Raw genomic sequence first — 115343 nt, forward strand, 5'->3', positions numbered from 1 at the left:
AATCTCAACCTGTTGGCATTGCTCACTACCGTAATTGACGACATCGCCATCGCTGCGCCTGCAACTACTGGGCTTAGCAAAAATCCGAAAAACGGATAGAGCACACCGGCCGCGATAGGAATACCAAGCGAGTTGTAGATGAAGGCTCCAAAGAGGTTTTGCTTCATGTTTCTCACGGTTGCTTGGGACAGCTCTATCGCGTTACTGACAGATAAGGGCGACGAGTTGAGGAGTGTCATTTGCGCACTTTCAATCGCGACATCACTGCCACTGCCCATTGCGATACCTATATCAGCTTGAGCAAGCGCTGGCGCATCGTTAATGCCATCTCCAACCATAGCCACACTCTTATATTGTTGTTGAAGCTGAACAATATGCTGAGCTTTCTGCTCTGGTAACACTTCCGAGATAACCTCATCGATACCTACGCTTTTGCCAATCGCTTGAGCAACAGAATCGTTGTCGCCAGTGAGTAGCACGGTGTGAATTCCGGCGGATTTTAGTTGAGCAATGGCTTGTTTGCTATCTATTTTTAATGCGTCTGAAATGCCTAAGATGCCTTCCAGTTTTTGGTCGATGACTACGAAGATGGGTGTCCATGCTTGTGTACGACAAAGCTCGATAAAGTCTGTGCCAATTTCAGTCTCAATTCCGAGTTGGGAGAGGTACTTAAGTGAGCCGACTTGAACGTTTTTGCCGTTAATTATTGCTTGTACGCCAAGGCCTCGTTGATTTTCGAACTCGCTATGAGGTAGTGCTGAAACTTGTAAGCTCTCTGCATATTGGCAAACGGCTTTAGCTAATGGGTGTTCTGACCCTACCTCTACCGAATAGGCGTAAGCCAGAAGTTCTTGCTCTGGTAAATCGCCATAAAAGGCTTGCTGAACGGTTGGCTTGCCTTGGGTTAAGGTGCCCGTTTTATCAAACACGACAGCATCGATTTTGCTTGCAGATTGCAACACATCGGCATCTTTGATCAGAACGCCAAACTCAGCCGCTTTACCTACGCCAACAGTAATCGAAAGCGGTGTGGCTAGGCCCAAGGCACATGGACAAGCGATGATCAGCACGGTAGTCGATACTACGAGCATATAACTGGCGCTAGGTTGTGGGCCAACAAAAAACCAAACTAGGGCGGCAATAGCTGCGATAGCGACCACAACCGGAACGAAAATAGCTGAGATGGAGTCTGCAAGCTTAGCAATCGCAGGCTTGCTGCTTTGTGCTTGGCGAACCATCTGAATGATTCGAGCCAACATGGTGCTTGAGCCAATCCCAGTTGCTTCAATGATTAAGCTGCCATCACCATTAATGGTTCCTGCTGAAACACCATCATTAATCGATTTAACGTTGGGAAGCGGTTCGCCAGTCAGCATCGATTCATCGATATAAGATTCACCTGATATCACGACACCATCAACCGGCACTTTCTCTCCCGGCTTCACTCGAACTTGCATGCCGACTTGAATAGCTTCTACAGCGATGGTTTGCTCTTGGCCATCGACGATAACCACCGCTTTTTGAGGCTGTAAGTTTATCAGCGCCTGTAAAGACTTAGTGGTGCGTGCTTTGGCTTTGGCTTCAATGTAGTGACCCAAAGAAATAAGGCCAACAATCATTGCACTCGCTTCAAAATAGACATGACGAGAGGCTTCAGGAAACCACGAAGGAATAAGCACAACCAACATTGAGTAGAACCATGCTGCGCCTGTACCCAAAGCAACTAACGTATCCATGGTCGCACGCTTGTGCATCAGTGATTGCCAAGCATTCGTGAAGAAGCTGCGTCCTGAAGTCGCAAGCAGTATCAAACAAATGACACCAACTAAGCCCCAAGCCAGTTGATCGTTAAATGTAGCAATGGTCATGCTGCCACCGAACAAACCCCACGCCATCAGCGGAGCGCCGATAATCAGTGCGCTTACTGAGTTTCTAAGGAAGGCTTGTTGGGTACGAAGTTGCTGTTCTTGTTGTTTTTGCTGTTGAGTCGCCGCATCGTCGACAAACTCGGCGCCATAACCCGCGGCTTTCACCGATTCTATTAGAGCGTTTTCAATGATGTCTCTTGTTTGAGAGGTGAAAACCAAGGCTGTCTGCTCAGCGAGATTGATCTGTGCTTGGTCGACGAATTCATTCTTTTTCAACGCTTTTTCTACTGAAGAAACACAACTCGCACACGTCATCCCTTCAAGCACAAGGTGATAGGTATATTGACTGGCAACGGGCTTAGTTTGTGCCGTTTCTGTAGACGCTGGTTTTTTATCTTCTTCTGAATTTGAACTCTGTGAGAGCTCATTGGATTTAGAGTAGGGAGCCGCGTGATAACCCACGCTTTCGATCAACTCAATAAGCTCGGGTTCTGAAAGCAGAGTAACCAAGGACAATTCATGTTTGCTGACTTCTAGGTCTGAGATTTGCTCGGTTTGTTCAAGTGCTTGAGTCAGCTTGCTCACACACTTACCACAGCTGAGCCCTGATAACGAGAGGTGCAGCTTGTTACCCATAGAATAGCCAAGCGTTGCCAGCTTCTCGTTGAGTTGAGCGTAATTCGATGGAGTCGAAATATCGATGTACGTCGGCGATATGTCAGTGATCGTCGTATTCTCTAGAACATCAAAAAGTGCCCGAACTTTCTTCGCACACCCCATGCAATTAAGGCCGTTAAGCGCAGTTGTGTAATGGTTCATACCGATACTCCAATTCTCATCTACGTCTAACATAAACCTTCCCGTAAGGGTAAGGTCAAACATAAATTCAAGAATTTGATCTCAGTAGTGTGTTAGCTGGTGGGTTCAATTTTTGAATGGGAGGGGGAATAAAGGATCCGCGGCTATAATCTACTGGTTAGAGCTCTAGATTCGCTGCTTTGAAGGCGGAATTCGGCTTTCTATAATCGCTTTCGTACAACAACAGCACATTAATCATTCACTACTGATTGTAGATTTAAGCGGTGGTGATAAAATAGCGCCCAAAATTTAGTGATATTTGTCTATTACAAGCTTTGTAACGACGAGCACTAAAAGAATCACCTACATAATCAAGGTATTTAAATGACGGTTAAAACTCGTTTTGCTCCTAGCCCAACTGGCTATCTTCACGTTGGTGGTGCACGTACTGCACTTTACTCTTGGCTATTCGCTAAAAACCAAGGCGGTGAATTCGTTCTACGTATCGAAGACACGGACCTTGAGCGTAACTCTCAAGAAGCGGTTGATGCAATTCTAGAAGGCATGCAATGGATGGGTATGGAATGGGATGAAGGTCCTTACTACCAATCTAAGCGTTTTGACCGTTACAACGAAATGGTTGATAAGCTACTTGCTGAAGACAAAGCATTCAAATGCTACGCGTCTAAAGAGCTACTTGACGAAATTCGTGCAGAGCAAGAAGAAAACAAAGAGATGGCTCGCTACGATGCTAACCACCCTAAAATTGTTGCGGCTAACGAAGCAGCAAAAGAAGGTGATGCGTGCGTTATCCGTTTCCGTAACCCTAAAGAAGGCAGCGTAGTCTTTGATGATCAAATCCGTGGTCGCATTGAAATCGCTAACAGCCAACTTGATGACCTAATCATTCGTCGTACAGACGGCGCACCAACTTACAACTTCGTAGTGGTAGTGGATGACTGGGATATGGGTATTACACACGTTGTTCGTGGTGAAGACCACATCAACAACACACCTCGTCAAATCAACATCTACGAAGCACTAGGCGCGCCAGTTCCGACTTTCGCTCACTGTGCAATGATTCTTGGTGATGACGGTGCGAAACTTTCTAAGCGTCACGGTGCTGTTTCTGTAATGCAATACCGCGATGAAGGTTACCTACCAAACGCACTAAACAACTACCTAGTTCGTTTAGGCTGGTCTCACGGTGACCAAGAGATCTTCTCTCAAGAAGAGATGATTGAGTTCTTTAGCCTTAAAGCAATCAGCAAGTCTGCTTCTGCATTCAACACTGACAAGCTACTTTGGTTGAACAACCACTACATCAAAACTTCTGAGCCTGAGTACGTGGCAAAATACCTGCAATGGCACCTAGACGCACAGAAGATCGATACAACAAACGGCCCTGCAATCACTGAAGTGATCAAGCTAGTTGGCGAGCGTTGTAACACGCTTATCGAACTTGCTGAGCAGTCTCGTTACTTCTACGAAGATTTCTCTGAGTTTGAAGCTGGCGCAGCTAAGAAGCACCTACGTGGTGTTGCTAAAGGCCCACTAGAGCTTGCTCTTGCTAAGGTTGAAGCGCTTGAAGAATTCACAACAGCAAACATCAAAGACGGTGTGATTGCAGCAGTATGTGAAGAACTAGAGATCGGCATGGGTAAAATCGGCATGCCACTTCGCGTAGCAGTAACAGGTGGCGGCCAGTCTCCTTCTGTTGATGCTGTGATGGAGCTTGTTGGTAAAGAGCGCGTAATCGCTCGCATCAAGATGGCTCTTGAGTTCATCGCTGAGCGTGAAGCTAACGCTTAATTGAGCGATTGCTAGAATCAAAAAAGGGTCAGTAACTTGGTTACTGACCCTTTTTATTTGTCTCGAGTTTTACTCTCTGAATAACTTCGTTAAAACTTGTCGTCGGCAATCATTTGAGTCGCTTGCGCGGGTGTTTTCTTATCAAACAAGATATCCATCATCGCTTTGATGCGCTCCATATCGTCACCAAACTTAGAAAAGTTGCCGCTATTCGGCGCCTTAAACTCTACGTTACCAACGCGCTGTTGATCTTGATAAGCGGAGATCTTTGCGTCTGCCACAAAGGTTCTCAAATCCCAGCTCCAACGAGATACGTAATCTAGCGTGACTTCTTCAGGCTTGTGTTCAGAGCCGTCAGCGACAACCTTACATTTAACTTGATTGTTCAAACACCAATCGAGCATCGAATCAAGAAACACAGTGCGCGTCTTGGTGTCTTCTACGATAGTGATGTTTTTAATATTGTTTGCTTCTGGCAGTGCATTCCCTGAATACTTAGGAGCACTACAACCTGCGAGTAAAACGACAACAGCGGCAACTAACCAGTTTTTCATTATCTATCCTAGATTTTTTTGAAGATGATTGAGGTGTTAATCCCACCAAAAGCAAAGTTATTGCTCATTAGGTATTCAACATCCAATTCGCGACCTGAGCCTGTGATGTAATCGAGCTTGCCGCACTGTTCATCGACATTCTCAAGGTTTAGGGTTGGGCTGAACCAACCGCTGTGCATCATCTCTATGCTTAACCAAGCTTCAATCGCACCACACGCGCCAAGCGTATGTCCAAAGTAGCTTTTCAATGAACTGATTGGCACTTCACCAAAGATATTCGCAGTCGCGTTACTCTCTGCAATATCGCCTTTTTCTGTCGCAGTACCGTGTGCAGAAACATAGCCAATCTTCTCGGCTGGAAGCTGTGCGTCTCTCAGCGCTTTCTCCATACAAACTTGCATGGTTTCCATCTGAGGTTGGGTCACATGAGCCGCATCGCAGTTGCTGGCAAAGCCAATGATTTCAGCGTAGATCTTTGCACCGCGAGCAACAGCATGTTCATACTCTTCAAGAACAAGCGTACCGGCGCCTTCACCGATAACCAAGCCATCACGCTCGCTGTCGTATGGGCTAGGGGATTTCTTGGGTGTGTCGTTTTTTAAACTGGTAGCAAAAAGGGTATCGAAAACGGCAGACTCAGTTGGGCATAACTCTTCACCACCCCCGGCAACCATCACGGTTTGGTAGCCGTGCTTGATCGCTTCATAGGCGTAACCAATGGCTTGGCTTCCTGAAGTACACGCACTGCTGGTGGGAATAACACGACCGCGTAGCCCAAAGAACAATCCTACGTTTACCGCAGCTGTGTGTGGCATCATTTGCACGTAAGTAGTTGCTGTGATCGCTCGTGTCGATTTCTCGTTAAGCATTACGCCGAACGCACCAACCGCGTCAGTACTGCCTGTTGAAGATCCGTAAGCGATACCGGTTTCACCATTGGTTAAAATATCGTGGCCAATCAGTCCTGCTTGTTCTAGTGCATTTTCAGTAGCAACGGTGGCCAGGCGAGATACACGGCCCATGCCGCGTACTTGTTTACGCTTGTAGTGTTTAGGCAGTTGGAAATCATCAATAGGTGCAGCAAGCTTAGTGTTGAGGCCATCATATTGCTCAAAGCTTGGCATATATTGGGTCGCATTTTCACAAGCCTTTAGCTTTGGCTCTATCTGTTGCCAGTCGTTACCAAAGGCTGTAACACCTGACATGCCAGTTACAACAACACGGCGGGTCATACTAAGCCTCCATTTACTGAAATCACTTGGCGAGTGACGTAGCCTGCAATATCAGACATTAGGTAACTCACGAGACCTGCAACTTCTTCAGGTTCGCCCATGCGGCGCAGTGGTACTTGAGGAAGTGCATGATCTTTCACGTGCTCGTCAACCATGCCGGTATCGATTAAGCCAGGAGCCACGCAGTTTACGGTGATCTTGCGTTTCGCGAGTTCTAAAGCCAGAGACTTAGTTGCACCAATCACGCCGGCTTTTGCCGCTGCATAGTTAGTTTGACCGCGGTTGCCCATGATGCCCGATACCGACGCTAGAGTGACGATACGGCCACCTTTACGCTTTTGAACCATAGGCATCACACACGGGTGAAGTACGTTGTAGAAGCTGTCTAGGTTGGTGTGTATCACGCCATCCCACTCTTCTTCTGTCATTGCAGGGAATGCAGTGTCACGAGTAATGCCCGCGTTGTTCACTACGCCATAGTAAGCGCCATGTTCGGCAATATCGGATTCTAGCTTCTCACGACATTCACTGCGGTTGCTGATATCAAATCGGATAAGACGACCTTTGCTACCTAATTCTGTGATCGACTTTAGCGTCTCTTCAGCACCTTGCTTGTCACCCATGTAATGAACGGCGATTTCAAACCCGTCTTTCGCAAGTTGAACAGCGATCGCTTTACCAATGCCTTTGCTGGCACCAGTGACTAAAACCTGACGGCTCATGATGGGCTCCTAGTTTTCATTTCTTGTAATTTTTGTTCTGTTGGTACGTAGACATTGAGTTGGCATTGAGCCACTAACTCACCTTGGTCTTCGACTCTAGCGGTAAACACGGCCATACCACTGTCTTCCATCAGTTGCTCGGCGTAGACATCAAAGGTTTGACCTTGAGTAAATTCATCACACAGTGACTTGTAGCGACGAGAACCGAGTAGGAAACCTATAGGGGGAATGGTGCCGTTTTTCAGTGAATGGTATCCAGACCAAGCAGCAACGGACTGTGCCATAAACTCGATACCAACATAAGCTGGAACAGTTTTTGATTCGGCATTAAAGAACAGATTATGGGGGCCAATATCCACTTGGCAGTGGATCGACAACGCCTCTACGCTGATCGCACGATCGATTAGTATCATTGGATCATCGTGTGGGAGAAGTTGGTCTACAGAAGGGATATCAGTCATTTACTACACCAAAAATCAGGCTAATATTGTTGCCACCAAACGCAAACGAGTTGCTTAAGATGTTCTTTACTTTAAGTTTCTGGGTACAGTTTACCAAATCAATCTCAATATCTTCAGCTTTATCCTGACATTTTTGTAAGGGAAGCGGTAAGTCATATTTCAAAATATGCCATGCAATTGCAGCCTCAATCGCACTTGCGGCTCCAAGAGTATGCCCGGTAAGAGGCTTGGTTGAGCTAACGGGAACCTTGTTTGCAAAAATACGATGGATGGCTTTGCTTTCCATTGAGTCATTAAGTGGTGTTGCTGTGCCATGCGCATTGATGTAACCGATGTCTTTTGCTTGTAAATGTGCAGAATCTAATGCTTTTCGCATTGCTTGTTCGGCGCCGTTTCCTTCTGGATGGGGCGCTGAAATATGGTGTGCGTCAGAGCTGTCACCACAACCCAATAAGGCAATGTTTGGTGTGTCTTTTCCTGCATTTACACCGGTTGGCTTTGTCTTACTGAGCAACATGAATGCCGCTGCTTCGCCGATGTTAATACCATCTCGGGTTGCACTAAATGGCTTACAATGTGTCGTTGAAAGAGCTTCCAGTCCATGAAAACCATTGAGTGTCAGTTTACATAAGGTATCTACGCCACCGACTAATACAGCATCAGCCATGCCTGAATCTAGTACACGTTGTGCCGTGAGAAATACACGACCACTGGACGAGCAAGCTGTTGAGATCGCGTAGCTTGGCCCGGTTAATGAGCAGTATTGGCTAATGAACTCGGAAGTATCCCCTAGCTCTTGTTTCGAATAGTGATAATGTTCGGGAAAAGAGCCTTGGTCGAGTTTGTGCTTAAACGCGGCCTCACCGTCAGAGATCCCCGAAGTGCTGGTGCCGATAACCACAGCAATTCTATCTGCGCCAAACTGAGATTTTGCTTGCTCGATAGAATCTTCAATTTGATTAAGAGCTGACAGCGCCAGTTGATTGTTACGAGTGGCATATTGCGCAAGTGCTGAAGGAATCGGTGGTAGTTCACCCGCGATCTGACCAACGACCGTATGTTTACCATCGTTCAGCATATCGTTTACTTCAACCATATTTGATTCCCACTCATCTTTCAGACAGCTATGAATATCGGCAATCTCTGAGCCTAGCGCTGAGTGGAAACCACAGTCTTGGATGTAAATAGGCATAGTGTTCAACTCTCACTTGGGTTGTCGACAATCGTTGAGTTCAACGTTTGTATGGTGATGGTGTAGCCTTGGATTAGATGCTTGAAAACAATCTCTCCCGATGTCTTTGGTTCGCCGGCTTTTGCTTGGTATTCAATCTGAATGATGGCTTGTTGGTTGTCGTCAAACACGGTTCTCGTTTTGTCGGTATCGACTAGGTGCCAACCTATGCTTTTTAAGGGTTGAGCCCATGCTTCTGCCGGCCATAAGGTCAACATTAGATTGAATAACACCTGTTCCGGTTGTGGCAATGTGGCACCAAGGCCAGATAGAACTTGCGTGTCGATCACTTGGTTCTGGTATTGCAGCGATAGAATACGCGTACCCCAAGAGGAGAAACCGGCCAAAACCACTTTATCCGGTGTGACTTCGACTTGCACAGGAAGTTGCTGTGTATCATCTTCCCACGTAGCACTGATGAGCTGGCTGGCCGTGAGGGAGTATCCAAGTTCAGCTGGCAGTGGCAGCGCTAGCTCGGTGTCATTGTTGATAGACACACTTGCGCCAGTCGGTTGTTGAGAAACCATCGAGCAAGCAGTGAGTAGAATACCTGCTAGTGTGGCGAAGGTTATCTTTATTGCTTTGATCATCTAAAAGCCTCTCGAGAGGTTGGTCGCTCTACGCTTCTACTACTGTTGATAGCGAGCGGAGAAAGTAGCCACGCGACAAAGATCCCTGTCAGAACAGTCACTCCGAAGCTATGAATAGCATGAGTCTGGCTCAAAGATAATAAACCAAATGAGAGCAGCGTCGTTAGACCTGATAGAGTGATTGCCAACAAGGTGCACAGAGACTTTTTCTGCTCAGCAAAGAACAGGGTATAGTCAATACCAATCCCTAAAATGAGAATCAAGCCCAGTAGATTAAACAGGTTTAACGTTGAACCTAAAATACCAGTGACCGCTAACCCTGCGATTCCAGCGATCAATGATGGCAACAGCATTAGTAGGCTCTGCTTCACACCGTAACGCCAACCTAGCACCATACCGATAGCAGCCAATGCTACCAATAATAGCTCTGTGATTTTGACTCTGTATTCTGCAAAGAGAGCGGATATTTCATCGGCTTTATTGAGGTATTTGACCCCTTGTTGCTGAACAAAACTTGAATCCAGCCATTGAGAGAACAGCTCTGAATTGGTGACGTCTTTGATCAAAATGACCGATGCTGCTTGTCCGGCGATCGGTTTTAACCAAAGTGGTCGAACAGGTTCTGACACCGGTGACTCCAAAAATCCAGCTACCGTGATTGGTTCGAATTTTGGTAGTTCTGGAAAAGTAGACCAACCTAAAGTGCTTTGTAATATTTGGCTTTGTTGACTGTAGAGTTGCTCAACTAACTGATAGTTAAACTGTTGTTCTTGTGTGCTTAACAACTGTTGATTGATGCTGCGATACCCAGAGATACCTTGGCTATCGACTAGAGAATCTAAGCTTTTGGTGATTTCTGCCAGTTTTTTGAGTAACTTTTGGTCGCTTTTGGCTGTCACCAAAAGCATATTTTGACCACTGCCCAATCCAGAGATTTCAGTAATGGCTTGTTCTTGTTGTTTGAGTTGTTCTGGCATCGCTTGTAGTTGGCGAATATCGTCGTCGTAACGAATTTGACTGAGTGATATCAGGCTCAAGACCGTTACTATTAACGGTAAGCCAATTCTAAACTTTTGGTTGCTCCAGAGACTTAACCAAGCATGCCAAAGCTTCGATAAAGGAAGCGGGCGCTCTTGACTTGGTTTTGCCGCTAAAACGGGATACCAACACACCACACTGGCGTAAGCTGCGATCAGTCCAATCGAAGAAAACAGAGCAAGTTGCTGTAAGCCAGGGAAAGGTGCGACCAACAGACCTAGATAGCCAATCAAGCTGGTGATAAGACCCAAGGTGATCGCAACGAGAATATGTTTTAAGCCCTTGTCACTTTGCCACTTATTGCCTGCTGCTAAGCGGTCAGTGAGGTAGTGAAAGGAGTAGTCGATAGACACGCCAATCAAGCTGGCACCGAACACCAAACTAAACAGATGAACCTTGCCGAAGATAGCGACGGTACTTGCCAGCGCAACCAATAATCCAGTACTGATTGAGAGCAAAGATAAGGCGAGTGGTAAGGCACTACGAAACGTCAGCCACACTAATAAAATAACACCTGCCAATGAGCCTAAACCAATGGTACTGATTTCTGATTTTGCACTTTCGGTACCGTAATTAGCGTAGAACACCACGCCGGTATGCTGGACTTTGACATCAAATTGCTTTTCAATCTCGCGCTCAATTGAATTAAGATCCGGAAGTTGCTCTTGAATCGCCAAGCTATAAGGTGAACCCGCCAGAGTAGCCGTGACCAAAATATGAGTTTGTTCATTAGACTCGGCTGTGAGGTATCCCTCTTTCAATACAAAGTTACTTGATTGAACGCCAACGGCACTGATGTAGTCGCGAAATAACAAAAATGGGTCGAGAGTGAGCTCTGCGGCAGTGACACCTGAGAAGGGATTGTACAGAGACTGAATCACATATTGAGCTCGCGAGTCAGGTGAGTGTGTCAGCGTCTCTTTTTGTTGTTGAGTCAGAAGTTGAGCTCGGTGACGAAAATAGAAATCGCTCCATTGGCTTTGGGTGGTGGCGTTGATTTTGCCTTGAACTTGCTTAAACAGAGTTGGCTTACTTGAAAAGGCTCTTTGGTTGAGATCTTTTTCAAAAGCGTCAGTCGCAATCATGGCTCGTTCGATATTGGGAGCGCTGATGATGAACACCACTTGCTCGCTCATCGAGCTAGATATTTGCTGAAAGGCTTGCTCTACCATTGGGTCTTGCTGGTTTTCTGGTAGTAACTTTAGAATGTTGCTTTCAATAGGTACCGACGAAGAAAAAGCGAATTGTTTGATCAACAATCCGCTAAATAGCATTACGACAACAAGCCAAACAAGGGCAAGACTAGAGTTGGAATTGTTGCGCTTCAACATCTGATAATACTTCCGGTAGATGGCTTAACTGATTAAATTCGATCACAGTGCTGTCTCCACGAATCTCTTTCAGTTCAATGCGTTCAATATCACTTTGCCCCTGCAGTGTGATGGCTTCAAACACCGCGTTCATTGGCGCACTTTTAGGCTTAAGAGTCAGTATCCATGACTTATTTTCTGTATTGTCATCTGAACTTGTTGCAGTTGCAGGCGCAAAATCGAGTGCGAACTGTTCCTGAAGTTTTTGCGTGTCCCCATGGAACACCGATAGGAAAATATGGCTGAAATAAAACGCCATTGGGTTTTCTTTATCGGTGATGATTTTAGCAGGCTGATCGGCAAACCTTTGACTTAGTTTGTTATCGGTCAACACTAAATTCACAGGGAAGGGGGTCGCTTGTGTCCAAAGCAAACCGTTCGACTTGTCTAACAGGAATGTACCTTGTGACGTCAAAGGCTGGGCGAACATTTCCATGTTGCGTGTTTGAGTGAACTCACCACGCACTATGTTGTTCGCGCTTAATACGGTTTGCAGGTCTGAAATAGAGCCAACCATAACTGTACTTTCATTAGCAATAGCAAAGCTACTCGCCATCATTGAAGCAAGCCCTAGTAGTGCGATGCTGATTTGCTTACGCCCGCGCTTAAACAGATTCATGGTTCACCTGCTGTGGGTTAGTAGATAGATGTTCAGCTGATAAAGGTAAGCTACCGAACTGATGCCAGTGCTCGACTTTATCGGTAAACACTTTCGGTGAAGCGAAGCACATCTCTTGTTCTTCAATGGTCACTGCAACCTGCATGGTGTGGGCGCGTGTCATGCGAGCGCTTGTGTTGGCATCATGAATCTCGTAATCAACGCGCAAGCGGTTTTCCCATTCGGTCAATTTAGCCGTTACCTTAATCTGATGATTAAAGGGTATTGCCTTGATGTATTTCACGCGCGTATCGATGATTGGCCACATGTAGCCAGAATCCTTCATCTCATGATAGTTGTACTCAATCTTATCCATCATTATGCGTCTTACTTCTTCAAAAAATCGGAAGTAATTGCCGTGATAGATCACACCCATCGGATCGGCATCTTGGAATGAGGTAATCAGAGTCACCTCAGATTGTAATGGATGAAGGATTTCAGACATAAATCGCTCTCAACAATATTGCGTAAAGGGTTGGCTACTTTATGAAGTTAACCACTTTATGAGGTTAACTACTCTATGAGTAAAGTGACCAATGCTGACTTTGAATACGAGAAATAAAGTGGCGTAGATCGCCTTCAAGCGGACGATCCTCGACAATAAACTCAAACTCTTTCAGTACTTCGTCGCGAATGTGCTTGAGGTTCTCACTCATGTGATGCTCATCAAGCTCATTGTGGCGTTTACGAAGCTCAAGCGCTTGTGTACCCGCCAGAATAGATGCTGCCGCAACTTGTTCAGTCAGTTCAAGAACGCGTAAGCAGTCACGAGCCGCAATGGTGCCCATGCTGACTTTGTCTTGGTTGTGGCACTCGGTTGAACGAGAGAACACGCTTGCTGGCATGGTGTGTTTCAATGCTTCTGCTGTCCAAGCTGAAACGCCAATCTGTACCGCTTTGAAACCGTGGTTGATTGGTTTACGTTCGCCTTCAGCACCCGTTAGGTTAAATGGTAAGCCGTTGTTGAACTTGTAATCCATCAACTGCGCCATTTGGCGATCAAGTAGGTCTGCAAGGTTGGCTACCGCTGTTTTTAGTGTATCCATTGCCATTGCGATATGGCCACCGTAGAAGTGTCCACCGTGCAGTACGCGCTCATTGTCGCCATCGATAATTGGGTTATCGTTAGCGCTGTTTAGTTCGTTCTCAATCATTTGGCGTAGCCAAGGCAGAGAGTCTTGAACCACACCGATAACGTGCGGTGCACAACGCAGTGAGTAACGATCTTGTAAGCGATCACTGTTACGTGGCGGGCGATCTGCTTGTAAGTCATCACGTAGCCATGCAGCAACTTGCTGTTGACCCGGATGAGGCTTCACTGCAAACAGCGCTTCATCGAAATGGAAATCGTTGCCTTGCATACCTACAGACACCATAGCTGTGATCTTAGTCGACAGCTGAGCTAGATATTCTGCACGTTTGTAAGCGATACAAGCCAGAGCCGTCATTACTGACGTGCCATTCATCAATGCTAAGCCTTCTTTTGGCTTAAGCTTGATAGGGTTAATTCCTAGCTCTTTGTAGACGTCACTAGTAGGGCGAACTTCGCCTTTGTAGATAACATCGCGCTCACCAATCAGTGCTGCCGCCAGATAAGACAGCGGCGTTAAATCGCCACTGGCACCAACCGAGCCTTCTTGAGGAATACGTGGTGAGATGTCTTGGTTGATCAGAGTAACGATCTGGTTGAGCAAATCGTGAGTCACACCAGATACGCCTTGTGACAATGAACACAGGCGCGTTGCTAATACTGCACGAGATTGTTCGTGAGACAGTATTTCGCCTAAACCACAGCCGTGAAAGCGCGTTAGATGCAGTGGTAATTCATCAACAAGGTTTGGCGGAATCGCAACGGTACATGAGTCACCGTAGCCCGTTGTCACACCATAGATCACGCCTTCTTCTTTCAATAGGCGTTCTAAAAAAGCGACACCACGGTCGATTTTTGATGTGAATGCTTCACTTGAGTTCATCGAGGCTTTTGCGCCTTGTGAGATAGCGACAACATCCTCAATCGTGAGGCGTTCGGCACCAAAGGTGATGCTATTTGGATTCTTTTTCGTCATGGTGCTTGCTCAATGTCCAAAAATTAAAAAAGTTGTACCACTGAAGCGGTGCTTTCAGTGTGTAGTGCTCAAGTCGATTTGCGTATTTTTGCACGACTTGCTGTAAAGATTGTTCGCGAGTCTTTCTTGGTAGTTCTATCTTGTCGCTAAAATGCTCGAAATAGACATTAAAATGCGGCTTAGATTGTGAGTCGTCACGTAGCCCAAATAATAGGAATACTGGCGCTTTGAGAACCGAGGCTAACATAAATGGACCTTGAGGGAAGGGTGCTTCCTTACCTAAGAACTCAGCCCATACGGAACGGCTCTCTTTGCTGGTGGAGGTTCTATCGCCAACAATCACAATCCACTCGCCTTGCTCCAACTTCTGTTGCAACAAGATAGCAGTATCAGGCCCCATTGAAGTTACTTGAATCAGGTTTAAATCAGACTGCGGGTTGACCGCTTTCATCACTGAATTAAAACGTTCAGCGTGCTCTGTGAACACCAGCGCATTGATTTTGATGTTCGAGTGTCTGCGACCTAAAGCGCGGCATAATTCTATATTGCCAAGGTGAGATCCTAGAATCAGCACACCTTGTTGGTTTTCCACCATGCTTTCAAATTGGTCTTGGCCATGAATCGTCAAGTTATCTACCGAGAAATCGCCTTTCCATGCCGCCAGCTTGTCTAGCATGGTATGGCCAAACGAGAGCAGGTGGTTATAGCTGGTTAGCTCAGCGGGTAACTCTATGTTCTGTTGTTCAGCGTATGCCTTAAGCTGAAATAGGTACTGTTCAGATGCGTTTCGCGCGCGCTTACCCGTTAGATGGTAGTAACGCATCACACCACGCAAAATAAGATTAAATACGCCTCGGCCTAACAAGGTATAAACAGCCAATAACAGTTTGATGCCCAGCACAGTGCCGCGTTCTTGAGTGCGAGACCAATGGGGTTGTTCTGACTCGTTCTTGTTAGATTCAGCCAAGGAATCTTGGTTTTGCCCACTTTTAGCAGAATCGGATTTGAAATGGCGAGCAATCAATTTTGGTGCTCTCGGCAGCATGCCAAAGAACAGTCTCGTGTGCATCCAGCTGATTTTTACGTTATCCCACAGCGCATCGAAATGAGATATGCCGTTTTCTGGGTATATAACGCGTGTTTCAACGAAATCAATATCGCAGCCTTCCCAATATAGGCGAACCAGAATCTCGATATCGAAGTCCATTCGAGACCCAACATCGTATTTATTCAATACGGTTTGCGTCTTATCGATTGGATACGCTCTGAAGCCACACATGCTGTCTTTAATCGACAGAGACAGTGTTTCTATCCATACCCAAATATGTGTCGCGTAGCGCCCGTAGAGCCTAGCTTTAGGAACACTGTCGTCATAGACAGGCTGGCCTGATATCAGACGTTGTGGCTTAGCTTGTGAGGCCTCAACTAATGCTGGCAAGGCTTCAAGGTCGTGTTGCCCGTCAGCATCAATTTGAATGGCATGACTAAAGCCGAGCTCTTGTGCTCGCTTGATGCCAGCCTTTACTGCGCCGCCTTTGCCTTGGTTCTGTTCAAGTGTCACCAAGGTTACGTTTGAGTTCTCTGCAAGGGGAGCCAGAAACTGTTTTGTGGTGAGTTCACTTCCATCGTCGACGATGATGATCGGCAACTCAAAGTGATGGAGTGACGACACCACAGCAGGCATGGTTGCGCCGTGGTTAAAGCACGGGATTAGGAAGCAAGCTTTGTAGTTGCTTTCTTTTAGAGTTTGTTGAGAAACAGCCTCGATGGGAGCGCTATTCACTTTTCTCTCCCAGCTTCATTTTGCCTGAAGAGTGAGTCTGTTCGCCGTTGTTTGAGGTGTAACTAAAGCTCAGTTTGTCTTTGTCAGCGTCCCACTTGAGTGACAACTGAATGGTAGAGTCAGGCAGGATCGGCTCTTGGAATTTGATGACTTCCATGCCTTTAAAGTAACCAGGGACATTCAGTTCTTGAACTGCATAGTGAAGTGCCCAATCAATCTGTGTAACGCCAGGAAGAATAAGAAAGCTCTTGAAGTGCCCCTTAAAATCGGTGATGTCTCCAGTAATATGGAGTGTCAGGGTCGATTCTTTCTCTACAGTGTCAACAGCAATGACGTTTGGTTTTCTCTTATCCATAGCGCGTGCTTAGAATCCTTGGGCTGAAAATGGGTGTTCTGACAAAAATATAAAAAGATGATCTCAGTGTAAAATACGATCAGCGGTTTCTATGATTTTACTAGCTGTTCGATGTGAGACGTTAATCGCTTACCTTGGCTGTTGAGTGGAATCTCATCAACAATGCGATATTTTCTTGGGATGGCGATTGGCTCTAACCATTTTCTGAGTTCTGAACGCAGCATCAACCAGAATTTACCTTTACTCATGGTGGCGAGTTTCGCTTGGCCTTCATCTGATAATACCAAAACCGACGCCAAGATTAAGCGTTCCGGTTCTTCAAATGGAATGACGACACATTCGCTTATCCAAGGAAGTTGCTCAAGTCGCTTTTCGACTTCAACCAATGATACTCGTTTTTCTTCTATCTTGATCACTCGGTCGGTTCGGCCTTTCAATATGAATTGATTCTTCGAGACCATTTCGCACTCGTCGGCGGTTTGATACCAGTTGTTTTTATCGATATATGGCGACAATAACTTAATGCAATTCTCACTGTTGAGACTAGCCTCAATACAATCAAAAAGCTGCCAAGGTGTTTGAGCGTTCTCTTGTTGGCGAAAGGCGATACCGCCAGTCTCTGTGCTGCCAAATACCTCGATAGGTAAATGTCCTAGTAAATCTCGTGACTGGTGAGCCGACTCGGTAGGCAATGGTCCACCCGAAGAGAAGATTCCTGCAAGTTGTACCTTGTTGGTCTCATGCTTTAAGCGTTTGAGTAGAGCAGGGCTGCTGATCAGCACACAATTTTGATTTGCGTGAGACAATATCTGTTCTGGGTACTCGAGGTTGTTTCGAGCAAATGGAACACCAGAGCAGAGTGGCCATAAGATTCTAAACAGTAAACCATAGATATGTTGATGAGAAACGGTGCTTTGGATTCGGTTTCCCTTGAGTAACTCGCCCCAGTTTTTGTGTAACTGAGCGGTTTCAATATCTAGGTGTTCTAACGTTTTATCTATCGCTTTTGGCGTGCCACTTGAACCTGAAGTAAACAGAGTTAATGGGGCTGTTGCCAAATCAATGGTCGTAAGATCATCGGTTAGAGGCTTTTGTACTTTGGTGCTTGAGTCTAATAAGGTTTGGATATTGCGAATGTCACTCACCTCAACTTCGCCAATCGAGTCATCAACTAGCAGGCAATCAAACTGCTCACTTAACTCAGCAAGTGCACAAGGTTGATAGTTCCCCGGTAAGATGATGTGTTTGTGACTGACTGCGCACGCTAAAAAGGCCACCGAAAATAGGTAGCTGTCTTGGGTACAAATCGCGACTCGTTGAAAAGGGGATGAAGATAAAAGGTGTACGAGTCGAGATAAGTCGTCGTTAAAGGTTTGCCACGTAATCTCGCTATTGTCGTCAAAGCAGACAATAGATTTAGGGGCTCTGTTCTGGCTGAGAAGTTCAGACAACGAGGTGTAAGATACGGTTTGGGTCATAACAATTTAACTCTGACGAATGCGCTGTCTTACTACCCACTCTCCTGCAAAGAGTAACCCAGCAAACAGATAGCTAAGTAAGCCATTGTATAGGGTCCATACTTCAAGAGGTTGGAAGCAGGTGTAAAGGGCGATAGAGCCATTGATAACAAAGAACAAGCACCAAACCTTGGTGACTTTTCGCGTGTAATCAACGCCACTTTGCGGAAGTTCAGGCTCTTGAAGGCGAGCAAGGCGCTCGATAATCGTTTGTGGTTGCCATAGGCTTGAAGCGAATACAGCCAACATACAAACATTAACGATAACGGGATAATAGGTTAACCACCCATGCTGCTTGAAGGTTAATCCTAGTGCCAGCAGAACAATTCCGGCACTACCACTGATCCAAGCTAAGTGTTTTAGCTCTTTGATTTTAGCCTGACCGCCAGTGAAAATGCGGACAGCAAAGATAGCGGCTAAGACGATACCAACGGTTTGTAGGCCAAACTTGTTGAGTCCAAAGTAAACCGCTATTGGATAAGTGAAAAGTATGATTGCCGACAGTAAAGTCAGCAGAGGACGCATTATGCGTCCTTCAATAGTTCAACCACAGACTCCACAACGTCATTAACGGTGCGTACTGCTTTGAACTCTTCAGGCTTGATCTTCTTACCTGTTACGTTCTGTAGGTGAACGACCAAATCAACCGCATCAATGCTGTCTAGGTCTAGATCAAGATAGAGATGAGCTTCCGGCGTGATATCTTCAGCGTCAAGCTCGAACAGCTCGATAAGCGCATCTTTAACCTGGTTGTATACTTCTTGTTGGTTAGCTTGTGTCATAAAGATCTGTCTAGTTGTTCGTTTGAGATGAGATGTAGTTCGCTAGGTTTTCAACCGATGCAAAATGCTGGCGAGTGTTTGAGTCGTCGGCATCGATAACAATGTTGTACTTTTTCTTGATAGCAAGACCAAGCTCTAGCGCATCGATAGAATCTAACCCAAGTCCATCACCAAATAGTGGAGCTTCCGTTTCAATCTCATCGATGCTCATATCTTCAAGGTTCAATGCGTCGATGATCAGTTGTTTCAGTTCGTTGTGTAATGTTTCCACTTTGGCCTACTTAATGCTTTATCTAAATGCTGCTTTAAGGGGGCGATTCTACATTATGCGAGATATTTTCGAAATGCTGATATCGCCTGCTGTTATATTGAGGAGCTAAATGTTTTCTTCGGAAGGGAAAATAGTGTGTGCAAGATGATGATTAAGGCGTCTTGCTGCCGAAGTTAAATTATTCGAATTCTCAATAAAGGGTGCGACTTCTATTTTACCTTTCACCGCGACATGAAAAAAGGGTTTCGTAGCAGGAACTTGATACCATTTTTTTTCTTTCGTTAAGAATGTCGGAGAAACCGTAATGTGAATCACGCGTAAATCAGTTTGTGTTCGAGTTGCTATTTGCGCTGCACCACGTTGTAAGGATGGTTCAATTCCGGGCGTTGTGCGAGTTCCTTCGGGAAAAACAAGCAGAACGTTTCCACGAGAAAAACGTTCGTCACAACGCTCTAAAAGATCGTCAGGTGCTTGGTTAGGAATATAACCCGCTGCTTTGACGATCCTCTTCATAAATGGGTTTTCCCAAATGGCTGCTTTAACGAGACAATCACATTGTGGAAGTTGAGAGGCAATTAGTACATAGTCAATCAAGCTTGGGTGATTGGCGACGATGATGCAGTTGCGATCTTCACGCAGTAGTTCGGCACCATCAATTCGATAATCAATCGCACCAGTGAACTTCATGATCTGGCAGAACGCATTGAATGAGAAGCGAATCAGTCGTTGAGCCCTAAGCTCTCTTTGAATGGTGTTTGATGTGGTGAGCGCGATCGACGGCAAGATCAAGAAGCTGAGAACTAAGCCTCCTAAACCGAAGATGGTAAAGCAGAGGCCTGTCGCGAATACTCGCCAATATTGGTCAACCTTGCTCATTTATATTGCTCCGGCTTTTGCGTTATTTACCCAAGTCCAATCTTGGCGTTTGCCTGCTACTGTCCAGCTCGGTGAGTTCTGAAGGATGTTCTGCAGTGTTTGCAGGCCTTGAGGCAATTCAGCTAATGAGCTTTCGTTAGTTGTGGCTCTTGATAACGATACAGCTCTTGATACCGAGTAGTCATTACCAGTGGTGAGCACTAAACCCAGAGCATAATCTGCATAGTGCTGAGTTTCGTATTCTTGGTAGAGCTCAGGCAGAGGTTGGTCGAAATCGATAACTAAAACACGATGCGATGGGTATTGGTGCAGGTAAAGATAAGCTTCAATCAGTGCGTTATGGAAAGTATCTTGTCCTGCGGCGATTGAGGTCAATGGAATCGGTGCTTTTGCGGCAATGGTGGTTAGCCCGGCTGCGGTATTGTGTACCGACTGTGAGAACGCCATTGGTGAGGCATCGTCGCCTTCCAATATCGACTGAATCAAGGTTGCGGTTCGGTGTAATTCACCGTGTCGGCTGGCAAAAACCAGATAATCAATCGAGGTGTCTTTTAATAGCGTTAATGCGGTTTGGACGGCAAGCTTACTTTGCAGGCTCATTCGGCGGCGCATCATAGGAGGGATCGCTTTGAATTCAGTTGAGCCATCTTGTGGCCAATCTAAATGATTGCTCCACGCTTGCCATTCGGCATCGGAATTGAGACCGGCAGAATTTGCAGACCATTTCTCAATATTAAACGACATTAATTGGGACTGATTTGACATAGAGTATTGATTTGCTTTGGGTCTAACTAAATACTATGCGTGCTTATAAATAAACACAGATAAGGAATTTAAATGAAATTACTAAAAATAGCCGTTTCAATATTATTCATATTCGTTCTTGCAGGGTGTGGACGTGTCCAACCTGTAATGAATGTTGAGGATACTCCAGTTGCACTTAATCTTCAAAGTAAACAGGTGAAATCAGCTATTTATGAGTCGGCTGAGAATCGAGGCTGGTTGGTTTCAGAAATAAAGCCTGGCTTGATACGTGCGGAGCTGTATGTTCGTTCACACCATGCTGTGGTTGAAATTCCTTATAGTGATAAGTTTTACTCTATTCTTTACGTTGAATCAGAGAATTTGAAGTATGACGATGGTGAAATACACCGTAATTACAACCGCTGGGTTAATAACTTAAACGTTGATATTAAACGTAAGCTTGCACAAATGGCTGCAGAGTAACCCTCTATTATTTTAAAGTTAGGTTTTTCGTGTCGGAATATAAATTAGATCCATTCAATGCATTAGAAGCAAAAACAGAAGCTCAAAAATTGTCTTTCGCTCCTATTGTTTTTCATACTGCTCGTACACTTCGTGATTTAGGTATTTTAAAAACCTTAGATGACGCGGGTAGTGATGGTTTACCAGCAGAGACGCTTTCTGAATTAACCGGAGTATCCGAGTACGGCGTGAAAGTTCTGCTCGATATGGCGTTGAGTGCTCATATTGTGACTTGGGAAAAGCCTAACTACAAAATGGCTAACCTTGGCTTCTACCTTCTGCACGATGGCATGACGAACGCAAACATGGATTTCACAGCTGATGTTTGTTACGCCGCGATGATGCATTTAACGGAAGCGATTGAAGAAGGTACACCTGCGGGCTTGAAAGAGCTGGGTGACTGGGAAACTATTTACCAAGGTTTGTCTCAATTGCCAGAAAAAGCAAAAGAGAGCTGGTTCAAGTTTGATCACTTCTATTCCGATCGTTCGTTCCCTGTTTTGCTTGAGAAAGTCTTCAACAAGAAACCTAAATCGCTGGTGGATATTGGCGGTAACACGGGTAAATGGGCAATGCAGTGCTGCAATCACGATGCAGACGTTGAAGTCACGATTGTCGATCTTCCGCAGCAGCTAGAAATGGCAATGGCAAACGCTAAGCAACATGGTCATCAAGATAGAGTGACGCCATTCCCAGCCAACATGCTCGACAAACAACAAGCGTTGCCGACGGGTGCGGATGTGTGGTGGATGAGCCAGTTCCTTGATTGCTTCTCGCCAATGGAAATTCTGAGCATATTAAAGCGTGTTCGCTCTCATATGTTAGAAGACGCGACTGTCTATATCCTTGAACTGTTTTGGGATGCACAGAAATACGATGCGGCTTCTTATAGCTTAAACGCGACTTCTCTTTACTTCACTTGCTTGGCCAACGGTAACAGCCGTTTTTATCGCAGTGAAGATTTCCTAGAGATTGTTGAAGAAGCTGGCTTTGAAGTGGTGACCCGTACCGACGATATCGGTCTTGGTCATACGCTTCTTGAATTGAAAGCTGGCGCGCAATAAAAAATAACAAACATGGCTTAAATTAATGAAAAAACTGTCAACTCAAGTGGTGATCATCGGAGCTGGGCCATCAGGGTCTATTGCCGCGTCTTTGCTTCATAAAAAAGGCATCGATGTTCGAGTGATTGAAAAGAGCCTTTTCCCGCGCTTTTCTATTGGCGAAAGCCTATTACCTGCTTGTATGGAAGTGATTGAACAAGCTGGGATGAGCGAAGCGGTGGCTGACGCTAATTTCCAATTTAAAGATGGTGCTGCTTTTCGTAAAAATGGTGTGTACACCGCGTTTAATTTTGAAGATAAGTTTTCTGCTGGGCCGGGAACCACGTTTCAGGTTCAACGAGGCACCTTTGATAAGGTTTTGGCGGATACGGCTGAGGCGCAAGGTGTTGCCATTGATTATCAACATGAGTTGATGGGCATTAACTTCACTGAAAACAATACCATTTTAGACGTACAAGTTATTGATGGAGAACGCTATCAACTAGAGGCTCAATACGTGCTGGATGGAAGTGGCTTTGGTCGTGTGCTACCTAAGATGCTTGATTTGGAAGAGCCATCATCGCTTCCTCCACGCAAAGCTATTTTCACGCACATTAACGATCATATTGCAGAGGCGGGTACCGACCTTGAATATGACCGCAACAAAATCCTGATCTCGGTTCACCCAACCAACCCTGATGTTTGGTATTGGTTGATCCCATTTAGTAATGGAGTTTCTTCGTTTGGTGTAGTAGGGGAGCCTAAGTTCTTTGAATCATACCCAGACGATAAGATTGCCGCGATTAAGCAATTGACAATGGAAGAGCCGGGTTTGGCTGAGATACTGGCAAACGCTGAGTACCCAAACCCTGCGGGTGAAATCGGGGGTTATTCAGCTAACGTGAAGCATCTTGCGACAGACAAATACGCATTGCTTGGTAATGCAGGTGAATTCCTTGACCCTGTGTTCTCATCCGGCGTGACGATTGCGATGAAGTCGGCTCAATTTGCGGTTGAGTGCGTGGAAAAGCAGCTCAACGGTGAGAAGGTTGATTGGGATCGTGATTATGCCGATCCATTGATGGTTGGCGTAAACACGTTTAGAACTTATGTTGAAGGATGGTACTCAGGTACTTTGCAGGATGTAATTTTCTATCAAGATCCCAACCCGAAGATTAAGCAGATGGTGTGCTCAATTTTGGCTGGCTACGCATGGGATCAAACCAATCCTTATGTGAAAGAGTCAAAGCGTCGATTGACGACACTGGCAGAGATCTGCCGAAGTTAGGTGGTCGATTTAGGGTGTAGCAACACACTAAAGCACCGTAATGACATAGCCTATAAATCAAAACAGCCGCAATGCGACTGTTTTTGTATCTGGTAAATATGGGAAGCTGATTCTCAGCTAACTCGCTCTACTGAGGTTGATACTATTTTAGGTCGATGCTGTTCAGTCGCCCCATAAAGATAAGCAGCTCAATCACATCTTTGTGAGCTTCAAGCAGTGCTCGTTTGGTTTGGCTATAAGCGGCAAGTCGGCCGTGCTTTCTGATGGAGCACACCTTAGTTTTGTATTTGTAGTCGCCGTTTTCTGAGAATACACGCCACTTAGCGATGTAGCATTCGTCGCGGTGTTCAGGATCACTCTGAGTTGGATTTGGCTTGAATACAATTTTAGGTTCTAGACTATGAGGCAGGCGCGTCATCAGGTAGGGCTCTTTGAGGACTTTGGGCCAGAACTTACCCCAAAGTTGTCTGCCTAACTCATCTCTTAACTTAATGGTTTTCTTCAGTGCTTTGTCTTCACCCATACGAACAAAGCCGACAGACCTATGTAGTACAGTGTCTTCGGGTGTATGAATGTGGATCTTAAAAGCGGTTTTACCTTTCGAGATAAAGCGGTAACCGGTAGCACCAATTAGATTATTCTGGCTCATAGTTTGCTAAATGATGATTATGTTATTAATAAGGTTACGACAAATACGTTAAAACCGAAACTAATCATCATGAAAAAAATAAAGCCTTAACAAAAGTGCTAAGGCTTTATTAGAAACTCTGAGACGAGAGTGTCGCTAACTACATGATTTTCTGCATCACATCACCAATTTGAATGCTTCCTGCAAGGCTTGGTTGATCAATCGTCAGTTCCGCTTCGTTTTCATAAACGCGAGAAACCGTTAGGGTAATGTCGCTTTGAGAAACCTTATTTCGTGGCAAGCCGCGTTGGTCGATAAACGAACCTGTGTGCCACAGCTGCAGCTTGTCACCATGTTGAACACCATGCATTCGGCCCAAATCAATGGTCACAGTATTGCCGTAGACCGCAGCAACCTCTGGAAGGGTGATCTTACATGATACTTCTGATTCCAAGTCCAACATGATATTACGGCTGACGCGAAGCATCATGCTGCCGTAAGTGGATGCCCAGAAGCGCGCGCTGCGTGTATCGACTTCACTGGTCTTGGCAAATGGCCATTTTGCTACTTCACGGTAGCTACGATTGTAAACTTGGTGACCTGTTTTACCGTCAAACACTTGCATCTCTAATGCAAACTGACGGTTGATAACGTCGTCTTTCAAAAGTTTAGATTCGATGGTCGCGGTTAAATCGGTAATGTCGCCGCCGATGATGTACTGCGCGCCTGTGTCTTGAGCGATCATCTTGATCACTTCAGGTCGACGCTTGTCGATGTCGTAGTTGGTTGTGCCGACAGACACAAAGCTGCGAGATTCTTGCGCAAGTTGCCTGTCAACCACGTGGCTGAAATCATCGCCGATGTTATAGATTCTTCCCATCACGGCTTGTTGAGGCGAGGTCACATCAATATTGCCGACCAAAAATGTCTTTTTGTATTGGCTCTCATGGCAAGCATTTGCCGAAGGGTAGATGTCGATCCTTGCGGTGATCATTAAATTGCCACCGCGTGTTCTCTCTTTATCAACCAAGATGTAGCGAACTTCGTGGTTGGTAAACTGGAACTCTTTCTTGCTCGCATCCAGATAGGGCGTGAGGTTGGATATACTACCTATATCAGCGCCTGAAAACTGAACAGCTTTGTAAACCGCGTCTTCCAGGGCGTGGATCCTTGCGTTTTCTTCTGTCGATACGATGGCTGCTGTACCGGTAACTTCATACCAAGAGGCATGAGCACTGAAGCTTATGGTTATCAGTGAACTTATTGAAAATAAGTAAGAAATTATTTTTTTCATCTATTCGTTACCAGTTGGGTATAAATATTGCTTAACAAATAACTATAAGCTTGAAGCTGACTTAAGTGCGTTTTTCTTAATCTGAACCATTAATGAAAAGCAAAGACTGTTCCAACATTGTAATCCATTGAAAAGAATAATGGTGAAAACATATTGGAACAGGTGGCACTAAAACTATCTGGAGATAAGAGAATGAAAAAGTGGCTCGTAGTAGTGAGTGTCATGTTATTGACCTCATGCGCTTATTCGCCAATCTATAACGGTAAGTCTGAGTATTCGGGCAGTCAGTTTATGTTGATGGATAGCCCTCGTCATACCATGGATTTTTTCGTGGAAAGTATGACCGAAGATCTGATCATTTCGAATACGAGTATCTCAGCAAGAACTCCGATAGCGATCACTTCGTTTGTTGATTTGCAACACATGGACACAACTAACTGGCTAGGAAACTCGGTATCAGAAGGTTTCATTCATCAGTTTCAACGTCGTGGCTTCAAGGTTGTTGATTTTAAAACGACAGGTTCTATCCAAGTGACTCACCAAGGTGACTTCGCGTTAAGCCGCGATTGGAAAGACTTAGCTCAAGAGCAAGACGTACAGTACGTACTGACAGGCACTATGCTCCGTCAAGAAGGTGGTGTTCTAGTGAATGCTCGTGTAGTTGGAATGCAAACACGTATAGTGGTGGCTTCTGCACAAGGCTTCTTGCCTGCAGACCGTATTGGTCGTGACCTAGATACTCTAAACAGTATTCGAACTCAAGATGGCGTTATCATTCGTTCTGACCCAACGATGACCCAGCCTTATACCGTTATTCTTCGCCCTTAGGAGTTCGAGATGAAGAAGTTAATATTTGTTGTCGCCGCTTTGTTGCTTGTTGGGTGCCAGCCATTGCAAAATATGAGGGCAGACGACTTCTTGGTTGCCGTTGGTTACGCGAGTATCAGTGAGCAGAAAGGTCGTAACGACGAAGAAAGACGTATCCGTGCGATGAGAGCCTCCAAGATTGATGCTTATCGTGAACTTGCAGAACAAGTCTATGGTATGCGTGTGAGTGGTCGAGCAGAGCTTGAAGATCAACGCCTTGGTACTGAACGTACTTCTGGTGCGGTTGATGGTGTAATCCGCGGTGCAGAAGTGGTGCGCAGTTACCCTGTGGGTGATAGCTATGTAACAGAGCTTCAGCTCGATATTCGTAAGATGGATAAGTTACGTGATTACGGTGAAGTGCAACCAGTACCTGAGAAGAGGCAGCAAACTCTGTTCTAATTTAGGTGTTTGAATTGAATATTCAATGATATTGGCTGCCACTCGCTTTCCAGGTGGCGTATCGGCAACCAATAACTGATATGAATAAAAAGCGGCAAGTATGAAGATACTTGCCGCTTTTTATTTATCGATTTTGTCAGGGCGCTCAAAGGCTGATTAGACGTTTTGATAAGGGATAACGACAGGAATAGTCTGGGATACAGATACAGATACAGATACAGATACAGATACAGATACAGATACAGATACAGATACAGGCAGAAGGTTAATAAGGGGTATTACTGAAGAGGGAGACTTAACTAGGCTTTTACGTTGGTTCCCAACGTAGAGATAGTATGCGTTTGACCACCGGCATTGTAGGTCATGCCAATTTTCCCGTGGCTTTGTTGCATCATATTGCTGAGTTTTTTGAAGCTAAGCTGTGCTCGATTCAAGGCTTCGCCATTCACAAGGTTCGCTTGCTGGCAATCGTGCACTATGGACTGGATCTTTGTAACTAACTGAGCGAGTTCAGGATTCTCGGTCAATTCTGATATGTTGGTATGGGCTGCGATTCGTTGATCGGTTGATCTTAGCTGTTCAACAAGGATCACTTTGTCTTTGGCAATTCGCTCAATATCGTTTGATTGTCGGCTCGTAATAGCGGTTTTCTCTGAACTTAATAATTCAGATAAGGCTTTGGCATTTTGAAGTTGAAAATTAACTAAATCTGCTAGTGCCGCCATAACGTAAACCTATTCATAACCTCGTGTGCTTTAAGACAATCGCTTCAATCAAAAGTGAGTGCTGGCTTAAAGACCTTTTAATTCATCTTCGAACTTGATCATGTTGTCTGCCAGTTTTTCTGGATCGACAGTGTATGAACCGTTCGAAATCGCTTCTTTGATCGCTGCTACTTTCACAGAATCAAAGCTTGGCTGTGCAGCCATATCTTGATGGAGCTGACCAATCGCTTTGCCTTGTTGGCTCAGTGAAACCGCATCTTTGCTTACTGGTGATTTAGTTGATACATCGGAGCGCGATGCCTCAGAACTAGAATCAGAGCGCACTGCTGAACGGTTAGTGGTCGTTAGGGTTTGCCCTGAACGAATATTATCGATGCCTGCCATAGTTAAGCCTTTTTCTTCAAAAATGGGAACCTGTACAGTCAATATCGACCAAGGGTTCGATTACTTTAGCAATTTTTAGCCCAATAGTCGAAAAGGGACAAAACACGGCAGCTGTAATATTCAGCGTTAGAATTGAGAGTAAAATCACTAACAATTACCACCCATTTAGAAGTAAAGCGTTAAAAGTAAACCGTGACTTCAGACATGCTGGTAACAATCCCTTCAATTATACGCTGTGATTTATCATTTTTCACTCTTACTTGATCACCCATAGATCCATCGGTAAGCGCAGTTCCTTTGGTGGTAATGGTCATGCCACCTTTTACTGCCTGTATGATAACCTTCTCGTTGCGACATACGACACAGATATCGCCTCTTTCAACAACATCTCCCGGTCTTAGGTTCTTTTTAACCTTGGCACCGACGACTTGCTCTGGAGCGGTGAAACCTTGGCGACGAAACTTGTTAAGAGAAATCATCGCGGTGGTCACATCGTATTGACCGACAATTTCGCCTCTTGCTAGTGCTCTGGTTGTCGTCACAAGCGGCACTGACATCGAAAGTCGCACCGGTACATAAACTCGCCACTCATCAGGAACACATTGCACTAAAACCGTAATGCTACTGCGGGTATTGGTGGTGGTTGAGGCGCTGGTCTCTAAAGGGGATGGGCAGTCTGTCGCTTTGATTCTTGAGTCAACATTTGCTGAATTAACAAAGAGTTCGCCGCCTCGTGGCTGTTCGACGGTATCAAGGATGTGCTGTTCCGCTGCAGATTGAATCATATCAATTTGTTCTGGGGTCGCAGCTTGTACAAAAAAACTAAACAATATTGATAAAATGCCGATAAACTTAGCGACAGTTTTAAAAGTAGCTCTACACATTGCTATGGAAAGAGGTGGCAAATTTGTTTTATAATACGTCATTCCGTTTCTCTGGTGGTTCGTAGCCTGCAGTAGACTAACACTTTTTATACAAAAAAGTTTGATATGGAGATGAGCTCATGACGGGTATTCTTGATTCGGTGAATCAGCGTACGCAACTCGTCGGTCAAAACCGATTAGAATTACTAACCTTTCGCCTAATGGGGCGTCAGCGTTACGGCATTAATGTCTTTAAAGTAAAAGAAGTGCTTCAATGCCCTAAGCTGACAAAGATGCCAAACTTGAACCCACTGGTTAAAGGTGTAGCACACATTCGGGGGCAAACGATCTCTGTGATCGACTTGAGCTTAGCGATTGGTGGCCGTCCTACAACGGATGTTGAAAAGTGTTTTGTGGTTATTTCTGAGTTTAACCGAACCATTCAAGGTTTCTTGGTCAGTTCAGTAGAGCGCATTATTAACATGCACTGGGAATCGATTCTTCCGCCGCCAGATGGCGCAGGTAGAGCTAACTACCTGACAGCGGTAACCAACATCGATAATGAATTAGTCGAAATTCTGGATGTTGAGAAGATCCTTGCAGAAATCTCGCCTGTTGATGAAACAATGGACAGCAAGATTGCTGAAGACATTGCGAAAGTTGAACAAGAGAAACCATTAGTTCGCCGTATCTTGATTGCTGATGACTCTACGGTTGCTCGTAAGCAGGTTCAGCGTGCGATTGAGTCGATCGGATTTGAAGTTATCTCGGTGAAAGATGGTAAAGAGGCCTATGAGAAGCTGGTGCAGATGTCATCGGAAGGCAATATTTACGACCAGATTTCGTTGGTGATTTCTGATATCGAAATGCCAGAAATGGATGGATACACGCTGACTGCTGAAATTCGTCGTCACGCCGAACTTAAAGACTTATACGTAATTTTACACTCATCATTGAGTGGTGTATTTAACCAAGCCATGGTTGAGCGTGTTGGAGCTAACTCCTTCATCGCTAAATTCAACCCGGATGAGCTTGGTGCAGCGGTAAAAGCTGCGTTAACTAACTAAAAGAGACATTAATGACTGCTATAACAATAAGTGATCAAGAGTATCGCGATTTCAGCCGTTTCTTAGAATCTCAATGTGGCATTGTATTAGGTGACAGCAAGCAGTATTTAGTGCGCAGTCGTCTAAGCCCATTAGTAACGAAGTTTAAGTTAGCTTCGTTGTCTGATTTGTTGAGAGATGTAGTAACAGGTCGAAACCGTGAGCTGCGTGTGGCTGCTGTCGATGCCATGACGACGAACGAGACACTTTGGTTCCGTGATACTTACCCGTTTGCTGTACTTGCGGATAAGCTTCTACCGGAAATAGCGGCAAATAAACGTCCTATTAAGATTTGGTCTGCGGCAAGCTCTTCAGGCCAAGAAGCGTACTCAATGGCAATGACGATTCTTGAAACTCAAGCTCGTAAGCCAGGTATGCTGCCAAATGTATCGATTACCGCAACTGACATTTCAGCAAGTATGTTAGATATGTGCCGCACCGGCGCTTACGACAACCTAGCATTGGGACGTGGGCTTTCTCCTGAGCGTCGTCGTACTTTCTTTGAAGATGCGGGCGATGGCCGTATGAAAGTGAAAGATAACGTCAAGCGCATGGTGAACTTCCGCCCTCAGAACCTGATGGACAGCTATGCATTGTTAGGCAAGTTCGACATCATTTTCTGTCGTAACGTGCTTATTTATTTCTCGCCTGATATGAAGTCAAAGGTACTTAACCAGATGGCAAATAGCCTAAACCCTGGTGGTTACTTACTATTGGGTGCGTCTGAATCGTTAACAGGCTTAACGGATCGTTTTGAAATGGTTCGCTGTAATCCAGGCATCATCTATAAATTAAAGTAACGAGCGGCACCGATATTAGGTGTAACGTTACCATCTAAATTTAAAACCCAGCCAAGTGCTGGGTTTTCTTTTTCCTGCTTAAGCTATATCTTTAAGTCAGAGTGACATTCCAATTTACTCTATTTTTTGGCTTGTATATTGCAAGTTTACCCACGAGTAACCTGTAAAAGTATTGATAGCCCGCTTTGTTTTAAAAGTTGGTATATATATTGCTTTGGTTATCTCATAACAGTCAGTTCTTGAGTTGAGGTTTACATGGCTATTTCTTTTGACAATGCTTTGGGCATTCACCAACACACGGTTGGTGTACGTGAGCGTAACGCTGAGGTGCTTTCCACCAATATCGCGCAAGCCAACACGCCTGGGTATAAAGCAAAAGGATTAGACTTTAAGAAATCACTGCAAGCGGCAAGTTCTGGGGCAAGCATTGGTCTTAGCCGTACAGATGGTCGGCACATTTCTGCCTCAACAACGGTTAACGGGGAAACGAAGTATCGAATTCCTACACAACCTGATACAGGAGATGGCAACACGGTTGATTTGGATTTGGAAAGAAACCTTTTCATGCAAAACCAAATTAGGCATCAAGCCTCTCTCGACTTCTTAGGAAGTAAGTTCAAGAATTTAACTAAAGCGATTAAAGGGGAATAATTAGATGAGTTTATTTAATGTATTCAATGTAACTGGTTCTGCGATGAGTGCTGAATCTGTTCGTCTAAATACGACCTCGAGTAACCTTGCGAACGCGGACAGTGTAAGTAGTTCTGCTGAAGAAACTTACAAGGCTCGTCACGCAGTGTTCGGCGCTGAGTTAAATAAAGCACGCAACAGTGGTCACACTGTGCCTGTGAAAGTATTAGGTATTGTTGAAAGCGATAAGCCGCTTAGTGCGGAGTACAACCCGGATCACCCATTAGCGAACAACGAAGGCTATATCTACAAGCCTAACGTGAACGTTATGGAAGAAATGGCAAACATGATTTCGGCATCACGTGCGTACCAAACAAACGTACAGGTTGCTGACTCGAGTAAACAAATGCTGCTGCGTACGCTGCAGATGGGTCAATAAGGATAAGGAGGTAGCACATGGCTGGAATCAACAACAATGTTGGTCAAAGCGGCTTGTCCTATGTTGACCAGCTGAAGAGTCTTCAAGATGGCGCTAAAAAGCCCGACGAAACAACAGGTAAGCAAGATCTTAAACAAGAAGACTTCTTATCTTTGTTGACTAAGCAATTAGCACAACAAGACCCTTTTAAGCCGGTTAGCAATGACCAGATGATTGCGCAAATGGCTTCATTTGCGACCGTAGATGGCATTGGCAAAATGAATACACAGTTTGAAAGCTTGAATTCATCAATGACCTCTAACCAAGCACTGCAGGCATCCTCTTTGGTTGGCCGCGATGTATTGGTTCCTGGTGCGGCAGGTGTAAAACCCGGTGATGGCGGTATGGCGTCAATGGTTAAACTTCCTCAAGCAATGGAAAATGTAATGGTCCGTGTTGAGAACGAAGTTGGCCAATTGGTTCGCACTTTTGATATCGGCTCTAAACCATCAGGTGATACACGTGTTGAATGGGACGGAAAAGACGAAGACGGTAACCCATTGCCGGCCGGTAAATACAACGTGAAAGCGTCAGGTTTATTGGATGGCGAGAACACAGAGTTCCAAGTGTCCAGTTATGCGAACGTGAACAGTGTGCTTCTTGGTAAGGGTGATGGCAACGTACTACTCAATCTGGCTGGTTTCACATCGCCAGTACGACTTGCTGAAGTACTAGAAGTTGGTAAAGCGTAACGCTTTAAAAGAGTGATTATGCTAGCTAGAGAGATTAGGAGAATATTGGAATGTCATATGTAGCTTTAAGCGGTCTATCCGCTGCACAACTAGACCTGAATACAACCAGTAACAACATTGCGAACGCAAACACATTTGGCTTTAAAGAGTCTCGTGCGGAGTTTGGTGATGTTTATTCAAGCTCGTTGTTCACTAACGGAAAAACCACCCCAGGTGGCGGTGCGCAAGCTAGCAAAGTTGCACAACAGTTCCATGAAGGTTCAAGTATTTATACCAACAACCCAATGGATTTGAGAGTTAGTGGTACTGGTTTCTTTGCTGTAGCTAAAGATCGTATGGTGCCAGAGATTAATGAGTTAACTCGTAATGGAGCATTTCACCTAAATAAAGATAACTACATGGTAACCTCAAATGATGAATTTCTTCTTGGTTATGCAGTTGATCCTGAAAGTGGTGAAGTATCTTCATATGCCCCAAAGCCATTAAGCATTCCTGCTGAGTTTGGTAAGCCAAAGCAAACCGGTAATATTGAAGTAGGAGTTAACCTTCCTGCAAATGGTGATCTTAAAGACCCGGCTGCGTTTAACTTCAATGATTCTGATACTTATAATCGTTCAACATCTTCGACGGTATACGATTCAATGGGGCAGTCTTACAAGTTAACGACTTACTACCTCAAAGACCAAACCCAACCTAATACTTGGCAAACTTATTACACCATGACTGATGGTGAAGGTGAGAAGCCAGTAAATATTACCGGTGGTGATGCGACAAATTCACAAGGCCATATCGGTCACACTATGCGCTTTAACAATGACGGTACTTTAGCGAATTTAAATAACGGCCAGCCGATTATTTCTGAGCAGTTAGGTGCAGGTACAACTCCGATTGATTTAAATGGTGCCGATGTAACTCAAACACTTAATTTCGGTCTAGACTCGTCAACTCAGTTTGCTGCTCCATTTGAATTGACTAAATTTGATGAAGATGGTGCAACCACGGGTTTCCTTACTAAGGTTGATTTTGATGAGGCCGGCAGTGTTCTAGGTACTTACTCAAATGGTGAAAACGTGATGCTTGGTCGTGTTGGTTTGGTACGTGTACCTAATGAGCAAGGCCTGGATAAGAAAGGCGGCACGCAATGGGATTCTACTAGTTACTCTGGTGATAAGATCTGGGGTGAATCGAACAAAGGTTCATTTGGTAGTATCAACAACGGGTCACTAGAGCAATCGAACATCGATATGACTCAAGAACTGGTTGATTTGATTTCTGCTCAACGTAACTTCCAAGCGAACTCGCGTTCTCTAGAAGTACACAACCAACTGCAACAGAACATTCTTCAGATTCGTTAATCGTTTCGAGCGTTTGAATCATCTGCGAATACCCAATTCAATGTTATTGAATTGGGTATTGTTGGTGAATTTGATATGGCCGTTTGCTTTTCTATTTGCCGCCCCTATTGCCGCACGGTAATGCCACTGGCAACAATTCTTCCTCAATGATCCTTCTGTGATCCCTCTTCTTAGTTGTTTTCTATTTAAATTATTGATAAATAACAGTTAAAAATATTGGCACAGTGTTTGCTTTATTAGCCCCAGAAGATGATTTTTGGAGCAAAATTATGGATCGCGCACTGTTTCTTGCCATGAGTGGCGCTAAGCAAAATATGCAAGCTTTGCAGCTACGTGCTAACAACCTTGCCAACGTAAGTACAACGGGTTTTCGTGCTGATTTAGCACAAGCACGTTCAATGCAAGCGTACGGTGAAGGCATGCCTACTCGTGTTTTCAGCATGACAGAACGTCCGGGTCATAATTTCGCACAAGGTAGTGTGGTCACCACTGGCCGCGATCTCGATGTCACGATACAAGGTGATGGCTGGATTTCGGTAATGGACAACACTGGCCGTGAAGGTTTAACACGTAACGGTAACCTAAAGGTTGACCAAAATGGTTTGCTAACTAACGCAAGCGGTCATTTGGTGTTAGGCGAGAACGACGCACCCATCACGCTACCTATTCCTATTAGTAAAGTAGAAATCGGCACAGACGGTACTATTTCGGTGATTCCTCAAGGCGCTCCAGCTGAAGAATTAGCGATTGTCGACCGTATTAAACTTGTGCGTCCAGATAATCAAAGCTTATTTAAAGACACGAATGGTCTATTCCGTTCGAAAAACCCAGATCAGGCATACGAAGCAGATGCAGCGGTAACGTTGCTAAAAGGTGCCATCGAAGGCAGTAACGTAAATGCTGTCGGTGAGATGACCAGCCTAATTGAATTACAACGTCAATTCGAAATGCAGGTCAAGATGATGAGCACAGCAGAGGAAATGGACAAGTCGTCTGATTCACTGCTTCGTATGAGCTAATAGAATTTAAAGGAATTTGCTATGCATCCAGCATTATGGGTAAGTAAAACAGGTTTAGACGCCCAACAAACCAATATCTCAACCATTTCAAACAACCTTGCCAACGCCTCGACCATTGGTTTTAAAAAGAGTCGTGCGGTATTTGAAGATTTGTTCTATCAGAACATCAATCAGCCGGGTGGCCAATCGTCTCAGAATACTGAGTTGCCAAGTGGTTTGATGTTGGGTGCCGGTTCTAAAGTTGTGGCAACTCAAAAAGTTCACACTCACGGTAACGCACAAACGACATCGAACAGCTTAGATATGATGATCGAAGGTGATGGCTTCTTCCAAGTGGAAATGCCAGACGGTGAAACAGGCTACAGCCGAAATGGTCAGTTCACACTGAACGGTGATGGCGCGATCGTAACTTCGGGCCAAGGTTATGCTCTGCAACCAGAAATCGTTATTCCTGAAGATGCGATTTCGGTGACGGTTGGTAACGATGGTGAAGTATCGGTTCGTCTACGTGGTGAGCAAAACAACGTAGTCGTAGGCCAAATCACCATCACAGACTTCGTAAACCCAGGCGGTTTAGAACCAGTAGGTCAAAACCTTTACTTGCCAACCGGTGCAAGTGGTGACCCACAAGAAGGTGTCCCGGGTTTTGATGGCCTAGGTAATATCCGCCAATCGATGCTAGAAACATCGAACGTAAACGTAACCGAAGAGCTGGTTAATATGATTGAAGCTCAGCGTGTATACGAAATGAACTCGAAAGTTATCTCGTCGGTAGACAAGATGATGAGCTTTGTTAACCAACAGCTGTAATTGGTTTATTTGCCGTTTACTTACTTATTTACGATTAATAGATCTGTTTCTAGTGGATAGACGAGTTTCTATTCATTGATCTATTTACCATTGCCTGCTGAGAGTATATCGCCATGAAACGTATTTTTTGTTTAGCCCTGGTTTTGTCTATGACAGGCTGTGCTGTACTAGATCCTATTGAAACTCCAGCGCAAGAGAACGCGACCACAGTGGTTGATGCGGTAGAAGGTGATAAGTCGGCAGATGAAAGCTCTGGCATTATCGACACGCTTCGTGGCAGAACCGACCCAATCGCGGGTGATCCAGCATGGGCGCCAATCAATCCAAAAGAAAAACCAGAACATTACGCAGCGGCAACAGGCTCACTGTTCAATATCAATCATATTGGCAGCATGTACGATGACTCAAAACCGCGTGGCATTGGTGACATTATTACCGTAGCGCTAGATGAGAATACTCGAGCGACCAAAAAAGCCAATGCCGACATGTCTAAGTCGAATGATGCCTCTATGGAACCCCTGGCTGTAGGCGGCCAAGAGCTGACGATCGACAAGTACAACTTCTCTTATGACCTGAGCAACACCAATACCTTTGCAGGTGATGCGTCAGCCAACCAAAGTAACAGCATCAGCGGCTATATTACCGTTGAAGTTATCGAAGTCTTAGCCAATGGCAATCTAGTGGTTCGTGGTGAAAAGTGGATGACACTGAATACGGGTGATGAGTACATCCGTCTAAGCGGCACTATACGTCCAGACGATATTGATTTCGAAAATACCATCGCTTCAAACCGTGTTTCTAACGCACGAATTCAGTACTCAGGGACTGGCGTGCAAAAAGATATGCAAGAGCCTGGATTCTTGGCACGATTCTTTAATGTATCACTGTAGAGCTTGAGAGGGTGTCGACATACTGACAGCTTCTATCGCGCACCATATCTAGCTAAGCTATTATAAATTAAAGCAATACAGACAGGTTACTCAATGAAAAAACTAACACTCGTACTATTCGGCATGCTATTTCTTGCCACCAGTGCCCATGCTGCGCGTATCAAAGACGTGGCAAAAGTGGCGGGTGTTCGTAGTAACCAACTTGTTGGCTACGGTTTGGTGACAGGTTTGCCGGGTACAGGTGAGACAACTCCCTTTACCGATCAAACATTTAACGCGATGCTGCAAAATTTTGGCATCCAATTGCCGCCCGGCACTAAGCCAAAAACAAAAAACGTAGCGGCCGTTATTGTGACTGCTGAATTGCCAGCCTTCTCTAAGCAAGGTCAGGAAGTTGACGTAACCGTATCTTCTATCGGTTCGGCAAAAAGCTTACGTGGTGGCACACTGATACAGACCTTCTTGAAAGGTCTAGACGGTCAAGTGTATGCGGTCGCGCAAGGTAACTTGGTAGTAAGCGGCTTTAGTGCACAAGGTAACGACGGTTCTAAGATTGTCGGCAACAACCCTAATGTTGGCATCATTTCTAGCGGCGCAACAGTAGAACAAGAGATCCCAACCCCATTTGGCCGTGGCGACTACATCACCTTTAACCTAATCCAATCAGATTTTACAACGGCTCAGCGTATGGCTGATGCGGTTAACAATTTCTTAGGTCCACAAATGGCATCTGCGGTTGACGCGACGTCAGTAAAAGTTCGCGCTCCTAGAGAAATCAGCCAACGTGTGGCTTTCCTCTCTGCCATCGAAAACATCGAATTCGATCCTGCAGAGGGCTCTGCAAAAATCATCGTTAACTCACGTACTGGTACGATTGTGGTTGGTAAGCACGTTCGACTAAGAGCGGCGGCGGTAACCCACGGTGGTATGACGGTTGCAATCAAAGAAAATCTAAACGTAAGTCAACCGAATGCATTCTCTGGTGGCCAAACGGTAGTGGTTCCTGATTCCGATATTGAGATTACGGAAGGCGATGGCAAGATGTTCAAATTTGAACCTGGCTTAACGCTGGACGATTTGGTCCGCGCAGTCAATGAAGTGGGCGCTGCACCTTCTGATTTAATGGCAATCCTTCAAGCACTGAAACAAGCGGGTGCGATTGAAGGCCAGTTGATCATTATCTAAGGAGTAAAGCATGATTAAGAACAACAATGACATCGGCTTTATTCACGACATCGGCAGCTTAGACCGTCTTCGTCAACAAGCAGTAAACGGTGAAGAAGGCAGTGAAAAAGAAGCACTCACAGCAGCTGCAAAACAGTTTGAATCGATTTTTACGTCGATGCTGTTTAAGTCGATGCGTGATGCAAACTCTAGTTTCAAGTCAGATATGCTGAACAGCCAGAACGAGCAGTTCTATCGTCAGATGCAAGATGACCAAATGGCGAGTGAACTCAGTGCATCAGGTTCACTTGGTCTTGCGGATATGATTGTTGCTCAGCTAAGTGCAGGCCAAGCAAGTGATGCGACAGAAGATAAGGTTCGTAGTGAAGGTTTTGATACTTCACTGCAAAGACCTCAGTATTCAGGCCGTTCAGAAGAGAAATTCTCTGAAGTTCAATCAGCTAAGTCAGCAACAGCCATGTCAGCAGCAAAACAACCCGCTTCATTTGATTCTCCAGAATCGTTTGTTACGTCGATGAAGCCTTACGCTGAAAAAGCGGCGAGCGCACTCGGTGTTGACTCGTCACTGCTATTGGCACAAGCAGCACTTGAAACAGGTTGGGGCTCTAAGATGATTAAGAACTCTTTGGGCAACAGTAATAACCTATTCAACATCAAAGCAGATAGAAGTTGGAAGGGCGATAAGGTCGCGACTCAAACGCTTGAGTTCCATGGCAAAACAGCCGTTAAAGAGTCAGCGTCTTTCCGTTCTTACTCTAATTTCGAAGATAGCTTTAATGATTACGTGAAGTTCTTGAACGAAAACCCAAGATACGAAACAGCGCTACAGCATCAAGGAAATTCAGAGAATTTCATCAAAGGCATTCATCAGGCTGGTTACGCAACTGACCCTAACTATGCAGAAAAGGTGTTGCGAGTTAAAGCCAAGATTGATGAGATGAACTAGCGTCATTAATCAACATTGAGAGCTTGCTACTGGCAGGCTCTTTTCTTATCTGCTACCTCAAATCTTGCTGCGTTATCCAAAGTTATCTCCTTACACTTCAATAAATTATTGTCCTTTAGTTCTTATCTGTCTCTATTGGCACATATATTGCTTTTTAAACTGGTAGTTAATCAGTTCATCCTGATTTTGTTAAGTTTTTTGGGGGCATTATGGCGTCGGATCTTCTGAATGTAGGGGCACAAAGTGTTCTTACCGCTCAGAGACAGCTAAACACCACAGGTCATAACATTTCTAACGCCAACACAGAGGGCTATAGCCGCCAATCTGTGATTCAAGGTGTGAATGACCCGCGCCAGTACGGTGGTCAAACCTACGGTATGGGTGTGCATGTGGAAAATGTTCGCCGCTCTTGGGACCAATTTGCCGTCAATGAACTTAACCTATCGACAACCAATGCCGCCAATAAAGGTGATACCGAAGCCAATCTAAACATGCTGTCGAGCATGTTGTCATCGGTTGCTTCGAAGAAGATTCCAGAAAACCTTAATGAATGGTTTGATTCAGTTAAAACATTGGCCGATACACCGAATGACGTTGGTGCGCGCAAGGTTGTATTAGAAAAAGCTGGGTTATTAAGTAAAACGTTGAATGAGTTTCATGAAACGGTTCGCCAACAGTCTGATTCTACGAACAAAAAATTAGACATGGGTATTGAGCGAGTAAACCAACTTGCTTACGAAATCCGTGACGTTCAACGCTTAATGATGCGAACTCCTGGGCCTCATAACGACCTACGAGATCAGCACGAAAAGCTAATTAATGAGCTTTCTGGTTACACCAAAGTGACGGTAACGCCGCGTTCGAATGCCGAAGGATTTAACGTTCATATCGGTAATGGTCACACCTTGGTTTCAGGTAGTGAAGCAAGTCAACTGAAAATGGTTGATGGCTTGCCCGATGCGCATCAACGTCGTTTAGCGATTGTTGAAGGTAAGTCTTTAAAACCGATCACCAGCAGTGATATCGATGGAAAAATTGGTGCCATGCTAGACATGAGAGACGAGCATATTCCAGCAATCATGGATGAGCTTGGCCGTTTGGCGACCGCGTTTTCATACGAAGTAAATAGTCTTCAAGAACAAGGTTTGGATCTTAACGGCAACGTAGGTAAGGACCTGTTTACCGATGTGAACTCAGAGCGGGTGGCAAAATCTCGTGTCACGGCTAGCGGGCAATCAAAAGCCGATGTTGCGGTATATATTGAGGATACCTCTGCCCTAAAAGGCGGTGAGTATGGCCTGAAATACGATGGCAGTGATTATGTCGTGACTAAGCCGAATGGTGAGAGCGTTAAGATGGCAACCGACTCTAGCGGTAGCGCTTTTTATCTTGATGGCATGCGAGTGGAAGTACGTAATCCTCCTGAACTAGGAGAGAAACTGTTACTGCGTCCAACGCGTAACTTTGCCGCTCAGATTCAGATGGAAACCAAAGATCCAAAAGACATCGCTGCTCAAAGCTATGAAGCTTCGACCACGTTTGCCAAGGGTACTGCTGGGTTCAAAATCATAGAGGCGGGTCAGCTGCGTGAGTTTGAAGTGATTGTTTCACCAAAAGGTGAGCAGTTTGCTGTGACTGACCTGAAAGGTAATATTTTAATGCAGCCGCAGCCGTACCCACCACAAGGACCTGTGACCATCAATGGCACGACCTTTGAGTTAACCGGTGGCGCGGTGGCAAACGATAAATTTACGGCAAACCTTGTCCCATCAGAAGGTGATAACGGAAACCTACGTAAACTACAAGATCTCCAAACAGGCAAGATCTTGAATGATGGTGAGTCTACGATTTTAGAACTTTACCACAACTTGAATACCAATACGGGCTTGAAGTCTTCAACGGCAAATCGCTTGAATGATATCGCAACGTTAGAAAAGCAGTCAGCTCAAGAACGTATTGCTTCGATCTCGGGAGTTAACCTCGATGAAGAAGCGGCAAATATGATGAAATTCCAACAAGCGTATATGGCCTCTTCACGCATCATGCAAGCAGCCAACGATACGTTTAACACTATTTTGGCTCTGAGATAGGAAGGTATAAATGTTGAATCGTATCTCTAGCTTCCATAATTATCAGTCAGTACAAAATGACTTGCGCCGCCAAGAGAACAAGGTGCATCACAACCAAGCACAACTCGCTTCGGGCAAAAAGTTACAGTCGCCAAGTGATGACCCATTGGCAACGCACTATTTACAGAACATTGGTCAGCAGTCAGAACAACTCAAGCAATATGGTGACGCAATCGTCTTGGTTCGTAATCGATTAGAACATCAAGAAGTCATGATTTCTAATTCGGAGGATTTTGCTGATGAAGCAAAACGTACCGTGATGGAAATGGTCAACGGCTCATTATCTCCAGAAGACCGCCTTGCAAAGAGACGCGAAATTCAAGAGTTAGCGAGTAATTTTTTGCATATGTCTAACTCCCAAGATGAGTCGGGTAACTATACATTTGCAGGAACAAAACCTAAGAATCAGCCATTTTTCCGAGATAATGAAGGTCATGTCAGTTATGCCGGTGATGATTATCAACGCAAGATGCGTGTGGCAAGCAGTTTTGAAATGGCGATGAATGATCCGGGTAGCAAGCTGTTTATGGAGATCGATAATCCATTCGGTGATTATGAACCTCAATATGATTTGCAGCCAGCCTCTGCATTGTTACTTGAAAGAGCAACAAACGAATCTTTGCAAGACGAATCAACCTACAAAATTACTTTTGTAGATATGCAAAATGGCAAATTTGCTTATCAACTCGAAAAAGATGGTAGCACGGTTTCCGTAGAAGATTTTGAACCGTCTAAAGGTATTGAATATGAAGGCTTGAGTATTCAAATCAAAGGTCAAATTACCAAAGGTGATTCGATAACCTTGGAACCAAGAAGCTCTTTTTCAATATTTGATACCTTTCAAGATGCAGCACTACTTGCAGAATCATCAGTGTCCGATGCATCAGCAACCGCAAAATTACAACAAGTAACCGAAGAGTTCCATGCTGCTTTTATTCATTTGACTAAGGCTAGAACGGATGTTGGTGCGCGGTTGAATACGCTAGATATCCAAGAACAGCAACATGAAGATTTTAAGTTGTCTTTAGCGAAAGCAAAAAGCAACTTTGAAGACTTGGATTACTCGAAGGCAATCATTGAATTCAATGAAAACTCTAGAGCATTACAAGCTTCTCAACAAGCGTTTGGTAAAACCAAAGACCTGACCTTGTTTAACTATATTTAATAATCAATCGATATATAGCGGTGAATTAACACTCACCATTGAAGTTAGATTCTTTGCCGTATGTGCTATGCCGTACGAGCGAATTACTTCAACCTTTACCGTTTTTTTTATACAGGATGATATCTGTTTGAGAATAGCGGCAAAAAGCGGCAATGGGCGAATGAAGGTACCTTTGTTTCCTACGCTAGTTAAACCAAATTAAGTTAAGTTTTAATTTAAGTGATTGATTTTATGTATATTAAAAATTAATCAAAACAGTATTAAACTTGGCATATAACTTGTATCTGTGTTGGTCATAAAATGATTTATACAGATCTTAAACCCTGCATAGGGTTTAGCGAGTAATACACGGTCAGTGCTTATCCATATGAGAGTAAAGCTGGCCGCTTCGCAGAAAGTTTGCGAACTCATAAGGAGAGCAAAATGGCTATTAATGTAAGCACTAACGTTTCTGCTATGACAGCACAGCGTTACCTGAATAAAGCGTCTAATGATTTAGCGACCTCAATGGAGCGTTTGTCATCAGGGCATAAAATCAACAGTGCGAAAGATGATGCAGCCGGTCTGCAAATTTCTAACCGTTTAACGGCACAATCACGTGGTTTAGACGTGGCAATGCGCAATGCCAATGATGGTATTTCAATTGCACAAACCGCTGAAGGTGCGATGAATGAATCAACTAACGTACTACAACGTATGCGAGACCTAGCTATTCAATCATCTAACGGAACTAACACCGCAGCTGAACGTACCGCGCTCAATGAAGAATCATCGGCGCTTCAAGATGAGCTTAACCGTATCGCGGAAACCACATCTTTTGGTGGCCGTCGTCTATTGAACGGCTCCTTTGGTGAAGCGTCATTCCAGATTGGTGCAAGCTCTGGTGAAGCAATGATCATGGGACTCACTAGTGTTCGTGCTGATGACTTCCGCATGGGTGGTACGACGTTTGATTCTGAGAATGGTAAAGATAAGAGTTGGGAAGTGCCTGCTCAAGCTCGCGACCTTAAGCTCGAATTCAAAACTAAAGCGGGTGAAGACATCGTTTTAGATATCAATACCAAAGCGGGTGATGATATCGAAGAGCTCGCGACTTATATTAATGGTCAATCGGACCTTGTGAACGCATCGGTTACTGATGATGGTCGCATTCAACTATTCGTTGCTGAACCTGATCTTGAGGGAGCAATGTCTATCTCTGGTGGCCTAGCGTCTGAGCTAGGTATTAAGAGCGAAGGTCGCGCAACATCGGTTCAAGATATTAGTTTGATGAGTGTTGCAGGATCACAGAATGCTATTAGCGTGATTGATTCTGCAATGAAATACGTAGATTCACAGCGTGCTGATTTGGGTGCGAAACAGAACCGTCTAAGCCACAGTATTAATAACTTAGCAAACGTTCAAGAGAACGTAGACGCTTCAAACAGCCGAATCAAAGATACGGACTTTGCGAAAGAGACGACGCAAATGACCAAGTCACAAATTCTGCAGCAAGCAGGTACTTCGATACTTGCTCAAGCAAAACAGTTGCCTAACTCTGCAATGACACTATTGCAATAGTTATTGGTTGAACTTGCTGCTCGTGTTCAGACGTGAGCCATGCAGCAAGGGAAACTGGCAAGCATACTTACTATGAGTGTTTAGCTCTCTCATCTCTCACCTGCTATTCATTTTTACGGTAAGAATGCAACGGCGCGTCAGAAATGTGTTCATTTCTCGATGATCTCCACACAGGCTCTGACCTGCCAACTAGCCCCGGTTCTCTCAAAGGAAAAGGGGCTTTTTCCTTTCTGTTTTGCTATTTATTTTCCTGCGAATTTTCTCGCTCTACCTTTCTAAAATTTCTAGTTGATTGTTCTTCTTCACGGTAAATAATTTCATCTATTACACAAGAACTGCCTAATCAAGAGATCTTTTGCGATTGATCATTTCTCCGCCTTGAGCAATTTAGACGACGATTCGAACGTTTTTTAAACAGTTCAAGATCTTTTCTCAATTGAAATCTATCGCTGTATTAGAAAGTCGTCAAAATTAAGTTATTGATAAATATTAAATTAATATTTTTTTTGTGGTTTTTTAAAAGTTTTCCTAAAGCTTCTGATTTTCGCGCCGTTATTAAAAGTAACTTTGAGAGAACTACTTGGTTTTCCGAGACGTCGGAAACCGCTATACCGGAAAATCAATTGGAGAAATCACCATGGCAGTGAATGTAAATACAAACGTATCAGCGATGACAGCGCAACGTTACCTAAACAACGCAAACAGCGCGCAACAAACATCAATGGAGCGTTTAGCTTCAGGCTCTAAAATCAACAGCGCAAAAGATGACGCTGCGGGCCTACAAATCTCTAACCGTTTGAACGTTCAGAGCCGCGGCCTTGATGTTGCTGTTCGTAACGCGAACGATGGTATCTCTATTGCACAAACTGCTGAAGGTGCAATGAACGAGACAACAAACATCCTGCAACGTATGCGTGATTTGTCTCTACAATCTTCAAATGGCTCAAACTCAAAATCTGAGCGTGTAGCGATTCAAGAAGAAGTAACAGCACTAAACGACGAACTGAACCGTATTGCAGAAACGACGTCTTTTGGTGGCAACAAGCTACTTAACGGTACTCACGGTACTAAATCATTCCAAATCGGTGCGGATAACGGCGAAGCGGTAATGCTTCAGCTGAAAGACATGCGCTCTGATAACGCTCAGATGGGTGGTAAGAGCTACCAAACTGACAACGCAAAAGACAAAGACTGGAACGTTCAAGCGGGCTCTAACGACCTGAAAATGACGTTTACAGACAACTTTGGTCAAGCTCAAGAAGTCGATATCAGCGCAAAATCGGGTGACGATATCGAAGAGCTAGCAACGTACATCAATGGTCAACAAGACTCTGTAAAAGCGTCGGTAACTGAAGATGGCAAGCTACAAATGTTTGCAGGCAACAATAAGGTTGAAGGCAGTGTTGAATTCTCTGGTGCGCTTGCGGGTGAACTAGGTATGCAAGCTGGCAAAGAAGTGACGGTTGATACTATTGACGTAACGTCTGTAGGTGGCGCTCAAGAATCAGTTGCTGTTATCGATGCGGCACTTAAATACGTAGACAGCCACCGTGCTGAGCTAGGTGCTTTCCAAAACCGTTTCGACCACGCTATCAGCAACTTAGACAACATTAACGAGAACGTTAACGCATCTAAGAGCCGTATTAAAGATACCGATTTCGCGAAAGAAACGACTCAGATGACTAAGTCTCAGATCCTTTCTCAAGCTTCAAGCTCGATTCTTGCTCAAGCGAAGCAAGCGCCGAACTCGGCACTTAGCCTACTAGGTTAATCGATTAAAAAGCCACGTTGGTTATAAGCGCTGTTGATCATAAGCGTTAACGTTAGGCTTCCACAAATTAGCTCGTGGTGAGAGATGAGCGCTAAACAGACCCAGCTTCGGCTGGGTTTTTTATTGCCTGTTATTTGGGAAAAGTGCGCTGTCGGTGAACAGGAGTAAAAGCGAGATTCCCTATCACGTTCGTTCCTCACTGTAGGGAATGACGGGGATAGAGTGATGATGATTTCACAGCATTGCGAGATGAGCACTGTTGGCCGAGTGCATAATGTTTCAGTTTGAACAAAGGTATTTGTCGTCATTCCAGAACCGAGTAGAACGAGGTATCAGGAATCTGTTTTTTAATTGAAGCGTTGTTCAATATCTCACTTACCACAGTGACCAATGACGAGTGGTTCATAAATTAATGGGACATCTGCCGTCATCCCAGAATCGAGTAGAACGAGATATCAGGGATTTGCTTTGGTTTTTATGTGCAAATCGACACTTATAAATGAGCGAAGATACGAAACTTTAGCGAATGTCGCTCTATTAATTGAAGCCCGATCACACTTTTCTTTGTTGTTGAAAAGAATACGAAAAAAAACACATTTTTTATTAAAGCTTCTACTTAAGGGGCCGTTAAAGGGATTGAGAGAAATGATATGTACCAATGTAAGGTGAGAGAGACACTGGTGCATAAACAAAATTGACATGTATTTGTGTGAGGTGAGAGTCACATAAGTGCATTAAAAAATGCCTAAAGGAGATCAACTATGGCGATTAATGTAAACACAAATGTGTCTGCAATGACGGCTCAGCGCTACCTAAATAGCGCGGCTGAAGGTACTCAAAAATCAATGGAGCGTTTGTCTTCTGGCTATAAAATCAATAGCGCAAAAGATGATGCTGCAGGCCTACAAATCTCTAACCGCTTAACGTCGCAAAGCCGTGGCCTAGATATGGCTGTGAAAAACGCGAATGACGGTATCTCTATTGCACAGACAGCTGAAGGTGCAATGAATGAGTCAACCAACATTCTGCAACGTATGCGTGACCTTTCTCTTCAATCTTCAAATGGTTCAAACAGCAAATCTGAACGTGTTGCGATCCAAGAAGAAGTCTCTGCTCTAAATACAGAACTTAACCGAATTGCTGAAACGACCTCTTTTGGTGGTAACAAGCTTCTTAACGGTACTTACGGTAGTCAATCTTTCCAAATCGGCGCAGATTCTGGTGAAGCTGTAATGCTTTCTATGAACAACATGCGTACTGATACTAAAGACATGGGCGGTAAGAGTTACGGCGTAGAAGAAGGCAAAGATGCTTCTTGGCGTGTAGGTGCCGGTTCTGATCTAACGATTAAGTACAACGATAAGTTTGGTGAAGCTCAAGAGTTGTCTATTTCTGCAAAAGAAGGCAATGACATCGAAGAGCTAGCGACTTACATCAACGGTCAAAGCCAAGACGTAAAAGCGTCGGTAGGTGAAGGCGGCAAACTGCAACTTTTCGCTTCAAGCCAAAAAGTTGAAGGCGATGTTGAGTTCGGCGGCAGCCTTGCTGGTGAGCTTGGTATTGGTGCAGCTAAAGACGTGACTGTTAATGATATCGATGTAACTTCTGTTGCTGGTGCAAACGAAGCGGTATCTATCATCGATGGCGCACTAAAATCTGTTGATAGTAACCGTGCATCTCTTGGTGCTTTCCAAAACCGTTTTGACCACGCAATCAGTAACTTAGATAACATCAACGAAAACGTTAATGCGTCTAAGAGCCGTATCAAAGATACCGATTACGCGAAAGAAACAACGGCTATGACTAAGTCTCAAATCCTACAACAGGCGAGTACTTCTATCCTAGCTCAAGCAAAACAGTCACCATCAGCAGCTCTAAGCTTATTGGGCTAAACTTACCTCGGTAAGTAGCGGTAAACTCTACTCTGAGTAGAGTTTTACTGTTTGGCTCATAAAGGATGGAGGGAGAGTGTTATGGAAATATCATCCAACGCATCGAACATCCAGCCTTATGGCTCACCTAATGGCATTAAAATTGCAAGCGATGAAGGTAGTAGTGCGTCGAGTATTTCGCGACTAAAAGAAGCAACATCTTATGGCAAGGTAGATAAATCGAAAGAGGAAGCTACCGAAGCGGCGATTCAATTAGCTCAACATAGACAAGAGTTAAATGATGAAGAACGAGTCAAAATGGTGGAGAAGGTAAACGAGTTTATCTCCTCTCTCAATAAAGGTGTAGCTTTTAAGGTTGATGAAGAATCTGGGAGAGATGTGGTTACCATTTATGAGACCACAACCGGTGATATTATTCGCCAGATCCCTGATGAAGAAATGCTTGAAATTCTAAGACGCCTAGCAGCCCAAAACTCGAATAGTCGAATATTTGAGGTGAAGGTTTAAGTCGTATTATTGAGGTGGTTTAATGAGTTTTGGCCCAATGGGGATTTCGTCTGGCATGGATATCAATTCCATGGTCAGCAAAATTGTTGATTCGGAGCGTGTGCCTAAACAGCAACGAATCGACAATGAACGAACGCGAATCGATACCAGCATTAGTGCCTATGGAAGACTCAGAGAATCCCTTGATTCGATGAAAAACCTGATGACAAACTTTCGTCAGGAAAAAGCTTTTGCTGTGAGAACAGTTGAAAGTACCGATGACGGTCTTGTCTCTGCAACCGCGACTACCGAAGCGATCGCTGGCAAATATGCCATCGATGTGTTGCAGCTTGCCCAAAGCCATAAAGTGGCTTCTGATGTTCTATCAGAGGACATGAAATTTGGCCCAGGTAAGCTGCAGGTTTCGCTTGGTGATGACAGCTTTGACGTGCAAGTTGGCGACAGATCGAGACTTATCGAAGTTGTTCGTGGTATCAATGGTGCAGATAGCAACCCAGGCGTTCGTGCATCTATTATCAACGATGTCGAAGGTCCAAGACTTATAATTGCCTCGAACCAGTCTGGTTCCGATCAGCAGATCAGCATTAATGTTGAGTCAGACGCTGCCAATCCCCTGAAAAAACTCGAATACAAAACGCTTGAAGAACGTGTTAAAGCGCTAGAGAAAGCGCGCGTTGCTGCTCAAGATATTCTAGCTCTAACCCCTGCAGGAAAAGCCGCGGAACTCGTTGATGACGCGATCTCGAACGATGATCCAAATGCGAGTGAAACACTCGATGAAGATGGCAATGTCATCTCTAAATCTCAAACCGATTCTACTTCTGGTGTTGACGGAGACTCTAGAAGTCTCAGCTACGGCGAACAAGCCGCAGCCGACGGCCAAGCAGCTCTTGATGCAGCTAAAGCGGCAAAGTCGGTGATGCCTGAAGATAATATCCCCGGCTGGACTGAAACCGCGTCAGGAACTCTTTTAGATTCTTACAATACACCAGAACTTGAGCTTGATGAAAAAGCGATAGAGAAGGCACCCGATGTGCCGGGGTGGTCAAATGCTGCCTCAGGTACTCTGACCGATTCATACGTGACACCGAAAGAAGCCCAACAAAAGCTTGAGGCGGAGCAAGCGCGTATCGAAGAGAAAATTTCACAAGAAAAATCCGATCTTGCTGAAAAAGTTCAAAAAGGCGAACTCACTGCTGAGCAAGCCAAAACAATTGAACGTGCGAAATTAGAACCTGAAGAGCGTGAGCTTTTAGAGCAAGTCGATAAAGTGCAAGCTGATCTTGCTCAAGCTCAACAGTCTTTTGATACCTATAGCGGCATGACTGAAGTCCAAGCGGGACAAGATTCAATGGTCGTCTTGGATGGCGTAGCTCAATTGTCTAGTAACAACAATGTGATTGAAGATGCCGTAGAAGGTATCGACATTACGGTGAAAGGAAAAACGCCAAAAGATAAGCCACCGGCAGAGATTGGTGTGGAGTACGACCGTAATAGTGTGCGCCAAGACATTGAAGCTTTCGTTAACTCTTACAATCAATTTTACCAAGTCTCTAAGAGCTTGGCAGGTGTTGATCCAACGACCGGCCAAAAAGGGCCGCTTTCTGGTGACAGTACAGTGCGTAACGCCGACTCGCGATTGAAGGGGGTGTTCTCATCAAGTATCGAAGGTGCGCCTGACAACCTTAAGTCTTTGACTGAATTCGGTATCACCACCACAAGACAAGGCTCGCTAGAAATCAACTACGACATGCTTGATCGTCAACTCAACAATAACTTTGATAAGTTGGGCGAGTTCTTTGGTGGCAACAACGGCTTCGCCAAAAAAGTGGAAGATGCGATTCAAGGTATCACCGGTATTACGGGTTCAATCCGTACTAGAGAAAAGAGCTTGGTCGAGCAAAACTACCGTTTAGTTGATGACCAAAGCGCGCTTGACCGCCGCATGGACAGCCTAGAGAGCCGTACCCACTCTAAATTCACTGCCATGCAAGATGCGACCAGTAAGATGCAATCTCAGTTGGGCAGTATGATGAATGCGTTGGGCTAATAGATGAATAGCCAGCTACAAGAGCTTTGTGAACTCGATCAACTAATTATCTCTAAACTTGAATTTAGTGAAATTAATGCTGAAGAAATCACGCAGCTAGTCGATAACAGAGAACAGTTATTGCAAAACGTGCTTCAAATAATCGACTCACATCCCGACGTTAAGCAAAGTTCTGAATGGTTTGAAGCCATTACCAGAACCAGAAAATTAGTCGAATTGATGCAGTCTGAGACGAGTCGAGTAGGTAAGACCCTACACAAATACCGTCACGGCGCTAAATCAGTTCAACAATACAAAAAGTTTTTATAGAAGAGGTTTACTATGCGCGGTTCTTTACAGGCATATAAAAAGGTATCAGTGGATAGTCAGCTAACAGCTGCCTCACCGCATAAGATTGTACAAATGCTAATGGCCGGTGCTATCGAGCGTTTGATTCAAGGTAAAGCGGCAATGCAAGCGGGCAACATTCCAGTAAAAGGTGAGCGACTTGGTAAGGCTCTAGATATCATTATTAGTCTACGCAGTTGCCTATCTATGGACGATGGTGGCGATATTGCGAAAAACCTAGATCAACTTTATGAGTTCATGATCACGCAAATTTCTGCGGCAAATCACAAAAATGACCCACAGCCTATTGATGATGTTATCGATATTATTCGTGAAATTAAGAGCGCTTGGGACCAAATTCCGAACGAATATCACAACTTGACGTCAGCTGACGTAGGTATTTAAAGAAAAATTGCAGTTTTAACCAATCTCATATCCCTTAATTGGTTGGTTGCCTTATTTTTTTAATCAAATAAAATAGAAGCCATTAGATAGCCTAATGGCTTTTTTCGTTGCTGATTTCCTAAATTTGTCCACGTAAAACATAATCGTTGATACTTATCTCTGTTTTATAGATTGCGTCGCTCACCGTTTTTCCGCATCGCACCAAAATAAAGGCAATAATTCCTACTTATGCAAGGTTTGGCAAAACTGCTTGTCGTCGACGATAACGCTCAAGATCGTCACAATTTAAGCACAATATTAGAGTTTGTAGGAGAGAGCTGCGAAGTAATCAGCTCTGAACAAGCACGTAAAGTTGACTGGTCACTACAGTGGGCCGGTTGCATTATTGGTACCATTAAAGGTAAAGGCTTCAACGCATTACTGAATGAGAAGCTTGTTCACGCCAATCACATCCCTTTACTGGTGATTGGCAAAAACAATCACCCGGTTGACGAGTTAACTAACTATGTTGGTGAGCTTGAACTTCCTCTTAACTACCCGCAATTAAGTGATGCATTAAGACACTGTAAAGACTTCTTAGGCCGTAAAGGTGTTCAAGTTGTGTCTTCAGCACGTAAGAACACACTGTTTCGCAGCCTAGTCGGACAAAGTGCTGGCATTCAAGAAGTACGTCACTTAATTGAACAAGTCTCTTCTACAGAAGCTAACGTGCTGATTCTTGGTGAGTCAGGCACAGGTAAAGAAGTTGTAGCGCGTAACATTCACTATCACTCTAAACGTCGTTCAGGGCCTTTCGTGCCAGTGAACTGTGGCGCGATTCCACCTGATTTGCTTGAAAGTGAACTATTTGGTCATGAGAAGGGCGCATTTACTGGTGCGATTACCGCACGTAAAGGCCGCTTTGAATTGGCTGAAGGTGGCACACTGTTTCTTGATGAGATTGGCGATATGCCAATGGCGATGCAGGTTAAGCTGCTACGAGTACTGCAAGAGCGATGTTTTGAACGCGTGGGTGGCAATAGCACCATACAAGCTGACGTTCGAGTAATTGCGGCAACGCATCGCAACCTTGAAGATATGATCGACGATGATTCGTTCCGTGAAGACCTTTACTATCGCTTGAATGTATTCCCGATTGAAATGCCGGCGCTTCAAGACCGTAGAGAAGATATTCCACTGTTGCTTCAAGAACTGATGACTCGAATGGAAGCGGAAGGCAGCATGCCTATCTGTTTCACGGCTCGTGCTATCAACTCTTTGATGGAGCATTACTGGCCGGGTAACGTTCGTGAACTTGCGAACCTTGTTGAGCGAATGGTTATCTTGTATCCAAACAGCTTAGTAGATGTGAATCACCTACCAACTAAATATCGATACAGTGATATCCCTGAGTTCCAGCCAGAGTTCAATAGCTTTGGATCTGAAGAAGAGCAAGAGCGTGATGCACTTGCTGACTTATTCTCAGAAGATTTCAGCTTTGAGCAGCAAGATGATATTGCCGACAATGCTAACGCTCCTCAAGAGTTACCGCCAGAAGGGGTTAACTTGAAAGAGCTACTTGCGGATATGGAAGTGAATATGATCAACCAAGCCTTGGAAGCGCAGGGCGGCATTGTTGCTCGTGCTGCTGACATGCTTGGAATGCGTAGAACCACTCTGGTTGAAAAAATGCGTAAATATAACTTGCAGCGATAGTGTACAGTTTTAGATGAAAACGAAAAACTAACACACACTTTTAGCTATTGGGCAACTCTAGCTAAGTGAACAGATAAACCATAGTCGAGTTGTTGCTTGCTTAACTATGTGATAAATATAGCAAATAGCCTGACTCGTGTTGTACGTCTCAGGCTGTTTTAGTATTTGAGGCAAATTTTTGACATGCACGTATCTAACGAACCAGAAAATCAATCTCACCTAGATTCTGTTGAACAGCAGGTTGAGCGCTATAAGCAAGTGCTCGACGTGATGCCAGCAGGAGTCATCTTGTTAGATACACACGGCGAAGTGAGAGAAGCGAACCCTGAAGCGCACCGTATTCTTGGTGTTGAGTTAGTCGGCGAGAAGTGGTTTTCAGTGATTCAAAGTGCCTTCGACCCAAAAGACGATGATGGTCATGAGATCTCATTGAAGAACGGGCGAAAAGTGCGTTTGGCAATTTCAGCCTCTACCACGGGTCAGCTGATTTTGATTACCGATCTGACCGAGACCCGACTACTGCAGTCTCGCGTGAGTGATCTTCAGCGCTTGTCTTCATTAGGCAGAATGGTGGCCTCGCTTGCCCATCAGGTTCGTACGCCGCTTTCAAGTGCGATGCTGTATGCATCAAACCTTGCCGCGCCAAATCTGCCGCCGGCAACAAAGACACGTTTTCAATCTAAGCTTATGGATAGATTGCATGACTTAGAAAAGCAAGTGAACGACATGCTGCTGTTTGCCAAAGGTGGTGACAACAAAGTGGTTAAGCCATTTACTGTAGCTGAATTGATCACTGAATTTCACCCTATGGTGGAAGCGGCATTGAAAACCAACCAGATTGATTATTGCCAGGAAGTTGAGGGCGAAAAGACTCAAATGTTTGGCAACGCCAATGCTATCGCCTCAGCGTTAAGCAACCTAGTGTTGAACGCGGTTCAAATTGCGGGTAAGGAATCGCAGATCGATGTGTTTTTTAGGCCCGTAAACGGCGAGCTTAAAATATCAGTGCAAGACAGTGGCCCCGGAGTACCGAAAGAGCTTCAAGGTAAAATTATGGAACCCTTCTTTACCACTCGTTCGCAAGGTACTGGTCTAGGCTTAGCGGTTGTACAAATGGTATGTCGAGCACATGAAGGCCGACTGGAATTGATATCAGAAGAAGGGGACGGTGCATGCTTTACCATGTGCCTACCGCTGGAAAGAAGTACTTCTTCTGAAAACGAATAAGTTTTAACTGAATTTACACTGGAGAATCCTATGGCTCAAAGCAAAGTGTTAATCGTCGAAGATGATGAAGGTCTACGCGAAGCCCTTGTCGACACACTCGCGCTTGCTGGCTATGAATGGCTGGAAGCGGATTGTGCGGAAGATGCTCTGGTCAAATTGAAATCTAACTCCGTTGATATTGTCGTGTCTGACGTTCAAATGGCAGGCATGGGTGGTTTGGCACTGTTAAGAAACATCAAGCAGCATTGGCCAAACTTACCTGTATTGCTAATGACAGCGTACGCCAACATCGAAGATGCCGTTGCTGCAATGAAAGAGGGCGCTATCGACTATATGGCAAAGCCATTTGCGCCAGAAGTTCTGCTCAACATGGTCAGCCGCTATGCGCCTGTAAAATCGGATGATAATGGCGATGCCATCGTTGCCGATGAGAAAAGTATCAAGTTAATGATGCTGGCTGATAAAGTCGCAAAAACCGATGCCAACGTCATGGTGTTAGGCCCGAGTGGTTCTGGTAAAGAGGTGATGTCTCGCTACATTCACAATGCCTCTAGTCGTAAAGATGGCCCGTTTGTCGCGATTAACTGTGCGGCGATCCCAGACAACATGTTAGAAGCGACCCTGTTTGGTTATGAAAAAGGCGCATTTACTGGCGCTATTCAAGCTTGCCCGGGAAAGTTCGAGCAAGCGCAGGGCGGTACTATTTTGTTGGATGAGATCAGTGAAATGGATCTTAGCCTACAAGCCAAACTACTGCGTGTATTACAAGAACGCGAAGTTGAGCGGTTAGGTAGTCGTAAGAGCATCAAATTGGATGTTCGTGTATTAGCGACCAGTAACCGTGACCTTAAACAGTATGTTTCTGAAGGTAATTTCCGTGAGGATTTATATTACCGCCTGAATGTATTCCCAATTTCTTGGCCACCACTGTGTGAGCGTAAAGGCGATATTGAGCCTTTAGCCAAGCACTTAGTTGAGCGCCACTGCACCAAACTTGGCATGCCAGTGCCAATTATGTCAGCGCAAGCAATCAGTAAACTCGTCAATTATCCGTGGCCGGGCAATGTTCGTGAATTAGACAATGTGGTACAGCGTGCGTTAATATTGAGCGAGCAAGAGAACATCTCTGGTGAGCACATCCTTCTTGAAGGTGTTGATTGGCAAGACGCAAGCAGCCTACAACAAATTGTTGAAGGTAATAGTGTTGTAGCGCCAGAAATTAAGCCGATTGCTGAAGCAAACCCAATCAATAAAATCGCAGCTAGTAGCGAAGGGTTAGGTAATGAGCTTAGAGATCAAGAGTATGCGATCATCCTTGAAACCCTGATCGCATGTAATGGCCGACGCAAAGATATGGCTGAAAAACTGGGCATTAGCCCACGAACATTACGTTATAAACTGGCGAAAATGCGCGATGCTGGAATAGATATCCCAAACTGAGGATAGATTAGTAGTGTCAGTTTTCTGACTAGTGTAATACGATATCTAGTCAATTAAATGTGTGGCACGCTAATTGCTCTGTCAATAATATATCTAAATAGATGGTCATAATTTTGACTCCTGAGGTAGTAGATGAGAATAGATGGTTTACAAGGCGAAATGCAGGCAATGATGGTCGAAGCTGCCAGCGCGCGTCCCGCAGCAACGGGGCAAGCGGTCGGTGCAGATTTTGGCAATATGCTGACTAATGCCATCAATAATGTGAACTCATTACAAAAGACCTCAGGTGATCTTCAAGCTCGTTTTGATAGTGGCGACCAAAGTGTGTCTCTATCAGACGTGATGATTGCTCGGAATAAATCTAGTGTGGCTTTTGAGGCGACGATCCAAATTAGAAATAAATTGGTCGAATCGTACAAAGAGCTGATGAACATGCCGGTATAAGTTAGGTAGTTAAATAGTGGCAGATAATAGTCAAACAACAGATTTAACCGTGAGCGATAGCAACGACCACGCACTTATTGCAGGCTCTGAGCTAGACGGCGAAGGGCAAAATCCCGATCTAGGTGAACGCAGTTCATCGAAGTTCGATATGGCAGTAGGTGACCTCGATTTACTTCGTCAGGTGGTCTTAGTCCTTTCTATCTCTATCTGTGTAGCGCTGATTGTGATGCTGTTTTTCTGGGTTAAAGAGCCAGAAATGCGTCCATTAGGGGCCTACGAAACAGAAGAATTGATTCCGGTTCTTGATTACTTAGATCTACAAAAGATCGAGTACTCACTTGAAGGTAATACCATCTCTGTTCCTGCTAGCGAGTACAACTCATTAAAGCTGAACATGGTACGAGCTGGTTTGAACCAAGAGCGAAACGCGGGTGATGACATCCTCATGCAAGACATGGGCTTTGGTGTATCGCAACGTTTAGAGCAAGAACGTCTTAAATTAAGCCGTGAAAGACAACTTGCCAAAGCCATTGAACAGATGAAACAGGTACGTAAAGCTCAGGTCTTATTGGCCTTGCCAAAGCAGAGTGTTTTTGTACGTCATAATCAAGAAGCTTCCGCTTCCGTATTCTTGACCCTTAAAACGGGTAACAACCTCAAGCAGCAAGAAGTCGATTCTGTTGTGGATATGGTCGCTAGTGCCGTTCCGGGAATGAAAACCTCACGTATTACGGTGACCGATCAGCATGGTCGACTGTTGAGCTCAGGCTCTCAAGACCCTATGTCTACGGCGCGTCGTAAAGAACACGAGTTAGAGCGCAATCAAGAACAAGCGCTGCGTGAAAAAATTGACTCTATCTTGATCCCTATTCTTGGGTTTGGTAACTACACCGCTCAAGTTGATATTCAGCTCGATTTCAGTGCTGTGGAGCAAACAAGAAAACGCTTTGATCCGAATACACCGGCGACTCGAAGTGAATACACCTTAGAAGATTACAACAACGGCAATACTGTGGCGGGTATTCCTGGCGCATTGAGTAACCAGCCTCCAGCGGATGCCTCAATTCCACAAGATGTCGCTCAGATGAAAGACGGCTCAATGACTGGTCAAGGCTCTGTTCACAAAGAAGCGACCCGAAACTTTGAGCTAGACACCACCATCAGTCATGAACGTAAACAGAGCGGAACGGTTAACCGCCAGACGGTTTCTGTTGCGATCAAAGACCGTCAATCCTTGAATCCAGATACGGGTGAAGTGGTTCATACGCCTATCCCGGCGAGCGAAATCAATGCGATTCGCCAAGTTCTGATTGGTACGGTGGGCTTTGATGAAACTCGTGGTGATTTGCTAAATGTATTAAGCATGCAGTTTGCCCCTCAAGTAACAGATGTTGTTGCTGATGTACCAATCTGGGAGCATCCAAACTTCAATGACTGGGTTCGTTGGTTTGCAAGTGCCTTGGTTATTATTGTGGTGGTGTTGGTACTTGTTCGACCTGCTATGAAGAAACTACTTAACCCAGCAGCAGACAACGACGATCAAATGTACGGCCCTGATGGTATGCCAATTGGTGCCGACGGTGAAACCAGCCTAATTGGTGGTGATATTGAAGGTGGTGAGCTGTTTGAATTTGGTTCAAGCATCGACTTGCCAAACCTTCATAAAGACGAGGACGTGCTGAAAGCAGTACGTGCACTTGTAGCGAATGAACCAGAGCTAGCAGCTCAAGTAGTTAAGAATTGGATGGTAGATGGCTAACGAAATAGTTCCACAACAAACTGAAGGCGGTGAAGTGCTTGATGTCTCGAGCGTGGATATCGGTTCTATCTCAGGCGATGAGCGTGCTGCGATCTTGTTGCTCAGTTTAAATGAAGAAGATGCTGCTGGTATTATTCGTCACCTAGAACCAAAGCAGGTTCAGCGTGTGGGTAGTGCGATGGCGCGAGCTACAGACCTATCCCAAGAGAAAGTAGGCGCAGTGCACCGTGCTTTCTTAGATGATATTCAGAAGTACACCAACATTGGTATGGGCAGCGAAGACTTTATGCGTAATGCGTTGGTTGCTGCTCTGGGTGAAGACAAGGCGAATAACCTTGTTGACCAAATCCTTCTCGGCACTGGTTCGAAAGGTTTGGATTCGCTTAAATGGATGGATCCTCGTCAGGTGGCGAGCATTATCATCAACGAGCACCCGCAGATTCAAACGATTGTATTGTCGTACCTCGATGCCGATCAGTCGGCAGAGATTCTATCTCAGTTCCCAGAGCGCGTTCGTCTGGATCTGATGATGCGTATTGCCAACCTTGAAGAAGTTCAACCTTCGGCGCTTGCTGAACTGAACGAAATCATGGAGAAACAGTTCGCGGGTCAAGCGGGTGCTCAAGCTGCCAAAATTGGTGGCCTGAAAGCCGCGGCTGAGATCATGAACTACATGGATAACAACGTGGAAGGCGTCTTGATGGATCAAATCCGTGACCAAGACGAAGACATGGCAACGCAGATTCAAGATCTGATGTTTGTCTTTGAAAACCTTATTGAAGTTGATGACCAAGGTGTTCAACGTCTACTACGTGATGTTCCACAGGACGTTCTACAGAAAGCACTTAAAGGTGCCGATGAAGGTCTACGTGAGAAGATCTTCAAGAACATGTCTAAACGTGCTGCCGATATGATGAGAGACGATATTGAGGCGATGCCGCCAGTGAAAGTCTCTGACGTTGAAGCAGCTCAGAAAGAGATTTTGGGTATTGCTAGAAAGATGGCAGACAGTGGCGAAATTATGCTATCTGGTGGCGCCGACGAGTTCCTTTAAAACAGAAACCTCAAAAGCCCCACACTGTTGGGGCTTTTCTTTATCCAATCTCGAATCTCAGATTAATTCAGTTTAACTGCTTGAATTTACAACACAGTTAAGCTCACTCATAGATAGGTACTGATATGTCAGGTGATAGAAAACGCGGCTTCCTTCGCCCTGAAGAAGATAATACGGTTGCCCAACCTCAAAAATGGGGGCTGCCTGACTACACCTCTGATGTGAGCAAACAAGCCAAAGAAACCGCCTTTAACTACGATCCCAGTTGGATGCCAACGGTTGAAGAAGCCATTGAAGATGAAGAGCTGGTTCTGACTGAAGAGCAAATCGAACTGATTAAGCAGGGTGCTTATCAAGAAGGCCTTCATCAAGGTCAAGAAGCTGGCTTCAAGCAGGGCTACGAAAAGGGCAAAGAAGAAGGCTTTGTCGCAGGTCATGCTGAAGGCAATGAAGCCGGTAAGCTTGAAGGCGTGACTGCTGGTCAAGAGTATATCCAGCAACAAGTCGCCATCTTTATGGGACTCGCAAACCAGTTCGCTCAACCTTTGGAGCTAATGAATGCTCAGGTTGAGAAGCAATTGGTCGACATGGTGCTTACCATGGTAAAAGAAGTGGTTCATGTTGAAGTGCAAACCAACCCACAAATCATATTAGATACCGTGAAAGAATCGGTAGAGTCGTTGCCGATTTCTGGTCACGCGATTACATTGAAGCTTAACCCTGAAGACGTTGCGATTATTCGCTCTGCGTATGGCGAAACTGAATTGGATTGCCGTAATTGGACGTTAGTTACCGAGCCTGCACTCAACCGTGGCGATGTCCAAATCGAAGCGGGTGAGTCGAGCGTTAACTATCGAATGGAAGAGCGCGTGAAGAACGTGATTCAAAGCTTCTGCGGCGCAAATCGTCATCAAGGTCATGTGTAATGCTTGAGTTAGCGAATCGTCTCAGCCAATACAAAATCGAAGGGCTAAAGTCTCGACCCGTTGCCTCCGGTAAATTGGTGCGAGTTGTTGGCTTAACGCTTGAAGCAACCGGCTGTAAAGCGCCGATTGGTAGCTTGTGCTTAGTTGAAACTATGTCTGGTCAGATGGAAGCTGAAGTCGTTGGTTTCTCTGGCGATAACCTATTTTTGATGCCGAGTGAACAAATCACTGGGATCTTACCCGGTGCTCGCGTTACACCAATGACCTCAGAAAGTGGCATTCCTGTCGGGATGGAACTGCTTGGTCGAGTGATCGACGGCGTCGGTAATCCACTCGACGGTTTAGGTCCAATCTATACTGAGCAACGCGCTTCATTTAATGCGGAGCCAATCAACCCGTTAGCTCGTAAACCGATTTCTGAACCACTCGACGTTGGTTTGAAGGCGATTAATGGCCTACTTACCGTAGGTAAAGGGCAACGTATTGGTCTGTTTGCTGGCTCTGGTGTGGGTAAGTCGGTCACGCTTGGGATGATGACTCGAGGCACTACTGCGCAAGTGGTGGTGGTAGGTCTAATCGGTGAGCGTGGACGAGAAGTAAAAGAATTTATTGAAGAGATTCTTGGCGAAGATGGCCGTAAACGTTCAGTTGTTGTCGCCGCTCCTGCCGATTCATCGCCATTGATGCGCTTAAAAGGCTGTCAAACTGCGCTGGCTGTCGCCGAGTATTTCCGCGACCAAGGCTTAGATGTTTTGCTACTAATGGATTCATTGACCCGTTTTGCTCAGGCTCAGCGTGAAATTGCTCTTTCTGTGGGTGAGCCGCCTGCAACCAAAGGTTATCCGCCTTCAGTCTTCGCTAAGCTTCCTGCGTTGGTGGAACGTGCGGGTAACGGCAATGATGAACAAGGTTCGATCACCGCTTTCTTTACTGTTCTAACCGAAGGCGATGACTTACAAGATCCGATTGCTGATGCGTCGCGAGCGATTTTGGATGGACACATTGTGTTGTCCCGAGAGATGGCCGATGCGGGTCATTATCCTGCGATTGATGTAGAGAAGTCGGTCAGTCGTGTGATGCCTCAAATCACAACCGAAGAACATGTCTTGATGTCGAAAGCGGTAAGGCAAGTGTTGTCTATTTGTCGTAAAAACCAAGACCTGGTATCGATTGGTGCTTACAAGCCGGGTACCGATCCTGCGATTGATAGTGCCTTCACCTTGAAACCGAGATTGGACGAATACTTACAACAGAAAATGAAAGAAACGGTTCCCTATGACATGTGCGTCAACATGTTGAAACATGTGTTAGGGGGCTAGGTCGTGTTGAAAAAGGTCAATCATGGATAACGCGTTAGAATTTCTTCTTGATCAAGCGAAAGACCAAGAGAACCAAGCCGTATTGGCGCTTAACAAAGCGAATTCTGAGTTGCAAGGTTACTACGATCAGGTCTCGCAGATTGAAAAATACCGACTGGATTATTGCCAACAATTGGTCGACCGAGGTAAAGCGGGGCTTACAGCCAGTCAATATGGTCACTTAAATCGCTTCTTGACTCAGCTTGACGAAACGCTTTCCAAACAGAGAGAAGCCGAACACCACTTCAAAAATCAGGTCGACAACTGCCAAAACTACTGGATGGAGTTGCGTAAAAAACGTAAATCCTACGAGTGGTTGATGGAGAAAAAGCAGAAAGAGAAAGCAAAGCTGCAAGACCAAAGAGAACAAAAACAAATGGATGAGTTCTCGACTCTGATGTATGGCCGAAAGAAGATGTGATCCTAAGTCATAAGCGATACAGATATTGTTGGGCAGATTGTAAAACCGTAACTTATAGGCATGTTTCTTGCTCCGTTTTATATAAAATTGCGTGTTATGCCCTACAAAGGTATGAAAAACGCCCGACTTTCTTTTTGTTGCCTAGTTTGTGGCAGCAAAGCTAGTAGATAGAGCTTGTATATATGAATGTTAGTCTTTCCTCAAATTCAGCGACCAACAAAACGTCATCGTTGTTGGACACCGGTTCTGCCTCTTCCAAGGTAGAAGAAACCGGCGACTCTAAAGGCTTCTTTGAATCCTTTAAAGAAGCGCTTGGCTTTGAAGAAAGTGGTAGTAAAGCCGTAGCAAAAGACACAGAAAGCACCGCGAACCCCGATGCTAAACAGACATCTACCGAAGGTGAAGCGCCAGCCGAAGCGAACAAAGGTGATTCAGCTGAATCAAAGGCTACTGATGAAGTGAGCGAAGCGCAAAGCAAGCACGTAGCTTCAGAGGGAGAAGGTGATAAAGCTGCTGAGAAAACATCTGCAGAGGTTGCGTCTGGATCTGAGGCTAAGCTCAAAGTTAATTCGAGCCCTGATAGCACTGTCGCTGATAAAACTGTCGCAGATAAGACGGATGGTAAAGATGCGCAGGCTACGACCAACGATTCTAAAGAACAGGTTGCTCAATCCCAAACTCAGGTTTCATCAGTTGTAGATGGCTCTACGCAGGCATCGCAAGCTAATGCAGCGATGAGTGAAGGTAATAAATTGCTTGGTCAGTTGGATGAGGCAAATAAAACGCTTAATAAGACACCTGACGGCAAAGGCTTGCCTCAGCAAGCTCAGATAGACCAAGCTCAAGGCAAGATTGTAGGTGCAACTGCTGTGGGCGTTCTTGCGACCGACACAGTGGGTAAACCAACACAACAAACCAATGCAGTAAACCAAGAAAACGGTCTTGAGGTCGATTCTGAAATTGCCGTGCTTACCGGAGGTAAGGGTGTTTCACAGTTGACTGATGATGAAATTCGACAGTTGATGGATAAAGGCGTCACTCCAGAACAAATTGAAGCCAGTATGAGTCGAGAGCTGAGCCAAAAGAATGCGGCTAGTGATGTTGTGGCTGTTCAAGGCCAAGCAATCTCGCCAGCAGATATTGAGCTCGCCAAGCAGGTTGATGCCCATACCAAAGCGCTAAATCAATTGAATGGACAAATCGAATCAGAACAGTCTGTTGTCGATAGCTTGCTTGAGAAGCAACAAAGTGGCGCTAAGTTGACGGTTGATGAGCAAGCCGCTTTGGCGAAAGCAACCTCTAACTTAGACCTGTTGAATCAACAGCTCACTAACGTTCAACAACAAGCAACGGATTTGGTAAGTCATGCTCCGACTGTGAACAGTATGTCCGGTGACCCCGCTGCTATTGATTGGGAGAATACGGATTCAAGCGAAACTAAAGCCTTAGCTGCGGCAGCATCAACAGCGGCTGTAGCGACGGCTGCACAACAAGTGTCAGCGCAGGCCGCTTCTCAATCAGCAAACAATGCTCTTACGGATAAGGCGGCAATACTGCACGCCAATAATGCGCATGCAGCCCAACAGGCCGCCGCTCAACAAGCAAATGTAGCTTCACCTCAGCAGCAAGCAACGTTGGATCCAGCTTTAACCGCGCAAGGAATGGCGATGAATGCAACGCCAACTGCCACCAAAGCAGGCTCGACTGATGCGCTTCTTAAAGCGGGCGCCAGTGCAGCAGCACTGTCTGGTTTGGGTAAAGCGGGTGCTAAAGAAGATTCTAAAGATTCGACCTTTGCTCAGCAGATCGCTTCTGCGACAGGTGCACAAGGGACAGCCACGGTGGGTTCAGCACCTACGCGAGCTGAAATTCAAGCTGCTCAACAAGTGCCTTTACAGCTCACCAAAGAGCTAGCCAATGAGCAGGTGGCTGAGAAAGTACAAATGATGATGTCTAAGAACCTTAAGAATTTGGACATCCGTCTCGACCCGCCAGAGCTGGGCCAGATGAAAATTCGCATGACCATGAATAATGACGTTGCGAACGTACACTTTACGGTGAGTAATCAGCAGGCGAGAGATGTGATTGAACAAACCTTACCTCGCTTGAGAGAGATGCTTGCTCAGCAAGGTCTGCAGCTTGCCGATTCGTCAGTTCAACAACAGAACTCTGGTCAGGGGCAAGATAGATACAACAATGGTGAGCAACAATCCGGCGCTAACCGCACAAATGGTGGCCAAGGTGATGAAAACCTTGATAGTGGCAGCAATCTTGAATTGAATGTCGCATCAAAGCGTGATGGAATTAGTTATTATGCCTAATATCAGGCTAAAGAACGTTTGGTTAATAGAAAAAACCATCAGTTAATCGAAAGAACAGGAAGTTAGAGTAAAGTATGGCAGAAGAACAAGATGCACCTAAAGGAAAGAGCAAGCTCCTTATAATCATTATTGCCGTAGTCGTGTTATTGCTTGGTGTAGGTGGTGCACTGCTCTTTTTCTTAAGCTCTGACGATAGCGCCTCTGAATCTCCGTCTCAGCCAGCAACTGCTGTGGTCGCTGCAGAGCCCGTTATGTATGTTAATATCCCTCAGCCCTTCTTGTTCAATGTGACAGGTGATAAAAAAGATCGCTTAGTTCAAATAAAAGCACAGATGATGGTTCGTGGTAGTAAAAATGAAGACCTAGCTCGTTATCACTCTCCACTTGTAGAAAGTACGCTATTGGCCACGTTCGCCTCGGCAACAGTCGAACAGTTGCGTTCACCAACCGGGAGAGTTGAACTGCGGAACAAGGCAACAGAAGATATCAAAGCCAGTCTGACCCAAGCCGTTGGCCAACCTGTGATAGAAAAAGTGCTATTCACTGACTTCGTGATTCAGTAGGTAATTTGTGACCGATTTATTAAGCCAAGACGAAATTGATGCGCTGTTACATGGCGTTGATGATGTTGAAGAAGTTGAAGATATTGTAGAAGCTGATAACGACAGCGCTGTCAATTTCGATTTCTCCTCACAAGATCGAATTGTTCGTGGTCGAATGCCGACCCTTGAACTTATTAACGAGCGCTTCGCGCGTCATTTGCGTATTAGTTTGTTTAATATGTTGCGTAAAACGGCTGAAGTGTCGATCAACGGCGTGCAAATGATGAAGTTTGGTGAGTACCAAAACACATTGTATGTACCCACCAGTTTAAACATGGTTCGTTTCCGTCCACTGAAAGGTACGGCACTCATCACCATGGAAGCGCGTCTGGTTTTCATTCTCGTAGAGAACTTTTTTGGCGGTGATGGTCGTTTTCACGCCAAGATTGAAGGCCGTGAATTCACGCCGACTGAAAGACGTATTATCCAACTGCTGCTGAAAATTGTTTTTGAAGATTACAAAGAAGCTTGGTCTCCAGTGATGGGGGTTGAGTTTGAATACTTGGATTCTGAAGTGAACCCAAGTATGGCGAACATTGTGAGCCCAACAGAAGTGATCGTCGTGAGTTCGTTCCACATCGAGGTAGATGGCGGTGGCGGTGACTTCCACGTTGTCATGCCTTACTCGATGGTTGAGCCGATTCGTGAACTGCTTGATGCTGGTGTTCAATCAGACAAAATGGAAACCGACGTTCGTTGGAGCACAGCACTGCGTGATGAAATCATGGACGTGCCCGTTAACTTCCGCGTTAACCTTCTAGAACAAGATATATCGCTACGTGACTTAATGGAGCTGCGCCCTGGTGACGTTATTCCCATGAACATGCCTGAGCACGCGACGATGTTTGTCGAAGAACTGCCAACGTATCGTGTGAAAATGGGCCGTTCTGGTGAGAAGCTTGCAGTTCAGATTTCGGAAAAAATTCGAAGACCGAGTGTGGTTAAAACTGATCTCGCTTTTCTAGGTAAAGACTTGATGTCTGAACTTGAAAACAGCGATGATGACGAATAGCAAAATAGATAAAAGTATAGGAATTGGTAATGGAACCTAGTGAAGATCAAAAGCTAGCAGACGAATGGGCTGCAGCACTTGGTGAAGATCCTTCAGCACCGTCAATTGATGTTGATGATGTACTTGCGGCACCACTTGATGAGCTAACCGATTCATCATCTCCGATTTCTGAAGATGAGCGTCGTAAGCTGGATACCATAATGGATATTCCAGTGACTATTTCGATGGAAGTTGGCCGCTCTCAGATCAGTATCCGTAACTTACTTCAATTGAACCAAGGCTCAGTTGTTGAGCTTGATCGAATTGCTGGTGAGTCACTGGACGTGATGGTTAACGGCACTCTGATTGCCCACGGTGAAGTGGTTGTAGTAAACGACAAATTTGGTATTCGTTTGACTGACGTTATTAGCCAAACAGAACGAATTAAGAAGCTACGTTGATGAGCTTTTTGTTTCAAAGACTGGCGAACTCTTCTCTCGGAATGACAGAGCTGTTACGAGGAACCTTGGGAGTGGGGCTATTAACGGCTCCTTCCATTGCCCTTGCAGCAACACCGCCTTCTCTCGATTTAGCGACCACCTTTGGGTCGCTAATTTTCGTTATAGCCTTCATATTATTTATTGCTTGGCTACTCAAGCGCATGCAAGTGCCTGCAATGTCGAATCAGCAAGGCTTGGCGATTGTTAGGCAAATCCCTGTTGGTACTAAAGAGCGTATCGCTATTGTGCAAGCGGGCGATGAACAGTTCTTGGTAGGGATTACCACACAGTCGATTCAGCTGATCTCTAAGCTCGATAAACCTCTTACTCAGGAGATGCTGGAAAAAAGTACATTTTCAAGTCAGCTTTCCCAGCTAATAAAAAAAGATGCAAACAAGTAACGGACTTTTGAACTCATCTTACTTGCACCAAGCCGGAGCTTTCCGAGCGGTGAAAGTGCTGTTGGTTCAGCTTATTCTCCTATGCTCAATCTTATTCAGTGTGTCGGTATTTGCACAAGCTGAAGACGGCACCGTCATTCCTGCGAATACCGCAGGCTCGGGATCGGTCACTATCAGCACGATGGAACAAGACCAAGCCAAATCGACAACCATGACCACGGGCAGCCTAACTGGCAATGGTGGCGGCATACCTGCCTTTACCATGACAACCAATGCCAATGGTGGTGAAGACTACTCGATAAACCTGCAAATTCTTGCGTTAATGACCATGCTTGGCTTCTTGCCTGCGATGGTGATATTGATGACTTCGTTCACCCGCATTGTGGTGGTGATGTCTATTTTGCGTCAGGCGATGGGTCTACAACAAACACCGTCTAACCAAGTGATTATTGGTATTGCGATATTCTTGACCTTTTTCATTATGTCGCCAGTGATTAATCAAGTTAACGAACAAGCAGTTCAGCCTTATCTTAATGAACAAATATCGGCACGACAGGCGTTTGATGTTGCCCAAGGCCCGATTAAGTCCTTCATGCTCAAACAGACTCGAATCAAAGATCTTGAAACCTTTGTTGAGATTTCCGGCGCGGAAGTAACCAATCCTGAAGATGTTTCGATGGCGGTTCTGATTCCAGCATTTATCACCTCGGAATTAAAAACGGCTTTCCAGATAGGCTTTATGCTGTTCTTGCCATTCCTCATTATCGACTTAGTGGTGGCGTCGGTATTGATGGCGATGGGTATGATGATGTTGTCACCGATGATTGTATCGCTGCCGTTTAAGTTGATGCTGTTTGTTCTCGTTGATGGTTGGAACTTGATACTCTCCACACTCGCCGGCAGTTTTGCCTTGTAGCTGGGGGAATAATGAATCCTGAAATATTCGTAGAGTTGTTCCGAGATGCCCTTTGGATGGTATTAATCATGGTTTGCGCCATCATTATTCCTAGCCTGCTGATCGGTTTGGTTGTGGCTGTTTTCCAAGCCGCGACGTCTATCAACGAACAAACATTGAGTTTCCTTCCGCGTTTAATCGTGACGCTATTAGCGTTGATGATGTTTGCTCACTGGATGACTCAGATGATGATGGAGTTCTTTTTTGAACTCATAGAACGCTTGCCGCAAGTTTTGTATTAGACCAACATGGAATACCCAACGAGCCTTGTACTAGAGTGGTTAGCCAATTATTTTTGGCCATACACTCGCATCTCAGCAATGCTGATGGTGATGACGGTAACGGGGGCACGCTTCGTGTCTCCGCGTATTCGTCTGTATTTAGGTTTGGCGATCACTTTTGCGGTGATGCCTGCGATTCCTGCTGTTCCAAAAGAGATTGAACTGCTTTCTTTCCAAGGTTTCCTTACCGTCTTTGAGCAAATCGTGATTGGCGTTGCCATGGGTTTTGTGACTCAGTTCATGATTCAGACCTTCGTCATGCTCGGCCAGATCTTGGGTATGCAATCGAGCTTGGGCTTCGCCTCAATGGTCGACCCGGCTAACGGGCAAAACACGCCTGTACTTGGTCAACTGTTCATGCTGCTTGCGACCATGTTCTTCTTGGCGACTGACGGTCACTTGAAAATGCTGCAGCTGGTGGTGTTTAGCTTTAAGACCTTGCCGATTGGCAGTGGCTCGTTGACTTCAGTGGATTTTCGAGAGCTCGCATTGTGGCTCGGCATCATGTTCAAAACAGCGCTGGCGATGTCCTTATCGGGGATTATCGCGCTGCTGACGATTAACCTTTCTTTTGGTGTAATGACGCGTGCAGCACCTCAGTTAAACATATTTTCTTTGGGTTTTGCATTTGCGCTACTCGTGGGTCTGTTACTTTGTTGGTACATCCTTGGCGGCTTGTACAGTCACTATGAGCTATTTTGGATGCAGGGCGAACAACAGATATGTCGTTTAATCCGGTTAGATTGCTAGGAGACTGAAATGGCAGAGTCAGACGGTCAAGAACGCACAGAAGACGCCACGCCCAAACGCTTGCAACAGGCCAAAGAGAAAGGGCAGGTTGCAAGATCAAAAGAGCTAGCGTCAGCATCGGTACTGATAGTCGGTGCGATTGCATTAATGTGGTTTGGCGAATCGATGGCGAAGGCTTTGTTCGAGGCTATGCAACGCCTTTTCTCTTTGAGCCGCGACGAGATCTTTGATACTAACAAACTTCTAGAAATTGCTGGTGGCGCTTTAGTCAACCTAGTGTTCCCGCTGTTTTTGATACTAATAACCCTGTTTGTTGCTGCCGTCATTGGCGCTGCGGGTGTCGGTGGGATTAACTTCTCAATGCAAGCGGCGATGCCTAAGGCGTCTAAGCTCAATCCACTAAGTGGTATCAAGCGTATGTTTGGCCTGCAAAGCTGGGTTGAACTGCTCAAATCTATTCTGAAAGTGGCGCTTGTATCGGGTATGGCTATTTATCTGATTCAAGCTTCTCAGCATGATTTAATGCAGCTGAGCATGGATGTATATCCGCAGAATATCTTTCACGCTTTGGACATCTTGCTTAACTTTATTCTGCTTATCAGTTGTTCTTTGTTGATTGTGGTGGCGATTGATATCCCGTTCCAGATCTGGCAACACGCCGATCAATTGAAGATGACTAAACAAGAAGTCAAAGACGAATTCAAAGACACTGAAGGTAAGCCGGAAGTGAAAGGTCGAATTCGCATGTTGCAAAGGGAAGCGGCTCAGCGTCGTATGATGGCTGACGTCCCTCAAGCTGATGTGATTATTACCAACCCGGAACACTTTTCAGTGGCGCTGCGCTATAAACAGAATCAAGATAAAGCGCCGGTTGTGGTTGCCAAAGGTGTCGACCATATGGCGATGAAGATCCGTGAAATTGCACGTGCAAACGACATCTATATTATTCCAGCGCCGCCATTGGCGAGGGCGCTATATCATACCACTGAACTAGAACAACAAATTCCTGACGGTTTGTTTACGGCAGTTGCACAAGTGCTTGCATATGTTTTCCAGCTTAAACAGTACCGAAAACGAGGTGGTGAGAGACCAAAATTGCAAGATTCTAATATGCCGATCCCACCTGATTTACGTCATTAGATCAATTGCTTGAGCTCTGCGTGATGAACCCTGATAATAGCGAGTTCGCTAATCTTCTTTTTATTGAGGTGATGGCGATAATTTGACGTGAGATGTTGGTACAGTGTTTGCTGTAGTAAGCCTGAACATTATAAGCCCATAGCAAACAGCCCTGACTAAGATCTAATCCACTTGTTCAGAGAGCTACAACATAGCGAAACTGTCTAGATTTATGAAATTCTCCCTGCCTTTTGCGGACAAGCTACCTAAAATCCCTAATCGTGCCATGCCTGCTATTGGTGCGCCTGTTATGGTACTTGCCACGCTCGCTATGGTGGTGTTGCCCATTCCAGCTTTCTTGCTGGATATGTTCTTCACCTTTAACATTGCATTGTCTATGGTTGTGCTATTGGTTTCGGTTTATACCCGCAGGCCTTTAGATTTCGCAGCATTCCCAACGGTACTTCTGATTGCCACTTTACTTCGACTGGCCTTGAACGTTGCTTCGACACGTGTGGTATTGCTCCACGGTCATGAAGGGGGCGATGCTGCCGGTAACGTGATTGAAGCTTTTGGTAACGTGGTTATTGGTGGTAACTATGCGGTTGGTTTAGTGGTGTTCTTGATTCTAATGATCATCAACTTCATGGTTGTAACCAAAGGTGCGGGTCGTATCTCGGAAGTAAGTGCACGTTTCACGTTGGATGCCTTACCCGGTAAACAGATGGCAATCGATGCCGATTTGAATGCGGGTTTGATCGACCAAGATCAGGCTCGTACCAGACGTTTTGAAGTGACCAAAGAAGCGGATTTCTACGGTTCGATGGATGGTGCGTCTAAGTTTGTTAAAGGCGATGCAATAGCCGGTATTTTGATCCTGTTCATCAACATCATTGGTGGCTTGAGCATTGGTATGGCTCAGTTTGACCTTGGTTTTGGTGAAGCAATCGAAATCTATACGCTACTGACTATCGGTGATGGTCTGGTTGCGCAAATCCCGTCTCTATTACTTTCTATTGCTGCGGCGATGATGGTAACGCGTCAAAACACCGATGAAGATATGGGTGAGCAACTTGTCTTCCAAATGTTCGACAACCCTAAAGCCCTAATGATCACTGCCGCTATCCTTGGCATCATGGGTATTGTTCCTGGCATGCCGCATTTTTCATTTTTGAGTCTTGCCATCGTTGCAGGTGCAGGTGCGTATTACATTGATAAAAAGAACAAGAAAAAAGCTGAACAACCTAACCTTCCTGCTACCGTTGAAGCTAATGGAGAAACGGGCTCCCAGAAGGAACTTTCTTGGGATGACGTTCAACCTGTTGATATTATTGGTTTGGAAGTCGGGTATCGTTTGATTCCGTTAGTAGATAGAGATCAAGGCGGTGAACTGCTTGAGCGTGTAAAAGGGGTTCGTAAGAAGCTGTCTCAAGATTTCGGTTTCCTGATTCCGGCGGTACACATTCGAGATAACCTAGAACTGACACCAAACAGCTACCGCATTACCCTGATGGGTGTTGCGGTGGGTGAAGCTGAGATTAAGCCAGATATGGAGCTCGCGATTAACCCGGGCCAAGTGTACGGAATGATCGATGGCGAGCCAACGATTGACCCTGCGTTCGGATTAGAAGCGGTATGGATTCGTGAAGAGCAGCGTGAACACGCACAAGCTCTAGGTTATACCGTTGTGGATTCGTCTACAGTACTGGCGACACACCTTAGCCAACAGCTAACCAACAACGCATCTCAGCTCATTGGTCACGAAGAAGTTCAGAATTTACTTGAGATGCTTAGCCGTTCGACACCTAAGTTAGTGGAAGGCTTTGTACCGGATCAATTGCAGTTGGGTGTGGTCGTGAAAGTGCTACAGAATCTGTTGAATGAAGCCATTCCAATTCGTGACATTCGAACCATAGTCCAAACTTTGTCGGAGTATTCAAGTAAGAGTCAAGAACCTGACATACTTACTGCGGCAGTTCGTATCTCATTGAAACGATTAATTGTTCAAGAAATCAATGGAATAGAGCCAGAATTGCCAGTGATAACCTTGATTCCTGAACTGGAACAAATCTTGCATCAAACCATGCAGGCATCCGGCGGAGAATCTGCTGGTATTGAACCTGGTTTAGCCGAACGTTTACAAACCTCCCTCAGTCACGCTACACAAGAGCAAGAGCTGAAAGGTGAGCCCGCGGTGTTATTGACCTCTGGCGTGTTGCGTTCGACTCTGGCTAAATTCGTGAAGAACACGATCCCAAGCTTGAGAGTCTTGTCTTACCAAGAAATACCGGACGAAAAGCAGATACGTATAGTACAAGCTGTTGGTAATTAAGCCGCCTAATTAGAACGGACAATCGAATTGAAAATTAAACGATTTTTTGCAAAAGATATGCGAACGGCTCTGCTCCAAGTTAAAGAAGAACTTGGCTCAGAAGCAGTGATCATGTCTAACAAAAAGGTCGCAGGTGGCGTGGAAATTGTTGCCGCTATTGATGGCGAATCCAGCCCGTCAACAGCGAGCCAGAGACTAAATAAACCTCAGCAGCCTGCACAAAGCCAATATACGCAAATGGCCGCGCCCGCAGCTCCTACTGGGCGACGTCAACTAGACGACGACAAGGTTAGCCTACAGTCGAATGCTGAAGGTGGACGCTCAATGACCAAGCGCTTTGCGAATATGCTTAAGCAATACAGTCATGGCGCAGATGATGAACCACAACATCGTGCTGAAAATGAAGATTCATTGTCAGCATTGCTCAATCGCCAATCAAGTACGGGTCATAAGCCTCATAGTCATCAGACTCAAAGCAATTTGCAGTCTCATGGCCATCAGTTATCTCGCGGTAACCAGCAGTCTCACGGAAATCTCGATTCAGCATTTGCTCGTGAAACCGGTTTGTCTAAGTTGATCGCTGAAGACCGCAGAGTGGAACGCCCGGCACCTCGCTTGGATCCTACCCGTTATGACCGTGGTCGAGAGAATACTCAATCCAAAGGTTCTGATACTGAAATGGAAACGATGCGCGAAGAGATGACCTCAATTCGTCGTCTGTTAGAGCATCAAGTATCAGGGTTAATGTGGCAAGAAGTTGAGCGTCGTGAACCGCTCAGAGCCATGCTTATTAAGCGCCTTGAGCGTATGGGTGTATCTGCAGAGCTTGCCGATCAAATGGCTTGCTACATTCCTGAAGATACCAAACCTGCACGTGCGTGGAAGGCTTTGTTAGCCTTGGTTGCTGACCAAATCTCGGTTACACAGAAAGATATTTTAAAACGCGGCGGTATTGTGGCTCTACTTGGCCCAACCGGCGTCGGTAAAACAACGACGGTTGCAAAGCTAGCTGCACGTGCAGCCATGGAATATGGCGCTGATAACGTGGCACTAGTGACAACTGATACATATCGTATAGGTGCACATGAGCAGTTATCGATCTACGGTCGAATTATGGGTTGTCCTGTAAGAGTTGCTAAAGATTCTAGCGAACTGGCCGATGTAATATATCAGTTACGTAATCGTCGCCTGATTTTGGTCGATACTGCAGGCATGGGACAACGAGATGTTCGCCTATCTGAGCAGTTAGACACATTGATGCAAGAGAGTGGTTCCGTTATCAATAGCTACCTTGTGTTGCCTGCAACCGCACAACGCAAAGTGCTGCAAGAAACAATTGAACACTTTAGAAGAATCCCGTTGTCGGGATGCATCATGACTAAGCTGGATGAATCCCTAAGTCTAGGTGAATTCATCAGTGTCGTAATACAAAATGCATTACCAGTTGCTTACATAGCAAATGGTCAACGAGTTCCTGAAGATATCGTTATAGCTCAGCCAAAGTACATGATTGCTAAGGCCAATGAGTTATTAGAAAAATCTACAGAGAATGAACCTCATTACTGGAATAGCGATTCTGAAGGACTCTAGGCGGCGGATAAATATGAATGAAAATATGATACATGATCAAGCTAGCGGCCTCCGTCGCTTAACGAAGCCTTCAATCACGAAAGTTATCGCTGTAACTGGCGGTAAGGGTGGGGTAGGTAAATCTAATGTGACGCTAGGTATGGCTATTTGCATGGCTCGCCAAGGCAAAAAAGTCATGGTACTGGATGCCGATTTAGGATTGGCTAACGTCGATATCATGCTGGGTATTCGTTCTAAGCGAAACCTAGGACATGTTTTGGCGGGTGAGTGTGAACTTAAGGATGCGATTGTCGAAGGGCCGCACGGAATTAAGATCATTCCAGCGACATCGGGTACACAAAGCATGACTGAACTTTCACATGCTCAACATGCTGGTTTGATTCGCGCCTTCGGTTCGCTTGAAGACGAGATGGACATCTTGTTGGTTGATACCGCGGCCGGTATTTCGGACATGGTGATTAGCTTCTCAAGAGCGGCGCAAGACGTAGTTGTGGTGGTATGTGATGAGCCTACCTCGATCACGGATGCCTACGCATTGATTAAGCTGTTGAGCCGAGAGCACCAAGTTCAGCGATTCAAAATTGTTGCAAATATGGTCAGAAGCTATCGTGAAGGCCGAGAATTATTTGCAAAGTTGACTTTGGTCACAGAGCGCTTCTTGAATGTGAGCCTCGAACTCGTAGCATGTATTCCTTTAGATGATAAAGTACGTCAATCAGTTAAGAGACAGAAAATCGTAGTCGATGCGTATCCTCGCTCTCCAGCTGCATTGGCAATCAGCTCTTTGGCTAATAAAGCATTGACCTGGCCAATACCAAAAACACCAAGTGGACACTTGGAGTTCTTTGTTGAAAGGCTGCTGAATCGTACTGAATTTATAGAGGAACCATTTGGTGAATAAAGCGCTTACTTACGACCAACACGCTAATCACAATAGCCAACAGGCTTTTTTTGAGAAGTATTCTGTGTTGGTTAAACGTATCGCTCATCACTTGTTGGGGCGATTACCGCCTAATGTATTAGTTGATGACTTAATTCAAGCTGGCATGATCGGCTTGATTGAAGCGCAACAAAACTATGATGGTACCAAAGGCGCAAGCTTTGAGACGTATGCTGGTATTCGGATTCGCGGGGCAATGTTGGATGATATTCGCCGTGGGGACTGGGTGCCGAGATCGGTTCATAAAAACAATCGAGAAATCAGCAGTGCAATCGCGGAATTAGAGGGTATCCTCAACCGCGACCCGAGTGATGCCGAAGTGGCAAAACATATGGGGCTCAGCTTAGAGCAGTATCACAGTGCTTTAACTGACATTAATTGCTCAAGACTGGTTGGAATCGAAGATTTAGGCGTCTCAGATGATGTAATATCTCCGAATGAAGACTCTCAAGATAATGCGCCTTTTCAAGGGGTTGCTGATGAGTCATTCCGCCAAGCTTTGATCGATTCGATAAAACAACTTCCGGAAAGGGAAGGCCTTGTGCTTTCACTTTATTACGACGAAGAACTCAATTTAAAAGAGATTGGGGAAGTGTTAGGTGTCAGCGAATCTCGTGTCAGCCAAATATTGAGCCAATCTATGCAGCGTTTACGCACTAAATTAAGTGCTTGGACACAGAACGACTAACAACACTGATCCTATTCAGTGGAGGCTAATTTGAACAAAAACATGAAAATTCTCATTGTTGATGATTTTTCAACGATGCGCCGAATTGTTAAAAACCTACTTCGCGACTTAGGTTTCAACAACACTCAAGAAGCAGATGATGGCTTGACCGCGTTACCTATGCTGAAAAAAGGCGAATTTGATTTCGTGGTAACCGACTGGAACATGCCGGGCATGCAAGGGATTGACCTGCTTAAACACATTCGCGCAGATGCAGAACTTAAGCACCTTCCAGTGCTTATGATCACCGCAGAAGCGAAGCGTGAGCAGATTATCGAAGCAGCGCAAGCGGGTGTTAATGGTTACATTGTGAAGCCTTTCACTGCTGCAACGCTGAAAGAGAAACTTGATAAGATTTTTGATCGCTTATAAGCATCAATAAATTTAGGCATTTGTAGATAAACATTGGCTGATAAGTGTTCTGTTTATCTCGATAGCCTAAGCGCACAAAGTATGCGGAGTAAGGCCGAATTCAGGATGATTTCATTAGAACAAGCAAAAAAATTAGTAGAGCTGCTTGAGAACGACGAGCAGCAACACGCTGATTCTCTTGTGAGAAGCATTTATGAAGATAACTTTAGTCTTCAAGACAATCCAATGCTTCAAGAAATAGGAAGTCTGACACGCGACCTCCATGACTCTTTGACTCAATTCAATTTCGATGAACGCATCAGCGTTATCGCAAATGACGAAATCCCTGACGCAAGGGATCGCCTTCAGTATGTCATTGATAAAACGGAAGTTGCGGCAAACAAGACGATGGACGCAGTTGACCGCTGCATGCCAATCGCAGACAACCTACACGAGTGTTTACTTCAAGTAAGGCCTCAATGGAATGAACTGATGCATGGCCGCATTGAGCTGGCACAATTTAAAGCTTTATGTCACCGCATTGATGGATTGCTTGTCCAAGTAGAAGGCGACAGTACTGAACTACGTGGACAATTGACTGAAATCTTGATGGCTCAGGATTTCCAAGATTTAACTGGGCAGATAATTAGCAAAGTTATTACCTTGGTGAATGAGGTGGAAGGACGTTTGGTCGAGATTCTCACCGTATTCGGTGCGAATCAAAATGAACCAACACCAGAGTCAGAGAAGAAAGCATCGATTGCGCCTGAAGGTCCAATTATGAACCCAGAAGAGCGCGAAGACGCTGTTGCATCTCAAGATGAAGTCGACGATTTGTTATCCAGTCTTGGATTTTAAAGGTAACGTATGAGCTACGATTTAGACGAAGATATTCTTCAGGACTTTTTAGTCGAAGCAGGAGAGATCCTTGAACTCCTATCAGAGCAACTGGTAGAGCTTGAGAATAACCCTGACGACAAAGACCTATTAAATGCTATTTTCCGTGGTTTCCATACAGTAAAAGGTGGTGCTGGTTTCCTAGCATTAACTGAGCTGGTGGATACTTGTCATGGTGCTGAGAATGTGTTCGACATTCTACGAAACGGCCAACGCAGCGTAACATCAGGTTTGATGGATACCATGCTGCAGGCGCTAGATACAGTCAATGTACAGTTTCGCGCCGTGCAAGATCAGGAACCTTTAGTACCAGCTAACCAATCTTTATTGGATGAACTTCACCGTCTCTGTAAACCAGAGTCTGCGGATGAAGTGGTACCAGTAGAAGCGCCTGCACCTATTATCCCTGAACCTGTTGTTGCTGAGCCTGTTGTCGAAAGCTCAAACATCAATGCATCTTCAGTTGATGATATCTCTGAAGATGAGTTTGAGCGCTTGCTTGATGAACTTCACGGTAAAGGTGGTTCACCAACAGCGCCTTCTGCACCAACACCGCCGCCAGCACCAGCACCTCAGCCTGTTGCTGACAGTGGTGATATTACTGATGACGAATTTGAAAAGTTGTTAGATGAACTGCACGGCGCGGGTAAGAGCCCGACAGCGGCAAGTTCAACGCCTCCACCACCGCCTCCTGCAGCACCTGTTTCAGCGATGTCTGAAGGCGATGATCTGATGACTGACGAAGAGTTCGAGAAGCTACTTGATCAGCTACACGGTTCAGGTAATGGACCTTCGATTGAAGAGTTGGATGCAGCAACTAAGCCTGCAGAAGTTAAGGCCGTTGCACCTCAAGCTGCGCCTACACCGCAACCAGCCGCGCCAGTAGCCGTTAAAGCAGAGCCGAAACCGAGCGTTCCAGCAAAAGCTGAAGTGAAAGCACCAGCGAAGAAACAACAAGCAGATGCCACAGTCCGTGTAGATACATCAACACTGGATACCATCATGAATATGGTGGGTGAACTGGTATTGGTGCGTAACCGACTTGTCAGCCTAGGCCTCAACAGTAACGACGAAGAAATGGCGAAAGCTGTCTCTAACTTAGATGTTGTTACTGCAGACCTGCAAGGTGCGGTAATGAAGACTCGTATGCAGCCGATCAAGAAAGTATTTGGTCGTTTCCCACGAGTTGTCCGTGACCTTGCTCGTAGCTTGCAGAAAGACATCGTTCTTGAAATGCGCGGCGAAGAAACGGACCTTGATAAAAATTTAGTAGAAGCACTTGCCGATCCCCTGATTCACTTAGTGAGAAACTCTGTGGACCATGGTATTGAAATGCCAGAAGCTCGTATCGCAGCTGGCAAATCGCAAACGGGTAAAGTGATTCTATCTGCCTCGCAAGAAGGTGACCATATTGAACTGGCTATCGTTGATGACGGTGGCGGTATGGACCCTGATAAGCTTCGTGCGATTGCAGTTAAACGCGGTTTGATGGACGAAGACGCAGCGTCTCGCTTATCAAACAAAGAGTGTTTTAATCTTATTTTTGCACCTGGTTTCTCAAGCAAAGAACAAATATCAGACATCTCTGGCCGTGGTGTAGGTATGGACGTTGTGAAAACAGCGATCAACACACTGAATGGTTCAATCGATATCGATTCTGAAATGGGACAAGGCACCAAGATCACGATCAAGGTTCCACTGACACTTGCGATTCTACCCACCTTGATGGTCGGTGTTGCGGGTCACCCATTCGCATTGCCATTGGCATCGGTTAACGAGATCTTCCACCTAGATTTAAGCCGTACTAACGTGGTTGATGGTCAACTGACTATCATCGTTCGCGATAAATCTATTCCGTTGTTCTACTTGCAAAACTGGCTTGCACCAAAAGCAGGTATTGTTGAACTGCGCAAAGGGCATGGTCACGTTGTTATCGTTCAACTTGGCAGCCAAAGAGTTGGCTTTGTTGTTGATACGCTTATCGGTCAAGAAGAAGTCGTGATCAAGCCACTTGATAAGCTTCTACAAGGCACACCAGGAATGGCAGGCGCGACAATTACAAGTGACGGACACATTGCATTGATTCTAGATGTGCCGGACTTGTTGAAGCAGTACGCAGCTGCGTCAAGAATTTAATTTAAGGATAAATATGGCGATTAAAGTATTAGTCGTTGATGATTCGAGTTTTTTTCGTCGTCGCGTTAGCGAGATCATCAACTCAGAGGCTCGCCTAGAAGTCATTGATGTAGCAGTAAACGGCAAAGAAGCCGTTGAGAAAGCGAAACAGCTAAGACCTGACGTAATCACGATGGACATCGAAATGCCTGTCATGGACGGCATCACCGCCGTTCGTGAAATCATGGCCGCGTCTCCAACGCCTATTTTGATGTTTTCATCGTTAACGCATGATGGCGCGAGAGCAACGTTAGATGCGTTAGATGCAGGTGCTCTAGACTTCCTACCTAAGAAGTTTGAAGACATCGCACGTAACCGCGACGATGCGGTTGCATTGCTTCAACAGCGTGTGATTCAGATTGCAGCAAAGCGCGCGTTTATGCGTCGTGCTCCTATTGCGCCAAGAGCGACAGCAACGACTTCAACATCTACGCCATTGCGCCAACCGATTTCAACAGCAGCTTCAACTTCGACAGTGAAACCTGCGGTTACATCAACGGCGAAATTCAGAGCGTCAGGTAAGAAGTATCAGTTAACAGCAATTGGTACTTCGACTGGCGGCCCTGTGGCTCTACAGAAGATTTTGACTCGCATCCCTGCTAACTACCCACACCCAATTGTGTTAGTTCAGCATATGCCTGCTACATTCACCGCTGCTTTTGCTAGTCGATTGAACACCTTGTGTAAAATTGAAGTTCGTGAAGCACAAGACGGTGATGTGTTAAAGCCTGGGGTGGCATATCTTGCTCCTGGTGGTAAACAGATGATGGTTGATGGCCGTGCAGGGTCTGCACGTCTAAGAATTATCGATGGCGGCGACCGCATGAATTATAAGCCTTGTGTGGATGTCACATTCGGCTCTGCAGCGAAGATCTACGGCGACAAAGTTTTGTCTATGATACTGACCGGTATGGGCGCAGATGGTCGAGAAGGTTCACGTATGTTGAAAACTGCGGGCTCGACGGTTTGGGCACAAGACGAAGATAGCTGTGTTGTATATGGTATGCCTCAAGCTGTAGCAAAAGCTGGCATTTCTACTGAAGACCTACCTCTAGACCGTATCGCGGAAAGGATCTTGGTTGAAGTTGGGTTAGCTTAGGTAAATCGAAATGATTGTTTGGAGTGTTGCAAACCAAAAAGGTGGTGTTGGTAAAACGACCACGACCGTGACTCTAGCAGGTTTACTTGCGTTGAAGGGGCACCGTGTTCTGTTGGTTGATACTGACCCACATGCATCACTGACCACCTATCTGGGTTACGACTCAGATACGGTGGCATCGAGCCTGTTTGACCTGTTCCAGTTGCGAGAGTTTAAGGCACAGACGGTAAGACCTTTGCTTTTACAAACGGAAGTTGAAGGAATCGATATTATCCCTGCGCACATGTCTTTGGCGACATTAGACCGTGTAATGGGAAACCGTAGCGGCATGGGGTTGATCTTGAAGCGTGCTTTGGCCGCTTTGAAAGACGACTACGACTATGTGTTGATCGATTGCCCGCCAATTCTTGGTGTGATGATGGTGAATGCACTGGCTGCGAGTGATCGTATTTTGATTCCGGTACAGACTGAGTTTTTGGCGATGAAGGGCTTAGAGCGCATGATTCGCACTTTGACCATCATGCAGAAGTCTCGTAAAACGCCGTTTAAGGTGACGATTGTCCCTACGATGTACGACAAGCGAACCAAAGCCTCACTGCAAACATTAACGCAGCTCAAAGATGACTATCCGAACCAAGTTTGGACATCTGCTGTGCCGATTGATACTAAGTTTCGAGATGCGAGCCTAAAGCGCTTGCCAGCATCTCATTTTGCATCGGGTAGCCGTGGTGTATTTGCTTATAAACAGTTGCTTATTTATCTCGAAAGGTTGGCGATAAATGAGCGCGAATAAAGAATCAACATTAGCGCAGCCAAGTCTCTCGAGTGAACAAGCACTGGATGATTACTTTACTGCGCTGTTAGGCGATGAAAACTTTGAATCTGACGATTTTTTTGTTGACGAGTCTAGCGACGAATCACAATCTGAAGAGCCAGAGCCAGAGCCAGAGCCAGAGCCAGAGCCAGAGCCAGAGCCAGAGCCAGAGCCAGAGCCAGAGCCAGAGCGCCAATTTTCGAGTCACCAGTCAAGCTACGCGGAAATTCGCGCAGCTGAGTTTGAAGTGCCTAATCTTGAGGATGTTCAAAAGCTACTAAGCCGCTTAGAGGCAACCAATGTAGTTGATGAATTGAATCTCGATGAGTTAATGGATCAAAACACTCAGAAAATCGCCCAGCAAGCAGACATGCAAATGTTTGATGCCGCGGTTGAGTCTGTTCAAGTGTTTGAAGAGCCAGAGATTCAAGATTGGAATCTTCCAGAGCCCGACTTATCAGTTGTTGCAGAGCCACCCGTTGAATCGCAGCAAATTAACGAGTTACAAGCTGAACCGGTAGAGACGGAACAAGTAAAAGTTAAGGCTGCTGAGTCTGAACTTAACGTTCCTGAGGTTGAAACAGTTATTGAACCTGAAACTCAATCCGGAGGTGCTGACCAGTTTACCTCTTGGGAAAGTACGGTTCGCACAGAAGACTTTCAAGTCTTGTATTTTGATGTAAACGGCGTGACCTTTGCGGTGCCACTTGATGAGCTTGGCGGTATCCATCGCCTCGAAGAGTTAAGTCATATCATTGGTAAGCCAGCTTGGTATTTAGGTTTACAAACCAACCGTGATAGTCAGCTAGATGTGGTCGACACCGCAAAATGGGTGATGTCTGAGAAACTATCTGGTGACGAATACAAAGAAAACTATCAATATATAGTCATGCTTGGAGAGAGCTTGTGGGGCCTTGCGGGCACCGAGCTAAAAGGCACCGAGCTACTTAATACAGACAAAGTACGTTGGCGAGAAATGGCAGGGAAACGCCCATGGCTCGCTGGTATGGTAAAAGAAAAAATGTGTGCTTTGATTCATGTTGAAGCATTAATCGCCATGCTAAACGCAGGGCTAGATGTCAAAGCATTAAGCTAGTAATAAGCATTAGGCTAACAATAAGCATCAAGTTAACAATAGTGGTCGGTAACGACGGCAAGAGGATTATCTATGTCTCATATGAGTGAAGTTGAAGTAAGAAAAGAGCAAACGAATGATGAAGTACTTCAATGGGTCACATTCCAGCTAGAAGAAGAAACTTACGGCATCAACGTAATGCAAGTACGTGAAGTATTGCGTTACAGCGAAATTGCTCCAGTACCGGGTGCTCCAGATTACGTTCTAGGTATTATCAACCTACGTGGTAACGTTGTTACTGTTATCGACACTCGTTCTCGTTTTGGTTTGATGCAAGGTGAAATCACAGATAACACTCGTATTATCGTTATTGAATCTGAGCGTCAAGTAATTGGCATCCTTGTAGATAGCGTTGCTGAAGTGGTTTACCTACGTTCTTCTGAAATCGACACAACACCAAGTGTTGGTACTGATGAAAGTGCTAAGTTCATCCAAGGTGTAAGCAACCGAGATGGCAAGCTACTTATCTTAGTAGATTTAAACAAACTACTAAGCGAAGACGAATGGGATGAGATGGCTCACCTATAATGTTTGAAGCGCTTCCTTTAAGCCCTGTCGCTCTGATATCAGGCGTTGGGGTTTTTACGTTATTCATCGTGATTTTGATTAGCAAAGTAAAACGTGCGATTCAAAAGCAGCTCGATCAGTCACGCCTGCAAGTTCGTAACTTGGACAAAGAGCTTCAAAAATCGAGTAAGCAATTACTTGAGGTTCGCTCTGTTGTTGTTGGCCTTGGCCAGAAAGTGACTGAACAACAAGATCTGATAAAGCACTTGAATGAACGTATTGTTGAGTTGGAACATGCTGATACCGATGGACGCTTGTACACGCGTGCAACGAAAATGGTTCAGCTTGGTGCCGGGATAAACGAACTGATCGAAGAGTGTGAATTACCTAAAGCGGAAGCTGAGCTGATGATGTCTCTACAGAATAAACTCGCGGGTAAGGAAAAAATCCCTTCGTTAAGAAGTAACCCTTCATCTTACGATGAGCAACTCGATGCCTCTCACGATCGCAGAGACTCGCCTCGACGTCGTTAAATTGAGCGCTTAATTCGTATTGAGCAATTGATGTTTATTACGTATTCCTCTTAAAAGAAGCTTCGGCTTCTTTTTTTTTTGCAGGTTCGAACTATATGGAACGATGTTTCTAAGTGCTTGTATCTACGACAATATCCTTATTGTTGATGGAAATGTGTAAATTGTGATGAAGTGGTAACAGTTTCTTACCGACTTTGTACTATCGAAAACGCCTAGTCCTGTTTTGTCACCATATTGGTGTGCTACTATAGCACTCTCATTACTCGACTAAATTTACCTATGCTAGAAGTCTCAAATTTAACTGCTATTCGTGACGACAGGGTTCTGTTTGAATCGTTGTCTTTTCAATTGAAACCAGGTGAGCTGGTTCAGGTTGAAGGTCGTAACGGTACCGGGAAAACGACACTCCTTAGGATTATTACTGGCTTAGGCGATCGCGATGACGGCACTATCTCTTGGGACGGTGAGTCTATTGAATCGAGTCGAGATGTTTATCATCAAAATTTACTTTTTCTTGGTCACCAAACTGGCGTAAAGCGTGAGCTTAGTGCTTATGAGAACCTTAGCTTTTACCAGTCTATTCACAGTGGTGGTACAAGCAAAGACGATCTTTATCACGCGTTGGCTCAAGTCGGGCTTGCGGGTAGAGAAGATGTACCTGCAGGGCAACTTTCAGCAGGTCAACAGCGCCGAGTTGCGTTGGCTCGCCTTTGGTTGAGCAAGCAAATGTTGTGGATTCTCGATGAGCCGCTGACTGCCATTGATAAGCAGGGCGTGAAAGTTCTCGAATCTCTTTTTTCTCAGCATGCAGACAACGGTGGCATTGTGTTATTAACCACACACCAAGATATGTTTGCTGATAGCCCGAAACTAAGAAAAATAAAGTTGGGTGAGTAATATGATCTCTTCAATGACCACGATTATCCGACGCGAACTGCTGATCGCGTTTCGACGTCAAGCGGATATCTTTAACCCTTTGTGGTTCTTTATCATTGTTATAACTCTATTCCCTTTGAGTATTGGCCCTGAGCCAAATCTACTTGCCCGCATTGCTGCTGGTATTGTTTGGGTGGCAGCTTTGCTCTCTGCATTGCTCTCTTTAGAGCGTCTTTTCCGCGATGATTTTCAAGATGGCGCCCTTGAGCAGATGATGCTGATGCCCATCCCGTTGCAGTTGGTAGTATTGTCCAAGGTCATAGCACACTGGTTGTTGACCGGGTTACCATTGATTTTAATCAGCCCATTGTTGGCTGTTTTGTTGTCTTTAGATTTTGATACATGGCTCTCAGTTGTGTTGACCTTGCTGGTTGGCACACCCGCATTGAGTTTTATTGGTGCGATTGGTGTTGCGTTAACCGTTGGGTTACAGAAGGGCGGAGTCCTGTTAAGCCTGTTAATCTTGCCGCTTTACATCCCTATTTTGATCTTCGCGACGTCAGCTATTGACGCTGCGGCTTTAGGCGTTGCGTACAACGGCCAATTGGCTGTGCTTGGGGCAATGTTAATGGGTGCGATGACTATGACGCCTTTTGCGATCAGTGCCGCACTTAGAGTGAGTGTGAACTGATTAGGGTTCCGTTATCGTATAGCTAATATGAACCAAACGTGTCGATTGGACTCATAGAGTCAGTAAAACTGAAAGCAAGACAAATAAAATTATTATAATTATAGCTTTAATCGCTATAAGCAATATGAAGTAAGAGTGAGATTACAACATGTGGAAATGGCTCCATCCCTATGCCAAAGCAGAAACCTCTTATCAGCTTGCTGGTAAACTTCTGCCATGGTTTTCGATCCTAGCGCTATTGTGTCTATCCGTCGGTACCGTGTGGGGGCTTGCATTTGCGCCTTCTGATTACCAACAAGGCGATAGCTTCCGTATCATCTACATCCATGTTCCGTCTGCAATTTGGTCTATGGGCGTTTACATGTCGATGGCAATTGCTGCCTTTATCGGGTTGGTATGGCAGGTAAGGCTATCAGACATGGCTGCACTGGCGATGGCACCTATTGGTGCTGTATTTACCTTCATTGCGTTACTAACCGGCGCTGTTTGGGGTAAACCAATGTGGGGTGCTTGGTGGGTTTGGGATGCGCGTTTAACCTCAGAGCTGATTCTTCTATTCCTATACTTGGGTGTGATTGCACTACACCACGCTTTTGACGACCAAAAAACAGCAGCGAAAGCGGCCGGCATTTTGGCTATCGTTGGTGTCATCAACCTACCTATCATTCACTTTTCAGTAGAGTGGTGGAACACACTTCACCAAGGCGCGACGATCACTAAGTTCGACAAGCCTTCTATTTCAAGTGACATGTTATGGCCGCTTCTTCTTAACATCTTCGGCTTCGCTTTTTTCTTTGGTGCGGTGACTATGGTTCGTTTCCGTAACGAAATCATCAGTAAAGAAAGTCACCGTCCATGGGTTCGCAAGCTTGCGGCTGAAAAAGCGTAGTAGGGTAGGTAATTATGTATTTTGAATCTTTGAGTGATTTCTTTGCCATGGGAGGTTATGCCTCGTATGTCTGGAGTGCATTTGGAATCACATTCCTCGCGATGATCATTTTACTGGTCGTAAGCGTTCGTCGTGGTAAGCAATTACTAAATGAAGTACAAGCTAAGATTGATCGTCAAGCTCGTATCGATGCAGCAAAAAATATGGAGAACACTCTATGAACCCAAGACGTAAAAAGAGGCTGGGCATTGTCTTAGCGATCTTTTTTGGTATCAGTGCAACTGTTGGATTGATGGTTTACGCGCTTAACCAGAACATGGATCTGTTCTACACACCAACTGAGCTGGTCAACGGTAAAGATGGTAAGAAACCCGAAGTGGGTCAACGCCTGCGTATTGGTGGCATGGTTGTAGTCGGCTCTGTAAGCCGCGACAATGAATCACTGCGTGTAAGCTTTGATTTGCAAGATGTAGGCCCTAAAGTAACCATTCTGTACGATGGCATCCTTCCTGATCTTTTCCGTGAAGGTCAAGGTATTGTTGCTCAGGGTGTTCTTAAAAATGCAACGACAATCGAAGCGTTTGAGGTGTTGGCAAAGCACGATGAAGAGTACATGCCTTCTGAAGTTGCGGAAGCAATGAAGAAAACCCATGAGCCTTTGCAATACACGACTGAACAAAAAGAAGGAAATGCTCAATGATAGCCGAGATCGGCCATTTTGCGATGATCCTGTCCTTGGGACTTGCATTGCTGCTCAGCGTGCTCCCACTGTATGGAGCCGCTCGAAATAACACATTATTGATGAACAGCGCACGACCGTTGTCGTGGGGTATGTTCGGATTCTTAGCGATTTCGTTCTTTATCTTGTGTTACGCGTTCTACACCAATGATTTTACGATTCAATACGTAGCAAGTAACTCGAATAGCCAACTGCCTTGGTACTACCGAATTACGGCGGTTTGGGGCGCTCACGAAGGTTCATTACTGCTTTGGGTTCTTATCCAAGCGGGTTGGACGGTTGCAGTAGCGACGTTTAGCCGTGGTATGCCTCAAGAGTCTGTGGCTCGCGTACTGGCTATCATGGGTTTGATTACTGTCGGCTTCTTGCTGTTCATTATCGTAACGTCTAACCCGTTCCTACGTACATTGCCTTTCTTCCCTGTCGATGGCCGTGACTTGAACCCACTACTGCAAGATCCGGGTTTGATTATTCACCCGCCAATGCTTTATATGGGTTATGTAGGTTTCTCTGTTGCGTTCTCTTTCGCAATCGCTTCTCTAATGAGCGGTCGTTTAGATACGGCATGGGCTCGTTGGTCGCGTCCTTGGACAATCGCAGCTTGGTTATTCCTAACGGTAGGTATCGCACTAGGTTCATGGTGGGCTTACTACGAACTTGGCTGGGGTGGCTGGTGGTTCTGGGATCCAGTAGAAAACGCTTCATTCATGCCTTGGTTGGCAGGTACAGCACTAATGCACTCGCTTGCGGTAACAGAAAAGCGTGGCACGTTTAAAGCTTGGACCGTTTTACTGGCGATCTCTGCGTTCTCACTAAGCTTACTAGGTACGTTCCTAGTTCGTTCGGGCATCTTGGTATCGGTTCACGCATTCGCGTCGGATCCGGCTCGTGGTATGTTTATTCTAGGTTTCCTAGTCTTTGTTATTGGTGGTTCACTGCTGTTGTTCGCGATTAAAGGCGCATCAGTTCGTGTTCGCGGTAACTTTGATCTGGTTTCTCGTGAAAACGCCCTGCTTGGCAACAATATCTTATTGATTGCAGCACTCGTGGTTGTGCTAGTAGGTACGTTACTGCCATTAGTTCACAAACAGTTAGGTTTGGGCTCGGTATCTATCGGTGCACCATTCTTTGATATGTTGTTCTTCTGGTTAATGATTCCGTTCTCGTTCTTACTGGGTATCGGTCCTCTGATCCGTTGGAAACGTGACAACCTATCTAAGCTCGTTAAACCAATGATGATCTCAGGTGCATTCTCACTTGGCTTGAGTGCGCTAATGGTTGCTCTATTGGCTGACCGCTTCAGTGGTACTGCTTTTGCTGGTTGGGTAATGGCGTTCTGGATCATCTTCATGCACGGCTTTGAGCTGCATGAGCGTGCGACTCACCGTCATACATTCCTGAAAGGTCTAACTAAGCTACCTCGTAGCCACTGGGCAATGATGTGTGGTCACATTGGTTTAGCCGTGACAGTGATTGGTATCGCGATGGTGCAAAACTACAGCATCGAACGTGATGTACGTTTGGCACCAGGTGAAAGCTACCAGCTTGAAGAATACAGCTTCCTGTTTACAGGGGTTCGTGACAAAGATGGTCCTAACTACGATGGTTACATTGCTGACTTTGAAATTACTAAAGAAGGCAAATACATCAACACGCTTCACGCTGAAAAACGTTTCTACACCACGGCTAAGTCTATGATGACAGAAGCAGCGATTGACCGTGGCGTAACACGCGACCTTTACATCGCAATGGGTGAACGTTTAGACGACAACAAATCTTGGGCTGTACGTATCTACTACAAACCATTTGTACGTTGGATCTGGGCAGGTTCTTTGATTATGTCGATTGGCGGTGCTATTGCTATCAGTGACCGTCGTTACCGTTTCCGTAAGCCAACAAAAAAGTTGGCTGAAGAGCAGGAGGCTTAATTCGAATGAACAAGAAGATTTTATTCATTCCATTGATTGCGTTCATGGTTCTAGCTGGAATCTTTGCAACGCAATTAATGCGCAACCAGTCGGGTGATGACCCGACTAAGCTTGAATCGGTATTGATTGGTAAGCCTGTTCCTGAGTTCGGTCTTGAAGACTTAGAACAACCAGGTAAGTTTCATGATCAAGCGATCTTTAAAGGTGAGCCACTGCTTCTTAACGTATGGGCAACTTGGTGTCCTACTTGTTATGCAGAGCACTCTTACCTGAACAAGCTCGCAGCTCAAGGCGTTAAGATCATTGGTCTTAACTACAAAGATGACCGCAACAAAGCAGTTGGTTGGTTAAAAGAACTGGGTAACCCGTACCTAATCAGTCTGTTTGATGGCAACGGTATGCTAGGTCTTGACCTTGGCGTATATGGCGCTCCAGAGACCTTCTTAATTGATGCCAACGGCGTGGTTCGTTACCGCCATGTTGGTGACGTGAACCCAACCAACTGGGCATCGAAGCTTGAGCCGATGTATCAAGAGTTGTTGGAGGAATCGAAATGATTAGAAAGGCACTGATTACGCTATTCGCTACGTTCGCAATCTCAGCGACAGTTGCTGCTGCGCCTATCGAATTTCATGAATTTGATACTGTGGATCAAGAACAGCAGTTCAAAGAGTTGAGCAATACGCTGCGTTGCCCTAAATGTCAGAACAACACGATTGGTGATTCGAACGCTGAACTCGCGGTCGACTTACGCCAAAAAGTGTACGAGATGACAAAAGACGGCAAGTCGAAGCAAGATATCATTGATTACATGATTGCTCGCTACGGTAACTTTGTGACTTACAATCCACCACTGACGCTAGCAACATCAATTCTTTGGATTGGTCCGTTTGCGGTTGTTGTGTTTGGATTTGGTTTGATTGTTTTACGAAGCAGAAAGTCAAAATCAAAAACAGCAGTAGAGTCAGATAAAGACTGGGATGCAGACAAAGAAGCTCGCTTAAAAGCGTTACTCGATGAAGAGAACGACGGAGATAAGAAGTAATGACTCTATTTTGGATTTCTACCATTATCCTTTCGCTAGCGGCAATTTTATTAATTGTTCTGCCTTTTATTAACAAGAAGGCAAACAATGACGAAATGCTTCGCGACGAGTTGAACAAAGCATTCTATAAAGACCGTCTTGTCGAGTTAGAAGTAGAAGCAGAAGAAGGCCTTGTTGATAATCAACAAGAGCTGATTGCGGATTTGAAACAGTCTCTACTTGATGATGTACCTGCTCAGCAAGAGATGAAGAAGACTCAAATCTCAACGCTAGGTGTAGTTGTACCGTCGATCATCCTTGTCGTCGTTGTGACTTATGGTATGTACTTTAAGTTTGGTGCATTGGACAAAGTTCAACACTGGCAAGAAGTGAGCTCGAACCTTCCTGAATTGTCTAAAAAGCTAATGTCATCGGAAGGTGGCGCGCTAACGGATGACGAACTAGAAGATTTGACGCTAGCACTGCGTACTCGCTTGCACTACCAACCTGAAGATTCGACGGGTTGGTTATTATTGGGTCGTATTGCTCTGGCTAACCGCGACGCTGAAACAGCAAAAGATTCTATGGAAAGAGCGTACAAGCTTGAACCTAAGAATGAAGATGTTCAGTTAGGTTTCGCACAAGCACTAATGCTTTCTCCTGATGAAGCTGATCAGAACCAAGCACGCTTAATTTTGAGCCGTTTGATTCAAAACGATTACGTCGACCTTCGAGTATTCTCACTGCTAGCGTTCGATTCGTTTGAGCGTCAAGATTACCCAGGTGCTGTGAAGTACTGGAGCATCATGCAACAGATGATTGGTCCACAAGACAGTCGCTACGAAATGCTTTCGCGCAGTATTGAGAGTGCTCAGAATAAAATGGGCGACGCTATGGGTGTCGACCAAGGTAAAACTGTTGCCGTAACGCTCGAACTATCTGCTGATGTGAATCCTGACCCTAACTCTGTGTTAATTGTGTCAGTACACAGAGCGGATGGTTCTCCAATGCCTATCGCAGCGGCTCGTTACCCACTAGGGACTTTCCCTCGTACTGTTGTGCTTGATGATGGCAACAGCATGTTGGAAGGGCAGGAACTGTCTAGCCTTGAAACTCTCATGGTTAGAGCTAGGCTTGATACCGATGGTAACGTTTCAACTCGCGACGGTGATTGGTACGGTGAAAGTGAAGTGGTTGAGTTGGGTGCTCCAGTCACCATCGACATCAACAAGCAATATTAATCATAGCCTTGCATAGGTGTTAGCTATTCCGATTTTTCGTCAAACGGTATAAACTTATGCAAACAGTTGAGGCCAGCGATTGCTGGCCTTTTTTATAACTATACCAATCACAGTAAGTAAGAGCTTAGATATAGCGTAGGCAAAAGGCTTGAGAACAAGACAGAAACTTTCGATTAGTAGTTATTCTACAATCAAAGTTTCTAACGACGTTATCGAGCGTTTTAACAAGCTAGGTCGAGCGGTTATTTACTACGATTGGTATTCTTATTCCTTATGGAAAAGGTGATATGTCTGTCAGTGTTTTAAGACTCTCGAGTTTACTTTGTATCGCAAGCTTAACGGTGGGTTGCTCTAGCGCACCCGACGAAAGCGTTAACGATGATAACCTCGAAACCTCTGAATACGTCGAAGAGTCCCACCCAAATGATCCTTTTGAAGGTTTCAACCGAGCGATGTGGGATATTAACTACGAATATCTAGATCCTTATTTAGTTCGCCCTGTTTCCCTCGCTTATGTTGACTACACTCCTGTGCCAGTGCGTTCTGGTATCTCCAATTTTCTAGCCAACTTAGACGAACCTGCAAGTATGGTGAACAACCTGATCATGGGTAATGGCGAGAGAGCTGTCGACCATTTCAACCGTTTTTGGATTAACTCGACGATTGGTTTGTTGGGCTTAATCGATATTGCCAGCGAAGCAGGGATCACCAAATACGACGACAAATCGTTTTCTGATGCGATTGGTCACTACGGAGTAGGGAATGGTCCGTACTTTATGGTGCCGGGTTATGGCCCGTTAACAACGCGAGAAGTGACTGAAACCGTCGATGGCTTGTATGTTCCTTTATCTTTCTTGAACTTCTGGACGAGCTTAGGTAAATGGGCATTTGAAGGCATGGAAACACGTGCTCAGTTAGTGTCACAAGAAGCTTTGTTGGATAACTCGCCAGATCCATATGCATTGACGCGAGATGTTTATATTCAACGTCGTGATTTCAAAGCTGAGATAGAACCTGATGAGGTTGATCTTGAAGAAGAAGATTTCCTTGATGGCTATTTAGAAGATTTTTAATTACAGATAAAAGAAAGGCTCGATGTTGATAATAACATCGAGCCTTTTTAATGCGTCTGACTTTAGATTAAATCAAAAGATTAGAAGCGGTAGTTCGCTTGAAGACCCACTAGCCAGATGCTACCTGTTACTTCACCTTCGAAGCTGCCACCGAAGAAATCAGCACCCGGTGCGTCTTTAGTGCCTAGGTCAGACTCATGCATTTTAGCGTCTTTCGCTAGAATGTAAGTGAAGCCAGCATCTAACGTTAGTTGCTCAGACCATTGGTAACCAGCACCAATACTTAACCAAGTACGGTCTGTCTCTGGAATCGTCGCAGTACGATGCTCTTCGCTTACTGCTGAAGTATCATATGCAATACCAGAACGTAGAGCCAGTTTAGGTGTCATTTGGTAAGTAGTACCGATCGCGAAACGGTAGTTGTCTTCCCAGTTTTCCATCTTTATTGTGTCTGACTGTTCACCTGGGAAGTCTGCAACTAATTTTTCGAAGCTACTCCAGTCTGTCCAGTTGATACTAGCGTGAACGGCAACTTTGTCTGTTAGTTGATGGAAAGAAGCGATCTCGGCTGTCGCTGGCAAAGCTAGATCCATAGAACCAGGTTTGTGCGCATTTGGGTTTGCTTGGTTGAAAGCAAAGCCTTTAGCATGACCTTCAAGAGTTAAGTCGATTTCAGATTTGTAGGCAAAGCCTAAACGGTTATTTTCATTGATCTGCCATGCGGTGCCAACTTGCCATCCCCACGCAGTGTCGTCACCTTCCATGTATTTCAGCGTCGTGCCTACTGGTAAAGTCCCTGTAGCTGTTGCGCCGAAGCTACCTTCAGCCATGATGTATCGAACACCACCACCAACAGACACGTTGTCTAATACTTGGTAAGCAGCGTTTAGGTTCAGTTCCATACTGATAACGCTCGCTTCGTTACCGTGGTTTGCGCCGCCAAAATCTTTACCTAGGTCGGTTTCCATGCCGTAGTTAGTGCCTGCAGCGAAGCCCAACGCGAATTTTTCATTGTACTTATGAGAAACATAAAAGTTTGGAATTACTGCGCTGTGAGCGAAATCACTTGAATTTGATGGAGTCGTTGAAGCACCACCAACTGAAGTCGAAGTTCCATCGATATCAATATTTGGATCAACATAGATAGCGCCAACAGAAACCTGAGTGCCTTCTAGGTAAGTCAGCATTGCTGGGTTACGCCATTGTGCGTCTGCACCGTCAGCCATTGCAGCTTCACCCGCGTATGCACGGCCTAGGCCTGTTGCTGAGTATTCTGCTAGTTGAAAACCTGCCGCGTGAGTCACGGTAGAAGTCGAAAGTAGTCCAACTGCCACTGCAGCAGATAGAAGAGTCTTATTCATTTTCATTATTATGTTCGCTGAATCATAAGTATTTAGTGGCGTGATTCTACTTTTAGAGTTATTACTTTAGAAATGAAATTCGAATAAAACAGTGTTTTAGGGATTTAATGAGTAAATGTGACTAATTATTAGGTAAATAGTCTGAATGTTTCGGCTGTGTTGCGAAGTTTGAGCGTACACTTGTAGCTATATATTGACCTTGCAGGCTACAACTGTAAGCCTAAATTGATGCGGGCCAGTGGTTTAGGCAATAAAAAAGGGTCGCGTAATGCGACCCTTTGGGGATTTTTAACCTAGCTTTAGCTTATATTAGAAGCTACGGCTGTATTGTAGACCGAATAGTATTGCGTCAGCGTGAGTCGTTGCTGTTAGAGGACCTGCTGAGTTTTCTTCAACATTAACATCATCACCCAAGAGGTAAGTTAAACCAAGATCCACATTAGATTTTTCACTGATGTGATAAGTAAAACCTGCAGAGAACCATTGGCGGTCAGAATCTGGTACAGAAATAGACGTTAACTCATCTTGTGCGCTTGTGTCATACATATAACCTGCACGAAGTGTCCAGTCTGTATTTAAATAATATGTACCACCGATCGCGTAGTGCCAACCATCTTGCCATTGGTATGCTTTATCATAGCTTCCGCTAGCACCACCAATAGGTGATGTCGCTTGGTCTAAGTTTCTAAATTCGATTTGGTCGAAATCACCCCAGCCAATCCATTGTACGCTATAGTGAACGGCAAATTTGGTATCTTCGATTTTGTGGTAACCTGAGAATTCAAAAATATCAGGTAGTGGTAAAGTAATTTCTTGACCTTTATCGTCTTCAGCCGTGAACTCTGGGCTGTAATGATAAGCTAAACCAAAACGGTTATTTTCATCTAATTCATATACAGTGCCTAAGTTAAAACCAACTGCCCACCCGGTCGCTTTATCTACATCTAACAAGTAAACTGAACCTTGAGAGTTTGGTGCTGAACGTTTCATTGTCCCTTCACCGTAGATTAGGTCTAAGCCAACACCAAAACTCCATTGGTCGTTCAGACGGTATGAACCAGCTAGACCAAAGTTGATGCTCATGACATCAGTTAATCCACCGTAAACCTCAGCTGCATAATCATCTTCAAACTCAGTTTTTGTTCCGAAGTTTGTGTAAGCATTTACACCCCATGCAAATTTGTCATTTACAGGAACGATTAGGTGTATGTTTGGCGCAATAGAGGTGTCACCGACATCGTCAGTATCTGCCACTGGTTGACCAAAATATTGAGCATCTTTCACTTCAATCATCGAAGTGATGCTTTCAAAACCAAGAGAAAGCTCAGTTTTATCAAATAGTGCCATTGCTGCAGGGTTACGTGCCATTACTGACGCGTTATCTGCGATTACTGCATCACCAGCGAAAGCACGGCCGATGCCGGTAGCTGATTGTGCGTTAAGTTGGAAACCTGCTGCCATCGCTTGCGAAGACGCCAGTGTGATTGTTACTGCTAAAAGAGACTTTTTAAACAGACGCGTGTTGTTGGTAGTCATTCATTTATTCCTTTATATATCCGCCTCTACAGGGCGATTAATTTGAGCAATTGCTCAATGGTGGCTGATCCTATTCGGAAGTATACGATATACAAATCCGACCATTGAGAAATTTGAGTGGAAAGTTATGGAAATGACGCCTATCTGGCACGAAAATGGTGCGAAATGCTATTTTTTAGAGTTTTAACTCTAGAGGTATTGGTGGTGTGAATGGTTTTGTGGGTTGTCTATAAATAAAGCCCAGCAATATCAGTGGCATAATTGCTGGGCCTTTTGTAGCGGGGCTTTAAGAGCGAATTAGCTCATCGGTTTGATCATTTTTGTCAGCTTTTCGGCGATTTTGGAAACATCCTCACCATTTTCACCCACAAGGATTAAGCTGCTGCCATCTACGGGTGTGACTGAACCAGACATACCTTCTTCATCAAAGTCGATAGATTTGTCTGTCGGTATACCGGTTAAAAACAGTGTTACTTTGCCTTTTGCGCCTTGGAATACCATATGTACCGCGTTGGATTTACCAAAACCACAGTGGTTTAGGTAATAAACGTGGTAAGGGAAAGCATCATCAAACTGAAAAGCAAATGGGTTCATTTTTGCGTTGATCTGCTGCGATGTGACCTGTTCATCGATGGAGCTCACAAAGCTCTTCTCATCAACAACATGCTTCATCGCGGTATCAACCAAACTCGCTTGAGCAGGTGAAACGAATGCATTTCCCCAATTCACTTGGCCAACTAATAACCCAGCAACAAATGCCACTGAGGCAGCCATTGCCATTGCACGTCTCGCAAACGTAGGCCTTACTACTTTGCTTTCTTCGCTTGAGGTCTGATTGAACAAAATACGATCAGCAAGATCGTCTGGCACATCCACATTCATCGCTGAATGGATCTGCTTATCAAGCGCTAGTACATCGTCTAAGAAGTTACTATTGGCTTCGCTATTCGCGGTCGCATCAACAATATCTTGTGTACGTTGTTTAGGTTCCGACAATACACGACGACGAAATTCCAAATCATCCATTATGTTGCCCCCTCTCTGCCTCTTCTGTATCCAACAGCTCTTTCAACTGATTTCGAGCTCTGAATAAACGTGTCATCACCGTGTTTTTGTTGAGATCGAGAATATCGGCAATCTCATCACCACTAAAACCACCAATCACTTGCAAGAAGAGAGGTTCACGGTAATCAATTTCAAGTCTCATGATCTGGGTTTGCAACCATTGGTGTTGATGGTGCGGGTCATCACTGACACTAGCATCGTTACCGTGGTCGTCGATATCAACCAGATCAAACTGTTTGCGTTCAAAACGCCGAGCGTTCTCGCGTCTTAAGATGGTAATCAGCCAAGATTTCGCGGCTTTTTCATCTTGAAGGCTATCGAGTGACTTCCATGCACGAAGGCAAGTTTCTTGAACTAAGTCTTCGGCAATGCTTTTGTCTTTGCATAACCAATAGGCGTAGCGAAAGAGGTCACGATGATAGGCACGTACGAGTGCTTCGTATTTTCTTTGTTTGTCCATATCAGAGTTGACCGGACGCTTGGCTGTTTTCTTTCCAAACATTTTTATTATTGACACACGAGCCTCCATAATTGCTCTGCGTATAGCTGTCCTCTATACGTTGTGCTTCGTTTTTATATTTTTAGAGCTAACGATCGGCAGGAAATCGTAAAATCACATTAAAATTGATCTACTTCAAAATCTAAGGCTTAGAACTCGCTATAGTACACCTTGTCGTCTAGTTAGTCATTCGTGGCTAGCATGTTGAGCAAGACGACACTTCCTTTTGAAGGCTGACTTTACTTTCTCCTAATCAGGAAACTGATTATTTCAATTGGCGCTAAGTTAATTGCTTTATATACATTCCGACCACACAGCTTTGTGTGGTTTTTTTTTGCCTCAAGAAAACCATTCTCTACATTGCGATAACAGTCTTGGCTTACAATAGTTTAGTCTCTTACGACAACCTTTCCCTCAAAAAGGTTCGCCTGAATGTGCAGTTATATTTTCAAACAGTGAGATACTCGTATCACGTTTATTTAAACGCTCGTTTGATTTAATTAACAACTTCTTTACAATGCTTCAGGTCAGACCTCTTAACTTTAAGGAGAAACCATGGGCAAACAGGAAGTCAAAACGCGTTCTGGAGAACGTGTTGCCGTTGTCGCTGGATTACGAACCCCATTCGCTCGTCAGAGCACAGAATTTAGCCAAGTGCCTGCGGTTGACCTAGGCAAAATGGTTGTGAGCGAAATGCTTGCAAGAACGGATGTTGATCCTGCGCTTATCGAACAAGTCGTGTTCGGCCAAGTCGTGCAAATGCCAGAAGCGCCAAACATTGCGCGTGAAATCGTATTGGGCACAGGCATGGACATCAATACCGATGCCTACAGTGTCACACGAGCATGTGCGACCAGCTTCCAAGCGGCAGTTAACGTGACCGAAAGCATTATGGCTGGCACGATTGATGTTGGTATTGCGGGCGGCGCGGATTCTTCTTCTGTACTGCCTATCGGTGTTTCGAAAAAGTTAGCGGCAAATCTATTAGCGCTGAGTAAAACGAAAACTATGGGTCAAAAGCTGAAAATTCTTAAAACGCTTTCCGTTAAAGATCTCATGCCAGTACCGCCTGCTGTAGCAGAATACTCGACCGGTTTATCCATGGGACAAACGGCTGAGCAGATGGCGAAGACACATGGTATTACTCGCGAAGCTCAAGATGCACTTGCTCACCGTTCTCACTCTTTGGCTTCTCAAGCATGGAAAGAAGGCAAGATTAAAGACGAAGTGATGACGGCGTTCCCAGCGCCTTACAAAAAGTATTTAGCGGAAGATAACAACATTCGCCACGACTCAACCGTTGAAGGCTACGCTAAGCTGCGTCCTGCTTTTGATAGAAAGTACGGCAGTGTAACGGCAGCCAATGCTACACCACTGACTGACGGCGGCGCTGCGGTTATGTTGATGCGCGAAGGTAAAGCGAAAGAGCTAGGCTTAGAAGTGCTTGGTTATATTCGTGGTTATGCGTTCTCAGCGATTGGTGTTGAAACAGATATGTTGATGGGTCCGACTTACGCGACTTCGCAAGTATTAAAGAACACAGGCCTAGAGCTTTCAGATTTGACGCTGATCGAGATGCACGAAGCATTCGCTGCACAAGTTCTGGCGAATGTGAAAATGTTTGCAAGTGACGAGTTTGCTCAGAAAAATCTTGGCCGCGACAAAGCGATCGGTGAGATTGATATGGAGAAGTTCAACGTTCTGGGTAGCTCAATTGCTTACGGACATCCGTTTGCCGCGACTGGCGCGCGCATGATGACTCAAACATTACGTGAACTGAAACGTCGCGGTGGCGGCTTGGCACTGAACACAGCTTGTGCGGCTGGTGGTTTAGGTGCAGCAATGATCTTGGAGGTAGAATAATGTCTACGACTCTTGATGCAAAAACAGAAAAAGAAGTAGTCACTCAACCAGATTCAGCGACTGCCATTGAATCGACAAGTAGTGAATCAACCAAAAAGAAAGCGACTGCATTTACTCTCAATATCGACGAGCAAGATATTGCTTGGTTAGCGATCGATGTGCCAAACGAGAAAATGAACACACTGCAAGCGGCTTTTGCGGAAGAAATGAAAGCCATCTTCGAGCAGCTAAAAGAAAAGCAGAGCCGAGTTAAGGGCTTAATCGTTCATTCATTGAAGCCAGATAACTTTATCGCTGGTGCTGATGTAAGAATGCTTGATGCGTGTAAAACGGCTGATGAAGCACAGTCTCTCGCTCGCCAAGGGCAGGAGATGTTCCAAACTCTGTCTGAACTGCCATACCCAGTGGTCGCAGCCATTCACGGCCCATGTCTTGGTGGCGGCTTAGAGCTCGCACTGGCATGTGATTACCGCGTATGTACCGATTCAGATAAGACTCGTCTTGGCCTGCCAGAAGTACAGTTAGGTCTGTTACCTGGCTCTGGCGGTACGCAGCGTCTGCCTCGCCTTATCGGTTTGCTGCCATCGCTCGACCTAATTCTAACGGGCAAGCAACTGCGCGCTAAGAAAGCGAAATCGCTTGGTGTTGTGGACGCTTGTGTACCTGAAACTATCTTGCTTGAAGTAGCAAAAAGCTTTGTTGAAAAGAATACGGGCAGTAAAAAAGGTAAGCGTCTGGCGTCTAAAAACCAAGCTTCAAATAAAGAGAAACTAATCTCACGCAATGGTCTTGGTCGTAAAGTGATTTTTGAACAAGCGTCTAAGAAGACGAATCAGAAAACACGCGGCAATTACCCAGCAGCAGATGCGATTCTAGATGTGATTCGTTATGGCCTAGAGAACGGCTTTGAAAAAGGCCTTCAGTATGAAGCGAAGCGTTTCTCAGAACTGGTTATGACTTCAGAATCAAAAGCCCTTCGTTCGATTTTCTTTGCAACTACGGAAATGAAAAAAGAACACGGTGCAGACGCAGAGCCGAAAGTGGTTAAGCGTGTTGGTGTGCTGGGCGGCGGTCTTATGGGTGCAGGCATCAGCCATGTCAGCGTTGCTAAAGCGAAAGTGCCTGTGCGTATTAAAGACGTATCCAATGAAGGTGTGCTGAACGCGCTTAACTACAACTTCAAGTTGTTCGATAAGCAGCGTAAGCGTCGCATTCTGAGCAGAGCGGGCCTTGAAAGTAAGATGCTTCAGCTTTCTGGTGGTATCGACTTCACGAGTTTTAATCACACCGATGTGGTGATTGAAGCGGTGTTTGAAGACCTAGACCTTAAGCAGTCAATGGTTGCGGATATCGAAGCCAATGCCAAGCCAGAGACTATCTTCGCGACCAATACTTCTTCACTGCCAATCCATAAGATTGCAGAGAAGGCGCAGCGACCAGAAAACGTGGTCGGTCTTCACTACTTCAGCCCCGCTGAGAAAATGCCGTTGGTTGAGGTTATCCCTCATGAAACAACCTCAGAAGAGACGATTTCGACAGTAGTTGCATTAGCGAAGAAGCAAGGCAAAACACCGATTGTTGTTAAAGATACGGCAGGTTTCTATGTGAACCGTATTCTTGCTCCTTACATGAATGAAGCAGCGCATTTACTGCTAGCGAATGAGCCGATTGAAAAGCTCGATAGCACGTTATTGGACTTCGGTTTCCCTGTTGGCCCTATTACCTTATTAGATGAGGTGGGTGTTGATATCGGTGCGAAGATCATTCCGATTTTAGTGAATGAGCTTGGCGACCGTTTCCAAGGCCCAGATGTGTTCGACATTCTGTTGAATGACAACCGTAAAGGCCGTAAGAGCGGTAAAGGTTTCTACACTTACAAAGGGAAGAAGAAGGAAGTCGACAAGTCAGTTTACAAGCTGCTTAAGCTGCAACCAGATCCTAAGTTGAGCGATAATGATATTGCGATGCGCTGTGTGTTACCTATGTTGAATGAAGCGGTTCGTTGTTTGGATGATGGCATTATCCGCAGCCCTCGTGATGGCGATATTGGTGCGATTTTCGGTATCGGTTTCCCGCCATTCCTAGGTGGTCCGTTCCGTTACATGGACCAAATCGGCATTAAGTCACTGGTAGAAATGATGAACGACTTTGCTAAGAAGTACGGTGATCGTTTTGCGCCATGTGATGGCCTACTGACACGTGCTGGATTGGATGAGTCTTTCTATAAGTAACTCTCTAAGACGCTAATTAGTGAGCCCGTATCAAGCAGTTGATGCGGGCTTTTCTTTTTTATGAGCGAGCGAAAGGAATGAGATTCCCGACTCAGTCATTCTTCCTTCTCGGGAATGACGGTCGAGAAATAAAAAGTAAGTTATTTATTGATAAGAAAGGTGGTCAAACACATCTCAATTGAAACTACCGTCATCTCCTAAAGCGACGAAGGAGCGTAATAGGAGATCTGCTTTTGTGCTGCACCCAATAAAAAAGGTTGATGCTTCCACATCAACCTCCTGTTTTTTTTATTTAGAACTACTAACCAAGCTCACAGTCTTTAGGACGCAACTGAAACTCATCAATAGAGCCAATTTCCACTCCTGCCGACAGCTTATCTTCTTCCTGATGAGCATTCCCGTGAGCATGCATAATCAGACGATTCGCCGTACGAGGTTTTAGCTGACTTACCACAAAGCGCATCATGTCTGAGCGAGTTAACCCCTTAAGGTCTTCCAATACGCGCTCTCTCTGGTTGAACTCAATATCCTTATTGCCAATCGCAACCCATAAGCGCTGAGCTCGCCCTCGCAAAGTCGTATCTGGTGTTGAAATCTGATTCCAGAGGCCGCGTTTACTGCTGTGCCATTGATAGTCGTTAAGTTCCAACAACACCATGTAAAACGCATTAAGGAACTCATCTATTGAGGCTAACAAGTCGGCTGGAGCAGCATTAGGAGACTGCACATACAACACAATACCTGGGTGTCGGTTGAGCGGCATATTGCCTGTGCCAACCATATAACCAAGCTGCTGTTTAGTACGTATTTCATGGAAGAAAGTGGCCGACATCAGATGGTTAGCCAATGAATACAGCGCAATATTTTTAGGAGAAATATCCGGGCATTGGTAATAAACCACGATTGCCGAATCATCTTGGTTACACACCACTTCACGTTGGAAGCTGCCGTTTTCACCCAGCATGATTAGCGGACGCAGTGACTCTTCGTAAGCCTGATCTTGAACACGCAGTGCATCTTTAAGTGTTTCGGCCATCTTGTGTGCATCGGCTTTTTTCCAGTCGCCATACACAAACATCTCAACATGAAGTTCCGCCAAGATAGCTTGAACAAAAGAAGAGAGCTCATCGACCTCTATCGTTTCCAGTGCCTCAATCAACACAGAATAGGGCGGGTTATTTGGCTGAAGTATCCCAGTCATCGCATTAAACAGCTGCGAGATAGGACGATCTTGCGACGCGTTGTTCCAATTTCTGAGCAATTGATGCTTGATCGTTTCGAAGCGTGTTGGACTAAAGTTACGAGCTTGGAAATGCTCAAGGATCATATTGAGCAACTGTGGCTGCTTCTCGCTGAACCCCGAAAGAGTCAGAGTCACGCCGCCTTGATGGGTATACATGTTGTAACCCATACCTGCAATTTCAGCTTGATAGGTATCTTTTTCAAGTGAATCCAAGAACATCTCTACACATAGGCGAGTTTTTACGATGTTTCTCGGGCTAGCGACCGAGTGAGGACTGTCGATAGCAACATACACGACCCCTTTCGGCACTCGAAATTGATGATCTTGCAGGTGCCACAGCTTAAAGCCATCGAGCTCTTCCAGCAGTTGTGGATATTTAGCATCACCTTCTAGCTCAGTTGGGTCTAAGTCGTAGCAAATAAACGGGTTTTTGCTTGGCAATTCAAACTGCCAACCGGGGTTAATGCACGTAAAGCATTGAACTTGTTCTGCGCTAAAAGGTGTGACCGAGTAGGGCGTAAAATACCACTTCGCTTCCCTGTCATACTCGAACCCCTGCGCAACTATGGTCGCTCGCATGTTGTCGACGGTTAAGTAAGGCAGCAATGAACGCTGTAACTCGTCATCAAAATGCGACATTTTGTAATCGCCATACACCACATCTTGCTCTTGGTAGTGCTGCATGTTTATAACGAGGTGGCTGACGACATCAAGCGGCCTTGCGGGCTCTTGAAAACGGAAAGCAGACTCTAGAACGGCGCGTTTTTCTAAGTAGCGCCACTCCTCAATGCCTTGTTGCTCAACTAATTTGATGTACTGAAATATTGCTTGGATGATGTTATCGGTTTTGGTTAAGCCTTCAATGGTCAACGAGCAACTGACTGTGAAATCACGGTAGTTACTGCCACTTGCGCCACCACCTGCAGAGAGGGATGTTATCCAACCTTTTTCCTTCAGTTGCATCATCAAACTGCCTTCACCTTCGTAACCTAAAAGGTGGGCAAAGAACGACAAAGGCTTAACGCCGTAGTGTTCGTCCATGCTTGGCATTGGGAAGGTTAAGATCAGTTTGCGTACTTCCTTAATCGGCTCAACACGGACTTGTACACCCGTGCTTAACTCGCCAATAATCGGGACTTCTACCTTCTTGCCTTGGAGGTTGTGATTAGTTATAGAACTAAAGCGGTCCTCCACCCAACTTTGCATCTCATCTAATGATTGATTACCAGATAGTGTCAGCGTCATCAAGTCAGCTGAGTATTGCTGCTGGTGGAAAGCTAAGATCTCTTGTCGAATCGTCTCACCGTTTCTGTCGCCCAACGTATCGATATTACCGACAGAAAACTTCGAGAATGGGTGATTGTGATTGACCAGTTCTTTGGTAACTTGGTACAAGCGTCGCGAATCGTCGTTGAGTTTCATCTTGTATTCGGAATCAACGGCTTGGCGTTCTTTGTCTAACGCTTCCTCGTTGAACAAGGGGGCGGTAAAAAATTGGCTGAAGCGATCGAGTGCGGTTTCAAAGGCATTTAGTTCAACGTCAAAAAAGAAGCAGGTGTGTTCAGTTCCGGTCCAAGCATTGTTACTACCACCATGTTGACTGATAAAACTTTGAAACTCTCCGACCTTTGGATACTTTTCAGTTCCCAAAAATAGCATATGCTCTAAGTAGTGAGCTAAACCCTCTCGGTCTGTAGGGTCATCAAAATGCCCCACATTAACGGCTAATGCGGCTGCTGCTTTTTGAGCATTTTGGTCCTGAACTAACAGTACACGTAACCCGTTTTTTAAGGTTATGTAGCGGTATTGATGTTCATCATTGGGGCTTAAGTGCACAGGAGCATCTCCAGAGAAGGTGGTTTTTAAATTATGTACGCGATGATTTAAGGTGCAAACCTCGCGATCATATTTTGGGATATGAAGTGCTTTTTGGCGACTTCTAAATCACTTTTATCGATTTTTATCAGTGATTTATTTTCTTTTAACAAGATTGTTAAGAAAGTCGAACTCTTTAGCAAGTGACTTGATATAATTATTTATATAGACTGCGGTTTCTCTAGTTTGAGAGCCAAACGCTAAGTAGCGTATCGCTGATATGGGATATATCGACTTTCGAAATGTTACGTAGACAGGATTGAACATGAAAATATTCATTATGCGCCACGGTGAAGCAGAACATTTTGCGAACTCGGATGCAGAACGAGCGTTGACCAAGCGCGGGAAAATGGCTTCTCTTGCAGTGGCACAAGCTGCAAATGAGCAGGGGTTCAGCCAGTTCGATAAAGTGCTAGTGAGCCCATATTTAAGGGCACAAGAAACGTGGTTAGAGATCTCTCAGGCGTTTTCTGGAAAGAAAGTAGAAACCTGTGATGATATTACGCCTTACGGAATGTCCGACGATGTGTTTGATTTGACCTTAGCAATGGCTGAAGTAGAAAAACTAGAGACCATTTTATTTGTTTCTCATTTACCTCTAGTGGGCTACTTAACTGCGGAATTTGCAACGGGCATGGCACCGCCTATGTTCCCAACGTCAGGTTTAGCCTGTATTGAATTTGACCTTGAGACACAAAAGGGCGAGTTACTTTGGAACATTAATCCATAGGCTATAGGCTCGTTAAACTCTGTCGAATGACAAAGTCGAAGACAAATAGAAAGGGCATCTCAATATGATTGGGATGCCCTTTGTTGTTTTTTGTGTGAGAGAATTCGTAAACCAGAATTATTTCTCAGGAATCGAAAGTAAGACTAACAGCGCACCATTACCACCAAACTCTAAAGGTGCTTGGTGAAAAGCCATTACATCTGGGTGTTGTGCTAACCACAGAGGCACTTTTTGTTTAAGAATGTGCTTACCGATACCATGTTGCACGCAAGCACAAGCTACGCTCTCTTTAATGCAGTGAGCAATCATAGCTCCTAATTCGCGCTTTGCTTCTTGTTGTGTCATACCGTGCATATCAAGGTACACGTCAGGCACGTAAACACCGCGACGCAGTCGCTTGACTTCATATTTAGAGACATCATCACGCGCATAACGTGTTGGTCCTTCCTCACTAAGGTGCGGAATGAACTCATCCGAGAAATAAAACTCACTATCACTGGCTTGTCTTGCCGTTCGAGTAATTTCTTTTTGCTTGGTATTTCTTTTTGGCTGCTGGACTATGGTATCCTGTTGCAACTTTTTAACGCCCTTTACTGCATCGTTGAACAGGGCGAAATCGTCATCGAAGTCGGTGTCTTTTTTGCTCATCAGGTTATGAATTCTAATTAGAAACGTAATTAGCAGTATTGTAGCGCTTTTCGGAGACAATTTTGGATAAGATTTTTGTAGAAGAAGCGGTATCAGAACTACACACGCTTCAAGATGTGATTCGTTGGACTGTTAGCCGCTTTAACGCAGCGGGCCTATTTTATGGTCACGGCACTGATAACGCGTGGGATGAGGCAGTACAACTTATCTTACCTACTCTTTATCTGCCGATTGATGTTCCTTCGCATGTGATGAACTCTCGTCTAACGAGCAGCGAACGTCTACGTATTGTTGAGCGCGTAATCAAGCGTATTAATGATCGTACACCAACGGCTTACCTAACCAACAAAGCTTGGTTCTGTGGTCTTGAGTTCTTCGTTGATGAACGTGTTCTTGTGCCTCGCTCTCCAATTGGTGAGCTGATCGAAGCTCAATTCCAACCTTGGTTAACTGAAGAGCCAACTCGCATCATGGATATGTGTACGGGTAGTGGTTGTATTGCTATTGCTTGTGCTCACGCATTCCCTGACGCTGAAGTAGACGCGATTGATATCTCTACAGATGCATTGCAAGTTGCAGAGCAGAACGTTCAAGATCACGGCATGGAGCAGCAAGTGTTCCCAATCCGTTCAGACCTTTTCCGTGATTTGCCAAAAGAGAAATACAATCTGATCGTATCTAACCCGCCTTACGTGGATGAAGAAGATATGAACAGCCTGCCAGAAGAGTTTACTCACGAGCCAGAGCTTGGCCTAGCAGCAGGTACTGATGGCCTGAAATTGGTTCGCCGTATTCTATCGAACGCACCAGACTACCTAACTGATGATGGTATTCTGATCTGTGAAGTGGGTAACTCAATGGTTCATATGATGGATCAGTACCCTGAGATTCCATTCACTTGGATTGAATTCTCAAACGGTGGTCATGGCGTATTCATGATCACTCGCGAGCAGCTTGTTGCTTGCGCTGACGAGTTTTCTATCTACAAAGACTAGGTAATGACGGCTAGTTTTTAGCTTAGTACTTGGTAAGACGTTCTATTTGAAACGTTTAAATTTAAACGCCATGCAGCAATGCATGGCGTTTTTTATTGCCGAAATTTAAGGGATAAGTAATCAACACAGAGTGAACGTGATCAATATTTAGTTGCTTAATATGAATAGCTATTACATATTGATGATTAATATTTAGTCGTTTTAGTGAGTTAAGGAGAATTCGCGATGAGCTTTGATACATGGATTTATTATTTATTAGCGGTGTTGATCTTAACGGCATCACCAGGCCCAAGTTCTTTATTGTGCATGACCAAGGGCGTGCAATCTGGTTTTAAGTTATCAATATTTACTGCCTTGGGTAGCTTGACCGCGATTACCGGAATTCTGACGTTATCGTTTACCGGTTTGGGTGTGATTATCGCTTCGTCTGAAGTGGTATTTAATGTCATAAAATGGACAGGTGCTGCTTACCTTATCTTCCTCGGTTGGAAATCTCTGCGCTCTAGCCAACAAGATTATGACCAATTATCTGCTCAACAAGGCGGGTCTCAATCTGTTAAAGAGAGCGCTGCAAAGCATTATGTTAGTGGCTTTATTGTTGGTGCAAGTAATCCGAAGGCGATTTTGTTTTTTACCGCACTCTTCCCTCAATTCATTGACCCATCGATCGCTCTGCTTCCACAGTTTACCGTGTTTGCTTTGACCTTCGCAGTGATGGAATTGTCTTGGTTACTGGTGTATGCCTACTTGGGCGCGAAGTCGTCAAATTGGTTGTTTGCCAAAGGTCGAGCCAAGGTTTTCAATCGTGTCACTGGAGGCGTCTTTATTGGGGCTGGTGCACTGCTTTCGACGACAAGTCGAGCATAACTTTCTGTTTTATCAGAGAGGTGAATGATTACAGAATATTCTTGATGCTGTCATAAAAGGTTAATATTAATGTGCTTGCTGCTTTTAGCGAAAAGCCGATATATTGTGGTTACACCATCACGTTCTCAAGGAGAGACATATGCAGCATCAAGAAATGATTCAACACAGTAATTTTGGCGTAATCAGTCGTACTTGGATTTTCTCTACCCTTTCTCTAGTGGGTATTCTTGCTCTAATGTAGTCAGCTTCATGGCTCTATATTTTCAGTTTTTATTATGAAATCACTTGTTAAAAAGTCTTCAAAGTCAGAACTCTTTCTCTTATAAATGTGGCTTTTCTCATCAGGCTAGCCACTTAATTTTTTCTCTTCGCAAAGTAATCAAGTTCTCTTCTCTCAACAAACTAGACACGTAACCCAATCTGAAGTTGTTACGAAACTGTGATAATCTTAAGCTATCTTTTATCTACAGTGTATCTCTCATGTCTGTCTGGGATTCTATTTCATTTAACAATCGATTTACTGCATTACCTCGACTGTTCTATACCCCAATTCAACCTACACCGCTCAGCAATGTCCAATGGCTCGCATGGAACCATAACCTTGCGAATCAACTCGGATTTCCGTTATTTGAGGATGCCTCTGAGGAATTGCTTGAGACGTTATCCGGCAATGTTGAACCTGAGCAATTCTCACCAGTAGCAATGAAATACGCAGGCCACCAGTTTGGCTCTTATAACCCTGATTTAGGTGATGGCAGAGGGCTGTTATTAGCTCAAGTTGTCGCTAAAAGTGGTGAAACGTTCGACTTACACCTTAAAGGTGCAGGTAAAACTCCTTATTCTCGTATGGGTGATGGGCGCGCTGTTATTCGATCAACCGTTCGTGAGTACTTATGTAGCGAGGCGATGGCCGGGCTTAATATCCCAACCACACGTGCGTTGGCCATGATGACCAGCGACACACCTGTTTATCGAGAGAAGCAAGAGTGGGGCGCATTGTTGGTGCGTGCTGCTGAGTCACACATCCGTTTCGGTCACTTTGAACATCTGTTTTATACCAATCAGTTGGCTGAGCATAAGTTGCTGGCCGATAAAGTCATTGAGTGGCATTTCCCTGAATGTCTCGATGAAGAAAAACCCTACGCTGCAATGTTTAATCAGATTGTTGATCGCACTGCGGAAATGGTCGCGCTCTGGCAAGCGAATGGTTTTGCTCATGGAGTCATGAACACCGATAACATGTCGATCATCGGCCAAACCTTCGATTACGGCCCGTTCGCCTTTCTTGATGAATATGATCCAAGATTGATCTGTAATCATTCGGACTACCAAGGTCGTTACGCTTTCAATCAACAACCTAGAATTGGATTATGGAACCTATCGGCACTGGCTCACTCGCTTTCGCCGTTGGTGGATAAAGCCGATTTAGAGGCCGCGTTAGAGCAGTACGAACCACAAATGAACGGTTATTTCAGTCAGTTGATGCGTCGTAAGTTGGGGCTGCTTTCCAAACAAGAAGGTGATACTCGCTTGTTTGAATCTATGTTCGAGCTGATGTCGCAAAACAAAGTCGACTACCCAAGGTTCTTTAGAACGCTGTCGAACCTAGATACATTGCCGCCGCAAGACGTGATTGATTTGGTTATAGACCGCGAGGCCGCAAAGCTATGGGTGGATAACTACTTGCAACGCTGTGAATTAGAAGAGAGTTCAGTGGCCGAGCGCTGTGAAAAGATGCGACAAGTAAACCCGAAATACATCCTCAGAAACTACCTTGCTCAACTCGCCATAGATAAAGCTGAGCGCGGTGATAGCAGCGATATTGATGCATTAATGGTGGTGCTGGCAGACCCTTATGCGGAACATCCTGACTACGAACATCTTGCTGCCTTGCCGCCTGAGTGGGGCAAAGCCATGGAAATCAGCTGTTCCTCTTAACCTCCTATGATTCTTTGAGTCGCTAAGTACAGGTAGAGGTCACTAAGATGTGATCTTTATCTGTTTGTTCGTCTAACTTTACAAACATGTCAATAATCAAATAATCGGCCAGCCTATACACTATGTGAATAAGTTGTAAATTTAATAGGTTTGGGCGATGCCAACAAATACTCGAATTCTCGTGGTGGATGATGATCAAGAAATCCGCGAGCTGCTGGAAGAGTACCTCACTAAATCGGGTTTCGATGTCTCTTCTGTTGGAGACGGTGTTGAATTAGAAACCCACCTGCAAAGCCAAGGTTATCCAGACCTGATTCTGCTCGATGTGATGCTGCCCGGTGACGACGGTTTTACCTTGTGTCAGCGCGTCCGTAAGCAATCCAATGTCCCTATCATTATGCTGACAGCGGTATCGGATGAAACCGATCAGATTATCGGCTTAGAAATTGGTGCAGATGATTACATCGCGAAGCCGTTTAGCCCTCGTCAGTTAATGGCTCGAATCAAAGCGTTATTACGCCGCGTTCAAGTGGTGGATGACAAGCCGAGTGATGCACTGCCAAAGCAAATCATTTTTGGTGATTGGACGCTCGATACGCTCGCGCATCGAATCTCTCACAATGAAAACTTAGAAGAGATGGATTTGTCGGGCAGTGACTTTTCTTTGTTAATGCTGTTTTTAACTCGTCCTAACGAAGTTCTCGACCGTGACACCATCTCTTTCGCCACCAGAGGCCGTGAAGCGCTGCCTTTTGAACGTGGCATTGATGTGCAGCTTAGTCGTCTGAGAAGCCGATTGGGCGACAGTGGCAAATACCCTCACTACATCAAAACCATGCGCGGCAATGGCTATATTCTTGCTGTGCCTGTTCAGTATGAACACTGATAATCAAGTGCTGTTAATGAACACCTTGCCAATGAAGTATTTCCTATGAACTGGTTGAGTCGATTAAAACCAAACTCTTTGGTCGCAAGAACATTGTTGCTGACGTTGTTAGCCGTTGTGATTGCTCAAGGTATCGCAACGTCTATTTGGTATAGCGAATCCAAACACAAAGAACTGGAAGGGATTCGTTCTGCCTCCGAGAGCATGGCAAATATGTTTGCCTCGACGGTGACTTTCTTTCAGTCTCTACCCGTCAAATATCGTCATATCGTACTGGATCAGATCCGCAATATGGGTGGTACGCGCTTCTTCGTTTCTTTCAATAAAGAGGCTTTGATTGTTGAGCCTATCCCTGACACGCGCTTAAAAACCGCATCGATAGAAGCGATAGAAAGTGTTTTAAGTAGCAAGCTCAATAAAGTCGAATCAGTCCGGGTAGATTTCTCACGTCCTGAACACCTTCGCTTGCTTAAAAACGACATCTACTTAAGCGATCTCCCGCGATCGTGGGCGCATCACACCTTAACCTTAGAACCTCTTAATCCGCCAATTCTGGTTGTTCAAATAGAACTAACCAGTCATGAATGGGTGTACATTGCCGCACTGTTGCCAGCGCCATACGTGAAACTCGACGATACGATTCTTGGCAGAGAGCAGGTGATCTTCTTAGTTTCTTCAACGCTCATTCTACTGGTGCTGACTTACTTGATGATTCGTCGCCAAGTGCGACCTCTTAAAAAGCTGGCAAGAGCGGCCAATGAAATGAGCATGGACATTCAGCAGCCCCAACTGAAAGAAGAGGGGGCGACTGAACTGGTCACGGCAACCAGAGCCTTTAACCGAATGCAGCAGCGCATTCGTCGCTATGTTGCTGACCGAGAGCATTTGTTCTCGGCTATCTCTCATGACTTGAAGACACCAATCACCCGACTCAGGCTTCGTGCTGAGTTGTTGGAAAGCGAAGTAAAGAAAGACAAATTCAACAAAGATCTTGATGAGCTTGAGATGATGGTGAAAGGTGCATTACAGGCGGTAAGAGACACAGATCTACACGAGAACAATGCTATTATCGATCTCAATGAGATGATGCTCTCCGTGATTGAATTACACAATCAATACCAAACTCAGGTCGAGTTTGAGCCTGCTGTGATTGAACCGTTAGTCGCTAAACCTTTAGCGATTAAACGCGTGCTCACCAATCTTATCGACAATGCTGTGAAATATGGACAATCCGCCGAAGTCGATATCAGCAGTGATTCAGTGTGGGTCATTGTGACGATTCAGGATCATGGCAAAGGTATCCCTGAAGACAAGTTAGAGTTGGTTTTTGAACCCTACTTTAGGCTGGCAACCGACGACCAAGGACACGGTTTAGGGCTCGGGATCTGCCGAAATATCCTGCATGGACACGGCGGAGATCTCATTATTCGCAACTCCACTCAAGGTGGCTTAGAAGCCAAAGTCTATATACCAAGAGGCTTAGAAGTGTAATGTAACAATTGTGTTACATAGGGCTTACCTTTTGTTTCAATCTTATAAATCAGAATAAGTAGACTCTTTATTGAACCGGACGTCGAGTCCGCTAAACATGGAAGATTATAATGAAAATCAATAAAACCCTACTTACTCTATCTCTTCTTGCTGCCTCAACATTTTCTCAAGCTGGTGAAGTGGAAGTGCTTCACTGGTGGACTGCCGGTGGTGAAGCGAAATCCGCAGCGGTACTGAAAGAGATGATTGAAGAACAAGGCCATACTTGGAAAGATTTTGCTGTTGCTGGTGGCGGCGGTGAAAGTGCGATGACTGTTTTGAAAACTCGAGCAGTATCGGGCAATCCACCTTCTGCAGCGCAGATTAAAGGTCATGATATTCAGGAGTGGGGTGGTTTAGGTTTTCTAACGTCTCTCGATGCGACTGCTAAACAAGAACAATGGGATGAACTACTACCAGAAGTAGTGACTAAAGTGATGAAGTGGGATGGCGAATATGTGGCAGTTCCTGTCAACGTTCACCGTGTTAACTGGCTTTGGGCTAACTCTGTTGTTTTAGAAAAATCGGGTGTGACGGTTCCAACTACGTTAGATGAGTTCTTTGTTGCTGCAGACAAGATTAAAGCGGCTGGCTTCATTCCATTGGCTCATGGTGGTCAACCTTGGCAAGACGCGACGGTATTCGAAGCCGTGGCACTTGATGTACTAGGCAGTGAAGACTACAACAAAGCGTTCGTTGATCTTGATATGGACGTGTTATCTGGCGACAAAATGGTGGAAGTGTTCACCAAGTTCAAAAAGATGCGTGATTACATCGACAGCAACTCGCCAGGTCGTGATTGGAACGTCGCAACGTCAATGGTTATCAATGGCGAAGCCGCGATGCAGATCATGGGTGACTGGGCTAAAGGTGAATTTACTGCGGCAGGCAAAGTGCCGGGTAAAGATTACATCTGTGCACCAGCTCCAGGTACTGACGGCCAATTTACCTTCAATATCGATAGCTTTGCGTTCTTTGAGTTAAGTGACAAAGAGAACCAAAAAGCGCAGCAAGACCTAGCGAAAACCATTCTTACCAAAGATTTCCAAGAAGTCTTCAACCTTAACAAAGGTTCTATCCCTGTACGTCTAGATATGGACATGTCTAAATTCGACCAATGTGCGTTGGACTCAATGGCTACCTTCAAAGCGAGTGCTGAATCGGGCGATCTTGTCCCGAGTATGGCTCACGGCTTAGCGACAACAAGCTACGCTCAAGGCGCTATTTATGACGTAGTGACCAACTTCTTCAACGAGAAAGATGCCGATCCTAAACAAGCGGCAGCTAAGTTAGCAAAAGCAGTGAAAGCGGCTATCTAATCTAACTTGATAAGTGACACACAACGCACATGAGTGACGGGTTGTGTTGCTTTATCGAACCCCCAGGGTGGGTAGGCTCGTAGGGAGCCTATCTACTCTTCACTCCCAATTCTGATATGCGTGATGCTGATGTGGTGCCGAGAGGTAAGCCATTGGCTCGATTGTGCAACAAGGATAAGTTATGGAGCATGTTTTGACTGAGTCGACTCCAAAACCCACAAGGAGCCAGCCTGCACCGAAACCGAGTTTTGCTGACAGGTTGCAACATTGGTTACCTAAAATTGTGCTAGCGCCAACCGCGTTAGTGACCGTGGTTTGTATCTATGGTTACATTTTTTGGACGGCTGCATTGTCGTTCACTAACTCTCGATTTCTGCCGAGCTTTAATTTCGTTGGTTTAACTCAATATGAAAAGCTGATGGACAACGATCGCTGGATCACCTCAATCACCAACCTCGGTGTGTTTGGTTTTCTATTCATGGCGATTGCTATCTTGCTAGGTGTTGGTTTAGCTGTGTTGCTTGACCAGAATATCCGCCAAGAAGGCGCGATTCGTACCATCTATTTATACCCAATGGCCTTGTCATTCATCGTGACGGGTACGGCGTGGAAATGGATTCTTAACCCTGGTCTTGGCATTGAAAAGCTGATGCAAGACTGGGGATTTACTGACTTCAAATTTGACTGGCTCGTCAATTCTGAAATGTCGGTCTACACCTTAGTGATTGCGGCGCTTTGGCAGTCTTCAGGCTTCGTGATGGCGATGTTCCTAGCCGGCCTTCGTGGCATTGATTCTTCAATCATCAAAGCCGCTCAAATTGATGGGGCAAGCTTACCCACCATTTATCTCAAAATCATTCTGCCTTGCTTGCGCCCTGTGGTTTTCAGCGCGGTGATCATCACCTCACACATTGCGATTAAGAGCTTCGACCTTGTGACTGCAATGACGGCAGGTGGCCCCGGTTATTCATCGGATCTTCCTGCGCTATTCATGTACGCACATTCCTTTACTCGCGGTCAAATCGGCCTTGGTGCTGCCAGCGCCATGATGATGCTGGCTGGTATCTTAGCGATTCTCGTGCCTTACCTTTACTCTGAACTTAGGGAGAAAAAGTCATGATGAATAACATCAATTTTGCTCGAATCTTTATTTATTCAGCACTGCTTTTCTTCTGCTTGGTGTATCTAATGCCATTGTTTGTGATGGCGCTGACGTCATTCAAAACTCTGCCTGATATCAAGGCGGGTAACTTGATGAGCTTGCCAAAAGAATGGGTGTTTGATGCTTGGTATAAAGCGTGGGATACCGCCTGTACGGGCGTGAAATGTGAAGGCATCAAAGGTTACTTCTGGAACTCGTTCCAAATGGTGATTCCTGCGGTTGCGATTTCAACATTGCTCGGTGCATTCAATGGTTATGTCGTGACGAAATGGCAATTTAGAGGTTCAAACCTGTTCTTTAGCTTGTTGTTGTTTGGTTGCTTCATCCCATTCCAAGTGGTGCTTTTACCAATGGCAACCATGCTTGGCAAGATGGGTTTAGCGAACACAACCATCGGCTTGGTGATTGTGCACGTTATCTACGGTATGGCATTTACGACACTGTTTTTCCGTAACTTCTATATCTCGATTCCGGATGAATTGATCAAAGCGGCAAAACTGGATGGCGCAGGCTTCTTTACCATCTTCTTCAAGATTTTATTACCGATCTCAACGCCAATTATCATGGTGACGGTGATCTGGCAGTTCACCGCGATTTGGAACGATTTCTTGTTCGGGGTGGTGTATTCGGGCTCAGAAACTCAACCGATTACCGTGGCATTAAACAACCTAGTCAACACCAGTACTGGCGTTAAAGAATATAACGTCGATATGGCTGCCGCGATTATCGCCGCGCTGCCAACGCTGTTGGTGTACGTCTTCGCAGGAAAATATTTTGTTCGTGGCCTAACGGCAGGATCAGTAAAAGGATAATTACCCATGGCAACATTAGATTTAAAACAGATCCGTAAAACCTATCGCAACGCGGACAACGAAACGTTAAAGGGCATCGACATCAGTATCGATTCGGGGGAATTTTTGATACTTGTCGGCCCTTCGGGGTGTGGAAAATCCACCCTAATGAACACCATCGCTGGGCTCGAAAATATTAGCTCGGGTGAAATCGTGATTGATGGTGTCGATGTGGCGCAGGTTGAACCTAAAGATCGCGATATCGCGATGGTATTCCAGTCGTACGCGCTTTACCCAAACATGACGGTACGCGGCAATATCGCTTTCGGTTTGAAGATCCGCAAGATGCCGCAACAAGAGATCGATGCTGAGGTTAACCGAGTGGCGGAAATGCTGCAAATCGAACAGTTGCTGGATCGTAAACCGTCGCAGCTTTCTGGTGGTCAGCGTCAACGTGTCGCGATGGGACGTGCTCTAGCTCGTCGTCCTAAGCTGTATCTGTTTGATGAGCCACTTTCTAACTTGGATGCCAAGCTGCGTGTTGAAATGCGCCATCAGATTAAACGTCTGCACCAGAAGCTGAATACCACGATTGTTTATGTAACCCATGATCAGATCGAAGCTATGACTCTTGCGGATCGCATCGCAGTAATGAAAGACGGTGAACTGCAGCAGTTAGGCACACCACAAGAGATCTACACCAAGCCAAACAACATGTTCGTGGCGGGCTTTATGGGCTCACCATCAATGAACTTCATTAAAACCATGGTGGACTTGGATGAGGAACAGAACCCGATCATCAAAGTAACTGGTACGGCGGAGCAAGAACACCACATTCGATTGCCACAGAGTATGCGTGACCAAGATGGTAAAGAACTGGTCATTGGGTTGCGTCCTGAGCACATTACCGAGCAAGAAGGTGATGATGTGTCGGCAACCACAAAGCTAGACCTGCAATTGGAAGTGTTGGAGCCAACAGGGCCAGATACCATCGCAATGGTTAAAGTGAACGATCAAGAAGTCGCGTGTCGTTTATCGCCAGAATTTGAAGTGTCGGTTGGTCAAATGGCGCCGCTTCATTTTGACTTATCAAAGGCGGTATTCTTCGATGCTCAAACCGAAGCGAGAATCGACTTCTAGTTGCTGAGTTAGTTTAACAATCAAAGTTCATGTCTAAATCAAAGGCAGTATCACCAACTAGTAATAAGTAATGTGATGCTGCCTTTTTCGTTGTCTATACTTGCTTTTTATCCCTTATAAAAACAGAGGGATAAACGATATATATGCTTCTACTGCAATAATATCTTGATTTAGTATCCCTTAGCTCTATAAAGCTGACGTAGAAACGCGTAGGATCACACTACTTTAGACCAAAAACTAGGTTGCACCTTGGTGCATAAACAGAAGAATACATGAAACTAACAGCAAAACCAGCGGCGAATAACGCTTTACTTATTTCTATTACGACACCGGATTTTAAAGGTGACGAAGCAAAAGAGTCTCTTGCCGAACTTGCTCGCTTAGTGACAACCCTAGGGTTTAAAGTCGTCGGTACGCAATCGCAACACCACAGTTCATCTCAAAGACAGAATGTGTTGGGTGCCGGTAAGCTTGCCGAAATTGCACATCTAACTGGTTACCAAGGCTCTATTGAAGAAGCTGAAGATGAAGACTTTCTTGATGAGTCGGGTTTGTTTGATTCTGAAATCGATGAGCTAGATTTTGATGATCTTCCAACGGGTAACTTCCAATACGGTGCCGCTGATGTTGTGGTATTTGACTGTGATTTAAGTCCATCTCAAATGCGTACTGTTGAGGCGAGTTTGGGTGTGGAAGTATTTGACCGTACTGGTATCATCATCGAAATTTTCAGCCGTCACGCTCGTACTCGTACTGCTCGTCTGCAAGTTGATATCGCTCGTCTAAACTACTTAGTGCCGCGACTGCGTGAAACGGCTGAGGGTGATAAAGAGCGTCAAATGGGTCAGGGCGCCGGTGAAACTTCACTTGAGCTAGACCGTCGTAACGTACGTGACCAAATTGCTGCGCTTAAGCGTGAGCTAGTAAGCGTACAAGATGAAATGAAGACCCGACGCACAAGGCGTGCGGAGCTTTTCACTGTTGCTTTAGTTGGCTACACCAATGCCGGTAAATCTTCGATGATGCGTGCAATGACCGCAACCGAAGTGGTGGGTGAAGATAAACTGTTCGCAACGCTAGACACTACGGTTCGTGCGCTTCAGCCAATTACTCAACCGCGTATCTTGGTTTCAGACACCGTTGGTTTCATTAAGAAACTGCCACACGATCTGGTTGCTTCATTCCACTCAACGCTAGCAGAAGCGCATGATGCTTCATTGCTGCTTTATGTGGTTGATGCTTCTGACGTTTCATTCCGAGCTCAGCTTGATGTGGTACACGACGTATTAGCTCAAGTGGGTGTAGAAGGCAGCGAAAAACTATTAGTGCTGAATAAGTGCGATAGATTGACTGAAGAGCAGCAATTAGAGCTGATCGAAGAATTCCCAGATGCGATGC

General features: G+C 45.2%; 109 protein-coding genes (2 of these 109 running past the window's edge). 79 read left to right on the forward strand and 30 right to left on the reverse strand.

Going from position 1 to position 115343, the window contains the following annotated elements:
• Positions 1-2720, reverse strand: partial view of a copper-translocating P-type ATPase gene (locus ITG09_04380; GenBank protein ID UPR52872.1) — the 5' portion only. Its footprint begins 64 nt before the window's first position; 2720 of the gene's 2784 nt are visible here — the first part of the coding sequence; its start codon is at positions 2718-2720; its stop codon lies beyond the left edge, outside the window.
• Positions 2721-3050: 330 nt separating this feature from the next.
• Between ITG09_04380 and gltX the strand changes: the two genes are divergently transcribed.
• Positions 3051-4478, forward strand: coding sequence for a glutamate--tRNA ligase (gene gltX, locus ITG09_04385; GenBank protein UPR52873.1), 1428 nt, complete (start codon positions 3051-3053; stop codon positions 4476-4478).
• 89 nt (positions 4479-4567) lie between these two features.
• Here gltX and ITG09_04390 read toward each other — a convergent pair whose 3' ends face one another.
• The 18 genes from ITG09_04390 to ITG09_04475 form a co-directional block, all read right to left on the reverse strand.
• On the reverse strand, positions 4568-5032 hold the full coding sequence (locus ITG09_04390; protein ID UPR52874.1) for a hypothetical protein: 465 nt from the start codon (positions 5030-5032) through the stop codon (positions 4568-4570).
• Between the two features lie 8 nt (positions 5033-5040).
• Complete coding sequence (locus tag ITG09_04395) at positions 5041-6264, reverse strand: beta-ketoacyl-ACP synthase (GenBank protein ID UPR52875.1); 1224 nt, start codon at positions 6262-6264, stop codon at positions 5041-5043.
• Entirely contained in the window at positions 6261-6986 is a 726-nt protein-coding gene (gene fabG, locus ITG09_04400; protein UPR52876.1) for a 3-oxoacyl-ACP reductase FabG, read from the reverse strand. Before fabG ends, ITG09_04395 begins: the two co-directional genes overlap by 4 nt.
• The gene (locus tag ITG09_04405) at positions 6983-7447 is read right to left on the reverse strand and encodes a hotdog family protein (GenBank protein UPR52877.1); all 465 of its coding nucleotides are present in this window, start codon (positions 7445-7447) and stop codon (positions 6983-6985) included. The genes fabG and ITG09_04405 overlap by 4 nt, the downstream gene beginning before the upstream one ends.
• Positions 7440-8639, reverse strand: coding sequence for a beta-ketoacyl-[acyl-carrier-protein] synthase family protein (locus ITG09_04410; GenBank protein ID UPR52878.1), 1200 nt, complete (start codon positions 8637-8639; stop codon positions 7440-7442). Before ITG09_04410 ends, ITG09_04405 begins: the two co-directional genes overlap by 8 nt.
• Positions 8640-8644: 5 nt before the next feature.
• On the reverse strand, positions 8645-9268 hold the full coding sequence (locus ITG09_04415; protein UPR52879.1) for a DUF3261 domain-containing protein: 624 nt from the start codon (positions 9266-9268) through the stop codon (positions 8645-8647).
• Entirely contained in the window at positions 9265-11637 is a 2373-nt protein-coding gene (locus tag ITG09_04420; protein ID UPR52880.1) for an MMPL family transporter, read from the reverse strand. The genes ITG09_04415 and ITG09_04420 overlap by 4 nt, the downstream gene beginning before the upstream one ends.
• Entirely contained in the window at positions 11609-12295 is a 687-nt protein-coding gene (locus ITG09_04425; GenBank protein ID UPR52881.1) for an outer membrane lipoprotein carrier protein LolA, read from the reverse strand. Before ITG09_04425 ends, ITG09_04420 begins: the two co-directional genes overlap by 29 nt.
• Positions 12282-12779 carry an acyl-CoA thioesterase gene (locus ITG09_04430; GenBank protein ID UPR52882.1) on the reverse strand — a complete coding sequence of 166 codons (498 nt, stop codon included), beginning with the start codon at positions 12777-12779 and terminating at the stop codon, positions 12282-12284. Before ITG09_04430 ends, ITG09_04425 begins: the two co-directional genes overlap by 14 nt.
• Positions 12780-12852: 73 nt before the next feature.
• Positions 12853-14400: an aromatic amino acid lyase gene (locus tag ITG09_04435; protein ID UPR52883.1), complete on the reverse strand. Its 1548-nt coding sequence runs from the start codon at positions 14398-14400 to the stop codon at positions 12853-12855.
• Complete coding sequence (locus ITG09_04440) at positions 14378-16183, reverse strand: glycosyltransferase family 2 protein (protein UPR52884.1); 1806 nt, start codon at positions 16181-16183, stop codon at positions 14378-14380. Before ITG09_04440 ends, ITG09_04435 begins: the two co-directional genes overlap by 23 nt.
• Positions 16176-16538, reverse strand: a complete 363-nt coding sequence (locus ITG09_04445; protein ID UPR52885.1) for a 3-hydroxyacyl-ACP dehydratase — start codon at positions 16536-16538, stop codon at positions 16176-16178. Before ITG09_04445 ends, ITG09_04440 begins: the two co-directional genes overlap by 8 nt.
• An 89-nt stretch (positions 16539-16627) precedes the next feature.
• The gene (locus tag ITG09_04450) at positions 16628-18016 is read right to left on the reverse strand and encodes an acyl-CoA synthetase (protein UPR52886.1); all 1389 of its coding nucleotides are present in this window, start codon (positions 18014-18016) and stop codon (positions 16628-16630) included.
• Positions 18017-18022: 6 nt separating this feature from the next.
• Complete coding sequence (locus tag ITG09_04455; protein UPR52887.1) at positions 18023-18580, reverse strand: septation protein IspZ; 558 nt, start codon at positions 18578-18580, stop codon at positions 18023-18025.
• On the reverse strand, positions 18580-18837 hold the full coding sequence (locus ITG09_04460; GenBank protein UPR52888.1) for an acyl carrier protein: 258 nt from the start codon (positions 18835-18837) through the stop codon (positions 18580-18582). Before ITG09_04460 ends, ITG09_04455 begins: the two co-directional genes overlap by 1 nt.
• A gap of 10 nt (positions 18838-18847) precedes the next feature.
• Positions 18848-19108 carry an acyl carrier protein gene (locus ITG09_04465; GenBank protein UPR52889.1) on the reverse strand — a complete coding sequence of 87 codons (261 nt, stop codon included), beginning with the start codon at positions 19106-19108 and terminating at the stop codon, positions 18848-18850.
• A 105-nt stretch (positions 19109-19213) separates the two neighbouring features.
• On the reverse strand, positions 19214-19984 hold the full coding sequence (locus ITG09_04470; protein ID UPR52890.1) for a 1-acyl-sn-glycerol-3-phosphate acyltransferase: 771 nt from the start codon (positions 19982-19984) through the stop codon (positions 19214-19216).
• On the reverse strand, positions 19985-20749 hold the full coding sequence (locus ITG09_04475; GenBank protein ID UPR52891.1) for a beta-ketoacyl synthase chain length factor: 765 nt from the start codon (positions 20747-20749) through the stop codon (positions 19985-19987).
• 72 nt (positions 20750-20821) lie between these two features.
• On the opposite strand from ITG09_04475, the gene ITG09_04480 reads away from it, so the two are divergent.
• From ITG09_04480 to ITG09_04490, 3 genes are read left to right on the forward strand one after another with little or no spacing between them, the layout of a single operon-like run.
• Positions 20822-21211 carry a hypothetical protein gene (locus tag ITG09_04480; GenBank protein ID UPR52892.1) on the forward strand — a complete coding sequence of 130 codons (390 nt, stop codon included), beginning with the start codon at positions 20822-20824 and terminating at the stop codon, positions 21209-21211.
• A 29-nt stretch (positions 21212-21240) separates the two neighbouring features.
• A complete protein-coding gene (locus tag ITG09_04485; protein ID UPR52893.1) occupies positions 21241-22314 on the forward strand; it encodes a methyltransferase domain-containing protein in 1074 nt (357 codons plus the stop codon).
• 25 nt (positions 22315-22339) lie between these two features.
• Positions 22340-23581 (forward strand): tryptophan 7-halogenase, encoded by a 1242-nt coding sequence (locus tag ITG09_04490; protein UPR52894.1) that lies wholly within the window; start codon positions 22340-22342, stop codon positions 23579-23581.
• A 142-nt stretch (positions 23582-23723) separates the two neighbouring features.
• On the opposite strand, the gene ITG09_04495 is transcribed toward ITG09_04490, so the two are convergent.
• Together ITG09_04495 and ITG09_04500 are read right to left on the reverse strand one after the other, a co-directional pair.
• Positions 23724-24230: a Fe3+-citrate ABC transporter substrate-binding protein gene (locus ITG09_04495; GenBank protein UPR52895.1), complete on the reverse strand. Its 507-nt coding sequence runs from the start codon at positions 24228-24230 to the stop codon at positions 23724-23726.
• A gap of 139 nt (positions 24231-24369) precedes the next feature.
• Positions 24370-25503: a flagella assembly protein FlgT gene (locus ITG09_04500; GenBank protein UPR52896.1), complete on the reverse strand. Its 1134-nt coding sequence runs from the start codon at positions 25501-25503 to the stop codon at positions 24370-24372.
• Between the two features lie 192 nt (positions 25504-25695).
• Between ITG09_04500 and ITG09_04505 the strand changes: the two genes are divergently transcribed.
• Positions 25696-26331 carry a hypothetical protein gene (locus ITG09_04505; protein UPR52897.1) on the forward strand — a complete coding sequence of 212 codons (636 nt, stop codon included), beginning with the start codon at positions 25696-25698 and terminating at the stop codon, positions 26329-26331.
• 9 nt (positions 26332-26340) lie between these two features.
• The gene (flgP, locus tag ITG09_04510; protein UPR52898.1) at positions 26341-26772 is read left to right on the forward strand and encodes a flagellar assembly lipoprotein FlgP; all 432 of its coding nucleotides are present in this window, start codon (positions 26341-26343) and stop codon (positions 26770-26772) included.
• A 299-nt stretch (positions 26773-27071) separates the two neighbouring features.
• Here flgP and flgN read toward each other — a convergent pair whose 3' ends face one another.
• The 3 genes from flgN to flgA all read right to left on the reverse strand — a co-directional run bounded on the left by flgN (position 27072) and on the right by flgA (position 28807).
• Positions 27072-27497: a flagellar export chaperone FlgN gene (gene flgN / locus ITG09_04515; GenBank protein UPR52899.1), complete on the reverse strand. Its 426-nt coding sequence runs from the start codon at positions 27495-27497 to the stop codon at positions 27072-27074.
• A gap of 66 nt (positions 27498-27563) precedes the next feature.
• Positions 27564-27881 (reverse strand): flagellar biosynthesis anti-sigma factor FlgM, encoded by a 318-nt coding sequence (gene flgM, locus ITG09_04520; protein UPR52900.1) that lies wholly within the window; start codon positions 27879-27881, stop codon positions 27564-27566.
• Positions 27882-28060: 179 nt separating this feature from the next.
• Positions 28061-28807 (reverse strand): flagellar basal body P-ring formation protein FlgA, encoded by a 747-nt coding sequence (flgA, locus tag ITG09_04525; protein ID UPR52901.1) that lies wholly within the window; start codon positions 28805-28807, stop codon positions 28061-28063.
• A gap of 77 nt (positions 28808-28884) precedes the next feature.
• Here flgA and ITG09_04530 point away from each other — a divergent pair, with 77 nt between their 5' ends.
• From ITG09_04530 to ITG09_04825, 60 genes are all read left to right on the forward strand, one after another.
• Complete coding sequence (locus tag ITG09_04530) at positions 28885-29811, forward strand: chemotaxis protein CheV (protein ID UPR52902.1); 927 nt, start codon at positions 28885-28887, stop codon at positions 29809-29811.
• An 11-nt stretch (positions 29812-29822) separates the two neighbouring features.
• Positions 29823-30650, forward strand: coding sequence for a protein-glutamate O-methyltransferase (locus ITG09_04535; GenBank protein ID UPR52903.1), 828 nt, complete (start codon positions 29823-29825; stop codon positions 30648-30650).
• A 255-nt stretch (positions 30651-30905) separates the two neighbouring features.
• Positions 30906-31301: a flagellar basal body rod protein FlgB gene (gene flgB / locus ITG09_04540; protein ID UPR52904.1), complete on the forward strand. Its 396-nt coding sequence runs from the start codon at positions 30906-30908 to the stop codon at positions 31299-31301.
• 4 nt (positions 31302-31305) lie between these two features.
• Positions 31306-31719 carry a flagellar basal body rod protein FlgC gene (gene flgC / locus ITG09_04545; protein UPR52905.1) on the forward strand — a complete coding sequence of 138 codons (414 nt, stop codon included), beginning with the start codon at positions 31306-31308 and terminating at the stop codon, positions 31717-31719.
• A 17-nt stretch (positions 31720-31736) separates the two neighbouring features.
• Positions 31737-32450 (forward strand): flagellar hook assembly protein FlgD, encoded by a 714-nt coding sequence (gene flgD / locus ITG09_04550; GenBank protein UPR52906.1) that lies wholly within the window; start codon positions 31737-31739, stop codon positions 32448-32450.
• 50 nt (positions 32451-32500) lie between these two features.
• The gene (gene flgE, locus ITG09_04555; protein UPR52907.1) at positions 32501-33805 is read left to right on the forward strand and encodes a flagellar hook protein FlgE; all 1305 of its coding nucleotides are present in this window, start codon (positions 32501-32503) and stop codon (positions 33803-33805) included.
• Between the two features lie 269 nt (positions 33806-34074).
• Positions 34075-34824: a flagellar basal-body rod protein FlgF gene (flgF, locus tag ITG09_04560; protein UPR52908.1), complete on the forward strand. Its 750-nt coding sequence runs from the start codon at positions 34075-34077 to the stop codon at positions 34822-34824.
• Positions 34825-34845: 21 nt separating this feature from the next.
• Entirely contained in the window at positions 34846-35634 is a 789-nt protein-coding gene (gene flgG / locus ITG09_04565) for a flagellar basal-body rod protein FlgG (GenBank protein UPR52909.1), read from the forward strand.
• A 113-nt stretch (positions 35635-35747) separates the two neighbouring features.
• On the forward strand, positions 35748-36524 hold the full coding sequence (gene flgH, locus ITG09_04570; GenBank protein UPR52910.1) for a flagellar basal body L-ring protein FlgH: 777 nt from the start codon (positions 35748-35750) through the stop codon (positions 36522-36524).
• 93 nt (positions 36525-36617) lie between these two features.
• On the forward strand, positions 36618-37709 hold the full coding sequence (locus ITG09_04575) for a flagellar basal body P-ring protein FlgI (protein ID UPR52911.1): 1092 nt from the start codon (positions 36618-36620) through the stop codon (positions 37707-37709).
• 10 nt (positions 37710-37719) lie between these two features.
• Positions 37720-38655: a flagellar assembly peptidoglycan hydrolase FlgJ gene (gene flgJ, locus ITG09_04580; protein UPR52912.1), complete on the forward strand. Its 936-nt coding sequence runs from the start codon at positions 37720-37722 to the stop codon at positions 38653-38655.
• Between the two features lie 209 nt (positions 38656-38864).
• Positions 38865-40745, forward strand: a complete 1881-nt coding sequence (flgK, locus tag ITG09_04585) for a flagellar hook-associated protein FlgK (GenBank protein UPR52913.1) — start codon at positions 38865-38867, stop codon at positions 40743-40745.
• Between the two features lie 10 nt (positions 40746-40755).
• A complete protein-coding gene (gene flgL / locus ITG09_04590; GenBank protein UPR52914.1) occupies positions 40756-41949 on the forward strand; it encodes a flagellar hook-associated protein FlgL in 1194 nt (397 codons plus the stop codon).
• A 423-nt stretch (positions 41950-42372) separates the two neighbouring features.
• A complete protein-coding gene (locus ITG09_04595) occupies positions 42373-43509 on the forward strand; it encodes a flagellin (protein ID UPR52915.1) in 1137 nt (378 codons plus the stop codon).
• 637 nt (positions 43510-44146) lie between these two features.
• Positions 44147-45280 carry a flagellin gene (locus tag ITG09_04600; GenBank protein ID UPR52916.1) on the forward strand — a complete coding sequence of 378 codons (1134 nt, stop codon included), beginning with the start codon at positions 44147-44149 and terminating at the stop codon, positions 45278-45280.
• A gap of 761 nt (positions 45281-46041) precedes the next feature.
• Positions 46042-47172 carry a flagellin gene (locus ITG09_04605; GenBank protein ID UPR52917.1) on the forward strand — a complete coding sequence of 377 codons (1131 nt, stop codon included), beginning with the start codon at positions 46042-46044 and terminating at the stop codon, positions 47170-47172.
• 81 nt (positions 47173-47253) lie between these two features.
• On the forward strand, positions 47254-47679 hold the full coding sequence (gene flaG, locus ITG09_04610) for a flagellar protein FlaG (protein UPR52918.1): 426 nt from the start codon (positions 47254-47256) through the stop codon (positions 47677-47679).
• A 22-nt stretch (positions 47680-47701) separates the two neighbouring features.
• Positions 47702-49729 (forward strand): flagellar filament capping protein FliD, encoded by a 2028-nt coding sequence (gene fliD, locus ITG09_04615; protein UPR52919.1) that lies wholly within the window; start codon positions 47702-47704, stop codon positions 49727-49729.
• Positions 49730-49732: 3 nt separating this feature from the next.
• Complete coding sequence (locus ITG09_04620; protein ID UPR52920.1) at positions 49733-50038, forward strand: flagellar protein FliT; 306 nt, start codon at positions 49733-49735, stop codon at positions 50036-50038.
• 12 nt (positions 50039-50050) lie between these two features.
• The gene (fliS, locus tag ITG09_04625) at positions 50051-50461 is read left to right on the forward strand and encodes a flagellar export chaperone FliS (GenBank protein ID UPR52921.1); all 411 of its coding nucleotides are present in this window, start codon (positions 50051-50053) and stop codon (positions 50459-50461) included.
• Between the two features lie 228 nt (positions 50462-50689).
• Positions 50690-52156, forward strand: a complete 1467-nt coding sequence (locus ITG09_04630; protein ID UPR52922.1) for a sigma-54-dependent Fis family transcriptional regulator — start codon at positions 50690-50692, stop codon at positions 52154-52156.
• Positions 52157-52339: 183 nt separating this feature from the next.
• Positions 52340-53383, forward strand: a complete 1044-nt coding sequence (locus tag ITG09_04635) for a PAS domain-containing protein (protein UPR52923.1) — start codon at positions 52340-52342, stop codon at positions 53381-53383.
• Between the two features lie 30 nt (positions 53384-53413).
• Positions 53414-54823 (forward strand): sigma-54-dependent Fis family transcriptional regulator, encoded by a 1410-nt coding sequence (locus ITG09_04640; protein ID UPR52924.1) that lies wholly within the window; start codon positions 53414-53416, stop codon positions 54821-54823.
• A gap of 132 nt (positions 54824-54955) precedes the next feature.
• Positions 54956-55267, forward strand: coding sequence for a flagellar hook-basal body complex protein FliE (gene fliE, locus ITG09_04645; protein UPR52925.1), 312 nt, complete (start codon positions 54956-54958; stop codon positions 55265-55267).
• 16 nt (positions 55268-55283) lie between these two features.
• The gene (gene fliF / locus ITG09_04650; GenBank protein UPR52926.1) at positions 55284-57026 is read left to right on the forward strand and encodes a flagellar M-ring protein FliF; all 1743 of its coding nucleotides are present in this window, start codon (positions 55284-55286) and stop codon (positions 57024-57026) included.
• Complete coding sequence (fliG, locus tag ITG09_04655) at positions 57019-58080, forward strand: flagellar motor switch protein FliG (protein UPR52927.1); 1062 nt, start codon at positions 57019-57021, stop codon at positions 58078-58080. Before fliF ends, fliG begins: the two co-directional genes overlap by 8 nt.
• A 125-nt stretch (positions 58081-58205) precedes the next feature.
• Positions 58206-59006, forward strand: coding sequence for a flagellar assembly protein FliH (gene fliH / locus ITG09_04660; protein ID UPR52928.1), 801 nt, complete (start codon positions 58206-58208; stop codon positions 59004-59006).
• The gene (gene fliI, locus ITG09_04665) at positions 59006-60325 is read left to right on the forward strand and encodes a flagellar protein export ATPase FliI (GenBank protein UPR52929.1); all 1320 of its coding nucleotides are present in this window, start codon (positions 59006-59008) and stop codon (positions 60323-60325) included. The genes fliH and fliI overlap by 1 nt, the downstream gene beginning before the upstream one ends.
• Before the next feature lie 22 nt (positions 60326-60347).
• Entirely contained in the window at positions 60348-60785 is a 438-nt protein-coding gene (gene fliJ / locus ITG09_04670) for a flagella biosynthesis chaperone FliJ (GenBank protein UPR52930.1), read from the forward strand.
• Between the two features lie 182 nt (positions 60786-60967).
• Complete coding sequence (locus ITG09_04675) at positions 60968-63106, forward strand: flagellar hook-length control protein FliK (protein ID UPR52931.1); 2139 nt, start codon at positions 60968-60970, stop codon at positions 63104-63106.
• A 74-nt stretch (positions 63107-63180) separates the two neighbouring features.
• The gene (gene fliL / locus ITG09_04680; protein ID UPR52932.1) at positions 63181-63669 is read left to right on the forward strand and encodes a flagellar basal body-associated protein FliL; all 489 of its coding nucleotides are present in this window, start codon (positions 63181-63183) and stop codon (positions 63667-63669) included.
• Positions 63670-63676: 7 nt separating this feature from the next.
• On the forward strand, positions 63677-64720 hold the full coding sequence (gene fliM, locus ITG09_04685) for a flagellar motor switch protein FliM (GenBank protein UPR52933.1): 1044 nt from the start codon (positions 63677-63679) through the stop codon (positions 64718-64720).
• A 29-nt stretch (positions 64721-64749) separates the two neighbouring features.
• Complete coding sequence (gene fliN / locus ITG09_04690; GenBank protein ID UPR52934.1) at positions 64750-65160, forward strand: flagellar motor switch protein FliN; 411 nt, start codon at positions 64750-64752, stop codon at positions 65158-65160.
• Entirely contained in the window at positions 65160-65600 is a 441-nt protein-coding gene (fliO, locus tag ITG09_04695) for a flagellar biosynthetic protein FliO (protein ID UPR52935.1), read from the forward strand. Before fliN ends, fliO begins: the two co-directional genes overlap by 1 nt.
• Complete coding sequence (gene fliP, locus ITG09_04700) at positions 65587-66516, forward strand: flagellar type III secretion system pore protein FliP (protein ID UPR52936.1); 930 nt, start codon at positions 65587-65589, stop codon at positions 66514-66516. The genes fliO and fliP overlap by 14 nt, the downstream gene beginning before the upstream one ends.
• Positions 66517-66527: 11 nt before the next feature.
• A complete protein-coding gene (gene fliQ, locus ITG09_04705; protein UPR52937.1) occupies positions 66528-66797 on the forward strand; it encodes a flagellar biosynthesis protein FliQ in 270 nt (89 codons plus the stop codon).
• Positions 66798-66803: 6 nt separating this feature from the next.
• Positions 66804-67586 carry a flagellar type III secretion system protein FliR gene (fliR, locus tag ITG09_04710; GenBank protein ID UPR52938.1) on the forward strand — a complete coding sequence of 261 codons (783 nt, stop codon included), beginning with the start codon at positions 66804-66806 and terminating at the stop codon, positions 67584-67586.
• A 9-nt stretch (positions 67587-67595) separates the two neighbouring features.
• Positions 67596-68726 (forward strand): flagellar biosynthesis protein FlhB, encoded by a 1131-nt coding sequence (gene flhB, locus ITG09_04715; protein UPR52939.1) that lies wholly within the window; start codon positions 67596-67598, stop codon positions 68724-68726.
• 211 nt (positions 68727-68937) lie between these two features.
• The gene (gene flhA, locus ITG09_04720) at positions 68938-71037 is read left to right on the forward strand and encodes a flagellar biosynthesis protein FlhA (GenBank protein ID UPR52940.1); all 2100 of its coding nucleotides are present in this window, start codon (positions 68938-68940) and stop codon (positions 71035-71037) included.
• Between the two features lie 27 nt (positions 71038-71064).
• Positions 71065-72627: a flagellar biosynthesis protein FlhF gene (gene flhF / locus ITG09_04725; GenBank protein ID UPR52941.1), complete on the forward strand. Its 1563-nt coding sequence runs from the start codon at positions 71065-71067 to the stop codon at positions 72625-72627.
• Between the two features lie 13 nt (positions 72628-72640).
• On the forward strand, positions 72641-73528 hold the full coding sequence (locus tag ITG09_04730) for a MinD/ParA family protein (protein UPR52942.1): 888 nt from the start codon (positions 72641-72643) through the stop codon (positions 73526-73528).
• Complete coding sequence (locus ITG09_04735; GenBank protein UPR52943.1) at positions 73521-74255, forward strand: RNA polymerase sigma factor FliA; 735 nt, start codon at positions 73521-73523, stop codon at positions 74253-74255. The genes ITG09_04730 and ITG09_04735 overlap by 8 nt, the downstream gene beginning before the upstream one ends.
• Positions 74256-74297: 42 nt before the next feature.
• Positions 74298-74666 carry a chemotaxis response regulator CheY gene (gene cheY / locus ITG09_04740; protein UPR52944.1) on the forward strand — a complete coding sequence of 123 codons (369 nt, stop codon included), beginning with the start codon at positions 74298-74300 and terminating at the stop codon, positions 74664-74666.
• 105 nt (positions 74667-74771) lie between these two features.
• Positions 74772-75503 carry a protein phosphatase CheZ gene (locus ITG09_04745; protein ID UPR52945.1) on the forward strand — a complete coding sequence of 244 codons (732 nt, stop codon included), beginning with the start codon at positions 74772-74774 and terminating at the stop codon, positions 75501-75503.
• A gap of 9 nt (positions 75504-75512) precedes the next feature.
• Positions 75513-77678, forward strand: coding sequence for a chemotaxis protein CheA (locus ITG09_04750; GenBank protein ID UPR52946.1), 2166 nt, complete (start codon positions 75513-75515; stop codon positions 77676-77678).
• 13 nt (positions 77679-77691) lie between these two features.
• The gene (locus ITG09_04755) at positions 77692-78816 is read left to right on the forward strand and encodes a chemotaxis response regulator protein-glutamate methylesterase (protein UPR52947.1); all 1125 of its coding nucleotides are present in this window, start codon (positions 77692-77694) and stop codon (positions 78814-78816) included.
• Positions 78817-78826: 10 nt separating this feature from the next.
• Positions 78827-79609, forward strand: coding sequence for a ParA family protein (locus tag ITG09_04760; GenBank protein UPR52948.1), 783 nt, complete (start codon positions 78827-78829; stop codon positions 79607-79609).
• Positions 79596-80726: a chemotaxis protein CheW gene (locus ITG09_04765; GenBank protein ID UPR52949.1), complete on the forward strand. Its 1131-nt coding sequence runs from the start codon at positions 79596-79598 to the stop codon at positions 80724-80726. Before ITG09_04760 ends, ITG09_04765 begins: the two co-directional genes overlap by 14 nt.
• A 72-nt stretch (positions 80727-80798) precedes the next feature.
• The gene (locus ITG09_04770; GenBank protein UPR52950.1) at positions 80799-81293 is read left to right on the forward strand and encodes a chemotaxis protein CheW; all 495 of its coding nucleotides are present in this window, start codon (positions 80799-80801) and stop codon (positions 81291-81293) included.
• The gene (locus ITG09_04775; protein UPR52951.1) at positions 81293-81805 is read left to right on the forward strand and encodes a DUF2802 domain-containing protein; all 513 of its coding nucleotides are present in this window, start codon (positions 81293-81295) and stop codon (positions 81803-81805) included. Before ITG09_04770 ends, ITG09_04775 begins: the two co-directional genes overlap by 1 nt.
• 279 nt (positions 81806-82084) lie before the next feature.
• Positions 82085-82702 (forward strand): cytochrome c biogenesis heme-transporting ATPase CcmA, encoded by a 618-nt coding sequence (gene ccmA / locus ITG09_04780; protein UPR52952.1) that lies wholly within the window; start codon positions 82085-82087, stop codon positions 82700-82702.
• Position 82703: 1 nt separating this feature from the next.
• On the forward strand, positions 82704-83372 hold the full coding sequence (gene ccmB / locus ITG09_04785) for a heme exporter protein CcmB (GenBank protein ID UPR52953.1): 669 nt from the start codon (positions 82704-82706) through the stop codon (positions 83370-83372).
• A 148-nt stretch (positions 83373-83520) separates the two neighbouring features.
• Positions 83521-84261, forward strand: coding sequence for a heme ABC transporter permease (locus ITG09_04790; protein UPR52954.1), 741 nt, complete (start codon positions 83521-83523; stop codon positions 84259-84261).
• Positions 84262-84275: 14 nt separating this feature from the next.
• Positions 84276-84482: a heme exporter protein CcmD gene (ccmD, locus tag ITG09_04795; GenBank protein UPR52955.1), complete on the forward strand. Its 207-nt coding sequence runs from the start codon at positions 84276-84278 to the stop codon at positions 84480-84482.
• On the forward strand, positions 84479-84961 hold the full coding sequence (ccmE, locus tag ITG09_04800) for a cytochrome c maturation protein CcmE (GenBank protein UPR52956.1): 483 nt from the start codon (positions 84479-84481) through the stop codon (positions 84959-84961). The genes ccmD and ccmE overlap by 4 nt, the downstream gene beginning before the upstream one ends.
• The gene (locus ITG09_04805; GenBank protein UPR52957.1) at positions 84958-86928 is read left to right on the forward strand and encodes a heme lyase CcmF/NrfE family subunit; all 1971 of its coding nucleotides are present in this window, start codon (positions 84958-84960) and stop codon (positions 86926-86928) included. Before ccmE ends, ITG09_04805 begins: the two co-directional genes overlap by 4 nt.
• Positions 86929-86933: 5 nt before the next feature.
• Entirely contained in the window at positions 86934-87485 is a 552-nt protein-coding gene (locus tag ITG09_04810; protein UPR52958.1) for a DsbE family thiol:disulfide interchange protein, read from the forward strand.
• Positions 87482-87973: a cytochrome c-type biogenesis protein CcmH gene (locus ITG09_04815; protein UPR52959.1), complete on the forward strand. Its 492-nt coding sequence runs from the start codon at positions 87482-87484 to the stop codon at positions 87971-87973. Before ITG09_04810 ends, ITG09_04815 begins: the two co-directional genes overlap by 4 nt.
• Positions 87973-89193: a c-type cytochrome biogenesis protein CcmI gene (gene ccmI / locus ITG09_04820; GenBank protein ID UPR52960.1), complete on the forward strand. Its 1221-nt coding sequence runs from the start codon at positions 87973-87975 to the stop codon at positions 89191-89193. Before ITG09_04815 ends, ccmI begins: the two co-directional genes overlap by 1 nt.
• A gap of 287 nt (positions 89194-89480) precedes the next feature.
• Positions 89481-90266 carry a VacJ family lipoprotein gene (locus tag ITG09_04825; GenBank protein ID UPR52961.1) on the forward strand — a complete coding sequence of 262 codons (786 nt, stop codon included), beginning with the start codon at positions 89481-89483 and terminating at the stop codon, positions 90264-90266.
• 80 nt (positions 90267-90346) lie between these two features.
• On the opposite strand, the gene ITG09_04830 is transcribed toward ITG09_04825, so the two are convergent.
• The 4 genes from ITG09_04830 to ITG09_04845 form a co-directional block, all read right to left on the reverse strand.
• A complete protein-coding gene (locus ITG09_04830) occupies positions 90347-91633 on the reverse strand; it encodes an outer membrane protein transport protein (protein UPR52962.1) in 1287 nt (428 codons plus the stop codon).
• A 303-nt stretch (positions 91634-91936) separates the two neighbouring features.
• A complete protein-coding gene (locus tag ITG09_04835; GenBank protein UPR52963.1) occupies positions 91937-93163 on the reverse strand; it encodes an outer membrane protein transport protein in 1227 nt (408 codons plus the stop codon).
• A 297-nt stretch (positions 93164-93460) separates the two neighbouring features.
• Positions 93461-94189: a DUF3379 domain-containing protein gene (locus ITG09_04840; GenBank protein ID UPR52964.1), complete on the reverse strand. Its 729-nt coding sequence runs from the start codon at positions 94187-94189 to the stop codon at positions 93461-93463.
• Positions 94182-94730, reverse strand: coding sequence for a sigma-70 family RNA polymerase sigma factor (locus tag ITG09_04845; protein UPR53586.1), 549 nt, complete (start codon positions 94728-94730; stop codon positions 94182-94184). The genes ITG09_04840 and ITG09_04845 overlap by 8 nt, the downstream gene beginning before the upstream one ends.
• A 552-nt stretch (positions 94731-95282) precedes the next feature.
• Between ITG09_04845 and fadI the strand changes: the two genes are divergently transcribed.
• Positions 95283-96590, forward strand: coding sequence for an acetyl-CoA C-acyltransferase FadI (gene fadI / locus ITG09_04850; protein ID UPR52965.1), 1308 nt, complete (start codon positions 95283-95285; stop codon positions 96588-96590).
• Positions 96590-98821: a fatty acid oxidation complex subunit alpha FadJ gene (gene fadJ / locus ITG09_04855; protein ID UPR52966.1), complete on the forward strand. Its 2232-nt coding sequence runs from the start codon at positions 96590-96592 to the stop codon at positions 98819-98821. The genes fadI and fadJ overlap by 1 nt, the downstream gene beginning before the upstream one ends.
• A 301-nt stretch (positions 98822-99122) precedes the next feature.
• On the opposite strand, the gene ITG09_04860 is transcribed toward fadJ, so the two are convergent.
• Positions 99123-101900, reverse strand: a complete 2778-nt coding sequence (locus ITG09_04860) for an insulinase family protein (protein ID UPR52967.1) — start codon at positions 101898-101900, stop codon at positions 99123-99125.
• A 304-nt stretch (positions 101901-102204) separates the two neighbouring features.
• On the opposite strand from ITG09_04860, the gene sixA reads away from it, so the two are divergent.
• Positions 102205-102669, forward strand: coding sequence for a phosphohistidine phosphatase SixA (sixA, locus tag ITG09_04865; protein ID UPR52968.1), 465 nt, complete (start codon positions 102205-102207; stop codon positions 102667-102669).
• A 117-nt stretch (positions 102670-102786) separates the two neighbouring features.
• On the opposite strand, the gene smrB is transcribed toward sixA, so the two are convergent.
• The gene (gene smrB / locus ITG09_04870) at positions 102787-103317 is read right to left on the reverse strand and encodes an endonuclease SmrB (GenBank protein ID UPR52969.1); all 531 of its coding nucleotides are present in this window, start codon (positions 103315-103317) and stop codon (positions 102787-102789) included.
• 62 nt (positions 103318-103379) lie between these two features.
• Between smrB and prmB the strand changes: the two genes are divergently transcribed.
• The 10 genes from prmB to hflX all read left to right on the forward strand — a co-directional run.
• Complete coding sequence (gene prmB, locus ITG09_04875; GenBank protein ID UPR52970.1) at positions 103380-104312, forward strand: 50S ribosomal protein L3 N(5)-glutamine methyltransferase; 933 nt, start codon at positions 103380-103382, stop codon at positions 104310-104312.
• Between the two features lie 225 nt (positions 104313-104537).
• Positions 104538-105179, forward strand: a complete 642-nt coding sequence (locus ITG09_04880; protein ID UPR52971.1) for a LysE family translocator — start codon at positions 104538-104540, stop codon at positions 105177-105179.
• A gap of 480 nt (positions 105180-105659) precedes the next feature.
• Entirely contained in the window at positions 105660-107117 is a 1458-nt protein-coding gene (locus ITG09_04885) for a YdiU family protein (GenBank protein ID UPR52972.1), read from the forward strand.
• A gap of 157 nt (positions 107118-107274) precedes the next feature.
• Positions 107275-108003: a response regulator transcription factor gene (locus ITG09_04890; GenBank protein ID UPR52973.1), complete on the forward strand. Its 729-nt coding sequence runs from the start codon at positions 107275-107277 to the stop codon at positions 108001-108003.
• Between the two features lie 45 nt (positions 108004-108048).
• Positions 108049-109494, forward strand: coding sequence for a HAMP domain-containing protein (locus ITG09_04895; protein ID UPR52974.1), 1446 nt, complete (start codon positions 108049-108051; stop codon positions 109492-109494).
• A 110-nt stretch (positions 109495-109604) separates the two neighbouring features.
• Positions 109605-110852: a carbohydrate ABC transporter substrate-binding protein gene (locus tag ITG09_04900; GenBank protein ID UPR52975.1), complete on the forward strand. Its 1248-nt coding sequence runs from the start codon at positions 109605-109607 to the stop codon at positions 110850-110852.
• 181 nt (positions 110853-111033) lie between these two features.
• Complete coding sequence (locus ITG09_04905; GenBank protein ID UPR52976.1) at positions 111034-111972, forward strand: sugar ABC transporter permease; 939 nt, start codon at positions 111034-111036, stop codon at positions 111970-111972.
• Entirely contained in the window at positions 111969-112826 is an 858-nt protein-coding gene (locus tag ITG09_04910; protein UPR52977.1) for a carbohydrate ABC transporter permease, read from the forward strand. Before ITG09_04905 ends, ITG09_04910 begins: the two co-directional genes overlap by 4 nt.
• Before the next feature lie 6 nt (positions 112827-112832).
• Positions 112833-113945, forward strand: a complete 1113-nt coding sequence (gene ugpC, locus ITG09_04915; GenBank protein UPR52978.1) for a sn-glycerol-3-phosphate ABC transporter ATP-binding protein UgpC — start codon at positions 112833-112835, stop codon at positions 113943-113945.
• 272 nt (positions 113946-114217) lie between these two features.
• Positions 114218-115343 carry the 5' portion of a GTPase HflX gene (gene hflX, locus ITG09_04920; protein ID UPR52979.1) on the forward strand. Its footprint extends 242 nt past the window's final position, so 1126 of the gene's 1368 nt are visible here — the first part of the coding sequence; its start codon is at positions 114218-114220; its stop codon lies off the right edge, out of view.

It is taken from the genome of Vibrio cyclitrophicus, assembly GCA_023206055.1.
GTDB lineage: Bacteria > Pseudomonadota > Gammaproteobacteria > Enterobacterales > Vibrionaceae > Vibrio > Vibrio cyclitrophicus_A.

Coding starts and splice junctions, on each gene's coding strand:
- gltX (UPR52873.1), top strand. CDS start 3,051: ATGACGGTTAAAACTCGTTTTGCTCCTAGCCCAACTGGCTATCTTCAC.
- ITG09_04390 (UPR52874.1), bottom strand. CDS start 5,032: ATGAAAAACTGGTTAGTTGCCGCTGTTGTCGTTTTACTCGCAGGTTGT.
- ITG09_04395 (UPR52875.1), bottom strand. CDS start 6,264: ATGACCCGCCGTGTTGTTGTAACTGGCATGTCAGGTGTTACAGCCTTT.
- fabG (UPR52876.1), bottom strand. CDS start 6,986: ATGAGCCGTCAGGTTTTAGTCACTGGTGCCAGCAAAGGCATTGGTAAA.
- ITG09_04405 (UPR52877.1), bottom strand. CDS start 7,447: ATGACTGATATCCCTTCTGTAGACCAACTTCTCCCACACGATGATCCA.
- ITG09_04410 (UPR52878.1), bottom strand. CDS start 8,639: ATGCCTATTTACATCCAAGACTGTGGTTTCCACTCAGCGCTAGGCTCA.
- ITG09_04415 (UPR52879.1), bottom strand. CDS start 9,268: ATGATCAAAGCAATAAAGATAACCTTCGCCACACTAGCAGGTATTCTA.
- ITG09_04420 (UPR52880.1), bottom strand. CDS start 11,637: ATGTTGAAGCGCAACAATTCCAACTCTAGTCTTGCCCTTGTTTGGCTT.
- ITG09_04425 (UPR52881.1), bottom strand. CDS start 12,295: ATGAATCTGTTTAAGCGCGGGCGTAAGCAAATCAGCATCGCACTACTA.
- ITG09_04430 (UPR52882.1), bottom strand. CDS start 12,779: ATGTCTGAAATCCTTCATCCATTACAATCTGAGGTGACTCTGATTACC.
- ITG09_04435 (UPR52883.1), bottom strand. CDS start 14,400: ATGACGAAAAAGAATCCAAATAGCATCACCTTTGGTGCCGAACGCCTC.
- ITG09_04445 (UPR52885.1), bottom strand. CDS start 16,538: ATGGATAAGAGAAAACCAAACGTCATTGCTGTTGACACTGTAGAGAAA.
- ITG09_04450 (UPR52886.1), bottom strand. CDS start 18,016: ATGACCCAAACCGTATCTTACACCTCGTTGTCTGAACTTCTCAGCCAG.
- ITG09_04455 (UPR52887.1), bottom strand. CDS start 18,580: ATGCGTCCTCTGCTGACTTTACTGTCGGCAATCATACTTTTCACTTAT.
- ITG09_04460 (UPR52888.1), bottom strand. CDS start 18,837: ATGACACAAGCTAACCAACAAGAAGTATACAACCAGGTTAAAGATGCG.
- ITG09_04470 (UPR52890.1), bottom strand. CDS start 19,984: ATGAGCAAGGTTGACCAATATTGGCGAGTATTCGCGACAGGCCTCTGC.
- ITG09_04475 (UPR52891.1), bottom strand. CDS start 20,749: ATGTCAAATCAGTCCCAATTAATGTCGTTTAATATTGAGAAATGGTCT.
- ITG09_04480 (UPR52892.1), top strand. CDS start 20,822: ATGAAATTACTAAAAATAGCCGTTTCAATATTATTCATATTCGTTCTT.
- ITG09_04490 (UPR52894.1), top strand. CDS start 22,340: ATGAAAAAACTGTCAACTCAAGTGGTGATCATCGGAGCTGGGCCATCA.
- ITG09_04495 (UPR52895.1), bottom strand. CDS start 24,230: ATGAGCCAGAATAATCTAATTGGTGCTACCGGTTACCGCTTTATCTCG.
- ITG09_04500 (UPR52896.1), bottom strand. CDS start 25,503: ATGAAAAAAATAATTTCTTACTTATTTTCAATAAGTTCACTGATAACC.
- ITG09_04505 (UPR52897.1), top strand. CDS start 25,696: ATGAAAAAGTGGCTCGTAGTAGTGAGTGTCATGTTATTGACCTCATGC.
- flgP (UPR52898.1), top strand. CDS start 26,341: ATGAAGAAGTTAATATTTGTTGTCGCCGCTTTGTTGCTTGTTGGGTGC.
- flgN (UPR52899.1), bottom strand. CDS start 27,497: ATGGCGGCACTAGCAGATTTAGTTAATTTTCAACTTCAAAATGCCAAA.
- flgM (UPR52900.1), bottom strand. CDS start 27,881: ATGGCAGGCATCGATAATATTCGTTCAGGGCAAACCCTAACGACCACT.
- flgA (UPR52901.1), bottom strand. CDS start 28,807: ATGACGTATTATAAAACAAATTTGCCACCTCTTTCCATAGCAATGTGT.
- ITG09_04530 (UPR52902.1), top strand. CDS start 28,885: ATGACGGGTATTCTTGATTCGGTGAATCAGCGTACGCAACTCGTCGGT.
- ITG09_04535 (UPR52903.1), top strand. CDS start 29,823: ATGACTGCTATAACAATAAGTGATCAAGAGTATCGCGATTTCAGCCGT.
- flgB (UPR52904.1), top strand. CDS start 30,906: ATGGCTATTTCTTTTGACAATGCTTTGGGCATTCACCAACACACGGTT.
- flgC (UPR52905.1), top strand. CDS start 31,306: ATGAGTTTATTTAATGTATTCAATGTAACTGGTTCTGCGATGAGTGCT.
- flgD (UPR52906.1), top strand. CDS start 31,737: ATGGCTGGAATCAACAACAATGTTGGTCAAAGCGGCTTGTCCTATGTT.
- flgE (UPR52907.1), top strand. CDS start 32,501: ATGTCATATGTAGCTTTAAGCGGTCTATCCGCTGCACAACTAGACCTG.
- flgF (UPR52908.1), top strand. CDS start 34,075: ATGGATCGCGCACTGTTTCTTGCCATGAGTGGCGCTAAGCAAAATATG.
- flgG (UPR52909.1), top strand. CDS start 34,846: ATGCATCCAGCATTATGGGTAAGTAAAACAGGTTTAGACGCCCAACAA.
- flgH (UPR52910.1), top strand. CDS start 35,748: ATGAAACGTATTTTTTGTTTAGCCCTGGTTTTGTCTATGACAGGCTGT.
- ITG09_04575 (UPR52911.1), top strand. CDS start 36,618: ATGAAAAAACTAACACTCGTACTATTCGGCATGCTATTTCTTGCCACC.
- flgJ (UPR52912.1), top strand. CDS start 37,720: ATGATTAAGAACAACAATGACATCGGCTTTATTCACGACATCGGCAGC.
- flgK (UPR52913.1), top strand. CDS start 38,865: ATGGCGTCGGATCTTCTGAATGTAGGGGCACAAAGTGTTCTTACCGCT.
- flgL (UPR52914.1), top strand. CDS start 40,756: ATGTTGAATCGTATCTCTAGCTTCCATAATTATCAGTCAGTACAAAAT.
- ITG09_04595 (UPR52915.1), top strand. CDS start 42,373: ATGGCTATTAATGTAAGCACTAACGTTTCTGCTATGACAGCACAGCGT.
- ITG09_04600 (UPR52916.1), top strand. CDS start 44,147: ATGGCAGTGAATGTAAATACAAACGTATCAGCGATGACAGCGCAACGT.
- ITG09_04605 (UPR52917.1), top strand. CDS start 46,042: ATGGCGATTAATGTAAACACAAATGTGTCTGCAATGACGGCTCAGCGC.
- flaG (UPR52918.1), top strand. CDS start 47,254: ATGGAAATATCATCCAACGCATCGAACATCCAGCCTTATGGCTCACCT.
- fliD (UPR52919.1), top strand. CDS start 47,702: ATGAGTTTTGGCCCAATGGGGATTTCGTCTGGCATGGATATCAATTCC.
- ITG09_04620 (UPR52920.1), top strand. CDS start 49,733: ATGAATAGCCAGCTACAAGAGCTTTGTGAACTCGATCAACTAATTATC.
- fliS (UPR52921.1), top strand. CDS start 50,051: ATGCGCGGTTCTTTACAGGCATATAAAAAGGTATCAGTGGATAGTCAG.
- ITG09_04630 (UPR52922.1), top strand. CDS start 50,690: ATGCAAGGTTTGGCAAAACTGCTTGTCGTCGACGATAACGCTCAAGAT.
- ITG09_04635 (UPR52923.1), top strand. CDS start 52,340: ATGCACGTATCTAACGAACCAGAAAATCAATCTCACCTAGATTCTGTT.
- ITG09_04640 (UPR52924.1), top strand. CDS start 53,414: ATGGCTCAAAGCAAAGTGTTAATCGTCGAAGATGATGAAGGTCTACGC.
- fliE (UPR52925.1), top strand. CDS start 54,956: ATGAGAATAGATGGTTTACAAGGCGAAATGCAGGCAATGATGGTCGAA.
- fliG (UPR52927.1), top strand. CDS start 57,019: ATGGCTAACGAAATAGTTCCACAACAAACTGAAGGCGGTGAAGTGCTT.
- fliH (UPR52928.1), top strand. CDS start 58,206: ATGTCAGGTGATAGAAAACGCGGCTTCCTTCGCCCTGAAGAAGATAAT.
- fliI (UPR52929.1), top strand. CDS start 59,006: ATGCTTGAGTTAGCGAATCGTCTCAGCCAATACAAAATCGAAGGGCTA.
- fliJ (UPR52930.1), top strand. CDS start 60,348: ATGGATAACGCGTTAGAATTTCTTCTTGATCAAGCGAAAGACCAAGAG.
- ITG09_04675 (UPR52931.1), top strand. CDS start 60,968: ATGAATGTTAGTCTTTCCTCAAATTCAGCGACCAACAAAACGTCATCG.
- fliL (UPR52932.1), top strand. CDS start 63,181: ATGGCAGAAGAACAAGATGCACCTAAAGGAAAGAGCAAGCTCCTTATA.
- fliN (UPR52934.1), top strand. CDS start 64,750: ATGGAACCTAGTGAAGATCAAAAGCTAGCAGACGAATGGGCTGCAGCA.
- fliO (UPR52935.1), top strand. CDS start 65,160: ATGAGCTTTTTGTTTCAAAGACTGGCGAACTCTTCTCTCGGAATGACA.
- fliP (UPR52936.1), top strand. CDS start 65,587: ATGCAAACAAGTAACGGACTTTTGAACTCATCTTACTTGCACCAAGCC.
- fliQ (UPR52937.1), top strand. CDS start 66,528: ATGAATCCTGAAATATTCGTAGAGTTGTTCCGAGATGCCCTTTGGATG.
- fliR (UPR52938.1), top strand. CDS start 66,804: ATGGAATACCCAACGAGCCTTGTACTAGAGTGGTTAGCCAATTATTTT.
- flhB (UPR52939.1), top strand. CDS start 67,596: ATGGCAGAGTCAGACGGTCAAGAACGCACAGAAGACGCCACGCCCAAA.
- flhA (UPR52940.1), top strand. CDS start 68,938: ATGAAATTCTCCCTGCCTTTTGCGGACAAGCTACCTAAAATCCCTAAT.
- ITG09_04730 (UPR52942.1), top strand. CDS start 72,641: ATGAATGAAAATATGATACATGATCAAGCTAGCGGCCTCCGTCGCTTA.
- cheY (UPR52944.1), top strand. CDS start 74,298: ATGAAAATTCTCATTGTTGATGATTTTTCAACGATGCGCCGAATTGTT.
- ITG09_04745 (UPR52945.1), top strand. CDS start 74,772: ATGATTTCATTAGAACAAGCAAAAAAATTAGTAGAGCTGCTTGAGAAC.
- ITG09_04750 (UPR52946.1), top strand. CDS start 75,513: ATGAGCTACGATTTAGACGAAGATATTCTTCAGGACTTTTTAGTCGAA.
- ITG09_04755 (UPR52947.1), top strand. CDS start 77,692: ATGGCGATTAAAGTATTAGTCGTTGATGATTCGAGTTTTTTTCGTCGT.
- ITG09_04760 (UPR52948.1), top strand. CDS start 78,827: ATGATTGTTTGGAGTGTTGCAAACCAAAAAGGTGGTGTTGGTAAAACG.
- ITG09_04765 (UPR52949.1), top strand. CDS start 79,596: ATGAGCGCGAATAAAGAATCAACATTAGCGCAGCCAAGTCTCTCGAGT.
- ITG09_04770 (UPR52950.1), top strand. CDS start 80,799: ATGTCTCATATGAGTGAAGTTGAAGTAAGAAAAGAGCAAACGAATGAT.
- ITG09_04775 (UPR52951.1), top strand. CDS start 81,293: ATGTTTGAAGCGCTTCCTTTAAGCCCTGTCGCTCTGATATCAGGCGTT.
- ccmA (UPR52952.1), top strand. CDS start 82,085: ATGCTAGAAGTCTCAAATTTAACTGCTATTCGTGACGACAGGGTTCTG.
- ccmB (UPR52953.1), top strand. CDS start 82,704: ATGATCTCTTCAATGACCACGATTATCCGACGCGAACTGCTGATCGCG.
- ITG09_04790 (UPR52954.1), top strand. CDS start 83,521: ATGTGGAAATGGCTCCATCCCTATGCCAAAGCAGAAACCTCTTATCAG.
- ccmD (UPR52955.1), top strand. CDS start 84,276: ATGTATTTTGAATCTTTGAGTGATTTCTTTGCCATGGGAGGTTATGCC.
- ccmE (UPR52956.1), top strand. CDS start 84,479: ATGAACCCAAGACGTAAAAAGAGGCTGGGCATTGTCTTAGCGATCTTT.
- ITG09_04805 (UPR52957.1), top strand. CDS start 84,958: ATGATAGCCGAGATCGGCCATTTTGCGATGATCCTGTCCTTGGGACTT.
- ITG09_04810 (UPR52958.1), top strand. CDS start 86,934: ATGAACAAGAAGATTTTATTCATTCCATTGATTGCGTTCATGGTTCTA.
- ITG09_04815 (UPR52959.1), top strand. CDS start 87,482: ATGATTAGAAAGGCACTGATTACGCTATTCGCTACGTTCGCAATCTCA.
- ccmI (UPR52960.1), top strand. CDS start 87,973: ATGACTCTATTTTGGATTTCTACCATTATCCTTTCGCTAGCGGCAATT.
- ITG09_04825 (UPR52961.1), top strand. CDS start 89,481: ATGTCTGTCAGTGTTTTAAGACTCTCGAGTTTACTTTGTATCGCAAGC.
- ITG09_04830 (UPR52962.1), bottom strand. CDS start 91,633: ATGAAAATGAATAAGACTCTTCTATCTGCTGCAGTGGCAGTTGGACTA.
- ITG09_04835 (UPR52963.1), bottom strand. CDS start 93,163: ATGACTACCAACAACACGCGTCTGTTTAAAAAGTCTCTTTTAGCAGTA.
- ITG09_04840 (UPR52964.1), bottom strand. CDS start 94,189: ATGGATGATTTGGAATTTCGTCGTCGTGTATTGTCGGAACCTAAACAA.
- ITG09_04845 (UPR53586.1), bottom strand. CDS start 94,730: ATGTTTGGAAAGAAAACAGCCAAGCGTCCGGTCAACTCTGATATGGAC.
- fadI (UPR52965.1), top strand. CDS start 95,283: ATGGGCAAACAGGAAGTCAAAACGCGTTCTGGAGAACGTGTTGCCGTT.
- fadJ (UPR52966.1), top strand. CDS start 96,590: ATGTCTACGACTCTTGATGCAAAAACAGAAAAAGAAGTAGTCACTCAA.
- sixA (UPR52968.1), top strand. CDS start 102,205: ATGAAAATATTCATTATGCGCCACGGTGAAGCAGAACATTTTGCGAAC.
- smrB (UPR52969.1), bottom strand. CDS start 103,317: ATGAGCAAAAAAGACACCGACTTCGATGACGATTTCGCCCTGTTCAAC.
- ITG09_04880 (UPR52971.1), top strand. CDS start 104,538: ATGAGCTTTGATACATGGATTTATTATTTATTAGCGGTGTTGATCTTA.
- ITG09_04885 (UPR52972.1), top strand. CDS start 105,660: ATGTCTGTCTGGGATTCTATTTCATTTAACAATCGATTTACTGCATTA.
- ITG09_04890 (UPR52973.1), top strand. CDS start 107,275: ATGCCAACAAATACTCGAATTCTCGTGGTGGATGATGATCAAGAAATC.
- ITG09_04895 (UPR52974.1), top strand. CDS start 108,049: ATGAACTGGTTGAGTCGATTAAAACCAAACTCTTTGGTCGCAAGAACA.
- ITG09_04900 (UPR52975.1), top strand. CDS start 109,605: ATGAAAATCAATAAAACCCTACTTACTCTATCTCTTCTTGCTGCCTCA.
- ITG09_04905 (UPR52976.1), top strand. CDS start 111,034: ATGGAGCATGTTTTGACTGAGTCGACTCCAAAACCCACAAGGAGCCAG.
- ITG09_04910 (UPR52977.1), top strand. CDS start 111,969: ATGATGAATAACATCAATTTTGCTCGAATCTTTATTTATTCAGCACTG.
- ugpC (UPR52978.1), top strand. CDS start 112,833: ATGGCAACATTAGATTTAAAACAGATCCGTAAAACCTATCGCAACGCG.